Genomic DNA, 113,975 nt, shown 5'->3' with positions numbered 1-113,975 from the left:
GCACGCACCGATGCTGGAAGAGGACATGGCGCTCTCCAACATCGCGCTCGACCTGATCGGCCAGGCGCGGGAGCTCTACACCTTTGCCGCCAAGGTCGAAGGCAGGGATAACGACGAGGACAAGCTCGCTTACTTGCGCGACGTGCGACAGTACCGCAACCTGCTGCTGGTCGAGCAGCCCAACGGCGACTTTGCCCAGACCCTGGTGCGGCAATTCTTCTATTCCGCCTTCGCCGATCTCTATTGGCGTGCGATGATGAATTCGCGCGATGCGACGCTGGCGGCGATTGCTGCGAAGTCGGAGAAGGAGAGCGCCTACCATCTGCGCCATGCCTCCGAATGGATCATCCGGCTCGGCGACGGCACCGAGGAGAGCCACCGGCGCGCGCAAGGAGCGATCGACCATCTCTGGGCCTTTACCGGCGAGATGTTTGCCGCCGACGACAGTGAATGCGCCCTGATCGATGCTGGCATTGCCGTGGATCCCGGAAGCTTGCGCGGGCGCTGGCTGACGACGATCACCGATGTCACGCGTGAAGCAACGCTCGCACTGCCGCGGAACGACTGGATGCAGCAGGGCGGCCGCTCCGGTCGTCACAGCGAGCATCTCGGCCAGCTCCTGTCGGAGCTGCAATCGATGCAGCGGACTTTTCCGGGGCTGACATGGTGACGATGACCGATGACGACGCTGCGCTGCGTCAGCGCGCCTGGGAGGTCGCCGCGAGCGTGGTCGATCCGGAAATTCCGGTGCTGAGCATTGCCGATCTCGGCGTCCTGCGCGACGTCGTTCTCGACGGCGATCATGTCGAGGTCGCGATCACACCGACCTATTCGGGCTGCCCAGCCATGAACATGATCGCGCTCGAAATCGAGGTCGCGCTGGAGCGCGCCGGCTTCCATCATCCGAAGGTACGAACCGTGCTGTCGCCGGCCTGGACGACGGACTGGATGACCGAGGACGGACGCAGGAAGCTGCGCGCCTACGGCATCGCGCCGCCGCAAGCCGCGAGCTCGCGACGCGCGCTGTTCGGCGCGCAGGCGGTCGCATGCCCGCAATGCGGCTCGGACAAGACCGAATTGCTTTCCGAATTCGGCTCGACCTCCTGCAAGGCGCTCTGGCGCTGCAAGGCCTGCCGCGAACCCTTCGACTATTTCAAGTGTCATTGACCATGTCCGCAGCCGCGCCGCGCTTCCACCGCCTCGCCGTCAACGACCTCCGCCGCGAGGCGTCCGACGCCATCTCCATGACCTTCGCAATCCCGGGCGAACTCGCCAGCGATTACGCCTTCACGCCCGGCCAGTACCTGACGCTGCGCACTACACTTGACGGCGAAGAAGTGCGCCGCTCGTATTCGATCTGCTCCGGCCCTGACGACGGCGAGATCCGTATCGCCGTCAAGAAGGTCGATGGCGGGGCGTTTTCGAGCTGGGCCGCCGAAGATCTCAAATGCGGCGACGAGCTCGACGTGATGACGCCGACCGGCCGCTTCGGTCTGGTCCCGCCGGCAGATCGTGCGCGCGTTCATGTCGGCTTCGCCGCCGGCTCCGGCATCACGCCGATCCTGTCGATCGTCAAGGGCGTGCTCGCGCGCGAGCCTGGCAGCCGCTTCTTTCTGTTCTACGGCAACCGCACAACCGACAGCATCATGTTCCTCGAAGCGCTCGAGGAGCTGAAGGACCGCTTCATCGACCGCCTTTCGATCTTCTACGTGCTCTCCGGCGAGGAGCAGGACATTCCGATCCTGCATGGTCGGCTCGACGGCGAGAAGGTGAGGGTGCTGCTGCGCGCGCTGGTGCCGGCGTCAAGCGTCGATCACGTCTTCATCTGCGGTCCTCTTGGCATGAGCGAGGACATTGAGGGGACCTGCCGCGATCTCGGCATCGCGGACGAGCGTATCCACGTCGAGCGCTTCGTCTCCGAATTCGGCGGCAAACCGCGGCCGAAAAAGACGGTTGCGCCCGACGCGCCGCCGAAGGCGATCGCCTCGCTGATCATCGACGGCAAGCGCCGCGACGTGCCGGTCGCCGAGGACGAGGCCATCCTTGATGCTGCCCTGCGCGCCGGCGTCGATTTGCCCTTCGCCTGCAAGGGCGGCATGTGCTCGACCTGCCGCGCAAAACTGGTCGAGGGCGAGGCGCCGATGGACATCAACTATTCGCTGGAACCGTGGGAGCTCAAGGCCGGTTTTGTTCTCACCTGCCAGGCCAAGCCGTCCACCGAGCGGGTCGTGGTCGATTATGATCATGTCTGATCAGGCGTTCTGCGGCTCCGCAATGCAAATGCGTCGCATTATTTGACAGTGTGAGCCAACCAGAACAACATCATGAGCAAACGTCTGGCCGGGAGAAGCGCGTGAACGTCAAAGCCGCCCTGTCACCTGAGGATATCGCTTGCGCCTGCGCCGATGCGATGTGGGCCGAGGACGATGCCTCGAAGGGCCTCGGCATGGAGATCGTCGAGATCGGCCCGGGCTTTGCGACGCTCGCCATGACGGTGCGGCCGGACATGGTCAACGGCCAGCGCATCGCCCATGGCGGTTTCATCTTCACGCTCGCCGATTCTGCCTTCGCGTTCGCCTGCAACTCGCACAATGAGCGCGTCGTCGCGGCGCAGGGCCAGATCACTTTCATCAAGCCGGGCAAGCTTGGCGATCGTCTCATCGCCAAGGCGCGGGAGATCACGCGCGGCGGCCGCTCCGGCATCTACGACGTGCGTGTCACGGCGGGCGAGGTCGTCATCGCGGAATTCCGCGGACATTCGCGCGTCATTCCCGGCAAATGGCTGCCGGCGCAAGATCAATAGGACCAAATAAAAAAGAACAAACCATGTGGGGAAACGAGGATGGCTCTGACGAGGCTCAAGGAAGGTGGCAGCGCCTATAGCGCCGAGATGGACGCGCATGAGCGCGCTTCGCGCGACGAGATCATGGCGCTGCAGAAGCAGCGGCTGGCCTGGTCGCTGCAGCATGCCTACGGCAACGTCGCGCATTACCGCAAGGCGTTCGACAAAGCGGGCGTGCATCCGTCCGATTTTCGCGAGCTTTCCGATCTGGCCAAGTTTCCGTTCACCGTGAAGACGGACCTGCGCGACAATTATCCCTTCAACATGTTCGCCGTGCCGCGCGAGAAGCTGGTGCGGGTGCATGCCTCATCCGGTACGACCGGCAAGCCGATCGTGGTCGGCTATACGCAGCGCGACATCGAGACCTGGTCCGAGGTGATGGCGCGCTCGATCCGCGCCGCCGGCGGCCGCAGTGGCATGATCATCCACAATGCGTATGGCTACGGCCTGTTCACTGGCGGTCTCGGCGTGCATTACGGCGCCGAGAAGCTCGGTTGCACGGTGGTGCCGATCTCCGGCGGCATGACCGAGCGGCAGGTGCAGCTCATCAACGATTTCCGGCCCGATATCATCACGGTGACGCCCAGCTACATGCTGGCGATCCTCGACGAGTTCAAGCGCCAGAAGCTCGATCCGCGCCAGTGCTCGCTCAGGATCGGCATCTTCGGTGCCGAGCCCTGGACCAATGCGATGCGCGGCGAGATCGAGGATGCCTTCGACATGGATGCGACCGACATCTATGGCCTGTCCGAGGTGATCGGCCCCGGCGTCGCGCAGGAGTGCATCGAGACCAAGGATGGTCTGCACATCTGGGAGGACCATTTTTATCCGGAAGTGATCGATCCCGAGACCGGCGCGGTGCTGCCGGACGGCGAGAAGGGCGAATTGGTCTTCACCTCGCTCACAAAGGAAGCCTTTCCGGTGATCCGCTATCGCACCCGCGACCTGACGCGGCTGCTGCCGGGCACGGCACGGCCGGGCATGCGGCGAATGGAGAAGGTGACGGGCCGCTCGGACGACATGATCATCCTGCGCGGCGTCAACCTGTTCCCGACCCAGATCGAGGAGGTCCTGCTCGCGACCGACTGGTGCGGCGGCCACTTCATCCTGGAACTCACCCGCGAGGGCCGCATGGACGAGCTCACCATCATCGCCGAGGCGCGCCCCGAGAGCTGGGACGGCCGCGGGCTCGTCGATCATGCCGACCGGATTGCGACCCACATCAAGAACACGATCGGCGTCAGCTCCAGGGTGCAGGTGGTTGCGCCTGCGACGCTGGAACGCTCGCTCGGCAAGGCCAAGCGGCTCTATGACAAGCGGCCCAAGGACTGACTGGGCGGATTGACTCCATGGGCTCCAGAGGCGACAAGGCCCGCGAGAAATCGCGGGTCTTTCGATGTCGCCAGCCGATGCCAAAACGGTCGAAGCACGCTGTGTGCGCCTCAACGCCAAAGCTGAAAATGCCGCTGCGCTTGCACCGACAATTGAGCGGCAGATGCTTGCACGCGGGCCGAACGATCTCCTGATCGAGGTGAAGGCTGCCGCGGTCAATCCCTCCGACGTCAAGGCGGCGACCGGGCTGATGCCCTATGCCGTGTTCCCGCGAACCCCCGGCCGCGACTATGCCGGCGTTGTGATCGACGGGCCTGCGGGCACGATAGGGCGCGAAGTGTTCGGCTCGTCCGGCGATCTCGGCATCCGTCGTGACGGGACCCACGCGAGCCATCTCGTGGTCGAAGCCGATGCGGTCGTGGAGAAGCCCGGGACGGTGTCCTGGGAGGAGGCTGCCGGCATCGGCGTGCCCTTCGTCACCGCGATGGAAGGCTTTCGCCGCGCCGGCGTGCCGCAGAGTGGCGAGGCCGTTCTGGTGTTCGGCGTCAACGGCAAGGTCGGCCAGGCGGCGGTGCAGATCGCGACCTGGCAGGGCGCGCGCGTGATCGGCGTGGTGCGCAGGGCGGAAGCCTATGAAGGCCACGCCAACGCGCCCATCGAGGTGATCGACGCCTCCGCCACCGACGTTGCTGCGCGCGTGCGCGAACTGACCGGCGGCAAGGGCGTCGACATGGTCTTCAACACGGTCGGCGATCCCTATTTCCAGGCCGCGCACAAATCGCTTGCGCTTCGCGGCCGCCAGATCCTGATCGCTGCGATCGACCGCATCGTTCAGTTCAACATCCTCGAATTCTATCGGGGCCAGCACACCTATGTCGGCATCGACACGCTGGGTCTATCGTCGGTCGCGACGGGTGCGGTGCTGCGCGACCTCGGGCCGGGTTTTGCGAGCGGCCATCTGAAGCCGTTTCCGATCAGGGCGAAGGCGATCTATCCGCTGGAGCGCGCGAAGGAAGCGTATGTTGCGGTCGCGGGCTCGTCGCGTGACCGGGTGATCCTGAAGCCGTAACCCATCGACAGTGCGAGCAGCGAAGCAATCCAGAAATGCATGCGCGGAGACAGACTGGATTGCTTCGCTGCGCTCGCAATGACGGAGAAGAGCGAGAGTTCTGAGAACAACCAATGGAATCCACGCAACTCGTCATCCTCTCAGGCCTCGTCATCGGCCTCGTCTACGGCGCCGTTGGCCTGCTCAGCGGTTTCTGCCTGATGAGCAGCATGCGCGGGTTTCTAGCGGATGGCGATGGGCGGCTGGTGCGAACCTACGCGCTCGCAATCGCCGTTGCGATCGCCGCCAGCCAGTTCCTCGCCGGCAGCGGCACAGTCGATCTCGGCAAGTCGATCTATCTGCAGCCGTCGTTTTCGCTGGCGGTGCTGTTCCTCGGCGGCCTGCTGTTCGGCTACGGCATGGTGCTGTCGAACGGCTGCGGCTCGCGAGCGCTGGTGCTGCTCGGCCGCGGCAATCTCCGCTCCTTCGTGGTCGTGATCGTGCTGGCGATCGCCGCGCAGATGAATCTCAAGGGCCTGATCGCACCGGCGCGTATCGCGCTGGTCCAGGCGACGCAAACCACAGCTCCTGCCAATTCGCTGCCGTCTTTGCTGGCGACGCTCGGTTTCACGGAATCGCTTTCGCGCGCGCTTGCTGCGGCCGCGACAATCGTCGCGTTGATCCTGTTTGCTTTCGCGCATCCGGCGTTCCGCCGCTCGCCCGGCCAGATCTTGGCGGGCATCATCGTGGGCCTCCTCGTCGCCGGCGGCTGGCTCGTCACCGGCTATTTCGGTGCCGACGATTTCAATCCGGTCCCCGTGACCTCCCTGACGTTCGTCGCGCCGATCGCTGACAGCCTGCAATATGCCATGCTCTCGACCGGACTGACGCTCAACTTCGGCATCGCGACGGTGGCCGGCGTCTTCGCCGGCAGTCTGGTGACGGCACTCGCAACTGGCCGCTTCAAGCTCGAAGGCTATTCCTCGCCGCGCCACATGCTGCGCTCAGGCACGGGTGCCGCGCTGATGGGGATCGGCGGCGTGATGGCGTTCGGCTGCTCGATCGGGCAGGGGCTCACCGGCGTGTCTACGCTCGCACTGGGCTCGTTCGTCGCGGTCGCCGGCATCCTGCTCGGCACGACGGCGGGCCTGCGCGGCGCGCTGCGGGTTCAGCCACTCCAGGCCGCCGAAGCCGGCTCGCGGGCCGCCTGAGCTACACCACCGCTCTCGTCACGATGCGGATCTCCGACGTCAGCGTGCGGTGCACCGGGCATTTGTCGGCGATCTCCATCAGCTTCTTGCGCTGCTCGGCGTCGAGGGCTCCGTCGATGGCGATGTCGCGCTCGATCTGGTCGAGCATGCCCTCGCGTGTCTCGCACTCCGCACAATCCTTGGCGTAGATCTTGGAATGCTTCAGCGTGACCGTGACGCGGTCGAGCGGCAGTGACTTGCGGTCGGCATAGAGGCGCATGGTCATCGAGGTGCAGGCACCTAAGCCGGCGAGCAGGAAGTCGTAGGGGCCGGGTCCGGCATCCGCGCCGCCGGCCGCGACCGGCTCGTCCGCCACCAGGTGATGCGGGCCGACAATGATGCTCTGATTGAACTTGCTCTTGCGCGTCTCCTGCACCACGACCTTGCGCGGTTCCTCGGGCAGGTCGATTGCCTTTGCCGGCTTCGCCGCATCGACGTAACGGCTGGCCCAAGCCACGATCACGTCGGCCGCATAGAGCGCGTCGGCAGGCTTGGTCAGAAGATGATCGGCATGGTCGAGCGAAACGAAGCTCTTGGGGTGTTTTGCAGCAACGAAGAGCTTCGTTGCGTTGTCGATGCCGACGGTGTCGTCGACCGGCGAATGCATCACCAGCAGCGCCTTGTGCAGGCCGGTGACGTCCTTCATCAGCTCGTGCTCGGCGATGTCGTCGAGGAATTCGCGCTTGATCCGGAACGGCCGTCCTGCGAGCGAGACTTCGACCTCGCCCTGCGCGCGGATGTTGTCGAGATGCTCGCTGAACAGGCCGGTGACGTGGGCGGGATCCGAGGGCGCGGCGATGGTAGCCACCGCTCTTGCCTCCGGAATTTGTCCGGCGGCGGCGAGGATCGCGGCGCCACCGAGGCTGTGACCGATCAGGATCGAGGGTGCCTTGCGGGTCTGGCGCAAATGATCGGCGGCGCGGACGAGATCGGCGACGTTGGAGGAAAACGTCGAATTGGCAAAATCCCCGCCGCTGGAGCCGAGCCCGGTGAAGTCGAAGCGCAGCACCGCGATGCCCTTGGCGGCGAGCGCGACCGAGATGCGCTTGGCCGCCAGTGTGTCCTTGCCGCAAGTGAAGCAATGCGCGAACAGCGCGAAAGCCGCGGGTTCGCCGTCAGGCAGCTCCAGCGCGGCCGCGAGCTGATGGCCGCCTTCGCCGGTGAATTGAAAGCGTTCCGTCGGCATGGGCTTCCCCCGTCTTGCTCGAACCTAATCGCCTGAATAGCGCTGCTCGGCCCAGGGATCGCCGCGGTTATGATAGCCGCGGACCTCCCAGAAGCCCGGCGCGTCCTCGGTCAGGAATTCGATGGCCTGGAGCCATTTCGCGCTTTTCCAGAAATAGAGGTGCGGCACGACCAGCCGCACCGGGCCGCCATGCTCCTCGGTCAGCGGCTCGCCGGACCAGCTGTGGGCGAGCAGCGCGTCCTCGGCGGCAAAATCCTCCAGCGCGAGGTTAGTGGTGTAACCATCATAGGAATGCAGCACGACGAAGCGGGCGTCCTCGCGCGGCTGGCAGACCGCGAGCAGATCGCGCGTGGCGAGCCCCTCCCATTCATTGTCGTAGCGCGACCAGGTCGTGACACAATGGATGTCCGAGGTGAACCGGGACTGCTTCTGCGCGGCGAATTCGGCAAAGGTCCAGAACACGGGGGTCTCGACCGCGCCATAGACGTCGAGCCGCCAGCGCTCGCGCGAGACCGGCGGCGTCACCCCGAGATCGAGCACCGGCCAGTCCTTGGTGAGGTGCTGCCCGGGTGGAAGCCTTTGATCCTCCGGGCGCGTCATCTTGCCGGTGAGAAAGCGGCCCTCGCGCGCCCACTTCTCCTTGGTGCGCGTCAGCTTGCTGTCGGATGGCGTCTCGTCGGTCATGGCCTGCTCGTGGCGATGCATGGCGGAAGCGTGCTTGGTGTCGCGCACGCCATGAAAGCCTGTCCGCTTCCTTTGGGAAGGCCTACATCGCCTTTCCGAGCAAAAATGGCAACTGGCGGGGGCCGCGCACCGTGCCTTGCGACCAGGTCACCGTGCCTGCCGGATCGAGCCGGAAGTCGGGAATCCGCTTCAGCCATTCCTCAAGCGCCACCTGCATTTCCATGCGCGCGAGGTTGGAACCGACGCAGCGGTGGATGCCGAGGCCGAAGGCCGCGTGGCGATTCTCGCGCCGGTCGATCACGACTTTGTCAGCGTCCGGAAACATCTTGGGGTCGCGGTTGGCTGCCGGAAACGACAGCAGCACCATGTTGCCCGGCTTGACCGGACAGCCGGACACCGTGGTCTCCTTGACCACCTCGCGCGCCATCGTCACCGGCGAATAGGCGCGCAGCAGCTCCTCGACGGCGGTCGGGATCAGCCCGGGCTCGGCGATCAGCCGCTCGCGGTCGGCCGGCATCTTCGCAAGATGCCAGAGCGAGGCGCCGATGGCGCTCCAGGTCGTGTCGATGCCGGCGATCAGCAGCAGGCGCAGCGAGCCCAGCACGTGGGTGTCCTCGAGCGGATTGCCGTTCTTGTCCCTGGCGTTCATCAGGTAGGAGATCAGGTCGTCGGTGGGGTTGTTCTTGCGCGCTTCGATGTGGCCGCCGAAATAGGCCGTCATCTCCTGCACGGCCTGGAGCAGCTTGCTCTCGTCCTTGATGCCGAGCTCGAGGATCATGTGGATCCAATTGATGAAAAGATCGCTGTCGCTCTCGGGTATGCCGAGCATGTGCGCGATCGCCCGAACCGGAATGTGCTTCGTGTAGCGCGCCGCAGCGTCCACCCTCCGCTCGGCGATGAAGTCGTCGATCAGCTCGTTGCAGATGGCGCGGACCCGCGGCTCGAGCTTCTTCATCGCGTCCGGCGTGAAGGGCGGCAGCAACAATTGCTTGGCCGGCTTGTGCTCGGGCGGATCGGAGGTGATCGGCGGGGCCGCGTTCCTGCTGGTGATTTCCGGCCGCACGTCACGGACGATGATGCGGCGTGAGGAGAAGTGCTCGGTGTCGTTGGCGATCTCGCGCACGGCCTCATAGGTCGTCGGAAGGTAGCAGCCGAGGAAGCGTTTCGTGTGCACCACGGGACTTGCGGCTCGCAGCTGGTCCCAGATCGGGAAGGGGTCCTCCGTCCATTGCGGATCGGTGTGGTCGAAATCATGGACCCAGTCGGTCACGGGCGGATGGGCGACGGGCTGGTCGACATCGGACATGGCATGGAATCCCTTGGCTCGTGTTCGCTGAAAGCACGCGGGGCGGCCGCGGCCGCGTTATTCCTCGATCACATCGATTGCGATTTCCGGACAGTTGGACTTCGCAAGCCAGGCCTTGTCCTCGAGCCCCGGCGGGACGGTGCCGTCGCCGGCTTCGTGCGCGTTGCCGTATTCGTCGAGCTCGAAAAGCTCCGGCGCGAGCGCCTTGCAGCGGGCATGGCCCTGGCATTTGTCCGGATCGACGTGAACCTTCAGTCGCTCTGCCATATTCGGCTTCCTTGATCGTGCGCGCACGAGGGCCCGAAGGCGGCGCGTTTCCTCATCTCGGTTCTATTTAAGTTATATGCTATTACATTCGCGGCGGGCTTCCCCTGTCAAGCGCAAACTTATAGGCTTCGCCCCGACATGCGTTCACGACCAGCCCGCAAGCCCGAGAAGACCTACCACCATGGCGATCTCCGCGATGCGTTGATCGAGGCCGCGCTGCACGAGGCAGAGCGGGGCGGCGCGGAGGCAATCAGCATCAAGGCGCTTGCCAAGAAGCTCGGCGTTTCGCAGCCGGCGCCATACCGGCATTTTGCCGACCGCGAGGCGCTGCTCGCGGCCGTCACTGCGGCAGCATTCCGCCAGCTCTCGGCGCTCTTGCGCGAAGCGATGGCAAGGCCGTCGAAGCAATCGAAGCTCTCGCGGCTCGCACAGGCGACGCTCGATTTCGGTCTGCGCCAGAATGGCATCTACCGCTTGATGTTCGCCTCGCGCACGGTGTCCTGCGCGGCCAAGGGCAGCGAGCTGCACGCCGCGACGCGGGAGACTTTTGCGCTCGTCATCGAAGCCTTGGAAGCGCCCGCCGTGGGCTATTTGCGCGAACGGCAGGCACTCAAGATCTGGGCGGCGCTGCACGGCGTGGTGATGCTGGCTGAGCAGGGCCTGTTCACCGGCGAGGCGGCGCACGCTACGCGCGAGGAGCTGGTCGAGGATTTCGTCAACGAGACGAAGGCTGCGCTTGCGGTCGCGATCAAGGATGCGCGACGTCGGACCAAGGCCGGCGCTAGAGCATGATCCGGAAAAGTGTGTAGCGGTTTTCCGAACAGATCATGCTCGAACAATAGCCTAAAGCGCGATGACGATTCATCCTAATCGCAGCGCGCTTTAGGCCTTCGCCTTCAGCAGTCCCATCAGCTTCTCGACCGCGCTGTCCGGCGTGGTCACGACCGGGCGGCCGGTGGCCGCGGCGACCAGCGGCGCCGTGGCGGCGATGCTGAATTGGGCCAGCGCGATGACGTCGCAATCGCGCAAGCTCCGCGAGGCTTCGGCGATCAGCCGGTCATGCGTGGCGCAGTCGCCGCAATCGAGCGCGGCCAGCGCGCCTTCGGCAAGCTTCGGCACGACCTCGATCGCAGCGGGAAACTCGGGCGGCATCGACGCCAGCGTCGGCGGAAAGGTCGAGAGCAGGCCGATGCGCTGGCCCATCGTCACCGCTCTCTCGATCATGGCCTCGTTCGGCTTCAGCACCGGCATCGGCGCATGCGCGCGCGCGACCGCCTCGATGCAGGGGCCGAAGGCGGAGCAGGTGAACAGGATTCCATCTGCTCCCGTCGCCGCCGCGTAGTCGCCGAGCGCGAGGAACCGCTCGGTCATGGCATCGTTGAGTTGCCCGTCGCGGGCGAGATCCGCCGAGAGGCTGTCGTCAAGCAGGTTCATCAGCCGCGCCTCGGGCCACGCCTGCGCAAACGCCGCCTCGATCGGGGCGATGGAATGCTTAAGGGCGTGGATGAGGGCGATGCGAGGGGGCGTCGTCATTGATGACTACCTGGAAGGTCTCGTGCCCCGGACGCAGCGCAATGCGCAGTATTGCGCTGCAGAGCCGGGGCCCATTGTCGCTGTTGGGTCCAGGCTCTGCGCAGCAGCGTTGCACGTTGCAGCGCGTCCGGGACACAGGGCACCTTTACTTGAACGGAATGGCGTACATCAAGCCGCCCTTGCTCCAGAGACCGTTGATGCCGCGATCGAGCTTGAGCGGGCTCGCCTTGCCGACATTGCGCTCGAAAATCTCGCCGTAATTGCCGCCGGCCTTGATCGCCATAACCAGCCATTTGTTGTCGAGCCCGAGCCGCGAGCCGAGGTCGCCGCTGGCCCCCAGCAGCCGCTGGATCGCAGGCGTCTGCGACTTCGTCATCTCCTCGACATTGGCTTGCGTGACGCCGAGCTCCTCGGCCTCGATCAGGCCGTAATGCAGCCAGGTGATGATGTCGCTCCAGACCTCGTCGCCGTTGCGGGTGAAGGGTCCGAGCGGCTCCTTGCTGATGGTCTGCGGCAGCACGACGTAGTCGGCCGCATTCGGCGCCGCCGTGGTCACCGCGCCGGCGAGGGCGGAAGCATCCTGGGTCATCGCATCGCAGCGGCCGCCGAAGAAGGTCTGGTACATGGTGTCGATGCGGTCGAACACCAGCGGCTTCCAGTCGATGCCGTTGGCGCGGCCGTAATCGCCGAGCGTGACCTCGTGCGTGGTACCCTGCGCGACGCAGACGGTGGCGCCCTTGAGGTCCTTCAGCTCCTTCACGCCGAGGTCCTTCTTCACGACAAAACCCTGGCCGTCGTAGAAGTTGATCGGGCCCTGCCGCAGGCCCAGCGTCACGCCGCGCAAATAGGTCTGCGTCGAGTTGCGGTAGAGCACGTCGATCTCGCCCGATTGCAGCGCGGTGAAGCGGTTTTGGGCCGTCAGCGAGACGTAGCGCACCTTGGTGGGATCGCCGAGCACGCCGGCCGCCAGCGCGCGGCAATAATCGACGTCGAGACCTTTGTAATTGCCCTGCGAGTCCGGTGCCGAGAAGCCGGCAAAACCGGCGCTGACGCCGCACACCAGCGTGCCGCGGCTCTTCACCGTATCGAGCGTCGCCGCCGATGCGATCACCGTCGATGCCGCGAGCAGGCCCGCTGCGAAAACCACGTTCCTCATACTTCTCTCCCCTCAGTGATTGACACTACGCAACACGTTGTCGACAGCCGTGCCCAGCTTGTCGACGATCAGGTCGATTTCGTCCGCCGAGGCGATATAGGGCGGTGCCAGCAGCACATGGTCGCCGCGCACGCCATCGACGGTGCCGCCGCCCGGATAGCAACCGAGGCCGCCGGCAAAGGCCTCCGCCTTGATCTTCTGGTGAAGCTTGAGCGCCGGATCGAACGAGGCGCGGCTAGCGCGATCGGCGACGAGCTCGATCGTCCAGAACAAGCCGCGGCCCCTGATGTCGCCGACATGGCGGTGATTGCCGAAACGCTCCGTCAGGCGCTGCTCGAGCTGCTTGCCGCGCTCTTTCACGCGGTCGAGCAGGCCGTCGTCGCGGATCACATCCTGCACCGCGAGCGCCGCGGCGCAGGCGAGGGGGTGTGCCAGATAGGTGTGGCCGTGCTGGAACGCGCCCGAGCCCGAGCGGATGGTGTCGATGATCTTGCCGCTTGCCAGCATCGCACCGATCGGCTGATAGCCGCCGCCGAGTCCCTTTGCGACCGCCTGGATGTCGGGGGCGACACCCTCCTGCTCCCAGGCATGCATCGTGCCGGTGCGGCCCATGCCGCACATGACCTCGTCGAGAATGAGCAGCGCACCGTGCCGGTCGCAGATCTCGCGCATCGCCTTGAAGTAACCGTCCGGTGCCGTCACCGCGCCGGCGGTGGCACCGACGACGGGCTCGGCGAGGAAGCCTGCGACGGTATCGGGGCCGAGCCGTTGGAACGCGGCGTCAAGCTCGGCAGCGAGGCGCGCGACGAACTGCGCATCCGACTCGCCCTCGCGCTTCTCGTGATAGGCAAACGCCGGCGTGACGTGGCTGAAAGCGGTCGACAGCAGCGGCGCATAGGGCGCGCGACGCCAGGCATTGCCGCCCGCGGCGAGCGCGCCGAGCGTGTTGCCGTGATAGCTCTGCCGCCGTGCGATGAAGTGTTGCCGCTGCGGCTCGCCGCGCTCGATGAAATATTGCCGCGCCAGCTTGATGCTGGCTTCGATCGCCTCCGATCCGCCGCTGACGAAATAGGCGTAGGCGAGCCCGCCCGGCTCATGTCCGACCAGCCGCTCGGCCAGCGCTTCGGCCGGCTCGGAAGAGAAAAAGGCGGTGTGGGCATAAGCCAGCGTCGATGCCTGCTTGGCCATCGCCGCGATCACGCGCGGATGCTGGTGGCCGAGGCAGGACACCGCCGCGCCGCCGGAGGCATCGATGATCCGCCGCCCGTCCTCGGCGAAGAGATAAACTCCCTCGCCGCCGATCGCCTTGGGCGGCGTTTCGCGCACCGAGCGATGCAGCACGCGGCTGGTGCGAGTGCTCATGGGTCAACCTTTCTCCGAGACGTAGGTGGAGGCGGCAGTGAGCCGCGCCTCGGTATTTTCCAGACGCTTCTTCGCGGCGGCGCCGCCGAGCGAGAACGTGACCGCCGCGAGCGACTGCGCGATCGCGATCGCGCCCGTGAGGCTGGGGAAAAAGCCAGGCGAGGATGCTGCTTCGAACAGCAGCACATGGTCGGCGCCCTCGGCCATCGGTGCCGCGAGGCTGTCGGCGATCGCGATCAGCGTCGCGCCGCTGCGATGGGCGGCCTGGGCGACGCGGACGCTCGCATGGGTGTAAGGCAGGAAGCCGATGACGATGACGGCTTCGCCAGGCCGGAACGCGCCGAGATCGAGGTCGTCGGGCCCGGACGTACCGACGAGTTGCACCTGTTCGGGCCGGAACAAGCGCAGCTCGTAATTCAGGAGCTCCGCGACGCTGCGGCAGCTGCGATAGCCCGCGATCCAGATCCGCTTGGCCTCGTGCAGCGCGCGCGCCGCTTCCGCGATCGGCTGTGCCGGGATGCGCGGAAGGCCGGCGGCCTCGGCCTCGAGCTTGTCGATGACGAGCGTAACATCGGCGTTCGGCCCGTGACGGCGACCTCTTGTCCGGCCGGAGAAGGGCGCGGTCTGCGACGGCCGCCGCGCCTCGGTCAGCGCCGCACGCAGCTCGTCCCATCCGGAATAGCCGATCGCTTTCGCAAGCCGCGTGAACGCGGCGGGATCAGCGCCGGCTTCCGCCGCGAGATCGCGCATCGAGCGCGTGGTGGCGTCGTAGTCGTTGGCGGCGACGAAACGGCCGACCTCCTGCAAGCGCAGGGGGAGCGATGGCAATGCGATGCGCAGTTCGCTCAGGGGCGAGGATTTCGCTGATACGACCATGAAACATTTGTTGCATAAATCTGGGTTTGGTGCAACAGTTGACGTGCGCCGCCGGAAATCGCTGCATCGAAGAAGGATTTTTGTGCTGTGACCGCCGATCATCCCAGACCGCCGCCGCGTCGCCGCATCTTCGCGCTCGGGCGCAACGAATTGAAGGGCCTGTTCTGGCAGGTCCTGGTGGTCGGAATCGCGGTCGCAGTGATCGCCTTCCTCTGGTCCAACACCGTCACCAATCTCTCGGCCCGCCGCATCACCACCGGCTTCGCCTTTCTCGGCCGCGAGGCCGGCATGCCGATCGCCGACAGTCTGCTCGCCTACAATCCGAGGGATAGTTATCTTTGGGCCTTCGTCGTCGGCGTCGCCAACACCCTGCGCGTCGCCGTGATCGGCATCGTGCTCGCGACGATCCTGGGCACGCTGGTCGGCATCTCGCGCCTGTCGGCCAATTGGTTGCTGTCGCGGCTTGCCGCGGTCTATGTCGAAACGCTCCGCGACATCCCGCTGCTGCTCCAGCTGCTGTTCTGGTACGTGCTGATGCAGGCGCTGCCGGCCGCGCGCGCCGCGTGGCGGCCCGTCGAGGGTGTGTTCCTGTCCAATCGCGGCCTGATCCTGCCGGCGATCCCGTTCGGCCCGCCGCAGCTCGCGGTGCTCGGCACCGCGGTGTTGGGCTGCGCGCTGTTCTACCTCGTCCGGCGATGGCTGGTCGCGCAGCAGATGCGCGACGGCAAGCCCCGGCCGGCCTGGCCGTTTGCGCTCGGCCTTATCATCGTGGTGCCGGTGGCGGTCTCGCTGGCGCTCGGCGTGTCCTGGACCATCGAGCGGCCGCAGCTGCGCGGCTTCAACTTCGTCGGCGGGCTGACGCTCGCGCCGGAATATTTCGCGCTGCTGATCGCACTGGTGACCTACACCTCGGCCTTCATCGCCGAGATCGTGCGCAGCGGCATCCAGTCGGTGCCGCGCGGGCAATGGGATGCCGCCAACGCACTCGGCCTGCGCCGTAGCTTCATGCTGCGGCAGATCATCCTGCCGCAGGCGCTGCGCGTGATCGTGCCGCCGATGACGAGCCAGTATCTCAACCTCACCAAGAACTCCTCGCTCGCGGTCGCGATCGGCTACCAGGACGTGGTCTCGGTCGCCAACACCACGCTGAATCAGACCGGGCAGGCCATCGAGGCGATCGCGCTGATCATGGCGGTGTTCCTGACCATCAGCCTCTCCATCAGCTTCTTCATGAACTGGTACAATGCGCGCATCGCGCTGGTGGAGCGCTGATCATGACCGCAATCACGGACATCCCCGATGCACCCCGCGCCGCTCGCCGACCGCAGATGGGCAATCCGGTGCTGCACTGGCTGCGCAAGAACCTGTTCTCCTCGATCGCGAATGGGATTATCACGGTCCTGTTGCTGGTGCTGCTTGCCAAGGGCATCTTCAGCTTCGTGCAATGGGGCATCGCCAATGCGGTCTGGCTGACGCCCACGAGCGATTCCAGCGCCTGTCGCGCCGCGCGCGGCCTCGGCGCCTGCTGGGCTGTCATCCCCGAGAAGTACCGCTTCATCCTGTTCGGCACCTATCCGTTCGACGAGCAGTGGCGGCCGGCGCTGTCGGTCGTGCTGTTCATCGCGCTGTATTACCTCTCGACCCGCCGCGCGCTATGGCGGCGCGAGCTGGTCTATCTCTGGATCGGTGCACTGGCGCTGATCAGCGCGCTGATGTGGGGCGGCGTGCTCGGCCTGTCCTTCGTCTCGCAGGATCGCTGGGGCGGCTTGCCGGTGACGCTGATCCTGGCGACGTTCGGTCTCGCCTTCGGCTTTCCACTCGGCATCCTGGTCGCGCTCGGCCGGCGCTCGAAGCTGCCGGCGATCCGCTCGCTCAGCGTGCTCTATGTCGAGCTGATCCGTGGCGTGCCGCTGGTGAGCCTGCTGTTCATGGCCAGCGTGATGTTTCCGCTGTTCATGCCGGCCGGATTCAACATCGACAAGCTGCTGCGCGCACAGATCGCGATCATCCTGTTCGCCGGTGCCTACCTCGCCGAGGTGATCCGCGGCGGGCTTCAGGCCGTGCCGCGCGGGCAATATGAAGCCGCCGACGCGCTCGGCCTGTCCTACTGGCGCAAGCACCGGCTGATCGTCCTGCCGCAGGCGATCCGCCACGTCATCCCGCCGCTGGTCAACACCTTCATCGCCTTCTTCAAGGACACCAGCCTGGTGCTGATCATCGGCATCTTCGACCTGCTGACGACGGCTAAGACCGCGATCATCGATCCAGCTTGGCAGCAATTTTCCGTCGAGGTCTACATCTTCGTTGCCGCGATCTACTTTCTCTTCTGTTTCGCGATGTCGCGCTACAGTCGCAGCTTGGAGGCGCCGACAACGCCGAAGTGACGGTCCCTCGTTTGGCGCCGCTTGTTTGCGCTTGCATCGATTGCCGATCTTGATCTCTAATACCAGAGGTTGCTCCTGCGGTCGATTTGGCGAGGCTGTCATGCGCGTGGCCGTTTTGCGGCAATTCACCGCCGCCCAGATCTGCGTCCTGATCTTCACAACCACTCTCGGCGTGTCATCGTGTGCGGCCGAGGGGTTACGGCGCTATCGCGCACCGATCGGTGAGAGTTCGATTTCGGGAATTTCGTCGGGCGCGTTCATGGCCGTTCAGTTCGGCACGGCGTGGTCGTCGGTGATCAAGGGCGTCGGCGTGGTCGCAGGCGGCCCTTACTGGTGCGCGAAGGCGGACGCGTTCGACGCCGCCACCTGGTATTGGGGGCCGATCTGGCGAGCCACGGGTGCATGCATGAAAGGGCCGGCGTCGGATCTGAATCCGAAGGATTTTACGGCAAAGGCCGACGCGAAGGCCGCAGCGGGCGAGATCGACCCGCTCAGCAATGTCGGCAGGCAGAAGATCTATCTCTTTCACGGCTACAATGACGCTGTCGTCGACAAGGCGGCGACCGATGCGGCCGCCGATTTCTATCGCCATTATCTGGGGGATGCCAATCGCGCCAACTTGTTCTATCAGGCCACGCTCGGCGCGGGCCACTCGTTCGTCGTGGCGAAACAGGGCGCACCCGGGCTCAACGACTGCAAGGCCAACACGGCGCCCTATATCGACCAATGCGGCTATGACCAGGCCGGCGTCATCCTGCAGCATATTTACGGCCGCCTGAATCCGCCCAGTCCCGCGCAACTTGCGGGTTCGGTGAAGAGCTTTGATCAATCGATCTATACCACGCCGCATCTGCCCGACGCGCTGAGCATGGGCGATACCGGCTATGTGTTCGTACCTCGGGATTGCGAGCAGGGCAGTCCGTGTCGCGTCCATATCGCGCTCCACGGATGCAAGCAGGACGTCGCTGATATCGGACGCAGATTCGTGGATGAGGCCGGCTACAATGAGTGGGCGGACACAAACCACCTGATCATTCTCTATCCGCAGACCAAGACCAGCCCATACTGGCCAAGCAATCCGCAGGCCTGTTGGGATTGGTGGAGCTACGTCAACCATCAGGATAGCTACGTGACGAAGTCCGGATCGCAAATCAAGGCGATCAAAGCGATGCTGGATGCGCTCACGGCCGCTGTCGCGGCGCCCGCCGTCGCGACCGGGCCCTCGCTATCGGCACCGCAGTCGCTCACCGTGATCGATACGTCGGATACCGGCGCTGACCTGGCCTGGTCTCCAGGAGGCGACGGAACAACCTACCGGGTTTCGCGGGCGGGGCCAGATGGTGCGTTCCAGGCGATTGGCGACGTGACAGGAGCGAGCTTTGGGGATTCCGGTCTGACGCCGCAAACAACATATCGATGGCGTATCTCGGTCATTCTGAACGGGGAAGTAGGCCCGAGCTCCGACGAGGCGACCGGCACCACGCGACCGACGCCTCCTCGCTGCGATGATCCCGGCTCCTGCCCGATCGTCAAATAGCGAACCGAGCAACCGTTCTGCCTGCCGCGCGATGACTGGCAGGGTGCGACGGGACCCGGGCACTGCAGCGCAACGCTGACCGGACGATGCTTCGCATCGCCGGGATAGCGCTGCGCTGCGTCCGGGGCACGAGAGTGAGGCTAGTCCTTCACCTTCGGATCGATCGGCGTCGTGCTGCGCAGGCCGAGAATATCCTCCAGCACCTTGGCGCCGGCGATCACCTGCGCGTCGGCGCGCGGGGCGCCGACGACCTGCACGCCAACCGGCAGGCCCGACGCCGTGAAGCCGCAGGGCAGGGAGAGAGACGGGCAGCAGGCCAGCGTGATGGCGTAGACGATGCCGAGCCACTCGACGTAATTGTCGAACCGCTTGCCGGAGCATTCGGCGACATAGCGATGCTCGATCGGGAACGGTGGAACGATCGTGGTCGGCGTCAGCAACAGATCGTAGCTCTTGAAGAACTCGACCGCCCGCGCCGTCATGCCCACGCGCTGCGCCTCGGCGCGCGCGAGCTGCTCGACCGTGAGCTTGAGGCCTTCCTCGATGTTCCAGATCACCTCGGGCTTGAGCAAATCGCGCTTGGTGCGCAGCAGATTGGCCTTGGTGATCGCGAAATCGAAGGCGCGCAGCACGTGGAAGCAGTCATGCGCCTCGCGCCAATCCGGATGCGCCTCCTCGACGATGGCGCCGGCTTCGGCGAAACGTTCGGCGGCGTTGCGGGTGATCGCCTTCACTTCGGGGTCGACCGGGGTGATGCCGAGATCGGGCGAATAGGCGATGCGCTTCGGCCTCTTGCCCGCCTGGGCCGCCGACAGGAACGAGGTTGCGGGAGCTGGCAGCGACAGCGGATCGTCGGCATAGTCGCCGCTCATGGCGTCCAGCAGCAGCGTGAGATCCTCGACGTTGCGCGCCATCGGGCCGACCACGCCGAGATTGCGATCGATGCCGGACTTGGGGGTATGCGCGACGCGGCCGATGCTCGGCCGCATGCCGACGACGCCGCAGAAGGCCGCGGGGCTGCGCAACGACCCGCCCATGTCGGAGCCCTGGGCGAGCCAGGCCATGCCGGTCGCAAGCGCCACCGCCGCGCCGCCGGAGGAGCCCGCGGCCGATTTCCTCGTATCCCAGGGATTGAGCGTCGCGCCGAACACCTCGTTGAAGGTGTTGGCACCTGCGCCGAATTCCGGCGTGTTCGACTTGGCGTAGACGACCGCGCCGTTGGCCTCGAGATTCTCGACCATGAGGTCGGATTTCGCGGGGATGTTGTCCTTGAAGATCGGTGAGCCCTGCGTGTTCAACACCCCCGCAACGTCGGTCAGATCCTTGATCGGCACCGGCAGTCCGGCGAGCAGTCCGCGCGCACCGGCCGGCTTCTGCATCAGGGTCTTCGCGCTCTCCCGCGCGCGATCGAAGCACAGAATCGGCAGCGCGTTGACCTTGCCGTCGACCTCCGTGATGCGCTTCTCCAGCACGTCCAGGAGCTCGAGCGGCGAGACATCGCCGGAGCGCAGCTTGTCGACGACGGTGCAGGCGGTTTCGCGGATCAGGTCTTGGGACAACTGTTTTACTCCTGTGCTTATTGTGTCGTCATTGCGAGCGCAGCGAAGCAATCCAGACCGCCAACTGCGGATACATTCCTGGATTGCTTCGCTGCGCTCGCAATGACGAGGATAGAATCAACCCCAGCCCGCGCTGATGCCGCCGTCGACCGTATAGATCACGCCCGACGTATAGCCGGCGCGATCCGACGCCAGGAACGCCATGAGGTCGCCGATCTCGCGCGCATGCGCAGGGCGCCCGAGCGGCAGGCTCTTCTGGAATTCCTTGTAGCGGCTCTCGTCGCCGAACTGATGCCTGGCCCGCGTCTTCAGCAGGGTGACGTGGCGGTCGGTGCCGACGGGGCCGGGATTGATGCCGACCACGCGGATGTTGTCGGCGAGGCTCTTGCCGCCGAGCGCACGTGTGAACGCCATCAGCGCGGCATTGCCGGCGCTGCCGCAGATGTAGTTGGCGTCGAACTTCTCGCCGGCCGCGCCGATGTCGTTGACGATGACGCCGCCACCCCTGGCCTTCATCTGCGCGTAGATGTACCGCGTCAGGTTGATGTAGCCGAACACCTTCAATTCCCAGGCGTGCCGCCAGGTTGCCTCGTCGATCTTGTCGATCGGGCCGCCGGGAATGTCGCCGGCGTTGTTGACGAGGACGTCGATGTCGGCGGCTTCCTTCGCCAACCGGGCCACGTCGTCCTCCTTGCGCAGATCGACGATGCTAGTTGCGGCGTCGATCTGGTGCGCGGTGCGCAGGCGGTCGGCCAGCGCCTTGAGCTGATCGCCGCTGCGCGCCGCGAGGAGGAGATGCGCGCCTTCCTCGGCGAACGCCTCGGCGGCGGCTGCGCCAATGCCCTTGGACGCGCCGGTGATCAGGACGCGCTTGCCGCGCAGATGCAGGTCCATGGGGGTACTCGTTCGTCGGAACAGGATCAAATCAGTAGGCGCTCACCCGCGCCATGGTCAACATTGCAGTGCAGCGTTGCACTGCCGCCGCGTTTGGTCCATTGCAGTGGCGTCAGAAGGCGGCGACTGCCGGACCAACCAAGGACGTTCTCGATGAGCAAGAAACAATACCGGATTGCGGTCATTCCCGGCGACGGCATCGGCAAGGAGGTGATGCCGGAGGGCATGCGCGTTTTGGAGGCGGCGGCGAAGAAGCACAACGTATCGCTGCATTTCGACCATTTCGACTTCTCGTCTTACGACTATTACGAGAAGCACGGCCAGATGATGCCGGACGACTGGAAGGAGAAGATCGGCAAGCACGATGCGATCTATTTCGGTGCGGTCGGCTGGCCGGCCAAGATCCCGGACCACGTCTCGCTGTGGGGCTCGCTGATCAAGTTCCGCCGCGAGTTCGACCAATACGTGAACCTGCGCCCGGTGCGGTTGATGCCCGGCGTGCCGTCGCCGCTGGCGGGTCGCAAGCCCGGCGACATCGATTTCTGGGTGGTGCGCGAAAACACCGAAGGCGAATATTCGTCCGTGGGCGGCCGCATGTTCCCGGACACCGACCGCGAATTCGTGACGCAGCAGACGGTGATGACCCGCACGGGCGTCGACCGCATCTTGAAGTTCGCGTTCGAGCTTGCGCAGTCGCGGCCGAAGAAGCACCTGACCTCGGCGACCAAGTCCAACGGCATTTCGATCACCATGCCCTACTGGGACGAGCGCGTGGAGGCGATGGCCAAGAAGTATCCGGGCGTGAAGTGGGACAAGTACCACATCGACATTCTCACGGCGAACTTCGTGCTGCATCCGGACTGGTTCGACGTCGTGGTCGGCTCCAACCTGTTCGGCGACATCCTCTCCGACCTCGGCCCGGCCTGCACCGGCACGATCGGCATCGCTCCGTCCGGCAACATCAACCCCGAGGGTGATTTCCCATCCGTGTTCGAGCCGGTGCACGGCTCGGCGCCCGACATCGCAGGCCAGGGCATCGCCAACCCGATCGGCATGATCTGGTCCGGCGCGATGATGTTCGAGCATCTCGGCGAGAAGGAAGCCGGCAAATCGATCGTCGAGGCGATCGAGCGCACGCTCGCCGAACGCACGCTGCGTACCAAGGATCTCGGCGGCAATGCCGACACGACGGCCTGCGGCAAGGCGGTTGCGGATATGGTAGACTAAGGCGGACTTGCGAGAGCTAGGCTCCGCCATCACGGCAAACTCTGTGGTCGTCGCGGACAAGCGCCAAAAGCGCGCGCAGATCCGGGACCCATAACCACAGGCAGTAATCGTAGCGTTCGCGGGTAAGTCCGAGTCTTCGCCAAAACGCTCCCTGTGGCTATGGCTCCCGGATCAGCGCTCCGCTTCGCTGCGCTTGTCCGGGACGACACCTGTTGTGATGGCTCAGCCCGCGATCTTCTCGATCGCCGCCTCTTCCAGCCCGAACTTCTTCCCGGCATCCAGAATCTCCTGCCAGGTGGTCGGGTCGACCGGGATGCCCTGGGCGAGACGTTTCTTCTTGGTCTCGCGCTCGGGATCACCCGCGATCCTGACCTTGTCGACGCCGGGGGCGGGCGGCGAGCCGGTGTGCCAGGCGACGAAACTCTCGACCTCGCGCGCGAGGTTTTCGGCGGTCCCGAGCTTGGTCGGGTCGATGACGATCGACAGCATGCCGTTGAGGACGTTGTACTTGCCGTCGGAAGGTCCCTTCACCACCTGTCCGCCGGAGAGCGCGCCGCCGAGGATCTCGCACACGAGCGCGAGCCCCGAACCCTTGTGCTCGCCGAACGGCAGGATGGCGCCGTACGGCGGGATCACGGTGTAGCGCGGATTGACCGTGGGCTTGCCCTCGTGATCAATGATCGTGCCGGGCTCCAGTTCGACGCCCTTGTTATGGGCAACACGGGTCTTACCTTGCGCGATCCTGCTGGTAGCGAAGTCGAGCACGATGGGGTCCTTGCCGGCGCGTGGGATGCCGACGCAGAACGGGTTGGTGCCGTGGCGCGCGTCGCTGCCGCCCCAGGGCGCCACGATCGGACGCGAGATCACGTTGACGAAGTGGATCGACACCAGCCCGTGGTCGATGCACTGCTCGGCCCAGTGGCCGATGCGGCCGATGTGATGCGAATTGGAGAGGCCGACAAGGCAGACGCCGTTTGTCTTTGCGCGTTCGGCCGCGAGCTCCATCGCTTCATGGCCTATCACCTGGCCGTAGCCGGTGAGACCGTCGAGCGTGAGAAGCGGACCGGTGTCGAGCACGATCTTGACGTGCGAGTTCACGGCGAGGCCGCCATTGGTGACGCTCTGGACGTAGCGCGGGATCATGCCGACGCCGTGCGAATCGTGTCCCTTCAGATTGGCTTCGACGAGATTGGTGGCCACGAGCTCGGCCTCGCGTTCCGAGGAGCCGCCGGCCTTGACGATGGCATGGATGGCCTTGGTGAGCGGCTCAGCCTTGATGATGCGATAGTCGGCCATTGTTGTTGCTCTTATCCCTTCACGATCCGGCGGCAATGCACCCACGCCGCTTCAATCAGGTTCTCGCTGGCTTCCGGCGTGCGGAAGGCCGAATGCGCCGACAGCGTCACGTTCGGCAGCTTGGTCAGCGGATGATCGCCGGGCAGCGGCTCGATGTTGAACACATCGAGGCCGGCGTGGCGGATATGGCCCGACTTCAGCGCCTCGATCATGGCGGTTTCGTCGACGATGGCGGCGCGGGCGGTGTTGATGAGGATGACGCCGCGTTTCATCGCAAGGATCTTCTCGCACGTGATCATGCCGCGCGTCTCGTCATTGAGCAGCAGGTGCAACGACACCACGTCGCTTCTGGCCAGCACGCTGTCGAGGTCGGTGAATTCGACGCTCGCGTGGCTCTTCGGCGAGCGGTTCCAGGCAATCACTTTCATGCCGCTGCCGGACGCGATGCGCGCGACCTCCGCGGCGATGCCGCCGAAGCCGATCAGGCCGAGCGTCTTGCCGGTGAGCTGCATGCCGTCCTCACGCAGCCAGTTGCCGGCCCGCATCTCGCGGTCCATCATCGCGATGACGCGGGCCGAGGCCCACATCAGCGCGATCGCCGATTCTGCAACCGCCGTATCGCCGTAGCCCTTGATCAGATGCACGGAGATGCCGAGCTGGCTAAGCTCTTCCGGATTCATGTAGCTTCGCGCGCCGGTGCCGAGGAATACGACGTGCTTCAGCCCGGTGCATTTCTTCGCGACCTCGGTCGGCAGTGCGGTGTGGTCGACGATCGCGATCTCGGCGCCGTCGAGAATATCAGGATATTGATCGGGCGTGATGTCGGGATTCCTGTTGATCCGCACCTTGGGATCACCAGGCTTCTCCAACCGCTCCATGATCACGGCCAGCGATTCATTGGCGTCGACGAAAACTCCACGCATGGCTCTCTCCGGTCAGGATGCGACGCCGGCGATCGCCAGCACGGTATGCATGAGGACGTTGGTGCCCGCGGCGCAGTCGGGCTGCGTCGCATCCTCCAGCTCGTTGTGGCTGATGCCGTCCTTGCAGGGCACGAAGACCATCGTGGCCGGCATGATCGTGTTGAGGTTGCAGGCGTCGTGGCCGGCGCCGGAGGTGATGCGGCGCGAGGAATAGCCGAGCGTCTTTGCGGCGTTCTCGACGGCAGCAATCAGCTTCGGATCGAAGTGGGTCGGCGGCTTGCGCCAGACGAGATCGATCTTGACCTCGACCTTGCGGCGCGCGGCGATCTCGGCGATTGCCGCACGCAGATCGCGATCGAGCGCGTCCATGATGGCGCCGTCGGCACTGCGGCAGTCCATGGTGAAGGCGATCTCGCCGGGAATGACGTTGCGCGATGGATTGGCGATCACGGCCTCGCCGATGGTGCCGACCGCGTTCGGTCCGTGCTTCCTCGCAATCGACTCCATCGCCAGCACGATTTCGGACAAGGTCGCCAGCGCATCGCGCCGCAGCGGCATCGGCGTCGAGCCCGCATGGCTCTCGAACCCGGAGATCTTGCCGTCGTACCAGAGCACGCCCTGGCCGGAATCGACCACGCCGATGGTCTTGCCTTCGGCTTCGAGGATCGGTCCCTGCTCGATGTGCAGCTCGACGAAGCAGCCGAGCTTTTGGAAACCGACCGGCTTGTCGCCGCGATAGCCGATGCCGTCGAGCGCCTGGCCGACGGTGGTGCCCTCGGCGTCCTTGCGCGACAAAATGTCGTCGGTGGTGAAGTCGCCGACATAGGCGGCGGAGGCCATCATTGCAGGTGCGAAGCGCGAGCCTTCCTCGTTGGTCCAGTTCACGATGCAGATCGGCGCCTCGGTCTCGATGCCGGCATCGTTCAGCGTGCGGATTACCTCCAGTGCGCCGAGCGTCCCCAGGATACCGTCATATTTGCCGCCGGTCGGCTGGGTGTCGAGGTGCGAGCCGATGCCGACGGGCAGCTTCGACATGTCGCGCCCCTTGCGCAGGCCGAACATCGATCCCAGCGCGTCGACGTGGACTTCCAGTCCGGCATCCTCGCAGGCCTTGCGGAACCAATCGCGCACCTGCTTGTCTTCGCTGCTCAGCGTCAGCCGCCGCACGCCGCCTTTGGCCGTCGCGCCGAACTGCGCGGTCTCGTGGATGGAGCCCCACAGGCGGGCGGAATCGACTTGCAGGTTGGTGGCGGCTCGGCTCATGCGGTCGTTTCCATTTGTCGCTGTCATTCCGGGGCGGCTCGAAGAGCCGAACCCGGAATCTCGAGATTCCGGGTCTGGTGCTGCGCACCATCCCGGAATGACGTTGAAGGTTGTCCGGCGCCTTTTTCAATGACGCGCCTGCGCGGGCGCGTCAACCGCGAGGCTGCTCTGCGCAATTTGCCGTGCAAGCTCGGCGACGCGCTCCACGGCGACGACATCGGGCGAGGCGAGCCAGCTTGCGGTGAAGGTCAGCGGCGCGATGGCGAGATCGGTGTCGAGCAGCTGCAGCCGCCCGTCGGCAAGCTCGTTCTCGACGATGGCGTCGGGGATCACGGCGATGCCGAGGCCCTCGACCGCCATATGGATGACGGTCGCCAGCGAGGCGGATGCATGCAGGCGGATCGGCGGCAGCTCCGGCCGGTCGAACACCTCGCGCACGACCTCGTAGGGCTTGGTCTTGCGCGGGAAGGTGATGATCGGAAAGCGCGCCAGCTCCGCCGGCGTCACCGGGCCCCTGCCGAGCCCGAGCGAGGGACTCGCGAGGAAGCCGATCGGATAATCGGCGAGCACGCGGTTGTGCACGCCGGAGGCGGAGAGCGGCCCGACGACGAAGGCGAGCTCGATCTCCTGCGCGAGCAGGCGCGCGGTGAGGTTCGGCGTGATGTCGACCTCGATCTCCAGCGACAGGTTGGGATAGACCTCGTTGACGCTCTTGACGAGCCGCGGCAGCCAGGTGTGCACGATGGTCTCGGCGACTCCGAGCCGCATCACGCCGCGCATCGCGGAAGCATCGCCGATCTCCGCCATCATCTGAGCGCGCAGGCCGATCAGCTTCTCCGCATAGACCATCATCTGCCGACCGCTGGGGGTCGGGGAGGCGATGCGATGATCGCGATTCAGGAGCTTCACGCCCATCTCGCGCTCGAGCTGGGCGATGCGCTGGGAGATTGCCGGCTGGGTGGTGTTGAGCCGTTGCGCCGCGCCACGGAAGCTGCCGAGCTTCACGACCCATAGGAACGTCTCGATCGACCTGAAGTCCAGCATTGGAAGGATTTTCCCGATCGATAAATCAGATTTATCGAGATTGATTAGAAACGAAGATTAGACTTTATAGCACGCTTGGTGTTGGCTTGTCTTTGTCGAGTTTATAGGCAGGTCGATCACATGACTGTTTTGGTGGCAGCGCAGCAAACTGAAACACCCGATGCCCTCCCGAGCCGCAAGGCCCGGCTCGCCTACCGCGAGGGGCTGGTCGCCTCCACCGCCGGCGTCGCTCCCGGATACGTCCAGGGCAATCTGGCGATCCTGCCGGCGCAATATGCCGGTGCCTTTCATCGCTTCTGCCAGCTGAATCCAAAACCGTGTCCGATCATCGGCATGTCCGACGTCGGCAGCCCTTACATCCCGTCGCTCGGTGCCGACCTCGACATCCGCACCGACGTGCCGCGCTACCGCGTCTGGCGTGACGGCGAAGTGGTGGACGAGCCGACCGACGTGAAGAGCTACTGGCGCGACGATCTCGTCACCTTCGTGCTCGGCTGCTCGTTCTCGTTCGAGGAGGCGCTGCTCGAGGAGGGCATGCCGATCAGGCACATCGAGAAAAACGTGCGCGTGCCGATGTATCGCACCAACATTCCTTGCGGCGAAGCCGGTCCGTTCGCCGGCCCCATGGTGGTGTCGATGCGTCCGTTCAAGCCGGCCGATGCGATCCGCGCGGTGCAGATCACCTCGCGCTATCCCGCCGTGCACGGCGCGCCCGTGCATCTCGGCCATCCGCATCTGATCGGCATCAAGGACATTGCCAAGCCCGACTACGGCGATCCGGTGCCGGTCGCCGACGATGAGATTCCGGTGTTCTGGGCCTGCGGGGTGACGCCGCAATCGGTCATTAACGCCGCGAAGCTGCCGTTCGCGATCACGCATTCGCCCGGCCTGATGCTGGTGACCGATCTCAAGAACAGAAACATGGCCGTGATTTAGTGGGCAGCTTCTGCTGCTTCTTCGGGCTTTACCGCGTCCATCAATCGCTTCATTCGATCAGCCGAAATTCAGTAACAGGGGACTTTGCCATGACGATCACTCGCCGCGACGTGTTGTTGGGAGCCACCGCCACTGCCGCTCTCGTGCCGTTGGCAGCGCGCGCACAAACGACGGAAGTCGTGATCGGCGTGATCTATCCGTTCTCCGGCGGCAGCGCGCAGCAGGGCGTCGACGCGCAGAAGGCCTATGAGACCGCGCTCGAAGTCATCAACAAGGACAGCGATTTCGACCTGCCGCTGGCGAAGGGCGAAGGCCTGCCGGGCCTCGGCGGCGCCAAGATCCGCCTCGTATTCGCCGACCATCAGGCCGATCCGCAGAAGGGCCGCGCCGAGGCCGAGCGCCTGATCACGCAGGAGAAGGTCTGCGCCGTCATCGGCACTTATCAGAGCGCCGTGGCTGTCACCGTCAGCCAGATCTGCGAGCGCTATCAGGTCCCGTTTGTTTCCGCCGACAATTCCTCGCCGAGCCTGCACCGCCGCGGCCTTAAATATTACTTCCGCGCCTCGCCGCATGACGAGATGTACTCGGCCGCGATGTTCGACTTCTTCGACGCCATGAAGAAGAAGGGCACCAAGATCGAAACCTTGTCGCTGTTCCACGAGGACACCATCTTCGGCACCGATTCCGGCAATGCCCAGACCAAGATCGCCGGCGAGCGCGGCTACAAGATCGTCACCGACATCAAGTACCGCGCCAACTCACCCTCGCTCTCGGCCGAGGTGCAGCAGCTCAAGACCGCCAATGCCGACGTGCTGATGCCGTCGAGCTACACCACCGACGGCATCCTCCTGGTCAAGACCATGGCCGAGCTCGGCTACAAGCCGAATGCGATCGTGGCGCAGGACGCCGGCTTCTCCGAGAAGGCGCTGTACGACGCCGTCGGCGACAAGCTCGAAGGCGTGATCTCGCGCGGCACCTTCTCGCTCGACCTCGCGCAGAAGCGGCCGATGGTCGGCAAGATCAATGAGATGTTCAAGGCCAGGTCCGGCAAGGATTTCAACGACCTCACCTCGCGCCAGTTTATGGGCCTGATCATCCTCGCCGACGCCATCAGCCGCGCCAAGTCGACCGACGGCGAGAAGATCCGAGACGCGCTCGCCGCGACCGATATTCCGGGCGAGAAGACCATCATGCCCTGGAAGCGCGTCAAGTTCGACGAGATGGGCCAGAACAACGACGCCGATCCGGTGCTGCTGCAATATGTCGGCGGCAAGTTCGTCACCATCTTCCCGCCCCAGGCCGCGATCGCCGAGGCGATATGGCCGATGAAGTAAATCTCCAGGGACCAGCACTTTGACAGCGTAGCTAGCCGAGCTGCCTCTCCGCGACGTCATTGCGAGCGAAGCGAAGCAATCCAGAAATGCATCCACGGAGAAAGTCTGGATTGCTTCGTCGCATCAGCGCAAAATTGCTACGCAATTTTGCCGCGAGCTCCTCGCAATGACGGAGGAGGCAGCTCCCGCGCTTATCCAGAGCGCATTGTGGGGGACGGACTTTTGACAGCCCAAGCCATTATCCAGAGTCTCGCGAGCGGCCTTCTGATGGGCCTGCTCTACGGATTGATCGCGGTCGGCCTCGCGCTGATCTTCGGCCTGATGGACGTCACGAACTTTGCCCATGGTGAGTTCCTGATGATCGCGATGTACCTGTCCTTCTTCCTGTTCGCGTTCTTCGCCATCGATCCGTTGCTGTCGGCACCGCTGGTCGCCGCGGCACTCTTCATATTCGGAGCGGTCGTCTACCTGCTCCTTGTACGCTTCGCCATGCGGGCCAAGGCCAATGCTGGCATGGTGCAGATCTTCACCACCTTTGGCCTTGCCATCGTGATGCGCGGCCTCGCGCAGTACTTCTTCACGCCGGACTATCGCAGCATCCCGCAGTCCTGGCTCGGCGGCAAAACCATCTCGGTCGGCGGCATCTTCCTGCCGGAGCCACAACTGGTCGGCGCGCTGGTCTCGATCGCGGCTTTTGCGGGTCTCTACTTCTTCATCCACCGCACTGATTTCGGCCGCGCGATCGAAGCGACCCGCGAGGATCCCGGTGCAGTCGCGCTCGTCGGCATCGACAAGAATCGCGTGTTCGCGTTCGGCTGGGGGCTCGGCGCCGCGCTGGTCGGCCTCGCCGGCGCAATCATGGCGGTGTTCTTCTATATTTATCCCGACGTCGGCGCCTCCTTCGCGCTGATCGCCTATGTCACGGTGGCGCTCGGCGGCTTCGGCAGCGTGTTCGGCGCCTTCGCCGGCGGCATCATCGTCGGTCTCGTCGAAGCGGTCACCGCGCTGGTGCTGCCGCCGTCGCTGAAATCGGTCGGCATCTACTCGGTCTATCTGCTTGTTGTGTTCATCCGGCCACGCGGCCTGTTCGGATCGATGTGATGGACAAGGATTTTGCAGTGCGGCGCCGCCGCGACCTCATCATCGCCGCAGCGCTCGCCGCCATTGCCGCGCTGACGCCATTGTTCGTGAAGGACGTCGTCGTCCAAAACATCCTGATCCTGACGCTGATGTATGCGGGACTGTCGCAGAGCTGGAATATCCTGTCCGGCTATTGCGGGCAGATCTCGCTCGGCCACGCGCTGTATTTCGGCCTGGGTGCCTACACCACTGAGCTGCTGTTCACGAAGTTCGGCGTGCTGCCTTGGTTCGGCATGCTGGCAGGCGGTGTGGTCTCGGCGCTGATCGCGATGGGGCTCGGCTATCCCTTCTTTCGCCTGCGCGGCCACTACTTCGTGATCGCCACCATCGTCATCGCCGAAATCGGCTTGCTTCTGTTCCATAACTGGGAATGGGCAGGCGCCGCGATGGGTATCACCATTCCGATCCGCGGCGACAGCTGGCTGAAATTCCAGTTCCTGCGCACCAAGCTGCCGTACTTCTATTTCGCGCTGGCGCTGTGCTGCCTCGCCTGGTTTGTGACGTGGTGGCTGGAAAACTCCAAATGGGGATTTTGGTGGCGCGCGGTCAAGGACAACCCGGAGGCGGCCGAGAGCCTCGGTGTCGACGTGTTCAATTCCAAGATGGGTGCGGCCGCGGTCTCCGCCTTCCTTGTCGCCGTCGGCGGCAGCTTTTACGCACAGTTCGTCTCCTACATCGATCCGGAAAGCGTCATGGGCTTTCAGTTTTCGCTGCTGATGGCGCTGCCGGCCGTGCTCGGCGGCATCGGCACCCTGTGGGGGCCGGTGCTAGGGGCGGCCATCCTGATCCCGCTGACTGAGCTGACGCGATTCAAGTTCGGCGGCTCGGGGCGGGGTGTTGACCTCATTGTCTACGGCACGCTGATCGTTTTGATCTCGCTGGCCCTGCCGCGCGGCCTGCTGAGCCTGTTTTCCCGCCCGAAGAAGACGGGAGCTGCCCGATGAGCGCGCTGCTTGAAACCCGCGGCGTCTGGCAGCGCTTCGGCGGCCTCGTCGCCAACAGCGACGTCTCCATCTCGGTCGGCCGCGGCGAGATCGTCGGCCTGATCGGCCCCAACGGCGCCGGCAAGTCGACGCTGTTCAATCTCATCGCCGGCGTGCTACCGCCGACGCAAGGCTCGATTCTATTCGACGGCGAGGCCGTCACCAAACTGCCGGCGGCCGAACGCTGCCGGCGGGGCATCGGTCGCACCTTTCAGGTCGTGAAGAGCTTCGAGACCATGACGGTCATCGACAACGTCATCGTCGGTGCGCTGGTGCGCACCACTGTGATGCGCGAGGCGCGCCGCAAGGCGCATGAAGTGCTGGAGTTCACCGGCCTTGCCGCGCGCGCCCACGTGCTCGCGAGCGACCTCGTGCCGGCCGAGAAGCGCCGCCTCGAAGTCGCGCGGGCGCTTGCGACCGAGCCGAAACTGCTGCTGCTCGACGAGGTCCTCACCGGCCTGACGCCGACCGAGGCGCAGACCGGCGTCGCGTTGGTGCGCAAGGTTCGCGATGCCGGCATCACCGTGCTGATGGTCGAGCACGTCATGGAGATCGTGATGCCGCTGGTGGACCGCGCCATCGTGCTCGATCTGGGCAAGGTCCTGGTCGAGGGCAAGCCCGCCGACGTCGTCCGCGATCCCAAGGTGATCAAGGCATATCTGGGAGATCGTCATGCTGTCGGTGCGTGAAGTCACAACCGCCTATCAGGGCCTGGTCGCGATTTCCGCGGTCTCGATCGAGGTGGAGAAGGGCGAGATCGTCTGCGTCGCCGGCGCCAATGGCGCGGGGAAGTCTACGCTGCTCAAGTCCATCGCCGGGGCCGAACGTCCGCGTTCGGGCACGGTGACGTTCGACGGCAAGCGCCTCGACGGCATGGCGCAGCATCACATCACGGCGACAGGCATCGCCTACGTGCCGGAGAACCGCCGCCTGTTTCCGCGCCTGTCGGTGCGCGACAATCTGCGCCTCGGCAGCTATCTCTACCGCGGCGAGGCCGACCGCGAAGGGCCGCTCGATCTCGTCTTCACCCTGTTTCCGCGCCTTCAGGAGCGCCTGGAGCAGCGCGCCGAGACGCTCTCTGGCGGCGAGCAGCAGATGCTCGCGATCGGCCGCGCGCTGATGACGCGTCCGCGGCTGTTGATGCTGGACGAGCCGTCGCAGGGCATCATGCCGAAACTGGTGGACGAGATCTTCCAGGCGGTGAAGCGCATCCGCGACGCCGGCATGACCGTGCTGATCGTCGAGCAGCGCATGGCCGAGTGTCTCGAGATCGCCGACCGCGCCTACATCCTGCAGACCGGCCGCGTGCTGATGCAGGGCCCGTCCGCGGAGATCAAGGGCAATCCCGACGTGCGCAAGGCGTATCTTGGGTTGTAGGCACACGCACGCCGTTGCCAAATCCACCGTCATTGCGAGCACAGCGAAGCAATCCAGAGTCTTTCCGCGGAGGGATTCTGGATTGCTTCGCTGCGCTCGCAATGACGCGGTTAGAGCGCGGCTCAGTCCCCATGCCCATAATCTGGCAGCGTCACGCCGAACACCTTCACCAGATCGGTCACCTGCTCTTGCGACAAGTACCGCGGGTTCATCCCGCGCAACAGCAGGTACAGCTTCGCCGTCTCCTCCAGCTCTTCCGTGGCGAACACCGCGGCTTCCAGCGTGTCGCCGGCGACGACCGGGCCGTGATTGGCGAGCAGGACGGATGAATACTTCCCCGCCAGGCCCTTGATCGCATCCGCGACCGCGGGATCGCCGGGGCGGTAATAGGGCACGAGCGCGGTAGCGCCGCATTTCATCAGGTAATAGGCCGTCATCGGCGGCAGCGCGGCGCGCGGATCGATCTCGGGCAGCATCGACAGCGCCACCGAATGGGTGGAGTGCAGATGCACGATAGCCCGCGCGCTGCCGCGCGTGTCGTAGAGCGCATTGTGCAGCGGAATTTCCTTGGTCGGCGCATCGCCCGACACCAGCCGCCCCTGCTGGTCCAGCCGTGACAGCTTGGCGGGATCGAGGAAGCCGAGCGAAGCGTTGGTCGGCGTCACCAGCCAGCCGCCGTCGTCCAGCTTGACGCTGATATTGCCGGAGGAGCCCGGCGTCAGCCCGCGCTCGAACAGGGACCGTCCGAAGCGGCAGATGTCCTCGCGCAGCCTTGTTTCGTCGCTCATGACCGTCATGCCTGCTTGTCTCACGCTTTGGCAGCGCGGCCAAGCCGTGTTATTCGGTTGCCAAGCTGCCGCAAAGGGCGGCTATTTGGGAAACGTTCGCAAGGGTCAGTTGCATGTCGGCCTCCACCTCACAAAATCAGCGTATCGCCGTCGTCGGGCTTGGCTCGATGGGATTTGGCATGGCGACCTCGCTCAAGCACGCCGGCCATGCCGTGACCGGCTGCGACGTCTCGGCGGATGCCGTCGCGCGTTTCGTGAAGGACGGCGGCGCGGGGGCCAAGACGCCGGCCGAAGCGGCCAAGGACGCAGACATCGTCGTCAGCGTCGTCGTCAATGCCGCGCAGACCGAAACCATCCTGTTCGGCAAGGATGGCGCCGCCGAGACCATGCCGAAGGACAGCGTGTTCGTCTCCTCGGCGACGATGGATCCCGACGTGGCGCGTCGCCTGGCCAAGCAGCTGGAGGCGACCGGCCGGCACTATCTGGATGCGCCGATCTCCGGCGGGGCGCAGCGCGCCGCGCAAGGCGAATTGACGATTCTTGCCTCCGGCAGCTCGGCCGCCTTTGCCAAAGCGCGGCCCGCGCTCGATGCCATGGCGGCAAAGCTCTACGAGCTCGGCGATGCCGCCGGGCAGGGCGCTGCGTTCAAGATGATCAATCAGCTGCTCGCCGGCGTGCACATCGCCGCCGCCAGCGAAGCCATGGCGTTCGCAGCCAAGCAGGGCCTCGACATCCGCAAGGTCTACGAGGTGATCACGGCCTCGGCCGGCAATTCCTGGATGTTCGAGAACCGCATGCCGCACGTGCTCGATGGCGACTACACGCCGCGAAGCGCGGTAGAGATCTTCGTCAAGGATCTCGGCATCATCCAGGATATGGCGCGTAGCGCCCGATTCCCCGTGCCGGTCTCCGCCGCCGCGCTCCAGATGTTCCTGATGACATCGGCCGCCGGCATGGGCCGCGATGACGACGCATCGGTCGCGCGCATGTATGCGCAGGTCACTGGCGTCAAGCTGCCCGGCGACAAGTAACAGAGGATCTCCGATGCCCCGTTTCGCCGCCAATCTCTCGATGATGTTCACCGAGGTGCCGTTCCTCGACCGCTTCGACGCCGCTGCGCAAGCGGGCTTCACCGCGGTCGAGTTCCTGTTTCCCTACGAGCATCCCGCCGAGGCCGTCGGCGAACGGCTCAAGCGCAACGGCCTGACCCAGGCGCTGTTCAACCTCCCGCCGGGCGACTGGAACGCTGGCGAGAAGGGCTTTGCCGCGCTGCCGGCGCGCTTCTCCGATCTCAAGGCGAGCCTGGAGACGGCGCTGCCTTATGCCAAGGCGACCGGCGTCAAGCGCCTGCACCTGATGGCCGGCATCGCCAACCGCAGCGAGCGCGTCGCGATCGAGGCGTTTTACAAGTCGGTGGCGTGGACTGCCGAGTTCTTCGCGCCCCACGGCATCGACGTCGTGATCGAGCCGATCAATGCGCGCAACGTGCCCGGCTACTTCCTCAACGATTTCGGCTTCGCGCGGGATCTCATCCAGGAGCTGAGGCTTGCGAACCTGAAACTCCAGTTCGACATCTATCACTGCCAGATCATCCATGGCGACGTCACCATGCGGCTGCGCGAGATGATGCCGATCATCGGCCATATCCAGATCGCCAGCATTCCCTCGCGCAACGAGCCCGACGGCGAGGAGCTGAACTATCCATTCCTATTCGATGAGCTCGACCGGCTCGGCTATGCCGGCTTCGTCGGCTGCGAATACAATCCGCGCGGCAAGACCACCGATGGCCTTGCCTGGTTCACACCCTATGCGGGAGTGAAGCCGTGACCCTTGCCTTGGGCTGCATCGCCGACGACTACACGGGCGCCTCCGATCTCGCCAACACGCTGACGCGCGCGGGCCTGCGCACCGTCCAGACCATCGGCATACCTGCCGACGATCTGGCGCTGCCCGAGGTCGATGCCGTCGTGGTGTCGCTGAAGAGCCGCTCGATCGAGGCCGGCCTTGCCGTATCGCGCTCGCGCGCGGCGGACAAATGGCTGCGCGGCCGCGGTGCGGGCCACGTGCTGTTCAAGATCTGCTCGACCTTCGATTCCACTGATGCCGGCAATATCGGACCAGTCATGGACGCGCTGCGCACCGATTGCGGCGAGGCGAACGTGCTCGTGACGCCGGCCTTTCCGGAGACCGGGCGCACCGTCTATCAGGGCAATCTGTTCGTCGGCGCCGTGCCGCTCAACGAGAGCCCGCTCAAGGTTCATCCGCTCAACCCGATGCATGATTCCAACCTGGTGCGCGTGCTGGCGCGCCAGAGCAGGACGCAGGTCGGCCTCGTCGATCTCGCCACCGTCACGCGCGGCGCGAACGCCGTGCGGGCACGGCTGGCCGAGCTCGCCGCCAAGGGCATCGGTGCTGCGATCGTCGACGCCGTGTTCGACCGCGACCTCGAGACCATCGGGCTCGTGGCCGCCGAACACCTTCTGTCGGTCGGCGCGTCCGGCATGGGCCTGGGGCTTGCGCGCGCGCTGGTGTCGACGGGCAAGGTGAAGCCGGCGCCGAGCGGCGAAACCGGCGCAGCCGTCGGCGGCCTGGCGGCATGCCTTGCCGGCAGCTGCTCGCAGGCGACGCTTCAGCAGATCGCCAGCGCCGAACGCATCATGCCGGTGCTTCATCTCGATCCGGAACGGATCGTCGCGGGCGCCGCTGAAGCGCAGCGTGCGCTGGACTGGGCAAGGCCGCGGCTTGCGGAAGGTCCGGTGCTGATCGCTTCGAGCGCGACGCCGGACGCCGTCGCGGCCGTGCAGGCACGCCATGGCCGCGATGCCGCAGGCCACGCCATCGAGCAGGCCATGGCCGGGATCGCGGAGGGGCTGGTGCAGGCCGGGGTCCGTCGCTTGATCGTCGCCGGTGGCGAGACATCCGGCGCCGTGGTCGATCGGTTGAAGATTCCCGGATTTCTCGTAGGAGTGGAGATTGCGGCGGGAGTCCCGGTGCTACGCGCGGTAGGTGCAAGCTCCGGCGAGATGTTGCTCGCTTTGAAATCTGGAAATTTTGGCGGTCCGGACTTCTTCTCCGATGCGCTTAGGCTCATGCGCTGAGCGCAGAGCCTCCTTAGCCCATCGTTCATTTCTTTCGGCTTCGGTACTCGTACGGAGCCGCAGTTAACATTTGCGCAGGTGCTCTGCGCTCAGATGTCGCCGCAGCTCCTCTTTGGTTGATTCTTAGAGCTTCGACGCGCATCCGCGCCAGCACAACGAGATCCGATTATGTTCGCCAACATTTCCATCCGCGCCAAGATCATCAGTGTCGTGGCGTTCCTGCTCGTCGCGATGGCCGGCATGGGCCTGCTCGCCATCATGAAGATGCGGTCGATGAACGCCAATACGGTCGACATCACGACGAACTGGATGCCGAGCGTGCGGGTGCTGGGCGAGATCCGGGCCGCCGTCATCACCTATCGCAACGTAGTCCGCGAGCACATGTTGTCCGAGACGCTCGATGAAAAGCTGGCGGCGGAACAGACTGCGGCGACTGTCACGGAGATGTTGGCCAAGGCTCGAAAGAACTACGAGCCGATGATCACCTCGCCGGAAGAGCGGGCGCTCTATGCGGAGTGGTCGAAGCTGTGGGCCGAGTACCAGAAGGGCGCTGAGGATGTCATGGAACTGTCGCGCATGGAGGCGGGCAAGGTTCCGCATGCGTCGCATGAGCTCAACACCAAGACGGTCAACAAGATCGGCCTGAAGTCCGACGAGGTCCTGCAGAAGGACATCGATCTCAACACCAAGGGTGGCAACCAGGCAGCCACCGATGCCGCCGACAGCTACGCCTATACCTTCATGCTAGTCTCGGCCATTCTCGGCGCTGCCATCGTCATCGGCATCGCCGTCAGCTTCTATCTCGTCCGCGACGTCTCCAGCGGCATCAACTCGATCACCCTGCCGATGCAGGCGCTGGGCCGGGGCGACCTCTCCGCCGAAGTCCCGCATCGCGGCGAGAAGACCGAGATCGGCGTCATGGCCGACGTGCTCCAGATCTTCAAGGAGGCGCTGATCGCCAAGAAGGCCGCCGACGAAGCCGCCGCGGCCGATGCCGAAGCCAAGATCGAGCGTGGCCGCCGCGTCGACAACATCACCCGCGAATTCGAAACGATGATCGGCGAGATCGTGCAGACCGTGTCGTCAGCCTCGAGCCAGTTAGAGGCTTCCGCCTCGACCCTGACTGCGACCGCTGACCGCTCGCAGCGGCTGGCGACTACGGTGGCGGGCGCCTCGGAGGAAGCCTCCACCAACGTGCAATCGGTGGCTTCGGCGACCGAGGAGATGGCCTCGTCGGTCGGCGAGATCAGCCGTCAGGTGCAGGAATCGGCGCGGATGGCGGGCGATGCCGTCGGTCAGGCCCGCGCCACCACCGAGCGCGTCAGCGAATTGTCCAAGGCCGCCGCGCGCATCGGCGACGTGGTCGAGCTGATCAACACCATCGCCGGCCAGACCAACCTGCTGGCGCTGAACGCCACCATCGAGGCGGCGCGCGCGGGCGAAGCCGGCCGCGGCTTTGCCGTCGTCGCCTCCGAGGTGAAGGCGCTCGCGGAGCAGACCGCGAAGGCGACCGGCGAGATCGGCCAGCAGATTTCCGGCATCCAGGCGGCGACCAACGACTCGGTCGGGGCCATCAAGGAAATCTCCTCGACCATCGAGCGCTTGTCGGAGATCTCCTCGGCCATTGCGGCTGCGGTGGAAGAGCAGGGCGCCGCGACGCAGGAGATCGCCCGCAACGTGCAGCAGGCCGCTCACGGCACCCAGCAGGTATCGTCCAACATCACCGACGTGCAGCGAGGCGCGACCGAGACCGGCACGGCCTCCTCGCAGGTGCTGTCCGCGGCGCAGATGCTGTCCAACGATTCGAGCCGGCTGAAGACCGAGGTCAGCAGGTTCCTGACGAGCGTTCGCGCTGCGTGAGGCGCGCAATCGCTATGCCACCCGCCACTCCGGCACACCATCGGCTGCCATAGCGATCTCGCCGAGCGAGCCGACCGGGGTGCGATCCATGTCGAGCAGATGCGCCAGCGTCGCGCCGTCGCTCGCCGGGATCCTCGCCAGCGTGCGGCGATCGTCGTGCGTTCGCAGCATCACGACGCCATGCTCGACATCGCCGCCACGGCCGTAGAGCACGGTGAAGCTCTCGACCTTGCCCTTGCCAGTGGCCTCAGCGACGAACTCCGGCACCGCGCGCTTGTTGCGGTCGGCCTCGGCCTGCACGCTCGTTTCCTGCGCCAGCGCCTCGCGCGGCGGCGTCTTCGACACCACCAGCGCGTGGTGCTTGGTGACGAAGCCGCCCTGGCCATAGAGCAGGCCGAGCCTGGCGCCGTCGCGCAGACGGCGCACCATCGCGCAGGCCGCGTGCGTCATGTAGGTGTTGAGCGGCGCGCCGAAGAAGGTGAGGCCGCCGGTCACGGTCGGCTGCACGTCGGCACCTAAGCCCAGCGTCCGCCGCGCCATCTTGGGCACGCAGGGGAAGCAGCTGTAGAGCTCGATCGCGTCGAATTGTCTGCCGTCGCGCCCGGCGAGATCCGTCACCGCTTTCAGCACGGCGTTCTGCGGGTGGCTTTCGTAAAACTGGTCGCGCAACAGATAGTCGCGCGGCTCTTCCGCCGAGGCACCGCCGAGCGGGTAGACCAGTTTTTCTTCGGCGACCCCGGCCGCCCGCGCCTTGGCGAGACTGGCGAGCAGCAGCGCACCGCCCATGTTGACGCTGGGGTTGGCCACCATCAGCTTGTTGTAGGGCCAGGCGATCAGCCGGTTGTCCGCGGTCGGCGTCGTGATCTCCTCCGGCGCATAACGCCGCTTCAGCCAAGCATTTGGATTCTGCGCGGCGGCGTCCGAATAGCGCGACCACAGCGTGCCTGATTCCGCCATGGCTTCGCGCGGCGTCTGCCCCCAATGCGCAGAGGAGGCCGCTTCATAGAATGGATAGACGGTCACAGGCCGAAACACGCCGAGCTTCACCGCTAACGGCTTCTGGAATGCCGCGCCGCGCTTGGGCTCCTCGACGTCATGGGCGAATGGCGTCCACGGCAGCTTGACACCGGCGCGCTCCGCCTTGGTCGCGGTCGATTGCGCCTCCGCGCCGCAGATCGCCGCCACGCTGCACTCGCCGCGCGCGATGCGCTGGGCCGCCTCGTGGATATAGCGGATCGGGCTCTCGCCGCCGACCGGACCGTAATGGCAATGCGGGGGTGAGATGCCGAGGCGCTGCGCCAAAAGCTGCTCCGGATCGCGATAGCGCCAGCTCAGGAAATTGACGACGTCGAGCGATTGTACCTCGCCGAGCAGTTTCGCACCGGCGTCTTGTTCGGTGCGCCGCAGCGCCTGTTCGAGCAGGTCGAGAGGTTCGAGACCCTCGGTGATCTCGTTCGGGCGGTCGACGATCTCGCCGATGCCGACGATGACGGGGATGCGGTCTTCGGGGATATTGGTCATCTCTTCTTGCTTCAATTCACGATATCAGTTGTTCGTCATTGCGAGCGCAGCGAAGCAATCCAGAATCTTTCCGCGGCGGCAGCCTGGATTGCTTCGCTGCGCTCGCAATGAAGACGGGGTGACTACTCCGCCACCAGCGCATTCATGTGCTCGACCGCTTCGGCGAAATCCTGCTTGAACTCCTGCACCACGGCGCCCGCCGATTTCACGCTGTCGATCAGGCCGACGCCCTGGCCGACGAAATAGCTGACGAGATCGCGCGCCTTGGCGTTGCCGCTTGCGGCGGCCCGGTCGATCGAATGGAAGGCGTCGCGGCTGATGATGCTTTGCAGCGGCATCGGCAGCGCGCCCGGGCTGTCCGGCGCGCGGTCCCAGGCATCGGTCCAGACCGAGCGGAGCTGCCGCGCCGGTTTGCCGGTGCGGCCCTTCGAGCGCACCGCATCGCGCGAGGAGGCCGCGATCATCTTCTCGCGAAAAATCTCCGTGGTCTCTGCCTCCATTGTTGCGAGCCACACCGAGCCGGTCCAGGCACCGGCCGCGCCCATCGCCATGCAGGCCGCCATCTGCCGTCCCGTCATGATGCCGCCGGCCGCCAGCACCGGCACGTCGCGGATCGGCTTGATCGCCTTGATCACCTCCGGCACCAGCACCATGGTCGAGACCTCGCCGCAATGGCCGCCGGCCTCGGTGCCCTGCACCACGAGGATGTCGACGCCGGCCGCGACCTGCCGCAGCGCGTGCTCCTTGGCGCCGACCAGCGCTGCGACCGGCACGCCATGCTTCTTGCCCATCTCGATCATCGCCTTTGGCGGCACGCCCAGCGCATTGGCGATGAGGCGGATCGGATGATTGAAGGAGACCTCGAGCAGCTGGAGCGCGGTCTTGCCGTCGAACGGCTGCGGCTGGTTGTCCGCGACGTCGGTGGTGGTCAGCTCGATGTCGTACTTCTTCAGGAGATCGCGCGTGTAGTTGCGGTGCTGTTGCGGCACGCGCGCTTCCAGGCTCTTCCAGGTGACGTCCTTCTCGCCCGCGGTCGAGATGTTTTCCGGGATCAGAACGTCGATGCCGTAGGGCTTGCCGTCGACCTGATCGTCGATCCACCTCAGCTCACGCTCGAGCGTATCCGGCATATGCACCGTCGCGCCCAACACGCCAAACCCGCCGGCCCGGCTGACGGCGGCAACGACGTCGCGGCAATGACTGAAGGCGAGCAGCGGGAATTCGATCCCCAGCATGTCGCAGATCGGCGATTTCATGGCTCTCTCCCGGCGGCAGGCTTCGCATTCTCGCTGCTTTCGCTGCCAAAGCAACGTGACGCTAGCCGATCGATGACATGCCGGATTCGGCGAGGCATCTTGTGCGTAGACGTTGCGCTCTATCCGACGGGCCAAAGGCGGCGGCGCCCCAAGTGGCGCCCTCGTTCCGGGGCTCGCGCAAGCGAGAACCCGGCCCCGGAATGACGGCGGGGAGGGGCTGCCATGACAAAACGCAGAGTTGTCCCGTCCGGCAATGCATTGCGGCGCCCTTGCCATCGGCCGTTTGCGGGCTAATTAATGCAGACGCATCCTTTTTCCCGGAGCTCCGCATGACCGATACCCCTTACGTGCCGCCCAAAGTCTGGACCTGGAACAAGGAGAACGGCGGGCAGTTCGCCAACATCAACCGCCCGATCGCCGGCCCCACCCACGACAAGGAGCTGCCGGTCGGCAAGCATCCGCTTCAGCTCTACTCGCTGGCGACGCCGAACGGGGTCAAGGTCACCGTGATGCTGGAGGAGCTCCTGGCGCTCGGCCATAAGGGCGCCGAATACGACGCCTGGCTGATCAGGATCGGCAACGGCGAGCAGTTCGGCAGCGGCTTCGTCGAGATCAATCCGAATTCCAAGATCCCGGCACTGATGGATCGCTCCGGCCCCGAGCCGATCCGGGTGTTCGAGTCAGGCTCGATCCTGTTCTACCTCGCCGAGAAGTTCGGCGCCTTCCTGCCGAAGGACATCAAGGCCCGCACGGAGGCGATGTCCTGGCTGTTCTGGCAAATGGGCAGTGCGCCCTATCTTGGTGGCGGCTTCGGCCACTTCTACGCCTATGCGCCAACCAAGATCGAATACGCGATCGACCGTTTCGCGATGGAGACCAAGCGCCAACTCGACGTGCTCGACCGGCGTCTCGCCGACAACGAATATCTCGCCGGCAAGGACTACACGATCGCCGACATCGCGGTGTGGCCCTGGTATGGCGCGCTCGCCAAGGGGCTGGTCTATGGCGCCGGCGAATTCTTGTCGGTGCAGGATTACAAGAACGTGCAGCGCTGGACCGACCAGATCGCCAAGCGCCCGGCCGTGAAGCGCGGCCGCATGGTCAACCGCGTCTCCGGCGATCCTGCCAGCCAGCTCCACGAGCGCCACGACGCATCCGATTTCGAAACCAAGACGCAGGACAAGCTAGCACCGGTGACGTGAGGTTTCGTAGGGCGGATTAGCCGAAAGGCGTAATCCGCCCTTCTTCGTCCCGCATACGCTCGGCGGATTACGCTTCGCTAATCCGCCCTACGGCCTCACGCCATGCTCAGCTCGTGGCGGCCCACCACCATCCAGTGCACCTCGTCCGGACCGTCGGCGAAGCGCAGGTGCCGCACATCCTGGTACATCTCGGCGAGCGGGGTCCAATGCGAGATGCCGGTGGCGCCGTGCATCTGGATGGCCTGATCGATGATCTTGCAGGCGCGCTCGGGCACCATGGCCTTGACCATGGAGACCCAGACGCGGGCCTCCTTGTTGCCGAGCACGTCCATCGCCTTGGCGGCTTTCAGGACCATCAGCCGCATCGCCTCGATCTCGCAGCGCGCCTGCGCGATGATCTGCATGTTGCCGCCGAGATGGGCGATCTTCTTGCCGAAGGCCTCGCGGGTGAGGCCACGCTGCACCATCAGGTCGAGCGCCTTCTCGGCCTTGCCGATGGTGCGCATGCAGTGATGGATGCGGCCCGGGCCGAGGCGGAGCTGCGAGATCTCGAAGCCGCGGCCTTCGCCGAGCAGGATGTTCTCCTTCGGCACCCGCACATTGTTGAAGCGCATGTGCATGTGGCCGCGCGGGGCGTGGTCCTGGCCGAATACGTACATCGGCCCGAGCACCTCGACGCCAGGCGTGTCGCGCGGCACCAGGATCTGCGACTGCTGCTTGCTCGGCGGCGCGTTCGGATTGGTCTTCACCATCACGATGAGGATCTTGCAGCGGGGATCACCGAGACCCGAGATGTAGTACTTCTCGCCGTTGATCACCCATTCATCGCCGACCAGCTTTGCGGTGGTCGAGATGTTCTTGGCGTCGGAGGAGGCGACGTTCGGCTCGGTCATGACGTAGGCCGAGCGGATCTCGCCGTTGAGCAGCGGCTTCAGCCACTTCTCCTTCTGCTCCTTGGTGCCGACGCGTTCCAGCACCTCCATGTTGCCGGTGTCGGGCGCCGAGCAGTTCATGGTCTCCGAGGCCAGCGGACTCTTGCCGAGCTCGGCCGCGATATAGGCGTAGTCGAGGTTCTTCAGGCCTTGGCCGGTCTCGTCATCGGGCAGGAAGAAGTTCCAGAGGCCTTCCTGCTTGGCCTTGTTCTTCGCTTTCTCCAGCACTTCGAGCTGCTTCGGCGTAAAGCTCCAGCGATCTTCCTTGCCTTCGCCGGCCTTGGCGAACTCGATCGACATCGGCTCGACGGTGTCGCGAATGAACTTCTTGACGTGATCGTAAAGCGGCCGGACCTGGTCCGACATCCGCAAGTCGTTGAGTTCGTCGCCGGGATTGAGCGTGTAGTTGGTGGTACGGGGAATGTAGGTGTGTTTTGTCATTGGTCCTCCCGGAGTGCTGAGATCGTGCTGGCGGCGAGAATAGTCGCAGCGCCGGCAAAGTGCGAGCGCGCATTTTCGCGCGCGAAGCCATGCCATGCGATGGAATATCGCGAGGCGTTTGAAATGTTGTTTGAATGGGACGGCGCGCAAGTGGGCTGAAGCGTCGTCCTATCCCCCAGGACTCCGTCATTGCGAGCGGAGCGAAGCAATCCAGAATCTTGCCGCGGCGGTCGTCTGGATTGCTTCGTCGCAAGAGCTCCTCGCAATGACGAGGAGAGATCGGTCGGCCTCAAGCCGGCATCCGGTGCATCGCGCAGATCTTGTTGCCGTCGAGGTCGCGCAGATAGGCGAGATAGAGCTTGCCGCCGGGGCCCTGACGCACGCCGGGCGGATCTTCGATCGACTTACCGCCGGCCGCGACGCCCGCCGCGTGCCACGCATCGACCTGCTCCGGGGAATTGGCGGCAAAGCCGATCGTGCCGCCATTCGCGCACGTCGCCGGCTCGCCGTTGATCGGCTTCGACACCGAGAACACGCCGGTCTTGGTGATATAGAAGATGCGATGGCCGTCGACCCTGGCCGGCCGCACCTCGAGCGTGCCGAGCAGCTTGTCGTAGAACGCCTTGGCCTTGTCCAGGTCGTTGGTGCCGATCATGACGTGTGAAAACATTTGCCCGTTCCCTCTGCGCTAACAAACCAGAAACCGTAGGGTGGGCAAAGCGCAGCGTGCCCACCACGACATTCGAAAATGCTTATGGTGGGCACGGCGCAACAGCGCTTTGCCCACCTACGAAATCTCAAAACGCGGTATAGCCGCCGTCGATCACGAACGTATCCGCGGTGTGATACGACGACGCCTTGCTCATCAGATACACCGCGATGCCGCCGAAATCGGACGCCTCGCCGAACCGTCGCATGGGAATCCGCGGCATCACGTTGGCGACGAACTTGTCGTTGGCCATGAGTCCTGCGGTCATGTCGCTCTTGATCCAGCCGGGCAGGATCGCATTCGCGGTGACGCCGTGACGCGCCAGCTCGACGCCCAGGGCGCGCACCAGCGCGTTGATGGCGGCCTTGGTCGCGGCATAATGCTCGTTGCGCGCGGTGCCGAAGATCGAGGCGAGGCTCGAGGTCGCAACCAGCCGGCCGAAGGGATCGCCGGCATTGGCGCGATCCGTCATGTGCCTGGCTGCGGCCTGGAACGCGTGGAACACGCCGTCGAGATTGGTCGAAAACATCGTGCGCCATTCCTCCTCGGTGCGCTCGATGAAGGCGCGCCGGCCGCCGCCGCCGATGCCGGCATTGGCGAAACAGCCATCGACGCGGCCGAAAGTGTCGAGCGTCGCCTTCATCGCGGCATCGACCGAGGCCGGGTCGCTGACGTCGCAGACGCGGCTGTCGACCTTGCCGGTGAGGCCCGCCATGCTCGCGGCAGCGGCCTTGTTCTTGTCAGCATTGCGGCCCCAGATCGAGACGTTGCAGCCCTGGCCCGCGAGCGCCTGCGCGATGCCGAGCCCGATGCCGCCATTGCCACCGGTGATCACGGCCACGCGGCCGGAGAGGTCGAAGAGGTTCATGGCGCGTTTCCTGTTCTTCGTCTGGCGCTTATCAGCCGCTGCGCACAAGATTGCTTGCTATGCTCCGATCACCATGGACAAGACCGCGCCAAAAATCAAATATGCGCCCCGGCAAAACGAATTCCGGCCTGCGAAACTGACGCAGGCCGCAACTGACGAGGAAACCATGCAGTTCAAACACGTCACGCTCGACTTCGATGGCTCCGTCGCGATCCTCAAGCTCGACCATCAGGAGGTGATGAACGCGGTCTCCGTCGACATGCTGGGCGGTCTTTCCGAGGCGCTCGATGCGATCGAGGAGAAGAAGGACGAGGTGCGCTGCGTGGTGCTGACCGGTGCGGGGCGGGCGTTCTGCACCGGCGCCAATCTGCAAGGTCGCAACAACCAGGCGAAGAAGACCAAGGCCGGCCTGACGCTGGAGACGGGCTTTCATCCCTTCCTGCGCCGCATCCGCAATTTGCACTGCCCGATCGTCACCGCGGTCAATGGCCCGGCCGCCGGTGCCGGCATGAGCTTCGCGCTGCTCGGCGACATGATTTTGTGCGCGCGCTCGTCCTATTTCCTGCAGGCCTTCCGCCGCATCGGGCTCGTGCCGGATTGTGGCTCGACCTGGCTGTTGCCACGGCTCGTCGGGCGCGCGCGCTCGATCGAATTGTCGCTGATGGGCGAGCGGCTGCCGGCCGAGAAGGCGCTGGAATGGGGCCTCGTCAACCGCGTCTACGATGACGGCGTCTTGATGGAGGAAACGATGAAGCTGGCGCGCGATCTCGCCAGCGGCCCGACCGTGGCGCTGTCGTTGATCCGCAAGCTCTATTGGGACAGCCCGGAGAATTCCTTCGAGGATCAGCTCAATCTCGAATTCCAGTGCCAGCTTCGTGCCGGCGACACCGAGGATTTCCGCGAGGGCGTCGGCGCGTTCCTCGAGAAGCGGCCCGCGCAGTTCAAGGGCAAATGATCGAGGCGGCGCTTTCACGCAGCGTCCGGCGCTGGTGCGAAGGGGCGACCGGCGCGACCTCTGCGGCAAAGCTTTCCGGCGGCGCCAGCCAGGAAACCTGGCGCTTCGACATCGTGCATCCGGAAGGCGCGATCGGCGCGATCCTGCGCCGCTCGCCAAAAGGCTATGGCGCAGCGCCGACCCGCGCGGCCGGTCTTGCCGCGGAAGCGCAGCTGATGCAGCTCGCTTATGAAGCCGGCGTGCCGTCGCCGCGCGTACTGCATGTGCTGGCGCCCGAGGACGATCTCGGCACCGGCTTTATCATGCAGCGGATCGAGGGAGAGACCATTGCGCGCAAGATTCTTCGCGATGAGGAGTACGCGGCGGCGCGGCCGCATCTGGCGCGGCAGATCGGCGGAATTCTCGCAGGTCTCCATCGGCTGCCGCAGCACAAATTGCCTCAGCTGCGCAGCAGGGATGCGACCCAGGAGATCGCCGAGTTCGAGCGCGATTATCGCAGCCTGAACTGGCCCAAGCCGGTGTTCGAGCTGGCGCTGCGCTGGCTGCGCGACCACGATCCCGGTCCTTCGGCCGAAACCACGCTGGTTCACGGCGATTTCCGCAACGGCAATCTCATCATCGGCGCCGATGGCGTTCGCGCGGTGCTGGACTGGGAGCTCGCCCATCTCGGCGATCCCATGGAGGACCTCGGCTGGGTCTGCGTGAATTCCTGGCGCTTCGGCGAGATCGATAAGCCCGTCGGTGGCTTTGGCTCTCGCGAGGAGCTATTCGCGGGCTACGAGGCGGCAGGCCGCAAGGTCGATCCCGCGCGCGTCAAATTCTGGGAAGTGATGGGCACGCTGCGCTGGGGCATCATGTGCGGCGGCATGATGCAGCGTTTTCGCGAGGGGCCCGACCATTCCATGGAGCGCGCCATGATCGGCCGCCGCGCCAGCGAGACCGAGATCGATCTGTTGCGGCTTCTTGCGCCGCGCGGGAGCTGACACATGCAGGACGAGCCGACCCCGATCGAGCTGACCAAGGCAGTCGCCGATTTCCTCCGCAACGACATCACGCCGCTGATCTCCGGCCACCAGGCCTTCAAGCTACGCGTCGCCATTAACATCCTCGACCTCGTCACGCGGCAGCTGACGCGAGAGGCGGGGAGCGATGCGAGAGAGGTCGAGCGCCTGCGTGCGCTCCTCGGCATCGACGGCTCAGTCATGGAGCTGAACCGCGTGCTCGCCGAGCGCATCGCGAGCGGCGAGGTCGATCTGGCAACGTCCGGCCTCGCCGAGCATCTCTGGGCGACCACGATGGACAAGCTCGCGGTCGATCAGCCGAACTATGCGTCGTACAGGCGGGAACTGGGGAGAGGCGGGTAGCCGACGCTCCATCCACCGTCATTGCGAGCGCAGCGAAGCAATCCAGAATCTATCCACGGAGGCAGTCTGGATTGCTTCGTCGCAAGTGCTCCTCGCAATGACGAGCGAAGAGACTTGTTATTTCCCCACCCATTTCGGCGGCCGCTTCTCGGAAAACGCCTTCGGGCCCTCGATGTAGTCCTGCGAGGCGACCATCGCCTGCACGGCCGGATAGTCGCGCTGCTCCGCGATCGCCTGCTCCAGCGGCACGCCGAGCCCCTTCTGGATCGCCTGCTTCGAAGCCCGGATCGACATCGGCGAATTCTTGGCGATCATCTCGGCCCAGCGCAGCGCGGCGGCGAGCGCCTCGCCCTGCGGCACCACCTCGTTGACGAAGCCGAGCTCGAAACCTTCCTTGGCGCTGACATGGCGCGCGGTGAGGATCATGCCCATGGCGCGCTTCAGCCCGATCTGGCGCGGCAGGCGGTGCAGGCCGCCGGCGAGCGCGGCCAGGCCAACGCGCGGCTCGGGCAGTGCGAAGGTCGCGTTCTCCGCGGCGATGATGAGGTCGCAGGCGAGCGCGATCTCGAAGCCGCCGCCCATGGCGACGCCGTTCACGGCGGCGATGATCGGCTTGTCGCAGTCGAAGCGCGAGGTGAGGCCGGCAAAGCCGCCCTTGTCCCAGCCGCGTTTTCCCCCGGCCGCCTGCCACTTCAGATCGTTGCCAGCGCAGAACGCCTTGTCGCCGGCGCCTGTGACGATTGCGATCCACTGCTCGGGATCTCCGGAGAAATCGTCGAACACCTTCTGCAATTCGAAATGCGCATCCGTGTGCAGCGCGTTGTAGACCTCGGGCCGCGACAGCGTCACGATCGTGATCGGCCCCTTGCGTTCCACCTTGGAAAATTTCAGCTCCATCGCGCGCTCCCAGTCTTTCTCGTGAAGGAATGTTGGCGGCATACTACCGCGCGGGTCCGTTCGAACACCATCGAATTGCGCTGGTGCGCTTTGCGCAGCCGGCACGTCTCGCCTTGCTTGACTTGCACGCGCTCTTCTCACCTTAATCGAGCCAAGCAAGAATGCGGCCTAGCGCCTTAACGCAAAACGATAAAATCAATCCGGGAGAGAACCTGTGGACTTCTCATTGCCTGCCGATCTCGTCGCCTATCTCGGAGAGCTTGACCGTTTCATCGAACGCGAGATCAAGCCGCTGGAAGAAGCGGACGACAATATCCGTTTCTTCGATCATCGCCGCGAATGGGCGCGCACCGATTTCGAGAATGGCGGCCTGCCGCGCCACGAATGGGAAGCGCTGCTGCGCAAGGCCAAGGATCTCGCCGACGCTGCCGGCCATCTGCGTTTTCCGGTGCCGAAGCGATACGGCGGCAATGACGGCTCCAACCTCTGGATGGCCGTGATCCGCGAGCATTTTGCCGCCAAAGGCCTCGGGCTGCACAACGATCTGCAGAACGAACATTCCATCGTCGGCAACTTCCCCGTCGTCACCATGCTCGACCGCTACGGGCGCGACGACCAGAAGGCGATGATCGACGGCTCGATCAGGGGCAAGTATCGCATCACCTTTGGCCTGACCGAGCCGCATCACGGCTCGGATGCCACCCACATGGAAACGCGTGCGGTGCCCGCGACCCGCGACAACGTCAGGGGCTGGATCATCAACGGCGAGAAGATGTGGACCACAGGCATGCATGTGGCCACGCACTGCGCGCTGTTCGCGCGCACCAGCGGCAATGACGGCGACGCCCGCGGCATCACCTGCTTCCTGATCCCGGCCAATAGTCCAGGCGTGAGGATCGAGGAGTACATGTGGACCTTCAACATGCCGACCGACCATCCGCGCGTCAGCTTCACCGACGTCTTCGTGCCGGAGGATGCGCTGTTCGGCGAGGTCGGCCGCGGCCTGTCGCTGGCGCAATGCTTCGTCCACCAGAACCGCATCCGTCAGGCCGCAAGCTCGCTGGGCGCTGCGGTCTACTGCATCAACGAGAGCGTGAAATATGCACGGGAGCGAAAGCCCTTCGGCAAGGCGCTTGCCGAGAATCAGGCGATCCAGTTCCCGCTAGTCGAGCTCGCCACCCAAGCCGAGATGCTGCGCCTGTTGATCCGCAAGACCGCCTGGGAGATGGACCAGCTCGATGAGGAGCAGATCGAGCGCACGCTCTCCGACCGCGTCTCGATGTGCAATTACTGGGCAAACCGCCTCTGCTGCGAGTCCGCCGACCGCGCGATGCAGGTCCACGGCGGCATGGGCTATTCACGCCACAAGCCGTTCGAGCACATCTACCGCCACCACCGGCGGTATCGGATCACCGAAGGCAGCGAGGAAATCCAGATGCGCAAAGTGGCGGGATTCTTGTTCGGCTATATGGGGCCGGGGAAGCATTGAGGCTTGCACCGCTATCGTAGGGTGGGCAAAGCGGAGCGTGCCCACCGCTCTTTTTGCAGACGAAGAATCGTGGGCACGGCGCTTTGCGCCTTTGCCCACACCGCTTCTTGTGGCGGCAGCCTGGATTGCTTCGTCGCATCAGCGCAAAATTGCTACGCAATTTTGTCGCGAGCTCCTCGCAATGACGGGGAGAAAGGCGCGCGCTGTCTCCACACCGTCATTGCGAGCGAAGCGAAGCAATCCAGAAATGTCACCGCGGTGGTGCTGTGGATTGCTTCGCCATTCGCGGATCAATTCACTCGTCGATCCTTCCCCGCCCAATACGGCTCGCGCAGCTGCCGTCGCAGGATCTTGCCACTCGGATTCCGCGGCAGCGCTGGCAGGAACTCCACGCTCTTCGGCGTCTTGTAGCCGGCGATGCGCGTCCGGGTGAAGTTGATGATGTCGGTCGCGGTCGCCTCTTTGCCGGGCTTCATCACCACAACCGCCTTCACTGCCTCGCCCCATTTGTCGTCCGGCACGCCGATCACGGCGGCTTCCGCCACATCAGGGTGGTCGCACAGCGCGCTCTCGACCTCGGCCGGATAGATGTTCTCGCCGCCGGAGATGATCATGTCCTTGATGCGGTCGTGGATGTAGAGATAGCCGTCCTCGTCCATGTAGCCGGCATCGCCCGTGCGCAGCCAGCCGTCGCCGCGCAGCGTCGCGGCGGTCGCCTCCGGCAGGTTCCAGTAGCCCACCATGTTGGAGCCCGAGCGCGTCGCGATCTCGCCGACCTGGCGCGGCGGCAGCGGCTTGCCGTCCGGATCCAGGATCGCGATCTCGACGCCCGGCAGCGGCTTGCCGGCCGATCGCATCCGCTCCAGCCCCTCGACGTGATCCTCCGGCGGCAGCGCGACGATGGTGCCCGTCGTCTCGGTCATGCCGTACATCTGCACGAAGCCGCATTTGAAGACCTCGATGCATTCCTTCAGCAGTGCTGCGGGAATCGGCGAGGCGCCGTACAGCATGTATTTCAGCCGCGAGAAGTCGACCGTCCTGGCGCGCGGCTGCCGCACCACGAACTGCATCGCCGCGGGCACCATGAACAGCTTCGTGATGCCCGACTGCTCGAAGAAATCCAGAACCTTGGTCGGATCGAACTCGCGCGCAATCACGCCGCGGGCGCCGTGATAGAGCCCCATCACGCCCCATCCGGAGCCGCCGATGTGAAAGATCGGCATCGCCACCAGCGAGACGTCGTCGGTCGACCACCGGTTCCACTCAGGCTTGTCCTCGGCATTGCCGGTCTGCACGAGGTTCAGGAAGTTCGCGTGACTCAGCATCGCGCCCTTCGGCTTGCCCGTCGTGCCCGACGTGTAGAGCTGGATCGCGATGTCGCTTGTGTCGATCGGCACCTTGGGATCGTCGCCGCTCTGCGCATCGCGCCACGCCGCGAAGTCCTGCCACTCCGGCGCGCCGCCCTCGGTGGTGATGATGGTGCGCACGCCTGCTATCTGGTCCCTGATCTGGCGCACCTGCGCGATGAATTCCGGCCCGACGAACAGCACGGGCGCCTTGCAATCCGACACGATGAAGGCGACCTCGGGCCCGGCGAGCCGCCAGTTCACCGGCGCCATCACGACGCCTGCCTTCATCGCACCCATCAGGAGCTCGAAATAGATGTCGCTGTTCTTGCCGAGATAGGCGATGCGGTCGCCCTTCTTCACGCCCATCGCGAGGAGCGCATTCGCGACCTTGTTGGTCTTGATGTCGAACTCGGCAAAGCTGGTGGTGCGGCCCTCGAATTCATAGGCGATGGCGCTGCCGCGGCTCTTCGCACGCTCGCGCACCATATCGGCGAGGTTCGCCAATGGCTGTGTGGACATGTTTCTCCCGTGGCTCTTGTTTTTATGCGGGGGAGTGTGGCGTCATCGGCGGGTGAAGACAAGGTGCGAGCCCCGCTGTCGTCCCGGACAAGCGCGCCTCAAGCGCGCGCAGATCCGGGACCCATAACCACAGGGAAAGGATTTGCGAAGACTCGGAGTTACCAGTCTCGCGCTACGACTTCTCCCTGTGGTTATGGGTCCCGGGCTCGCGCTACGCGCGCCCCGGGACGACGGCGGGGGGCCTCACCCCCGCTTCGCGCGGTCCTTCTCGTTCTGCGCCATGATGCTCTCGCGTGCCGTCTTCCAGTCGTCGTCGCTCCAGTCGCGCAGCTGATAGAAGTTGCCGCCCATGGCAAGCGCCTGGGCGCCGTCCATGGCGATGGTCTCGCCGTTGATCCAGTCGCAGCCGCCGGAGATCAGGAACACCGCAAGGTTCTGCAGCTCCTCCATGGTGCCGACGCGGCCCATCGGGTTCATCGCCCTGGTGCGCGCGCCGGCTTCGTCGCCCGGCTTGATGCGCTTGCTCATGCCCTCGGTCGGGATCTCACCGGGCGCAATGGTGTTGAGACGGATGCCGTAGCGGCCCCATTCGGTCGCGAGCGACATCGTCATGGCGTGGATCGCCGACTTGCTCATCGCCGACGGCACCACGTAAGGCGAGCCGTTGCGCACCCAGGTCACGGTGATGGAGACGACGTTGCCGGGCTGCTTCAACGCGATCCAGCGCTTGCCGATCGCATGCGTCACGTAGAACGTGCCGTGCATGACGATGTTGGCGACCGCATCGAAGCCGCGCGGCGACAGCTCCTCGGTGCGCGAGATGAAGTTGCCGGCGGCGTTGTTGATGAGATCGGTGAGGGGGCCGTCGCGGAAGATGTTCTCCACCATCTCCTCGACCGCGAGCGCGTTGCGGATGTCGACGCCGTGGCTGGTGACGCGGCCGCCGTAGAGATCCATCAGCTCGGTCGCGGTCTCGTCGCAGACGATCTTGCGCCGGCCGCAAATGTGCACCTCGGCGCCGAGCTGGAGAAAGCGCGCCGCCATCGACTTGCCGAGACCGGTGCCGCCGCCGGTCACAAGAATACGCCGGCCGGCCAGAAGATTTTCCTTGAACATGGCTGTTTCCCCCGTAGGGATTGTCAGTTAATTGGTCGATTGACTAAATCCGGCCGCCAGCGTCCTGTAAAGCGGCACTGAACAAGAACAGGGGAGAATTCGTCCATGGACGATCGCGTCTCGATCTCGATCTCGGAAGGCGTCGCCGACGTGCGCCTGGTGCGCGCCGACAAGATGAACGCGCTGGATCAGCCCATGTTCGAGGCCCTCGTCGCCGCAACGGACCGGCTTTCGAGGGAGAAAGGCGTGCGCGCCGTCGTGCTCTCGGGCGAGGGCCGCGCCTTCTGCGCCGGGCTGGACATGGGACGTTTTGCCGCCATGAAGGAGAAGGGCGGCAACGGAATTCCGGGTGGCGAAAATCGCGATCTCACGGTGCGCACGTATGGCAAGGCCAACTTCGCGCAACAGGCGGTGTGGGGCTGGCGCCAGCTTCCGATGCCCGTGATCGCGGCCGTGCACGGCGTTGCCTTCGGCGGCGGTTTTCAGCTCTCGCTCGGTGCCGACATGCGCTTTCTCAGCCCGGATGCGCGCATGTCGATCATGGAGATCAAATGGGGCCTCGTGCCAGATATGGCGGGCACGCCGATCTTGGCCTCGCTGGTGCGCGACGATATTTTGCGCGATCTCACCTATACCGGGCGCATCTTCTCCGCCCAGGAGGCGATGACTTACGGTCTCGCCACGCGCATCTGCGACGACCCGCGCACGGCCGCGCTGGACGTCGCACGCGAGATCGCTGGGAAGAGCCCCGATGCGATCCGCGCGGCCAAGCGGATGCTGAGCAATCTCTCGGTCGATCCGGGCCCGGCACTGCTCGCCGAATCCGTCGAACAGCAGAAGCTGATCGGCAGCCCCAACCAGACCGAGGCCGTGCGCGCCAACCTGGAGAAGCGCGCGCCGAATTTTGCGGATTAGCAACTCCCGTCATTCCGGGGCGATGCGAAGCATCGAGCCCGGAATCCATAACCACGATCGGGAGTATGGATTCCGGGCTCGCGCCAAGAGGCGCGCCCCGGAATGACGACCGTGGTTGTGTCCATGCCCTTCAACCCGACGAAAGATCGGAAACCAACAATGAGCCAAACGTCCCCCTTCCTCGGCATCGTCTCGGGCAACCGCCGCCGTTCCCACGCCGAGGTCGCCGACCGCGCCGACCGTATCGCCTCCGGCCTCGCCCAGATCGGCGTGCGCCAAGGCGACAGCGTCTGCATGCTGATGCGCAACGACATCGCCTTCCTCGAAGCCGCCTATGCCGCGATGCGGCTCGGGGCCTATGGCGTGCCGATCAACTGGCACTTCAAGCCGGAGGAGATCACCTACATCCTGAAGGATTCCGGCACCGCGGTCCTGATCGGCCATGCCGACATGCTGCACGGCTTGCGTGACGCGATCCCTGAGGGCGTCACCGTGCTCAGCGTGCCGACGCCGCCGGAGATCCTGTCCAATTACAAGATCGATGCGGATCATCTGACGACGCCTGGCTTTGCGATCGATTTCGAATCGTGGCTCGCGCAGCATCCGCCCTATGACGGCCCGGTCGTGCCGCAGCCCATGAACATGATCTACACCTCGGGCACCACCGGCCATCCCAAGGGGGTCCGCCGCAATGCGCCGACGCCGGAGCAGCAGGCCGCGGGCGAACGCATGCGCGCGATGATCTACGGGCTCGAGCCCGGCGCTCGCGCATTGCTGCCGGGCCCGCTCTATCATTCCGCGCCGAACTCGTTCGGCATCCGCGCCGGCAAGCTCGGCGGAGTGCTGGTGCTGATGCCGCGCTTCGAGGCGGAGGAGTTTCTGCAAGCGATCGAGCGCTACAAAATCGACACCATCTTCATGGTGCCGACCATGTTCATCCGCCTGATGAAGCTGCCTGAGGAGGTGCGCAGGAAGTACGATGTCTCCTCGCTCCGCCATGTCATCCATGCGGCCGCGCCGTGCCCGGCCGATGTCAAGCGCGCCATGATCGAATGGTGGGGGCCGGTGATCTACGAGTTCTACGGCTCGACCGAATCCAGCGCCGTGACCTTCGCAACCTCCGAGGATGCGCTGAAGAAGCCCGGCACCGTCGGCAGGATCTCGCCCGGCGCCGAGCTGCGCTTCATCGGCGAGGACGGCCGCGTGCTCGGCACGGGCGAGATCGGCGAGATCTATTCCCGCATGCCTGATATGGCCGACTTCACCTATCACAACAAGCCGGAGAAGCGCGCCGAGATCGACCGCGACGGCTTCATCACCTCGGGCGACGTCGGCTATATAGATGAAGACGGCTACGTCTTCATCTGCGACCGCAAGCGCGACATGGTGATCTCCGGGGGCGTGAACATCTACCCTGCTGAGATCGAATCCGTGCTGCATGCCGTCCCCGGCGTGCACGATTGCGCGGTGTTCGGCATCCCCGACACCGAATTCGGCGAAGCGCTGATGGCCGTGGTCGAGCCGCAGCCGGGTGTGACGCTCGATGCCGCCGCCGTCCGCGCCGCGCTGAAGGCGCATCTGGCCGACTACAAGGTGCCCAAGCACATCGAGATCCGCTCAGGCCTGCCGCGCGAAGATTCCGGCAAGATCTTCAAGCGCCGCCTGCGCGATCCATATTGGGAGCAGGCGGGGAGGAAGATCTAGCCCGAGCTACGCCGCACGGTCCTGGAAGCGTCTTAGCAGGGACTGATTCGGAGCCTATATAGATGGGATCAATCCACCTCCGGATCATGCCATGGCGCCCGTATCCATTCTCCTCAATATCCTCTGGATCCTCATCGGCGGCGCCTGGATGGCGTTCGGCTGGCTGATCGCCGCGGTTGTCATGGCGATCACCATCATCGGCCTGCCCTGGGCGCGGGCGGCGTTCAACATCGCGGTGTACACGCTGCTGCCGTTCGGCTCGCGCGCGGTCAACCGCTACGAAGTGACCGGCGTCGAGGATATCGGCACCGGCCCGCTCGGGGTGATCGGCAACATCATCTGGTTCGTGCTCGCCGGCTGGTGGCTGGCGCTCGGTCACCTCGTGACCGCGCTGGTGCTCGCCGTCACCATCATCGGCATCCCCTTCGCCTGGGCCCACCTGAAGCTCGCCGGCATCGCGCTCTGGCCGATCGGCAAGGTGATCGTGCCGGCATAGGATGAACGGGTAGGATGGGTAGAGCGCAAGCGAAACCCGTCAGCCCAGGATGGGTAGAGCTTTAATGAAACTCATCAGTTCGTCCGCTGCTCACTAAGGTTTACGAACACGATGCGTTTGATTTTGCACCTGCTCGGCGGATTGATCTGCGCGTTGGGCGTGATTGCACTAAGTGTTGTTAGTCGCGGAGCGGTAGAGTCCGTTTTCACAGCCGTTTGGACGCCAGCAACCTGGCTGGTTCGTCTGTCGAATGTGCTATGTCCACCAATGGGCGTGAGATGCGTCCTGGGTTCGGTCAGTCAAGGCGCACATCACCTTTGGTTCGGGCTCTGCCTCCTTGGCTTCTGGTGGATTGTAATGTCGTTCGCGATCTGGCCGCTCGTCCGCCGACGTCGATCGTCCTCGGGACCTTAGCTCGTGCGATGCGGCCTATTCATTCTTGATCGCAGGAAAAGAGCGCCTGCAAATCCAACCAAGAGGCATATTGCAAGCGTATAGCCGGCTGGATTCAGGAAACCCAGATAATCGGCAAGGACGGTGAGGGCGACAGATACAATCACTTGCGCCATCCAGACGCGCCACGCGGCTTCTATCGCTTGCCCAAAGGTCGTCCGACGAAAATAAAGCACGCCCCATGAAGGGGCCAACAAGACGACCAGCAGAAAAACGACCGCGACCGCCGCAAACATTGTTGCCTACTCCGCTTGCCGATAGGCGGGAGCTCGTAGCATGGGTAGAGCGCCAGCGAAACCCATCAATCCATCGGCTGCGACGAGCTCATGTAACCTTGACCCCGAAGTCGTTGGCCGTCAACGTGTAGGCGTAACGAGCGTCTTCGACATTGGATAGCCGGAGCTGGTACCGAACTTGCCGACAGGCTGACCGTCCGCCTCGTAGCCGTTGGAGCCATAAAATCGAAGGGCGGTTTCGGTGCTATTCAGGCTGCATCGCGTGTTGCCTCGCTCCAGCGCTCGTGCTTCGAGCGCCCGAAGCAATGCACGACTGATACCGCGGAATCTGACGTCGGGAGAAACGTAGTTCAGAGTGATTTGGCCTGCGTCAGTAACCGAACCCACGGCAAGAATCTTGTTGTCCTCAACTGCCACCAGCAACGAATTTCCCGGCTGACTAATCCAAGACGCGAAGATCTCAGGGGTCTTGTTTCCTAACCACCGCTCCAAGATGGTGGTATCGTTCTTGTGATCGGCCTCGCACAGTTCCGCAATCGACCGCCTCATAACGAGGCAGGCGGCTTCTGCGTCCTCAATCCTGGCGTCGCGGATTTCCATTTCAGAAATAGCTACAGCGCTCGTGACACAACCGCAAGGTACGGCGGTGGCTTGATCTGGTTCTCCCCGAACACAACAACGCAGGTCTCAATCGGTAGAAGGCAGCTACCGTTTTAATGGTTGCTACGCGCTACTTCTTTTTTGGTGTCAACCAGTCCTCGTCTTCCAGGGACGGTGCTTGTTTCTGCTGTTCCAGGATTTTTCTGTACTCCTCGGGGATCACCTGGCTGCGAGATGCCTCTTGCAGCGTGTGTGGGAACCAGGTCGCAATGCCGGGGAAGGCAATCATCAGGCCAACGCAGATCACCTGCAGCACCATGAACTGGAACATGCCAGCGTAGATCGTCCCGAGACTCCAGCCCTTGACCACCTGCTTGAGATAGTACGCTGACATGGCGACGGGCGGCGATAGGAAGGCGGTCTGCAGCACCACCGCAACCAACGCTCCGAACCATATGAGGTCGATGCCCATGCCTTTCACGACGGGATAGAAGATCGGCAGAAACACCAGGATGATGGCTGGCCACTCAAACGGCCACCCCAGCAGGAAAATGAGAAAGAGCACGACAATCAGCATGAGGCTCGGCGGCAACTGTAGGCCGAGCATGGACTCGGTGATCCAGTTCGCCGAGCCAAGGCGGGCGAACACCGCACCGAAAATGTTCGACGTGACCGCCAGCAGCAGGACCATGCTCGACGTCGCCATCGTCGAGGTCATAGCGCGCTGCAGTCCGCGGAACGAGAACCTGCCATATGCGATGGCAAGGATCAGTGCGCCCACGCTGCCGATTCCGGCGGCCTCCGTCGGCGTCGCAAGCCCCCCGATGATCGAGCCGAGCGTCGCCGTGATGAGCCCTAGCAGCGGCAGCGTGCCGACGACCACCTCGCGCGCAATGTGTCCAGCGGAGTAGATCCGCTCATCCTTTGGTACCGGAGGCCCGAGCTTGGGGTTGATGAAGGAGCGGCCCATCAGATAGGCGATGTAGATGCCAGCAAGCAGAAAGCCCGGTCCGAAGGCTGCAGCATAGAGATCGGCCACCGATACCCCGAGTACCGGTCCCATCACGATCAGCATGACCGACGGGGGAATGAGAATACCGAGCGTACCGCCCGCCGTGATGGTGCCCGCTGAAAGCTTGGCGTCATAACCCGCCTTCGTCATGATAGGCGAGGCCATGATGCCAAGAACGGTGACGGCTGCGCCGACGATTCCTGTCGCCATCGCGAACACGGTCGAGGTCAGGATGACCACGAGGAAGAGTGCGCCGCGCACGGGCGCAAGCAGCATGCGGAACGCCGTAAAAAGGCGCTCCATCAATCCCGCCTGCTCGGTGATGAAGCCCATGAAGATGAACAGCGGCACGGCGGCGAGGAGTTCTTCCTTCATCATGCCGATGGTCTGGAAGTAACCAAGCTCGAAGACCGTCGCGCCCATGCCCCAGTAGCCGAACGTAAAGGCGAGAAACAGCAACGTGAACGAGATCGGCACACCGATGAAGATCGCGCCGAGCAGCACCAGCAGCATGACGACGCCGATGAGCGCTTCTGCGGTCATATCTCGACCTTCTCCTTGTGCTCGAGCTCGACGCCGGTGCGCGCCATGTAGATGCTCTTGATCAACTCGGACACGCCCTGGACCAGCAGCAGGAGGCAGGCGAGCGGCACGACGAACTTGAACGGCCACAGCACGGGCCGCCATGGTGTCTGGTCCGAAGTCTCGTTGATCAGCCAGGCGTAGTAAAATTCGTTCCAGCCGATCAGGGACAGCATGATCAGGCTCGGGAAGAAGAAGACGACATAGGAGATCGTATCGATCCAGCCCTTCCTGCGGATCGAGAACTTCTCCCAGAAGAAGTCGGTGCGGATATGAGCACCCTTGTGCAGCGCGTAAGCGGCGCCAAGCATGAAGAGCGAGCCATACAGCATGTAGGTTGCGTCGTAGGCCCATATGGTCGGCGCGTTGAACAGGTAACGCGCTCCAACCTCGTAGGCGACGGCGAGAACCAGCGGCACCGAGAGCCACGAGATGATCGTGCCGGTCCGGTCCGTGAAGCCGTCGATCATCCTGATGATGGCCAGTAGCGCCGGCGGCTGCCTGCCTGTTATCTCAGCCATGCCTCGCCCCTTTCGCCGATCATTCGTGCGGCGCAAGCAGGCCGCCTGCGTGCGAATTGAGGGCGGTCAAATCGGCCGCCCTCGGAGGAAGCCCTATTTCTCGACCGGGAAGTAATAGTTCGCCATAAAAGAGTATGGCGGGAAATAGAACCGCTTGTACGGCACCACAGCGCTGGCATACGCCTTCTGCGAGTCGTGCACCTTCTTGAAGAACGGATTCCTCGCGCCCTCGGCTGCCGCGATCTCGTCCCACTTCTTGATGAAGGCCAGCAGGATTTCGGTCGGCGTGCGCAGGATCTGTACGCCGTGCTTCTGCTGCATCTCGATCAGCGCATCGGCGTTCTGGCGCTGCCACTTGGTCCACCAGACGAGGAATGTCTCGTTGGCCGCCGACTTGATGATCTCCTGATGTTGCGGGCTGAGCTCCTTCCACACATCGCCGTTGATCACGATCTCGCCGATCGTCACGTTCTCATGCACGCCTGGCGAATAGTGGTACTTCCAGACGTTGTGGAAGCCGAGCTGCAGGTCCTCGATGCCGCCGACCCATTCTGCGCAATCGATCACGCCGCGTTGCGCGGAGGGAATGATTTCTCCGCCCGGCATGTTGACCACCGTGAAGCCGAGCGCCTGCCACACTTCGCCGGCCATTCCGGTCTGGCGGCATTTCATGCCCTTCATGTCCTCGACCGTCTGAATCGGCTTCTTGAACCAGCCGAATGCCTGCGGCCCCGCAGGCAGGATTGGAAACACGACGAGGTTGAGCTTGAGCTCCTTCTGATAAAACTCGTTGTAAAGCTCGAGGCCGCCGCCGTGATAGAGCCAACCCATCACGTCCATGAAGTCCATGCCGAAGGTGCCGCCGGGACCGCCGGTGAACAGGATCGCGGTCTTGTTCTTGCCGGTCCAGTAGCCGGCCCACGCATGCGCTCCGTCGAGCACCTTCTTGTGGGTTGCGTCCAGCACCTCGAACGCCGGCACGACCTGGCCGGCGGGCATAGCCTCGATCTTCAGCGCGCCGGCTGACAGCTTGTTCACCCGGTCGACGAAATAGGTGAAGTTGTCATAGAGCGTGAGCGACGCCGGCCATGTGGCCTGCATCTTCAACACCTTCGTCTGCGCCATGACTGTTGTGGTGGATACGACAAACGCCGAAGCGATCAGGGCAACGGCGACTAACCCCAGAAACAAGCGTTTCATGAGCCATCTCCTCCCTTGGACAACGTGACCGCGGCGAACTATTTTCTTCGTTGTTCTTGGTCGCCAACTCTTCAAACCACGTCTGCCACCATTCTGCCACCATTGCCGTAAGTTGTCATCTTGGTTTCTGGCCGCAGCAAGCGCTGGAATTGGACGTGGTTGAGACGTTGAGCTCTTGGGCCTTAGGCGACGAAATCTCCATTCGTTAGTTACGCTGGCAGTCGGTGGCAAACCAGACGCCGGGGGCAGCCTTTGGCTGCGGCTCCTGTTCCGAATTATTCTGATTGACCGAATTTCGGATTTTGGCTAAACCGCATTATACCCCGGCTCGTCAAAGGGACGTTTTGGCGCGCTCCCCCTGGGGAGCGATGCACTATTGCCCCGTCGCCTTGCGGATGATCGATGTGCGCACCCGGTCGGGCCGTGCCAGCCACCGCCTGACCTTCCCTGCGCCCTTGCTTCTCGATGAGGGCGAAACGGACAGCAAAGCTTCGGGCGCCTGCGCCGCGAGACCGCGAAGGCATGTCTATTCTCGTGCGCCGGACGCAGCGCCTCGCTCCTTAGCGATGCGCTGCAGAGCCACGAAATCTTCGCCCTGCCGCATCGCCGCCAACTTCATCTTGCACTGCGGCAGAAAAATATCGCACACTCCGCCGGACCGGGCCGCCAAGGGCGCGAGCAGGGGAGCGAGCCATGTCCCTCCAGACCGTACCATCCGACGCCAGTGAGCAACGCCCCAACCGCCCTGAGGATGTCCAGGCGATGGAGGCCGACGCCCGGCTGCGGGACGACATCCGCCTGCTCGGGCGCATCCTCGGCGACACCGTGCGCGACCAGGAGGGGGCCGATGTGTTCGACCTGGTCGAGCGCATCAGGCAGACCTCGATCCGGTTCCACCGCGACGAGGACCGGCTCGCCCGCCGCGAGCTCGAGCAGATCCTCGACAGCATGTCGACCTCCGAGACCGTGCGCATCGTCCGCGCCTTCAGCTATTTCTCGCACCTCGCCAACATCGCCGAGGACCAGAACAACATTCGACAGATGCGCGCGCGCGCGGCGACCATGAATGGCGGCTCCGGCGTGCTGGCGGAGACGCTGGCGCATGCCAAGGCGGCCGGCATCGGCCCCGACCAGCTCCGCACCTTCTTCAAGACCGCGCTGGTCAGCCCGGTCCTGACCGCGCACCCGACCGAGGTCCGCCGCAAGAGCACCATGGACCGCGAGATGGAGATTGCAGCGCTGCTCGACCGCCGCGAGCGGGTCGCGTTGACCGCGGAGGAGGCGGCTGCCGGCGACGAGCAGCTCCGCCGCGAGGTGCTGACGCTGTGGCAGACCAATCTCTTGCGCCGGACCAAGCTCACCGTGCTGGATGAGGTCGCCAACGGCCTGTCGTTCTACGATTACACCTTCCTGCGCGAGGTGCCGCGGCTCATCAACGCGCTGGAGGACCGGCTGGAGGAGGGCGGCGAGCAGGCCGCAAGCGAACTCGCCTCGTTCCTGCGCATGGGCAGCTGGATTGGCGGCGACCGCGACGGCAACCCCTTCGTCACCGCCGACGTGATGCGCGGCACGCTGCGGCTGCAATCGAGCCGGGTGATGCAGTTCTATCTCAACGAGCTGCACGTGCTCGGCGCGGAGCTGTCGATCGCGGCCCATCTCGCCGACGTCTCGGAGGAGCTGCGCAACCTGGCGGAGCGCTCGCCGGACACCTCGCCGCACCGGAGCGGCGAGCCCTATCGCCTTGCAGTCTCAGGCATCTATGCCCGTCTCACCGCGACGGCCGAAAAGCTCGAAGTCGAGATCACGCGCCGGCCGGTCGGCAAAGCCGCGCCTTACGAGAGCGTCAGGGAGCTGCAGGTCGATCTCGACGTGCTGCACCGCTCGCTAATCTCCAACAACGCCCGCGTTATCGCCCGCGGCCGGCTGCGGCACTTGCGCCGCGCGGTGGACTGCTTCGGCTTCCACCTCGCCCGGCTCGACATCCGCCAGAACTCGGCCGTGCACGAGCGCACCATTGCCGAGCTGATCGACGCCGCCAACCCCGGCATGTCCTATCTCGCGCTCGGCGAGGACGCCCGCATCTCGCTGCTGACCAACGAATTGCGCTCGACGCGCGCGCTGGTCTCGCCTTTCGTCAAATACAGCGACGAGACCATGGGCGAGCTCAACGTGTTCCATGCCGCCGCGGAAGCGCATGCGAAATTCGGCTCGGACGCCATTCCCCAATGCATCATCTCGATGTGCAAGGGCATGTCCGACATGCTCGAGGTCGCCGTGCTCCTGAAGGAGGTCGGCCTCGTCCATCCCTCCGGCCGCAGCGCCATTAACATCGTGCCGCTGTTCGAGACCATCGAGGATCTTCAGGCCTCGAGCAGCATCATGGACCGCATGCTCTCGCTGCACGATTACCGCCGCCTCGTCGACAGCCGCGGCAGCGTGCAGGAGGTCATGCTCGGCTATTCCGACTCGAACAAGGACGGCGGCTTCGTCACCTCGGGCTGGGAGCTCTACAAGGCCGAGATCGGCCTCGTCGAGGTGTTCGAGCGCCACCACGTGCGCTTACGCCTGTTCCACGGCCGCGGTGGCTCTGTGGGGCGCGGTGGCGGGCCGAGCTATGACGCCATCATCGCCCAGCCCGGCGGTGCCGTGAACGGCCAGATCCGCATCACCGAGCAGGGTGAGATCATCTCGTCGAAATATTCCAACGCCGAGGTCGGCCGCAACAATCTGGAGATCCTCGCAGCGGCAACGCTGGAGGCGAGCCTCTTGCATCCACGCCAGAGCGCGCCGCGCCGCGAATATCTGACCGCGATGGACGAATTGTCGAACCTCGCCTTCAAGGCCTATCGCGGTCTCGTCTACGAGACCGAAGGCTTCGTCGATTACTTTTGGGCGTCCACCGTCATCAACGAGATCGCGACGCTCAACATCGGCAGCCGTCCGGCCTCGCGCAAGAAGACCCGCGCGATCGAGGACCTCCGCGCGATTCCCTGGGTGTTCTCCTGGGCGCAATGCCGCCTGATGCTGCCCGGCTGGTACGGCTTCGGCAGCGCGGTGGAGCAGTGGATCGCGGAGCATCCGGAGCAGGGCATGCCGTTCCTGAAAGAGCTCTACAAGGAATGGCCGTTCTTCCGCATGCTGCTGTCGAACATGGACATGGTGCTGGCGAAAAGCTCGATCGCGATCGCCTCGCGCTACGCCGAGCTCGTGCCGGACGAAGCCTTGCGCGAAAAGATCTTCGGCCGCATCCGCCGCGAATGGCATTCCTGCATCGAAACGCTGCTCGATATCATGGGCCAGGACCGGCTGCTCCAGGGCAATCCGCTGCTGGAGCGCTCCGTGCGCCACCGCTTCCCCTATCTCGATCCGCTCAACCACGTGCAGGTCGAACTCTTGAGAGAGCACCGCGCGCAGAACCCCGACGAGCAGGTGCTGCGCGGGATCCAGCTGACGATCAACGGGATCTCGGCGGGGTTGCGGAATACCGGGTAGCTTGCAGCTCGTCGTTCCGGGGCGCCCAAAGGGCGAACCCGGAACCCCGAGCTTCCGGGCTCGCTCGCTCGTGCGAGCGCCCCGGAATGACGGCGCCTAACTCATGGCTTCATCGCGCCCTGCACACTGGTGTAGACCGCATAGAGCGATGTCGATCCGCAAATATAGAGCCTGTTGCGCTGCTGGCCGCCGAAGCACAGGTTTGCCACGGTCTCGGGAATGTGGATCTTGCCGAGCAATTCGCCCGATGCCGTATAGCAGCGCACGCCGTCCTCGTTCGGATCGCCCCAGCCGACCGAGCACCAGACCCGCCCCTCGGTGTCACAGCGGACACCGTCGGTGATGCCGGGCTTCGGCATGTCTGCAAAGACCTTGCTGTTTGAGACCTTGCCTGCCGCGACGTCGAGGTCGAACACGCGGATATGCGAAGGGTTGTCTGGCCCGTCGGTGAACCCGGTGTCGCAGATGTAGAGCTTCTTCTCGTCGGGTGAGATGGCGAGCCCATTGGGCTCGACAAAATCGTCGACGACGACCTTGACCTCTCCGGACTTCGGATCGACCCGGTAGACGTTCTTCTTGTCCTGCTCGGGTTCGGCCTTGATCCCCTCGTAGAAGCCGCCGATGCCGTAGGCGGGATCGGTGAACCAGATTGCGCCGTCGGCGGTTACGACCGCATCGTTCGGGGAGTTCAGCCGCTTGCCGTTGTATTTGTCGGCGATAACAGTGATCGAGCCGTCGAGCTCGGTCCTCGTCACACGCCGGCCGCTGTGCTCGCAGGTGATCAGCCGTCCCTCGCGGTCGATAGTGTTGCCGTTCGAGTTCATCGACGGCTGGCGATAGACGCTGAGGTGGCCGTCGTCCTCGGAGAAGCGCATGATGCGGTTGTTCGGAATGTCGCTGAACAGCACGTATCGCCCGGCTGCGAAATACACGGGCCCCTCCGCCCAGCGGAAGCCGGTTGCGACGCGCTCCACCGCCATGGTGCCGGCGAAGGCCGGAAAGCCGGAAGGGCCGAAGGACGGCGGTCCCTTTTTCGCCGATTCCAAATGAGAGTCCGGGTAGCGGCTGCCCGGCAATGGTCCGAGCGGCAGCGGCGCCGTCGACCTCGTGGGTGCGCCGGTCTGGCCGAGTGGGGCGACGGAGGCCGCCAATGCTCCGTTCATGGTGACGCCCGTAGCCGCGACCGCGGCCGCCGCGCCCTTCAACAGGGTGCGGCGCGCGAGAGAGGGCTCGCTGCTCCTTGCGGGAATGGTCAGTGGTTTTGTCATGGTTGCCTCCCGTTTTTTCGTTGGGAGCAAACCATTCGCCCGCAATCGGGCGTAAAGCGGGCGGTCTCCGGCTGAACAACCGGAGACCGCAATGCAGCAAAGGCGGGATCTTACACCGGATCCCAGGTGAAGATGTCGGCGGAGCGGTCGAGCTTGTAGAACGAGCCCTTCAGCGCCGGCATGCCGTGTTCTGCAATCGACTGCGGCGTCCAGCCTTCGCTCCGCTGCACCGAGCGGATCGGACGATTCTGGCTGAACAGGAAGATCTCGTTCATGCGCACGCCAAAGATCTGGCCGGTGACGTCCTTCGCGGAATCGCCGAGCAGATAGCCGCAGAGCGGGGCGATCTTTTCCGGGCCCATCTGCTTGATCTTCTCGACGCGCGCCTTCTCCGCGTCGGTCTCGGTCGGGATGGTGCCGATCATGCGGGTCCAGGCGAACGGCGAGACGCAGTTGGAGCGGACGTTGAAGCGGCCCATGTCGAGCGCGATCGACTTCGACAGACCGACGATGCCGAGCTTGGCTGCCGCGTAATTGGCTTGGCCGAAGTTGCCGATCAGGCCGGAGGTCGAGGTGAAGTGCACGAACGAGCCCGACTCCTGCTCGCGGAAGATGCGCGCCGCGGCGTGACTGACGTAGAACGAGCCCATCAGATGCACCTTGATGACGGCCTCGAAGGCTTCCACGCTCATCTTGTGGAAGATCATGTCGCGCAGGATGCCGGCATTGTTGACGACTCCGTCGAGCCGACCGAAGTGATCGGTCGCGGTCTTCACGATCTTGCTGGCGGGAATAGCTTCCGCGACGCTCTCGAAATTGGCGACCGCGGTGCCGCCGCGCTTCTTGATCTCCTCGACCACCTCCTCGGCCGGAGCGGCGCTCGTCCCGGCGCCGTCGGCGGCCACGCCGGGATCGTTGACGACGACCTTGGCGCCTTCCGCGGCACAGAGCAGCGCGATCTCGCGCCCGATACCGCGCCCTGCGCCGGTGACGATGATGACCTTGTCCTGCAGTGATTTTGTCATGTGGGTTCTCCGCTAGCCGTTCCAAATTCTGCCGTCATTCCGGGATGCGCCGAAGGCGCAGGCCCGGAATCCATACTCCCGATCGTGGTTATGGATTCTCGGGTGCGCAATTGCGCACCATAGCTCGTCGCTTCGCGCCGCCCCGGAATGACAGCAACTACGTCTCGTTCGTAAACACGATCGTGCCACTCGCGGCGAACATGCCGCCGACGCCGTGGCACACCGAAATCTTCGCGTTCGGCACCTGTGCCGGCGCGATGCCGCGCATCTGGCGCACGCTCTCCTGCAGCGCGTACATGCCGTACATGCCGGAATGCATGTAGCTCAATCCGCCGCCATTGGTGTTGAGCGGAAGCTTGGCGCCAGGCCGCGTGTTGCCGTCGGCGATGAATTGGCCGGTCTCCTCATAGGGCATGAAGCCGAGATCGCCGAGGCCGAACAGCGGCAGATGCGCGAACGCGTCGTAAATCATGAGATGGTCGACGTCCCCGTGCGCGATGCCGGCTTCCCTGAAGGCCAGCGGCCCGGCGGTCTTGAACGCACGCGAGGAGTTGAACGTCTCCATCTGGCTGACCATCGGCGTCTCCACGCTCTCGCCGGTGCCCATGATGTAGACCGGCTTCCGCGGAAAATCCCTGGCGCGGTCGGCCGAGGTCAGGATCAGCGCGCCGCCGCCGTCGGTGACGAGGCAGCACTGCAAGAGGTGGAACGGATAGGCGATCATGCGCGAGTTGAGGACGTCTGCAACCGTGATCGGCTCCTTCATCATGGCGCGCGGATTCTTCGCCGCCCATTCCCGCTGCACCACCGCAACCGAAGCAAGCTGCTCGTGGGTGATGCCGTAGGTCTTCATGAAGCGCAGCACGGGAATCGGAAACATGCTGGGCGGGCCGTAGACGCCGAAAGGCGCCTCGAACTGGCCGTTGAGGCTGTCGGCCGGCGTCGAGCGCGGCAACTTGCCGATCATCGACTTGCCGCTCTCGGCATGGGTGATCAGCACCGTCTTGCACAAGCTGGCCTCGATCGCCGCCGCCGCATGGCGGACATGGAGCATGAAGGAGCAGCCGCCGACCGAGGTGCCGTCCACCCAGGTCGGCTTGATGCCGAGATAGTGGCAGACCTGCTGTGGCGTTTCGACCGCGGTGGCAAAGCCGTCGATGTCGGACAGCTTCAGCCCGGCGTCGGCAATGGCGTTGAGCGCGGCATCCGCGTGCAGCTGGAGCTGCGAGGCATTGGGGATGACACCGAGCTCGGTGGTCTCGGCCGCGCCGACGACGGCAACCTGGTTCTTGCGCATGGTCTTACCCCTTCGCCGGACGGAAGACGGGGAGGGTGATCTTGTCGTCGAGCTCCTGGAACGCGACCTCGAGCTTCATGTCGAGCGCGAGTGCCTCCGGCGTCTGCGGGCAATCGATGATGTTGCTCATCATCCGCGGGCCCTCGTCGAGCTCGACCACCGCGATGGCGTAAGGCGGCGTGAAGCCGGGCGCGGCGGGGCGATGGTTGATCACGTAGCTGTAGAGAAAGCCCTTGCCGCTCGCCTTGAAGATGCTGACCTTGCGCGAGGCGCAGGAGGGGCAGAACGGGCGCGGCGGGAAGTAGACATGGGCGCAGGCATCGCAGCGCTGCAGGCGCAATTCGCCGGCCTTGGTGCCGTCCCAGAAATGCTGGGTCTCCGGCGTCGGTTTCGGTCGCGCGCGCTGCGGTTCGACCATGTTGGCTGCTCCTCCCAAGAGACAGGCCTCGTGCCCGCCGGTTTCGAACTTGATGCGACAATCGACCATGGCGCGTCAACGGTCCAGCAATGCGCATGCATGCCATCATGCGCACAATGCTTGTGTCGAGCTGAGCCAGCGCTATAGATTGCGCGCGAAATATTCCGTGAGACAGACATGCCCGATTTTCCGACACTGGCGCAGCTCGCCGAAGACCTCGAAAGCGGCCGCACCACCTCCCGCAAGTTGGTCGAGGCCTGCCTCGCCAGGATCGCCGATCCCGCCGGCGAGGGGCAGCGCGCCTTCATCCATGTCGACAAGGATGCCGCGCTGACGACCGCCGACGCCATGGATGCCCTGCGCAAGGTCAAGGCGGCGCCGTCGCCCTACGCCGGGATTCCCATTTCGATCAAGGATCTCTTCGACATCAAGGGGCAGACCACGCGCGCCGGCTCCCGTGCGCTCGACGATTCCGATCCGGCGGAGCACGATGCGGCGGCGGTCGCGCGGCTGCGCAAGGCCGGCTTCGTGCTGATCGGGCGCACGAACATGACCGAGTTCGCCTATTCCGGCATCGGCATCAATCCGCATTACGGCACGCCGAAAGGCGCCTGGAACCGGGCTGTGGGCCATGTGCCCGGCGGCTCCTCCTCGGGCGCCGCGGTGTCCGTGCTCGACCGCATGGCGCATGGCGCGCTGGGCACCGACACCGGCGGCTCCTGCCGGATTCCGGCGGCCTATAACGGCATCGTCGGCTACAAGCCGACGCAGCGCCGCGTCCCGCTCGACGGCGCGGTGCCGCTGTCCTTCTCGCTCGACAGCATCGGGCCGCTGGCGCGATCAGTCAGCTGCTGTGCCATACTCGATGCCGTGCTCGCGGGCGAGCCCATCGTCGCGCTGAAGCCGCGGCCCGTGAGGGGCATGCGGCTCGCGGTGCCGACCACGATCGCGCTCGACGATCTCGACGCGGGGGTCTCCGAGACCTTCGAACGCGCACTGAAGACGCTCGCGGATCACGGCGCCATCATCGAGCGGATCGAGACGGTGGAATTCCACGACATCGGCCCGATGAACGCCAAGGGCGGCTTTGCGGCGTCCGAGAGCTATGCCTGGCACCGCTATCTCATCGCGGCGAAGGGCGACATCTACGATCCCCGCGTCTTTGTCCGCATCATGCGCGGCGAGGCGCAGAGCGCGGCCGACTACATCGACCTGCTCAACGAACGCCGCTCGCTGATCGCGCGTGTCAATGCGCGCATCGCGCCCTATGACGCCCTGGTGCTGCCGACCACGCCCAACACGCCGCCGAAGATCGCTGACCTCGCCGACGATCAGGCATTCACCCGCGAGAACATCCGCGCCTTGCGCAATTGCAGCTTGATCAACCTGATCGACGGTTGCGCCATCTCGCTGCCCTGTCATCGCGTGGGTGACGTTCCCGTCGGCCTGATGCTGGCGGGCGCAGGCGGCTCGGACCGCCGTATCTTCGAGCTTGCTGCCGGCATGGAGGCCGTCATCCGTGTTTGATCTCACTTTCACCGTCGATGCCAAGGACACCACCACGCCGCTGACGCTGGCGATCGACCAGCTGGTCATCGCCGGCTGGACCGGCCGCGACACGGTCGCGCGCGACGAGCACATCGCCGAGCTGGAGGAGATGGGCATCGCCCGCCCGGCCTCGACGCCGATCTATTATCGCGCCTCGGCGCGGCGGCTGACCCAGGAGGACAGCATCGAATGCTGCGGCGAGGATTCCTCCGGCGAGGTCGAATTCGTGCTGATCGGCTGGCAGGGCCGCATCTTCGTCGGCTGCGGCTCCGATCACACCGACCGCAAGGTCGAGGCCTACAACGTCACGGTCTCCAAGCAGATGTGCGACAAGCCGATCGCCTCGACTCTCTGGGAGCTCGATGACGTCATCGGCCATTGGGACAAGATGATCCTGCGCTCCTACGCCACCATCAAGGGCGAGCGCGTGCTCTACCAGGAGGGCACGCTGGACGCGATGCTGCCAGTCGCCGATCTCCTCAAGCGCGGCTTTGGCGGCGGCAAGTTCCCGGACGGCTGCGCCATGTTTGGCGGCACGTTCGCCGCCAAGGGCGGCATCCGCCCGGCCGACCGCTTCGATTTCGAGCTTGAAGATCCCATGCTGAAGCGCACGATCAGGCATGGCTACGACGTCGTGACGCTGCCGGTGAGGGGCTGAGCTCTCTCCACCGTCATTGCGAGCGAAGCAATTCAGACTGGTTCCGCGGAGGGATTCCTGGATTGCTTCGTCGCAAGGGCTCCTCGCAATGACGGGGAGAGAGTCATCGGGAATCGGGTGGCGGGGTGAACGTCGAGCTGCAAAGGTGATTGTTATGACAATGACCGCACGCAAATCGCCCCAAACACCATCCGCTGACCTCGCCGCCCACGTCGACGCCCTCGACTGGCCGCAGATCACCGCTGAGCTCGACTCACAGGGCTGCGCCGTCCTGGAGAACCTGCTGACGCCCGACCAATGCCGCGCTATCGCCGCGCTCTACCCGGCCGATGCGCACTTCCGCAGCCGCATCGTCATGGGCCGCCACGGCTTTGGCCGCGGCGAGTACAAGTACTTCACCTATGCGCTGCCCGATCTGATCGCGCAGCTCCGCCCGGCGCTCTACTCGCATCTTCAAGCCGTCGCCAATCGCTGGAACGAGGCGATGGGGATCGAGGTTCGCTATCCGCAAAACCACGCGGCGTTCCTGAAGCGTTGCCATGAGGCAGGCCAAAGCCGGCCGACGCCGCTGCTGCTGCAATACGAGGCCGGCGACTATAATTGCCTGCATCAGGACCTCTATGGCGAGCATGTGTTCCCGCTCCAGGTCGCGATCCTGCTCTCCGAGCCCGGGCACGATTTCACGGGCGGCGAGTTCGTGCTGACCGAGCAGCGCCCGCGCATGCAGTCTCGCGCCGAGGTCGTGCCGCTGACGCAAGGCGATGCGGTCGCCTTCGCTGTGCATCACCGCCCGGTGCAGGGGACACGCGGCACGTACCGCGTTAATCTTCGCCACGGCGTCAGCCGGATCAGGTCCGGCCGGCGCCACACGCTGGGTGTGATCTTCCACGATGCCAAATGAGCGCTGCGATTGACGGGTGATTTGTTCGACACCGTTGCCGAGGCACAGCCATCGCGCGAAAATATCGCCGACGGGGCCGTGCTGCTGCGCGGCTTCGTCAAGCCGATCGAGAACGGGCTGATCGACGCGGTGCGCGCCATCGTGGCGCAGTCGCCGTTCCGGCGGATGACGACGCCGGGCGGCCATCTGATGTCGGTGGCGATGACCAATTGCGGCGAGCGCGGCTGGATCACCGATCACACCGGCTATCGCTACGACGCAATCGATCCGCGCACCGGCGCCCCATGGCCGGCGATGCCGCCGCTGCTCGCCGATCTCGCCCGCCGCGCCGCGGAGCAGGGCGGCTTTGAAGGCTTTGCCCCCGATGCCTGCCTCGTCAACTGCTACGAGCCGGGCACGCGGCTGTCGCTGCATCAGGATAAGGACGAGCTGGACTATTCCGCGCCGATCGTCTCGGTCTCGCTCGGCCTGCCCGCGACCTTCCTGTTCGGCGGCTTCGCGCGCAGCGATAAGCCGCGCCGCTTCCGCCTCGTCCATGGCGACGTGGTGGTCTGGGGCGGGGCCAGCAGGCTCGCCTATCACGGCGTGGCACCGCTCGCCGAGGGCGAGCATCCGCTGCTGGGGCGGAAGCGGATCAATCTGACCTTCCGCAGGACGCGCTGACGCGTTTCCTCGCAGCCTTCGCTCGTCTAAGCTTGGGGCGGGGAGGCGGCGACATGACGACCACACAGAACTCGGCCGGCGCCGGCACGGCGAACCGCACGGGGCTTTACCTCGCGGCGCTGCAATTGGTGTTCACGCTGGGCTGGACGACCTACGTCATCTACCTGCCAAAGCTCGCCGCCGAGGTCGGCATCGCGCCGTCCGCCGTGATCCTCATCCTGATGCTGGATCAAGCGATCTTCACCATTGCCGACACCGCGATGGGAATCGCCGCCGACAAGCTCGCGCCCCATGTCGGCAGGCTCGGCCTGTTCGTCGGGCTCGTGACCGCGATCTCCTGCGGCGCCTTCGTCGCGCTCCCCTTCGTTGCCGGAGCCGGCGCAGCGGCGCAGGGCTGGTTCATCGCGCTGATCGTGATCTGGTCGATCACGTCCTCTGCGCTGCGGGCGCCGCCGCTGACCTTGCTCGGCAAGTACCGCGCCAAGCCGCAGGTGCCGTTCCTCGCCGCGCTGACCATGCTCGGCTACGGCGTCGCCGGCGCGGTCTCGCCCTATCTCGGCGTGGTGCTGCGCGAGCACGATGCGCGGTTGCCCTTCGTGATCTCCAGCGCGGTGCTGCTCCTGACCGCGCTCGGGCTGTCACGGATCGAGCATGACGTGGTGCGCGACACCGCGCCGCCCACACCGGACGAAGCGGCAGAGCCACTCGGTCTCGTCCCGATCGCCTTCATCGTCGCGATGATCGCGCTCGCACTCGGCTACCAGCTGCACTTTGCCATGAACAGCGCGCCGTTCTATTTGCGCTTTGCAGCTCCTACCGACCTGCAATGGCTGATGCCGGTGTTCTGGATCGGCTTCAACATCGCGATGTTTCCGGCAAGCCTCGTCGTCAAGCGTCGCGGCGGCCTCGTCGTGATGGGCGCCGCCGGCCTGTTCGGTGCGGTGGCGATTGCGGCGGCCGAGTTCGCCGGCAATCTCAACACGCTGATCGCCGCGCAATTTCTCGCCGGAGCCGCGTGGGGCTGCATGCTGATGAGCGCGGTCTCGGCAGCGCTCGCGATCGGCTCGACCGGCGCGGAAGGCAAGGTCACGGGCCTCGTCTTCTCCGCGCTCGCCCTCGGCACCTTCGCGCGGATGGCGGCGGTTGCCGGCGGCCTGCAGAAGATGCCGGAATACGCGCCGCTGCTGCATTGGGCGCCGGTCGCCTGCTGGTCGGTCGCAGGCGCCGGTCTGCTGGCGATTGCAGCCGCGCGGCTGCAGGGCGCGTCCGGCCTCAAGGCTTCGGCGGGTGAATGAAAGCCCACGGACTGACCTCGGAATCCCTGGGCACCTCGACGGAAATCAGAACCGGCCCGCCGTGGCCAAGCGCCTTCTCCAGCGCCGCCTTGAACTGCTCCGGCGCGGTGACACGCGCCGCGGCCACGCCGAAGGACTCCGCGAGCTGGACGAAATCCGGATTGACGAGGTCGGAGGCCACCACGCGGCCGTCGAAGCGTTCGCGCTGGTCGCGGCGGACATTGCCATAGGCGTTGTTGTTGAACACCAGCGTCACCACGCCAATGTTGAACTGCACGGCGGTGGCGAGCTCCTGCACGCCGAACATGAAGCCGCCGTCGCCGGTGATGGCGACCACCGGCTTGTCGGGATTGGCGACCTTGGCGCCGAGCGCGGTCGGAAAGCCCGAGCCGAGCGTGCCCTGATAGCCAGAGGTGATGAAGGTGCGCGGCTGATACACCGGGAAGCCGTACCAGGAGGCGAAGCCGACCTGCGACAGTTCATCGGTGACGATCGCATTGGCCGGCAGCACCTCGCGCAGGATCTTGAGATAGGCCATCTGCGGTTGGATGCGCTGGATCTCGGCCTGTGCGCTCGCCGTGGCCTCCCGGATCTCTCCGCGCCGGCCGCGGCCCTTGGCATAGCCGACCTTCTTCACGGCCGCGACGAGCTCGGCCGTTCCAGCCTTCGCATCGGCGACCATCGCGACATCGGCGGCGAGCCGGCGCATCTCGGCCGGATCGATGTCGATGCGAATGGATTTCAGGCCGCTCGGTTGATACGGCCAGCGGAAGCCGGATGCCGGCAGCTCGGCGCGGGTGCCGATGGCGATCATCAAATCGGTGGTCGGCCACAATTTGTAGGCCGCCGCCATGGTGAGACCGAGCTCATGCGCATTGGAGACGATGCCGCGGCCGCTGCGGAAGGCGACCACAGGCGCATCGATCATCTCGGCGAGCTCGAGGATCTCCTCAGCGGCTTCGATCGCGCCGCTGCCGACGAAGATCATCGGCGTCTTGCTGCCTTTGATCAGCGCCGCCGCCTGCTTGATCATATCAGGATCGGGTTGCGGCGGCGGCATCGGCTCCAGCACCTGCGCCGGCACTGTTGCCGCGCGCTGGGTGAAGACGTCCCAGGGCATCTCGACCGAGGCGGGGCCGCGCCGGCCCGACATCATCTCCTGGAATGCGCGCGCCACGATTGTCGGCGCGTTGCCGGGATATTCGATGCGCTCGGCCCATTTCACATAGGTGCGCAAGGTCGCGAGCTGGTCCGGCATCTCATGCAGATGGCCGCGACCCTTGCCCAGGAACGAGGTCGGCACCTGGCCGGTGACGCACAGCACCGGCTCGTTGCAGCCGAACGCGGTGAGCAGCGCGGCGCTCGCATTGAGCACGCCCGGGCCGGGCACGACACTGAACACGCCGGGCCGGCCGCTGGAGCGCGCATAGCCGAATGCCATGTAGCCGCAGGCCTGCTCGTGCCGCGCGCCGATCACCTTGAGCTGCGCCTGGTGGAAGGCGTCGAACAGGCCGTAGACCTGCGCGCCAGGCAGGCCGAACACGGTATCGACGCCGTGGGCGACAAGCCCGCTTACGATCGCTTCGCCGCCGGTGAGGCTGGTCATTGCATCATTCCACTTCGCTTGTTGTTCAGGCTTCGTCGATCACGCCGTTGCGCAAGCGCCCGATCCCCTCGGCCTCGATCTCGACGACGTCGCCCGGCTTCAAATATCGCGGCGGATCGAACCGCGCACCCGCGCCGGTCGGCGTGCCCGTGACGATGATATCGCCGGGAACCAGGGTTGCGAAGGTCGAGATATAGTTCAAGAGATAGCGGAACGAAAACATCAGCCGGCTGGTGCGATCGTCCTGCCTGAGTTCGCCGTTGACATGCGTGGTGAGGCGGATGTCGGCGATCTGCGACTCCTTGGTGTAGGGCACCAGCCACGGGCCGAGGCTGCCGCTGGAATCGAAGTTCTTGCCCTGCGTCACGTTGAACTTGGCGTGGCGCAGCCAGTCGCGCACCGAGCCCTCGTTGCAGAGCGTGAGCGCGGCGATGTGATCGAGGGCGCTGATTTCGGGGATATGCCGACCCTGCTTGCCGATCACCAGCACGATCTCGCCCTCATAGTCGAGCTGCGCCGAGGCACGCGGGCGCACCAGCGGCGTGTCGTGGCCGACGAAGGAGCGGGGCGAGCGCATGAACATGCTCGGATATTTCGGCGCCTCCTGGCCGTCCTTGTACTCGGCATTGCGATCGGGATAGTTGACGCCGATGCAGATGATCTTCTCCGGCGCGGGGATCGGCGGCAGCCAGGTGATCTCGCTGAGTGCGTGAACCGGCGTGCGGCCCGCGGCTTCCTCTGCAAGGTTCACGAGCTTTCCGGCCGCGATCACCTCGCGCAGCGTCGGATAGGTCTGGGCATAGCGCGCGGAGAGATCGACGATGCCGCCTTCCAGAACGGCGCCGTACTTGGTTTCACTCTTGACGGAATAGGTGGCGAGACGAGGCAGCTTCATCAGTCCGCCACCAGCACATCGGCCACGAATTTCGGCTCGCGCACGGCCTGCCCCGTGAACGGCGAGCCCTGTTCGAACCAGGAACGCGGAGCAGGGGCGCCCCACAGCGTCTGACGGCGCGGATCGCGCAGTGACCAGCGCAGCGGCTCGTGGTCGTGATCCCCGGTGAAATAGTCGCTGGTGTAGAGCTCGAGGCGGTGTCCGTCGGGATCGCGGACATAGAGGAAGAACGCGTTCGAGATGCCATGGCGCCCCGGGCCGCGTTCGATGTTCTTCACGAAGCCCTGCGAAGCCATGACATCGCAGAGATGAATGATGTTCATCGCCGTCGGCGTCCAGTAGGCGAAATGGTGCAGACGCGGGCCCTTGCCATTGGTGATCGCAAAATCGTGGACGTTGCCCTTGCGGTGCATCCAGGCTGCCGCAATGCGCCCGTTCGGCCCGTCCTCCTCGGCATATTCGGTGAGGCGAAAGCCGAGCCGGGCGTAGAAGTCCATCGTGTCCTGCACTTCGGCGGCGAAGACGTTGAAGTGATCCAGCCGCTGCGGATGGCAGCCCCGATAGAGGTCGTAGCGGCGCAAGAGATGCGGCCGCCGCTCCATGGCCGCATAGAGCTCGATCTGGAAGCCGAAGGGGTCGGTGAATTGCAGCGTGCGGCTCTGGAACGGCTGATCGACGAAGGCGTAGGAAAGGCCGTTCTCGGAGAGGAACGTGGCGGCCTTGTCGAGATCTTTGTCGTTGCCGACCTTGAAGCCGAGGCGGGCGCAAGCCGGCACCGTGGCCTTCCGCAGCACCAGCGAGTGATGCTGGTGCTCCTCGGCCGCGCGCAGGTACACGGCCTTGTCATGGGCGTCCTCGACATGCAGGCCGACAATGGTCTCGTAGAACTCCCGGCTCAGCTTCAAATCGGTGACGTCGAGCACGACATGGCTGGAGCGGATGATGTTGAACGGCGGCTCGAAGACGTGTTGCGGTATGGGCATTGGCGTTTCCCCTCTCTCGGCTTTGGTCATTCCGGGGCGTGCGAAGCACGAACCCGGAATCCATTCTTCCACGAACTCTGCTGCACGATGGATTCCGGGTTCGGCTCTTCGAGCCGCCCGGGAATGACGCTGCCGCTAAATTCCCAGCTTCTGAATCTTGTGCGTGCCCCGCGCCAGCGAGACATGCTTGGTTTCCATGTAGAAGTCGAACGAGTAATCGCCGCCGTCGCGGCCGATACCGCTCGCTTTCATGCCGCCGAACGGCGTCGGCAGATGGCGGACGTTCTCCGAGTTCAGCCAGATCATGCCGGCCTCCAGCGCATCGGCAACGCGCAGTGCGCGTCCCATGTCATTGGTCCAGACATAGCCGGTCAGACCGTAGCGGATGTCGTTGGCGATTTCGATGGCGTCCGCCTCGTCCTTGAACGGCAGCACCGTGAGGAACGGCCCGAATACCTCCTCCTGCGCAATGCGCATCTTGCCGTGCGCACCGGTCACCAGCGTCGGCTCGACATAATGTCCGCCGCCGGGGCCGTCGTAAGTCTTGCCCCCGACCGCAATGGTCGCGCCGTCCTGGCGCGCCACGTCGAAATAGGAGCAGACCTTTGCTAGATGCCGCTCATGGATCAGCGGCCCGATCTCGGTGGCGGGATCGAGGGGATGGCCGACCTTCAGCGCCTTCACCCGCGCGGTCAGCTTCTCCACGAATTTTTCCGCGATGCTCTGCTGGATCAGCAGGCGGCTCGATGAGGTGCAGCGCTCGCCGTTGAGCGAGTAGATCATGAACACGACGGCGTCGAGCGCACGGTCGAGGTCGGCGTCGTCGAACACGATCACCGGGTTCTTGCCGCCGAGCTCGAAATGCACGCGCTTTAGCGTCGGCGCGCCCTGCATCATGATGGCCGACCCGGTCGCGCTCTCGCCGACGAAGCCGATCGCCTTGATGGCGGGATGCTCGGTCAGCGCCTTGCCCGCTTCCTCGCCAAAACCGTGCACGGTGTTGAGCACGCCGTCGGGAACGCCGGCGTCCTTGACGAGCTTGGCGAGAAGGGAGGCCGTCACCGGCGACCATTCGGCCGGCTTGTGCACGACGGTGCAGCCGGCCGCTAGCGCTGGCGCGATCTTCCAGGTCGAGAGCATGAACGGCGTATTCCACGGCGTGATCACGCCGACGGGGCCGATCGGCACGCGCGTGGAGACGTTCCAATGCTCGTCGCTCGGCGTGTTGAGGCCGTCGCGCGCCTCGGCGCATTTGTCGGCGAAGAAGCGGAAATTCTCGGCGGCGCGGATCGCGGCCTTGGCCATGAAGCGATAGGCCTGGCCGGTGTCGATGCATTCGAGCACCGCGATGTCGTCGGCATTGTCCTCGATCGCGTCGGCCACCCGATGCAGCAGCTTCTTCCGCATCGCCGGCCCCATGTCGCGCCACGATTTGAAGGCGAGGGCAGCCGCAGTCGCCGCCGCGTCGATATCCTCGGCATTACCGCGGGCAACGCTGGCGAGCACGGCACCATCGACCGGCGACCTGGTCTCGAACGTCTCGCCGGAGATCGAGGCGACGGTCTTGCCGTCGATCATGTGGCCGATGCCGTCCGCGCGCAGTTGCTTCAGCAGCGGCGCGACGCGGTCGCGATTGGCCTGGAACAGATCGGCTTTCGGCGCGGGCTTATCCATGAGCGGCCTCCGCTTTCAGGGCGTCGTGAATGTTGTTGCGCTTCCAGCTGGTGTCCTTGTCGTTGATCTGCATGTCGAACGACAGGGCGAACTTGCTGGTGGCGAAGACGGGATCGAGATGTCTTGAGAGCGCCTGGAAGACGTGCTCGCCGGCCTTCTTTCGGGTAGGAAGGTCGCGGCCCTCGCCGATGCGCAGCACCATGTCGAGGAAGCCGTAATCCTGCCGCGCATCCGCAATCGCATAGTGCTCGCAGCGGATGGCACGAACGCGGATGCCGCCGAGCGGGAAGATACCGGTCTCGCTAGCTGCCTTGCGCACGACCTCGCACACCGCGGCGATGTCGAGACAGCCGTCGAGATTGGCCGAATATTCGATGGTGAAATGCGGCATCGCGCGTTTCGCTCCCTGTCTTCTTGTTCGCCTTAAGCGAAGTAGCAGCTCACCGAGCCGTAGGCGCCATAATCGGCCTGGATTGTGTCGCCCTTGCGGGTCTCGATCGGACGGATGAAGGAGCCGGCGAGCACGACCTGGCCCGGCTCGAGCGCCAGCCCAAGCGGAGCGATCTTGTTGGCGAGCCAGGCGACGGCGGTGGCGGGATGGTTGAGCACGCCGGCGGCAAGGCCCGTCTCTTCCAGCTGGCCGTTCTTGAAGCAGAGCGCTCCGATCCAGCGCAGGTCAGCATCCAGCGGGCGGATCGGCCGCCCTCCGAGCACGATGCCGGCATTCGCCGCATTGTCGGCGATGGTGTCGAAGATCTTTCGCGTCGCCTTGGTCTTGGGATCGACGCGCTCGACCCGCGTATCCAAAATCTCCAGCGCCGGCACCACGAAGTCGGTGGCGTTGAGCACGTCGAACATCGTGCAAGTGGGTCCTGAAAGGCGCTTGCTCATGACGAAGGCGAGCTCGGCCTCGACGCGCGTCGCGATGAAGCGCTCGGTCGGAACGATTCCGCCGTCGGCGAAGAACATGTCGTCGAGCAGCACGCCGGAATCCGGCTCGTCGATGCCAAGCGCGCTTTGCATCGCCTTCGAGGTCAGGCCGATCTTGTGGCCTTTCACCGCGCGCCCCTCGGCGATCTTGACGTCGACCCAGGCCTTCTGAATCGCGTAGGCATCCGCGATGCTGATGTCCGGGAAGTCCTGCGAGAGCTGCCGGATCTGCGTGCGGGTCTTCTCCGCCCGGTGCAGACGCATTGCGCAAGCTTGGATATCGTCGTTGGAAAGCGCCATTTGTGATCTTACAAATCGAGGTGCCGCGAGATACTTAACATGTTAAGTGAATGCGTCAAACACAAATTCGGCTTGCTGCACTGCAAACGTTTTGCGGCTTGAAAGGGCGTCATGACCAAGAAATCCGCCGATCCCGCCAACGGTCACCCGCCTGCCGCGCGCCAGGTGCCGATGCGCGATTTCTCGCGCTCGCTGCCGATGTCGCTGCTGCGGGCCCGGGAGGCGGTGATGCGGCAGTTTCGTCCCTCGCTGCGCGAGCACGGCCTGACCGAGCAGCAATGGCGCATCCTGCGAGCGCTGGCGGCCATCGAGGCGGTCGAGGTCACGGAACTCGCGCGCACCGCGTTCCTGCTCGGGCCGAGCTTGTCGCGCATCCTGCGCGATCTCGAGGCGCGCAATCTGATCGAGCGCAAGACGGCGAAAGCGGATCAGCGCCGCAGCATGGTCTCGATCTCGAAGGAGGGGCTGAAGCTGATGGCTTCGGTCGCGCCGACTTCGGAAGCGATCTATGCCGAGATCACGCGGCGCTTTGGCGCCCGCAAGCTGGCCGAATTGCAGGAGATGCTCGGCGAGCTCGAACAGAGCCTTGCCGGGCTCGGAGCCGCGGACGAGACAATAGCCGGGGAGTGAAACCAGATATGCGTGCGTGCGCGGCGAGAGCCATGGACATTCACGCTTTTTTTCGCTCAAAGTGCGGCCCAACCCGATCCGCGGCGAGTGAGAGCAACAGGGAAGGAAAGGCAACGTGGCGAATAAAGTCAAAGAGATCTGGAAGTCGGGCAAGGCGGTCGTCAACGCATGGCTTGCCATCCCCTCCGGCTTCTCGGCCGAGATGATCGCGCAATGCGGCTTCGACAGCGTCACGGTCGACATGCAGCATGGTGTGCAGGACTATCTGTCGATGGTGCAGTGCTTTCAGGCCATGGACAAGCATCCGGTCACCCCGATGGTCCGCGTGCCCTGGAACGAGCCCGGCATCATCGGCAAGGTCCTCGACGGCGGCGCCTATGGCGTGATCTGCCCGATGGTCAACACCCCGCAGGAAGCCCGGAACCTGGTCTCCTATTCGAAATATCCGCCCAAGGGCGTGCGCTCCAACGGTCCGATTCGCGCCGGCATGTACGGCACCGCGGGCTCTTATCAGAAGACGGCCAACGACGAGATCGTGCTGCTGCCGATGATGGAGACGCGGACCGCGGTGGAGAACATGGAAGCGATCCTCGATGTCGAAGGCATCGACGGCGTCTATATCGGCCCGTCCGATCTCGGCTTCTCCTACGGCCTCGAGCCCAAGCTCGACCGCAGCGAGCCCGAGATCCTCGCGATCTACGACAAGATCATCAAGGAATGCGGCAAGCGCGGCTTAAACCCGGGCATCCATTGCAGCGGCGCCGAAGGCGCAGCGCGCGCCATCAACATGGGCTTCAAGCTGGTGACGCTGTCCAACGAAGTCGGCCTGATGACGACCTACGCCAAGATGCAGGTGAACGCGACCCGCAAGGATTCTGCCGGCAAGGCCTGAGCTCTTTCCCTCTCCCCGTTCTTACGGGGAGAGGGTCAGGGTGAGGGGTCTCTCTCAACACGACCAATCTAGCGATCGAGCGCGCCGCTTGCCCCACCCGGATCGCTCTGCGATCCGACCTCTCCCCGTAAGAACGGGGAGAGGTGAAGTAAGACCCAAGGAGACCCGCCATGACCATCAGCCCCGTCATCCGCCTGCATCCCGATGATGGCGTGGTGATCGCGCGCGCGAGCCTGCCGCCGGGGACGGTGGTCGCCGACGGCGTGACCACGGTCGATCGCATTCCCTCCGGCCACAAGGTCGCGATCAAGCCGATCGCGGTAGGCGAGCCGATCAGGCGCTACGGCCAGATCATCGGGTTTGCCACGCAAGCCATCGCGCCGGGCCAGCACGTGCACGTGCAGAACTGCGGCATGGGTGATTTCGCCAAGGACTATGCCTATTGCGCCGACGTCAAGCCGACGCCGAATTTCGATCTGCCGGCGACGTTCGAAGGCATCCGCCGCCCGGACGGCCGCGTCGCCACGCGCAATTATATCGGCATTCTCACCTCGGTGAATTGCAGCGCGCATGTCGCGAGCCTCGTCGCCGACGTCTTCAAGAAGAATCCCTTCACCGGCGACAATCCGCTCGCCGATTTCCCCAACGTCGATGGCGTGGTCGCGCTGACCCACAAGACCGGCTGCGGCATGACGCAGAACGAGCCCTTGGCGCTGCTCCGTCGCACGCTCGGCGGCTATGCGCGGCACGTCAACTTCTCCCACGTCATCGTGCTTGGCCTCGGCTGCGAGGTGAACCAGATCGGCGGCCTGATGGAAGAGCAGAAGCTCGCCGGACGCCTGCGCGCGATGGACATCCAGGAGGTCGGCGGCACCCGCAAGACGGTCGAAGCCGGCATCGCTTTCGTGCGCGAGGCGCTGACTGACGCCGACAAGGTCAAGCGCGAGACGGTGCCGGCGAGCGAGCTCACGGTGGCCCTGCAATGCGGCGGCTCGGACGGCTATTCCGGCGTCTCTGCCAATCCCGCGCTGGGAGCGGCCAGTGACCTCATCGTGCGCCACGGCGGCACGGTGATCCTGTCGGAAACGCCGGAAACCTACGGCGCCGAGCACCTGCTCACACGCCGCGCCGTCAGCCGCGAGGTCGGCGAGAAGCTGGTCGACCTGATGCGCTGGTGGGACGAGTACACCGCGCGCGAGGGCGCCGAGATGAACGCAAATCCCAGCCCCGGCAACAAGGCCGGCGGCCTCACCACCATTCTGGAGAAGTCGCTCGGCGCCATGGCGAAGGCCGGCACCACCAATCTCGTCGAGGTGCTGCGCTACGCCGAGCCCGTCACCAAGAAGGGGTTCGTGTTCATGGACACGCCCGGCTACGACCCGGTGGCTGCGACCGGGCAGGTCGCCGGCGGCGCCAATCTGGTCTGCTTCACCACGGGCCGCGGCAGCGTGTTCGGCTGCAAGCCGGCGCCGTCGATCAAGCTCGCCACCAACACGCCGATGTACAAGCGCATGGAAGAGGACATGGACGTCAATTGCGGCACCATCCTCGAAGGCGAGGAGAGCGTCGAACAATGCGGCCAGCGCATCTTCGATCTCATCCTCAAGACGGCATCGGGCCAACCGACCAAGAGCGAGAAATTCGATTTCGGCGGCGCCGAGTTCGCGCCATGGGTGCTGGGCGCGACGATGTAGGTGACGGCGTAGCTCGGATGGAGCGAAGCGAAATCCGGGACGGCTCCGTCCGCGTTGACGAACTCCGGATTGCGCTTCGCTCCATCCGGGCTACAAGGGATACTTCCTAGGCACCCTGTGCCCGTTGTTAGTGCTTGATCGCGTTGACCTCAGGTGTTCTGCTCAAAAAAGCTGCTGGAGCACCGCAACCCGTGTCGATCTACGTCGCGCTACACCACGTCACGCACTACAAATACGACCGCCCGATCGACCTTGGCCCGCAGACCATCCGGCTGCGGCCGGCGCCGCATACGCGCACGCCGATCCTGAGCTATTCGCTCAAGGTCACGCCCTCCAATCATTTCGTGAACTGGCAGCAGGATCCGCAAGGCAACTGGCTGGCGCGCTACGTCTTTCCGGAGAAGACCACCGAGCTGAAATTCGAGGTCGACTTCACGGCGCAGATGACCGTGGTCAACCCGTTCGACTTCTTCGTCGAGCCCTATGCCGACAGCTTTCCGTTCGAATATCCCAAGGACCTCAAGACCGAGCTCGCGCCTTATCTCGAGACCATCAAGCCCGACCGCCTGTTCGCCAAATTCCTCGATTCGATTCCGCACGAGGCCCCGAACACCGTCAACTTCCTGGTCGAGCTCAATCGCGAGATCCAGAAGAAGGTCCGCTACATCATCCGCATGGAGCCGGGCGTGCAGACGCCGGAGGAGACGCTTGCCTCCGGCGCAGGCTCATGCCGCGACTCCGCCTGGCTCTTGATCCAGACCTTGCGCCATCTCGGGCTCGCCGCCCGCTTCGTCTCCGGCTATCTGATCCAGATCCGTCCCGACATCGATCCGATCGAGGGACCGCCGGAAGTCGAGAACGATTTTACGGATCTGCACGCCTGGGCCGAAGTCTATCTGCCGGGCGCGGGGTGGATCGGATTCGATGCGACCTCGGGCATGCTCGCGGGCGAAGGGCACATCCCGGTCGCAGCCACGCCGCACTACCGTTCGGCGGCGCCGATTTCCGGCGGGGCCGGCTTTGCCGAGGTCGAGTTCTCTTTCGACATGAGCGTGAGGCGCATCCGCGAGGCGCCGCGCATCACAAAGCCGTTCTCCGACGAAGCCTGGGCGCGGCTCAACGATCTCGGCGAGCAGGTCGATGGCGATCTCGCCGCCCAGGACGTGCGGCTCACCATGGGCGGCGAGCCGACCTTCGTCTCGGTCGACGATCTCGAAGCGGGCGAGTGGAATACGGAAGCCGTCGGGCCGACCAAGCGCACGCTCGGCGACGATCTGATCCGCCGCCTGCGCACGCGCTTTGCGCCCGGCGGGCTGCTGCATTACGGCCAGGGCAAATGGTATCCGGGCGAGAGCCTGCCGCGGTGGGCCTTCGGCCTCTATTGGCGCAAGGACGGCGTACCGATCTGGAAGAACGCCGACCTCATCGCCAGGATCGAGAATCCCAGGAGACCGGAGGTCAAGGACGCCGAGGCTTTCATGGAAGGCACGGCGGCGCGGCTTGGCGTCGACCTCGGCTACATCATGCCGGCTTATGAGGATCCCGCCTATTGGCTGCAGAAGGAAGCCGAGCTTCCGGTCAACGTCGATCCCACCGATTCAAAGCTGTCCGATCCCGAAGCCCGCGCGCGCATGGCGCGGGTGTTCGACCAGGGCCTGAATACGCCCCGCGGCTTCGTGCTGCCGATCCAGCGCTGGAATGCGCCGCCGCGCTGGCGCAGCGAGCGCTGGCCGCTGCGGCGCAATCATCTGTTCCTGACCCCTGGCGATTCACCGCTCGGCCTGCGCCTGCCGATCGGCTCGCTCGGTTACGTCCCGCCCAACCAATATCCCTACATCGTCGAGCAGGATCCGATGGAGCCGCGGGGCAAGCTGCCGGTGTTCACCCGCATGGCGCGCCCGCCATCGCCGCCGCGCACGGCCCCCGAGCATCTCAACACGGCAATTCCCGTGCGCACCGCGATGGCGGTGGAGATCCGCGACGGCGTGATCTGCGCCTTCATGCCGCCGGTCGAACGCATCGAGGATTATCTCGAGCTGATCTCGGCGCTGGAGGATACCGCCGAAGAGATGCAGCTTCCCGTCCACGTCGAGGGTTATCCGCCGCCGTTCGATCCGCGCATCGAGGTGATCAAGGTGACGCCCGACCCCGGAGTCATCGAGATCAACATCCAGCCCGCCAAGAGCTGGCGCGACGCCGTCGAGATCACCACCGGCCTTTATGAGGATGCGGCCAAGGTCCGCCTCGGCGCCAACCGTTTCCTGGTCGACGGCCGTCACACCGGCACCGGCGGCGGCAATCACGTCGTGGTCGGCGGCTCCTCACCGCAGGACTCGCCGTTCCTGCGCCGGCCGGACCTGTTGAAGAGCTTGGTCTTGTATTGGCAGCGCCATCCGGCGCTGTCCTATTTCTTCTCAGGCCTCTTCATCGGGCCGACCAGCCAGGCGCCGCGCATCGACGAGGCGCGCCACGACAGCATCTACGAGCTCGAGATCGCGCTCTCGCACGTGCCGCCGCCCGGCCATCAGGCGCCGCTCTGGCTGGTGGACCGGCTGTTCCGGCATCTCTTGGTCGACATCACCGGCAACACCCACCGCGCCGAGATCTGCATCGACAAGCTCTATTCGCCGGAAGGACCGACGGGCCGGCTCGGCCTCGTCGAATTCCGCGCGCTCGAAATGCCGCCGGATCCGCGCATGTCGCTGGCGCAGCAGCTCCTGATCCGCGCGTTGATCGCAAAGTTCTGGCGCGAGCCGCTGAGCGGCAAGTTCGTGCGCTGGGGTACCGCGCTGCACGACCGCTTCATGCTGCCGCATTTCATCTGGGACGATTTTCTCGACGTGCTCGGCGAGCTCAAGCAATCCGGCTATCCGTTCGAGCCGGAATGGTATCTGGCCCAGCTCGAATTCCGCTTCCCTGCTTTCGGCCGGGTCCACCATGGCGGCGTGACGCTGGAGCTGCGCCAGGCGCTGGAGCCCTGGCACGTGCTTGGCGAGGAGGGCTCGGCCAGCGGCACCGTGCGCTATGTCGACTCATCGGTCGAGCGGCTCCAGGTCAAGGCCGAAGGCTTCGTGGAGGGCCGCCACGTCGTCACCTGCAACGGCCGCCGCCTGCCGATGACCCCGACCGGCCGCTCCGGCGAGGCCGTGGCCGCCGTCCGCTTCAAGGCCTGGCAGCCGGCCTCCGGCCTGCACCCGACCATCCCCGTCCACGCACCGCTGACCTTTGACCTGATTGATACCTGGAACGGCCGCTCGCTCGGCGGCTGCGTCTACCACGTCGCCCATCCCGGCGGACGCAACTACGACACCAAGCCGGTCAACACCTACGAGGCCGAGGCCCGGCGGCTGGCGCGCTTCCAGGACCACGGCCACACCCCCGGCCCGATGCAGCCGCCGCCCGAGGAACGCACAAGTGAGTTTCCGCTGACCCTCGACTTGCGGACCCCGCTCCTGCAATGAGTATGATGGTGGGGCAGGGAGAGGCGCATGGCCGAGGGCGCAGCCGAGCAGGACGACAAGGCGGGAAAGGCGCAAGGCCTGCGTGAAGGCCAGCGCCGCCTCGCGCAATGGGTCCGCGACTATAGCCGGCTGCCGGGCATCCCCGACGAGTTCTTAGGCCCGGACGGCACCCCGCGCCCGGTCTGGAGCCGCTTCTTCGACGCCTTCGGGGGGCTGGCGCCCGACGAGATCGAGCGGCGCTTCGGCATGGCCGACCGTCACCTGCGCGAGGCCGGCGTCACCTACCGCGCGCCCGGCGACAGCGCCGACCGGCCCTGGTCGCTCAGCCACCTGCCGTTTTTGATCGATGAAGCCGACTGGCAGCAGCTCTGCGCCGGCATCACCCAGCGCGCCGAGCTGCTCGAGCGCGTGCTGCGCGACATCTATGGCGAGGGGCGCCTCGTGGCAGAAGGCGCGCTCCCGGCCGCGGCGATCGCCGGCAGTCCCGAATATCTCCGTCCCGTCTGCGGCGTGCCGCCGCCCGGCGGACGCTATCTCTCGATCTATGCCGCCGATGTCGGCCGCGGGCCCGACGGCCGCTGGTGGGTGCTCGGCGACCGCACCCAGGCGCCATCGGGCGCAGGCTACGCGCTGGAGAACCGCCTCGTGCTCTCGCGCGCCTTCTCCGATCTCTACAAATCGATGAACGTGCCGCGCGTCGCGCCGTTCTTCGAGGCGTTCCGCGACAGCTTGCGCGCGCGCGCCGATCGCGACGAGCCCAGGATCGGCGTGCTCACCCCCGGCAGCTTCAGCGAGACCTATTTCGAGCATGCGACGCTGGCGCGCTATCTCGGCTTCCTCCTGGTCGAGGGCGACGACCTCGCGGTCAGCGACAACCGAGTCCACATCCGCACCGTCGCCGGCCTGAAGCGGCTGGATGTGCTCTTGCGCCGGGTCGATTCCAACTCGCTCGACCCGCTCGAGCTCGATGCCTCTTCCCGGCTCGGGGTGCCCGGCCTGATCGACGTGCTGCGCAAGGACGGCGTTGTCGTCGCCAATATGCCGGGCTCGGGCGTTCTGGAGGCGCGGGCGCTGCTCGGCTTCCTGCCGGCGCTGAGCCGCCGCCTGCTCGGCGAAGACCTGAAGATGCCGCACATCGCGACCTGGTGGTGCGGCCAGCGCGTGGCGCGCGAGGAGGTGCTGGCGCGGCTCGACGAGGTCGCGATCGAAGGCGCCTATCGCCGCGGCGTTCCCGGCTTCGACTCGATCGGTCCGGTGCTCGCGAGCGAGCTCGATGCCAGCGCCCGGCAGCGCCTGATCGATGCCATCGGCGCGCGCGGCATGGATTATGTCGGCCAGGAGGTGGTGCGGCTCTCGACCATGCCGGTGTGGGAGCACGGGCAGCTCACGCCGCGCCCCTTCGTGCTGCGCGTGTTCGCGGCCGCCACGCCCGACGGTTGGGCCATCATGCCCGGCGGCTTCTGCCGGATCGCCGAGCAGCCTGACGCGCGCGCGGTGTCGATGGGCGACGGCGCGCGCGCCGCCGACGTCTGGGTCGTGTCGGAGAAGCAGGTCGCAACCGCGACGCTCTTGCCTGCGACCGACAAGGTGCGCATCCGCCGCATCGCCGGCGTGCTGCCGAGCCGCGCCGCCGACAATCTGTTCTGGCTCGGCCGCTATCTCGAGCGCGCCGAGGCGACGCTGCGGCTGGTGCGCGCCTTGGGCTCGCCGAGCGGACCGAACAAGGGCACCGCGGCCTCGGTGCAATCGGCCGAGCGCATCCAGCGCCTATTGGTGGCCTGGGGCGCGGTCTCGCAATCCTCGCGCACGGCCGCGGGGCGCATCGTCGCCGAAGCGCTGCAGAGCGAGGAGCGTTTCGGCTCGGCCCTGTCGCTGGTGCGCGCGGCCCTGCGCACGGCGACCTCCTTGCGCGAGCGGCTGTCGCCCGATGCCTGGCAGGTGATCACCGAGATGGCCGAGCGCCTCGCCATCGAGGTGGAGGACGACGACAGCGTGCTGAGCGCCGCCGAGCTGACCTTGCAGGAGCTTGCGAGCTTTGCCGGCCTTGCGCAGGAGAACATGAACCGCGCCGCCGGCTGGCGCTTCCTCGATATCGGCCGCCGCATCGAGCGCGCCATCAACACCACGCGCTTCACCCGCCAGTTCGCCTATGACGAGGCCGGCGACGAGGATCTCGACATCCTGCTGACGTTGGTGGATTGCCAGATCACCTACCGCTCGCGCTATCTGCTGGCGCCGATCCTGGCCCCGGTGCGCGACCTCGCGGTGCTCGACGGCTACAATCCGCGGTCGGTGGCGTTTCAGGTGACGACGCTGAACGAGCACATTGCCGCGCTGCCGAGCCTGAAGGAGTATGGCCTGATCGAGAAACCGCAGCGTCTGGCGGTCGCGATGCAGGCGATGCTCGCGACCGCGGAGGCCGAGAAGCTCGAGGTCAAGACGCTGTTCGCCCTGGAGCAGGATCTGCTCAGCCTCGGCGAGGCGATCGGGCAGCACTACTTCCCGCACGGTCCCAATGCCAGCCGGCCGGAAAAGCTGACGGGGCTGGCGTGATCTACGACATCCGTCACGTCACCACCTACGAGTATGAGAATCCCGTCAGCTTCGCCCGCTGCACGCTGCGGCTGGAGCCCAGAAGCGGCGTCGGCCAGGAGCTGATCTCGCACGAGGTCGAGATCCATCCGCGCCCGGCCGAGCGCAATGTGCGGCGCGACTTCTTCGGCACGCTGACCGAGAGCGTGACGATCGAAGCCGCGCATCGCAATCTGCGCATCGACTCGCGCTCACGGGTTTCGGTGTCGCGCAAACCGCCGGCGCGCGATGCGGTCAGCCCGCCCTGGGAGAGCATCCGCGACATCGCGTTCGAAGCCACCAGCCTCGGACCGTCCTCGCCCGTCGGCTACGTCTTTGCCAGCCCCCTAGTGCCGGTGCTGCGCCCGGTCAGCGCCTATGCGGGGATGAGCTTTCCGCCCGGCGCCGGGATCCTCACCGGCGCCATCGACCTGATGCGACGCATTCGCGGCGAATTCCGCTACGATCCGAAGGCGACCGTGATCTCGACGCCGCTCGACGAGGTGTTCGACAAGCGTCACGGCGTCTGCCAGGACTTTGCCCATGTCATGATTGCCGGGCTGCGCGGGCTCGGCCTGCCCGCGGCCTATGTCAGCGGCTATTTGCGCACCATTCCACCGCCCGGCCAGCCGCGCCTGCAAGGCGCGGACGCCACCCATGCCTGGGTGTCGCTGTGGTGCGGGGCGGAGCTCGGCTGGGTCGATTTCGATCCGACCAACGATCTCCTGATCGGCAACGATCACATCGTGCTGGCAATGGGGCGCGATTTTTCCGACGTCTCGCCGGTCGACGGCATCATCGTCGGCTCGCCCAAGCAGAAGCTGGGCGTCGCCGTCGATGTGCTGCTGGTGGAGTAGGGCGTGTCTCGTAAGCGTCGGCTTGCCAACGCGAAGCGGAGCTTGCGTATCGCACGGACGTCGGCCGCGCTATCTTGTTGGAACATCGAAGAGAAGATTGCCGCATGCCCAAGGACGCTTTGTTCATGATATTGACGCTAGCTGTGAGCGCAATAATTGTTCACGGCTTTCTTTGGATAAGAGGAATCAGACCATCCTCTCGAACGAGTTTGTGGGAACATATGTCTTGGCAAGTTTTTCCGAGGGATGATCAGCAAAGAGAGTATTTGAAGCAACGATTTCTCGCCTCGATAGTGGTGCTTCCAATAGTAGCGCTCACGGTCTACACACTTCTCGAAAGGTTTGCCGCATAACTGCCGCGAAATGTCGCCTTCTGGCCGACCTCCGACTTAGGGTGAGGCAGGGGAATCGCATTCGACTTGTGGCGGCGGCCTGCGCGCACGGCTCGTCCTTCGAGACGGCGCTGACGCGCCTCCTCAGGATGAGACTCATCAGCGTCAGTGCCCGTTGAAACTGCTGCCGCACTGCGCCCTCATCCTGAGGAGCCCGCCTGAAGCGGGCGTCTCGAAGGATAGCCGCAGGGAAAAACTCTCAGATGCGATAGCCCTGTAGGGTGAGGGACGCGAACGCGCCGCTATCAAGGTGAAGCGGACTCTCCAAGAAGTGCAGCGCGGGTTTATGAGTACACGTCCTGAAAATGGTTCGGCGCTCGCCGGTCATCGCACCATGGTCTCGCGATCCCACGCCTTGTAGTCGGGCGAACCCTGGGTGCGAATAGGACCGTCGTAGCCGTATTCCACCATGTGCACTGTCACATAGTCGTCCCCGAAAAAAGCGACCCCGTAGGATTGCGGCAGGTCGCAGGCGCTCAGCAGCTTGGTCTCGGAGAAGAGCGGAAAGCTCGCATGGTTGGTGCCGCGCAGCGACGAGACCGGGACGCCTGCAATCGAGCCTGCGAGAGGCAGGTGACAATGCCCGAAGAAGACGTGGCGGATCTTCGCCCGGTGGCGATTGACGAGATGCCGGAAGGGAGCCTCGTCGAGCAGGCCGATCTGGTCGAACGGGACGAGATGCACCGGCATGGGATTATGGTGCATGAAGAGCAGGAACGGCCCGTCATGCTCGGAAAGCCGGGCCTCGAGCCAGCCGAGACGATCGTCGCAATAACGGCCGGCGTGCGTTTCCGGATGGGCGGTGTCGAGAAACAGGCAGCGGCCCGCTGCGGTGTCGTGGATGCCCTGGAGGAAGCCGTTGTCATCGGCGAGATCGGGGAACACGCTCAGGAACGCGGCGCGCCGGTCGTGGTTGCCGATGCACAGCCGCACCGGCAGCGGATATTCGTCGAGGCGCTGCTTGAGCCATTGATAATCGGCGAGATCGCCCCAATCCGAGAGGTCGCCGGTGATCACCATCAATTCGGCGTCGTGATGATCGTTCAGCGCGTGCGCCAGCGCCCGTTCGAAATTGGCGCGCGGGTCGCGGCCCCCGATGGTGGAGCCAGGTGCCGTCAGGTGAATGTCGCTCAGATGCAGCAGTTTCATCGCTGTCTCCGGTCATTGGAGCGGCACGGGGCGCCGTCGGCGTCCCGTGCCGGTGACGCGAGGAATGCTCAGCGCGCCGCGCCTGTGGTCTTCGGCAGCAGCTTCTGCACGTCGGCGGTCATGTCGGCGAGGACGGCTTCCGGCTCCTTGGCGCGGGCGCCGGAGACGATCGAGTTGAGGTGATCCTTGATCACGTCGGTGATCTTGAGGCCGTTGTCGCCGGGGAAGGCGTACCACTTGGTGAGCAGCGCGAGCTGGCTGACCGCGGTGTAGTTGTTGGGGTTCTTGACGTAGAAGTCCTTCAGATAGACCTCGTTGGCGACCTTGTTCGGCGGCATGTAGCCGGTCGTTTCCGCCATGATCGCGGCGCCCTTGGGACCGGTCCAGAACTTCACCGCTTCCCAGGCGGCGTCGCGCTTGGCCTTGTCCTTGGCGAGGATCAGCACGACGTTGCCGCCGGCCGGCAGCCTGCCTTTCGGGGAGGCGACGTCCGGGAACGGAATCGTCTTCAGCGCGAACTTGCCGCCGGTCATCTGCGTGACCTTGTTGAGGTCCGAGGTCGAGGTGACGTGAAAGCCGGTCTTGCCGGCCGCGAACGCCGCGCGCATCGACGGCTGGTCGAGATTGGGCATGCCGGCCTCGTTGACGAGCCGCGCGATCATGTTGATGGCGAACTTGCCTTCCGCGCCGTCGAACGCGACCTTGGTCTCGTCGGCATTGAGCATGGTGCCGCCGCGCGCGAAGACCGGCGCCTGCCACAGCCAGTTGCCGGTGATGTCCCAGGCATAGGTGACGCCGTTGGTGTCGTTGCCGAGCGCCTTGATCTTCTTGGCGAGCGTGATCAGCTCGTCCCAGCTCTTCGGCAGATTGTTCACGTCGCCGCCGGCCTGCTTCACGAGGTCGAGGTTGACGTAGACGATCGGCAGCGAGATCGCGAAGGGCAGGGCATAGACCTTGCCGCTGGCGGTGCCGATGTCGAACATCGCCTGGTGGAAGCCCTGCTTGTCGAAATCCTTCTCCGCGGCGATGTAGCCGTCGAGCTCGGCCGGGATGTTCTTGTCGACCAGAACGCGGATGCGGTTCAAGCCCTGGAATGAGACGTCAGGCATCTGATTGGTCACGGCCTCGCGCAGCACCTTCTGGGTGCCGTCCTCGTAGGATTCGTAAGGCGCCCGCATGGTGACCTTGATCTCCGGGTGCACCTTGGCGAACTCTTCGGCGATGCGCTTGTGGGTCTCGGTGAACAGCTCTGGATAGGGATATTGCATCACGATCTCGGTCTGGGCCTGCGCGAGCGCAGATCCGGCCACGAGCGACAGAGCCGCCGCGGCGATGATGGACTTCAGCATGGATAGACTCCCTGTTTGAGGTGACGTGGTTACTTGATCCCGGTGAGGGTGATGCCCTCGATGAAACGGCGCTGGGCAAAGAGGAAAGCGATCACGAGCGGCGCGATGATCACCATCGCCGCCGCCATCAGCGGGCCGTAGCTGGTGCCGGCCTCGTTGTTGCGGAAATGCGCCACCGCGAGCGGCGGCGTGCGCAAGTGCTCGCTGTTGAGCACGATCAGCGGCCAGAAATAATCGTTCCAATGCGCGACCACGGAGAAGATGCCGAAGGCGGTCACGGCCGGGATCGCGGCCGGCAGCATCACCCGCCAGACGATGCCGAATTCGGAGATGCCGTCCATGCGCGCGGCATCGACGAGGTCGTCGGGCACGGTCTTGAAGAACTGGCGCATCAGGAAAATGCCGAACACCGAGATCGTGAAGGGCAGCACGAGCGCGGCATAGCTGTCGAGCAGGCCGATCTTGTGCAGCAGCAGGAAGACGGGGATCGCGGTCGCCTGCGGCGGGATCAGTATTCCGAACAGCACCAGGGCGAACAGCGTCTCGCGGCCGAGGAAGCGGAGCTTGGCGAGCGCGTAGGCTGCCGGCAGCGCCACCATGACCTGCAGCACGAAAATCGAGACCGTGACGATGACGCCGTTAAGGAGAAAGCGCAGCAGATTGGCCTTGGCGAAGGCCTCGCGCAGGTTCTCCGCCAGTGCGAACCGGTGCGGGATCAGGTGCAGCTCGCTGGAGAAGATCTCGGTCTGCGGCTTGGACGCGGTCGAGATCATCCAGATGAAGGGGGCCAGCATGAGCGCGGCGCCCGCGATCAGGAGCACGTGGCGGAGGATCGCCCGGAACGGGACGGGATGCGCGTTGCTCATGTGTAGTGCACGCCGCGATCGGCGAGCCTCGATTTGATCAGCGTGAGAGCGAGGACGAAGACCAGGAAGACCACGGTGATCGCTGCGGCGTAGCCCGAGCGGAAAAACTCGAAGCCTTCGGTGTACATGGTGTGGATCAGGACCTCGGTGGATTTCGACGGGCCGCCCTTGGTCAAGACGTGCACGGTGTCGAACACCTGGAACGAGCGGATGCCCGAGATCACGACGACGAAGGTCGTGACCGGCCCGAGCATCGGCCAGGTCACCAGGCGAAAGCGCGCCCAGCCGCTCGAGGCACCGTCGATCTCGGCCGCCTCGTAGAGCTGCTTGGGAATGGAGACGAGGCCGGCGAGAAACAGCACCATGTTGAAGCCGACGGCCTGCCAGATGCCGATCGCACACAGCGCATAGAGCGCCGTGCTGCGGTCCTGCAGCCAGGCGAAGGCCGGCAGGCCGGCGCTCCGCAACAGCCCGTTCACCAGGCCGAATTGCGGATGCAGCATGAATTCCCACACCACGGCCATGGCGATCAGGGTCGCCATCACCGGCAAGAAATAGATCGTCCGGTAAAGGCTGCGCAGGCTGGTGCCGCTCTGGATCAAAAGCGCAATCGCAAGGCCGGCGATCACTGCGCCGGGCACCACGATCACGACGTAAGTCAACGTGTTGCGCAGCGCGGTCCAGAACACCTTGTCGGCGAACAGGTCCTGATAATTGGCGAGCCCGATCCAGGAGATATGCGGCGCGCCGAGCTGATAATCGGTGAAGGAGAGGGCGATCACGCCGGCGAGCGGACCGAGCAGCATGACAAGCATGAGCGCTGCGGCCGGCGTCACCAGCGCGTAGGCGGCATGGGTCCGCCGGCTGCCATGGGCCGGCAGCGTGCGCCTCATCGTGCCCGTGGGAGCGACAGCCGCCCCGATCGTCATGGAGCCGTCAGACATGGGCGGGCTCACGGATGCGCTCGGCCTGCTCCGCTCTGAGCTCGATCCGTTTCCCGGCCGGATCGAAAAGCCGCACCGCATCTGGGGCGAAGCCGAAGGCCACTAGGCTTGCCATCGCCGGCAAATGCCTGACGTCCGCGAGCCGCGCGATCAGGCGCGACCCGGTGCCTTCGACCGCCAGATGCACGAAGGCCTCGGCGCCGAGATTTTCCAGGTGGACGACGGTCCCGGAGAACGGCCCCGTGCCGAGCTCGATCCGCTCTGGACGGATCCCGATGCGACAATCGCCAGCCGCCGCATTGCACGTCAGCTTCAGCGTGGTGCCCAGGACGTCGACGCCGCCGTCCTTTCGGATCCGGCCGGGCAGGATGTTGATCTTGGGGCTGCCGATGAATTCGGCAACGCGGATGTCGCCCGGCTCGTTGTAGATCTCAGCCGGCGTGCCGGCCTGGATCAGCTCACCGCCCATCATGACGGCGATCCGGCTCGACATCGTCATCGCCTCGGCCTGGTCGTGCGTGACGTAGACGAACGTTGCCTTGAGGCGGCGATGCAGCTCGGCGAGCTCGGCGCGCATGTGCACGCGCAGCTTTGCGTCGAGATTGGAGAGCGGTTCGTCGAACAGGAAGGCCCGCGGCTCGCGCACCATGGCGCGTCCGACCGCGACGCGTTGCCGCTGTCCGCCGGACAATTGTCCGGGCTTGCGCCGCAGCAATGGGGTGATGTCGAGCTGCTCGGCGATGCCTTCGATGTCGGCGCGAATGTGCCGTTCCTTGGCGCGCCGGCTCGGCAGCAGCGCACCCAGCAGCGGCAGCCGCTCGATCGCGGACAGGCGCCGCATCCGCAGCGGCACCGCGATATTGTCGAAGGTGCTCAAATGCGGATAAAGCGCATAGGATTGGAAGACCATCGCGAGGTTGCGCGCGCTCGGGCGAATGCCGTCCACGGGGCGGCCGTCGATGTGGACCTCACCGGAATCTTGCGGCTCGAGCCCGGCAATGATGCGAAGCAGGGTCGACTTGCCGCAGCCGGACGGGCCGACCAGCGAGATGAACTCGCCGTCCCCGATGCGGAAATCGATGCCTTTCAGGACGTCGGCGCCGTCAAAGGACTTGCTGATTGCGGATAGTTCGATTTGCGCCATGCGCGCTGATCCCCTGCTGGTCCGTTTGCGGCGCATCAGGAGTAGGAAGCGCGTCTGACATTCACATAACGGTCAATGGCCTTCCTTATGGTCATCCCAGGTTTTGCTTTCGCCGGGTCCGCGGGGAATATCGATCTGGGGTTGTTGTCGTGGCGTTGACGTCGTCTCGTGTCCGAGCGGTCAATGCGGTGTTCGAGACCGGCAGCTTTGCCGCCGCGGCGAGGCGGCTCGGGGTATCGCAGCCGGCCGTTGCGCAGCTGGTGCGCGATCTCGAGGCCGAGTTCGGGGTGGCGCTGTTCGACCGGCACGGCCAGACCCTGATCGCGACGTCACTGTGCCGGCGGCTCTATGCCGCAACGAGCCGCATGCAAGCCGTCGAGGCGGATGCGCTCGCCATTCTGCAGCAGCGCGACGAGCTCACGGGGGGCGAGCTTCGCATCGGGCTCGGCAACGCCATGCCCGGCATGGCGTTGATTGCGGCGTTCCGCAACCTGTATCCGAAAATCCAAATCAACATCGAGATCGGCAGCTGGTCGGCGATCATGGCCGCCGTGGTGGACCAGCGCGTCGACGTCGCCGTATTGCCGGAGGTGCCGCAGGACAACCGCTTCCGGCGCGAGGCCTGCGTGCAGCAGCGCGTCGTTGCGATCTGCCATCCCGTTCACGATCTCAGCCGCCAGTCGCGCGTGTCTATCGCCGGCCTCATGCAATATCCGCTGGTGTTCCGCACCCGGGATTCCGCGACGCAGCGCGCCGTGGACAGGGCGTTTCGCGCCGTCAACCTGCGCGCCAGTCCGGCGATCATCGTCAATACGCGCGAGGGGATGCTGGAGGCGGTCGCCAACCGGCTTGGCGTCGGCTTCGTCTGGGAGCACGGCTCGAGCCGCATCGATCGCATCGCGAAGGTGGCGATCGCGGAAATCGAGGCGGAGTCGCCCGAATACATTTTCTCGCTGGCCGGCAAGCGCGGCAAGCTGGTCGAGCTGTTCTATCTCGCCCGAAGCCTTTCGCGCGCGTCCGACGGGGCCGATATTCTGGCCGCGCCCTGAGCGGCGGCCGCGTCCCCGCCGCTTTGGGTTGTGCTGAATTGTGACGGCAACCGTGATGCTGCGCAGCGGGACGCCAAGGTATTTACGTATTTTCCGTCCCGAAGTTTGGTCACCCGGCCCAAGATGGGCTATGCTCCCGGCTGCGTCGAAGACAAGAATGAGACGTCGGGAGACGGCATGGGATACCAGCGGCGGACGGGGCTGCATCCATGATAACCTTACCGAGACTGGCGGCGGAAACCCTGGAGAAGATGCTGGGTACGTTCATGCGCCGCCGGTACGACGAAGCTTCCGCCCGGGTTCTGGAGGGCTCGACGCGCACGGCGATGGAGTGTATCGGCAACAGCGACGCGCTCTACCACAACATCGAGCATACCATGCTCGTGACGCTGGCCGCTCAGGCGATCCTCACGGGGCGTAATCTCCATGCGCATCTTGCGGCGGAGGACTACCTTCACATCCTGATCGCCTGCCTTGCGCACGACATTGGCTATGTCCGCGGCCTGTTTCCGGAGGATGACGAAGACGGTTTCATCATCGACGAGGCCGGGACCAAAGTGTCGCTACCGCGCGGTGCATCGGATGCCAGTTTGATGCTGTATCACGTCGATCGGTCGAAACTCTTTGTGCGGCGGCGATTGCCCCCGATCCGCGGTATCGACTCCGAGCGGATCGCCCGCGCCATTGAGGGGACGCGCTTTCCCGCCCGTGAAGGACAGGAATACGACGACGAAGCCTCGATCCTGCGTGCGGCCGACTTCATCGGACAGCTCGGCGATCCCAACTATCTGCGCAAGGCCAACGCGCTCTATTACGAGTTCGAGGAGGTCGGCATCAATCGCCAGCTCGGCTACGACTCGCCCGCCGACATCGTGAACCGCTACCCGCAATTCTATTGGAACAGCGTCGCACCGCACATCCAGACCGAGATCGGCTATCTCAACAAGACTGAGATCGGCCGGCAATGGATCGCCAACCTCTACAGCAACGTGTTCCGCGCCGAACGCGACATCTCGCTGTCCGGTCCGCAGAAATAGGCTGCGATCTTGTAGCCCGGATGGAGCGAAGCGCAATCCGGGATTCGCGGATGCTGGCTTCCCCGGATTACGCTCCGCTCCATCCGGGCTACGACATCCCCACGCCGTGAGCAAATCATGCAACAAAAAACCATCGCCACCGACGTCCTCGACATCGCTTATCGCGAATACGGTGCACCGGACGGCTGGCCCTGCATCATGGGCCACGGCTTTCCCTATGACGTGAACGCCTATGCCGAGACCGCGCCTGTCATCGCCGAGGCCGGCGCGCGCGTGCTGGTGCCCTGGCTGCGCGGCTACGGGCCGACGCGGTTTCGTTCCCCCGAGACGCTGCGCTCCGGGGAGCAGGCGGCGCTCGGCGCCGATCTCTTGGCCTTCATGGATGCGCTCGGAATCAAGCGCGCAATCGTCGGCGGCTATGATTGGGGCGGGCGCGCCGCCTGCGTGGTCTCGGCGCTCTATCCGGAGCGCGTGATTGGTCTCGTCTCCGGCAATTCCTACAACATCCAGAACATCGCCCTCGCCATGGAGCCGGCTTCGCCGCCGGAGGAGGCGGCGTTCTGGTATCAATATCTCTTCCACAACGAGCGCGGCCGCCGCGCGCTGGAGCGCAACCGCCGCGGCTTTGCCCGTCAGCTCTGGACGATGTGGTCGCCGAAATGGGCCTTCGACGACGCAACGTTCGAGCGGAGCGCCGCGTCCTTCGACAATCCCGATTTCGTCGATGTCGTGATCCACTCCTATCGCCATCGCTACGCGCTGGTGGCCGGCGATCCCGCCTATGCGGCGATCGAGGCAAGGCTCGCCGCGCAGCCGCCGATCCGTGTCCCAACGATTGCGATCGACGGCGACAGCGACGGCGTCAATCCGGGCACCGCCCACCACGCGCGCAAGTTCGAGGGGTTTTTCGAGCGGCGCGTCTTCACCGATGCCGGTCATAATCTGCCGCAGGAGCGGCCGGCCGAATGGGCGCAGGCCGTGATCGACGTGCGCAAGGCGGCTGCGTCATAGGGAGTGCCGACGCGCGTTCGGGGGCTCCTCACCAAGGTATTGGCGCGCTGGCGCTCGGCCGTCCCGGTTCTCCAAATTTCCCTGACTTCCGGGAACCTTTTCCGATTGCAGTCGTCCAAGCTGTGGGCCCGCTTCCATATGCGGGCTCGTTGCAGGGAGGATCTTGATGAAGTCACCAGTGCGCAAGCTGGAACGTGTCGCGGTGGCGCAGACGCCGTCCGATCGGCCTGATAGGGCGGAGGTCGAACAGGCGATCCGGACCATGATCCGTTGGGCCGGCGATGATCCCTCGCGCGACAGTCTGCGCGAGACACCTAATCGCGTTGCACGCGCTTTCGAGGAGTATTTTTCCGGATACGCGCAGGACCCCACCGAAATCCTGCAAAAGACCTTCGAGGAGATCGAAGGCTATGACGAGATGATCGTGCTGCGCGGCGTTCGCTTCGAGAGCCATTGCGAGCACCACATGGCGCCGATCGTCGGTCGCGCCTGGGTCGCCTATATTCCGCAGGGGCGCGTCGTCGGCATCAGCAAGCTTGCGCGCGTGGTGGACGTCTACGCGAAACGGCTCCAGATCCAGGAGAAGATGACGGCTCAGATCGCCAATACCATCAACGATGTGCTCAATCCGGAAGGCGTCGGAGTCATCATCAAGGCGACGCATCACTGCATGACCACCCGCGGCGCGCACAAGCCCGGGACCGATCTCGTCACCAGCCGCATGTTGGGGGTGTTCCGCGACAATGCGCTGACGCGCCAGGAGCTGCTGGGGCTCGCCAATTCGGATGATTGATCCGCGTGCGCAAGAAGGAGGCGTTGCCATGGCCGAGAACAAGAAGCCGAGCGGACCCGATCTGAGCAAAGGCGTGTCGCTGACCGCGTTCAAGGACGGCAAATTGCTTGGTCAGGTCGGCGAGGAAGACGTCCTGCTGGTGCAGGCCGGCGGCGAGATCTTTGCCATCGAGCCGGCCTGCAGCCATTATCACGGCCCGCTCGCCGAAGGCCTGGTGGTGGGCGACACCATCCGCTGTCCCTGGCATCATGCCTGCTTCTCGTTGCGATCAGGCGAAGCCACGCGCCCGCCGGCATTGAATGCGCTGGCGGTGTGGGAGGTCGAGCGCGATCAGGACAACATCATCGTCCGGCGCAAGCGCGAGGCACTGACGCCGCGGGCCGCCCATCGCAGTGCGACGACGCCGGACAAATTCGTCATTGTCGGCGGCGGTGCTGCCGGCTTCGCCGCCGCCGAGGCACTCCGACGCGAGGGCTTTGCCGGCGCCGTCACCATGCTCAGCAATGACGGCGCGATGCCGGTCGACCGGCCGAACCTCTCCAAGGATTACCTCGCTGGGAACGCGCCGGAGGACTGGTTGCCGTTGCGCGGTGAGGATTATTATCGGGACGCGGGCATCGATCTCAGGCTCAACACCGACGTCTGCGCGATCGATGTGAAGACGCGCAGTGTCACGCTCGGCAATGGCGATAAGCTGCCGTTCGACCGGCTGCTGCTCGCGACCGGCGCCGAGCCGGTGAAGCTCCGGATCCCCGGCGCGGATCAGCCGCATGTTCACACCCTGCGCTCCGTCGCCGATAGCCGTGCCATCATCAAGGCGGCGGGGAGTGCCAGGCGCGCGCTGGTGGTCGGTGCCAGCTTCATCGGCCTCGAGGTCGCGGCGTCCTTGCGGGCGCGCAAGATCGAGGTGCACGTGGTCGCGCCGGACGAGCGGCCGATGCAGAAGGTGCTCGGGGCCGAGATGGGCGATTTCGTGCGGTCCCTGCACGAGGAGAACGGCGTCGTCTTTCACCTGAAGGACGCCGTGGACAAGCTCGATGGCATGCGCGCGACGCTGAAGAGCGGCGCAGTCATCGAAGCTGATCTCGTCGTCGTCGGCATCGGCGTCAAGCCGCGCCTCGCGCTCGCCGAGCAGGCTGGCCTGGCCGACGATCGTGGCGTCAGCGTCAGCGAATATCTGGAGACCAGCGTCACCGGCATCTTCGCGGCCGGCGATATCGCGCGCTGGCCCGATCCGCATTCGCGGCAAATCATCCGCGTCGAGCATTGGGTGGTGGCGGAGCGGCAGGGGCAGACCGCGGCGCGCAATATGCTCGGCAGGCGCGAGCGCTTCGATGCGGTGCCGTTATTCTGGAGCCAGCACTATGACGTGCCGATCAACTATGTCGGCCACGCAGAAGACTTCGATGACATCGCGATCGACGGAAGCATTGCCGGAAAGGACTGTTTCCTGACATATCGCAAGGGCGGCCGCGTGCTTGCGGTCGCGTCGATTTATCGCGATCTCGACAATCTCAAGGCCGAACTGGAGATGGAGCGTTCGCGCGGCTGATTGCGTCGCATTTCACCTTGATTTGCGTCAATGTTGCTGCCGGGAGGGGTGCTTTGCTGGCTGTCGTCCCGGTGCGGTGCGTGTTAGTTTGGCATGTGCCCGCGGGCGTCGCTTGCAGGAGTGGCCGCCATGACCAGTGCCTCCGATACGTCTCCCCATGCGAGCCTCGGCTCCGGCATCGCTTCGCTGCATGCCAAATGGGGCTGGATCGTCGCACTCGGCGTCGTCTATCTGATCGCCGGCTTCGTTGCGCTCGGCAGCATGGTGATGGCGACGGTGGCGAGCGTGATCGTGGTCGGCGCCATGATGATCGTCGCCGGCGTGACTGAGATCATCGGCGCATTCCAGCTGAAGAGCTGGGGCAAGTTTCTGATCTGGGCCCTCCTCGGCGTGCTCTATGTCGTCGCCGGTTTCCTGACCTTCGCGAACCCGCTATTCGCGGCAGTCCTGCTGACGTTGTTCCTGGGCGCGTCGCTGATCGCCTCGGGCGCGGTGCGGCTGTTTCTCGCCTTCAGCATGAAGCGCGAGAGTCCGTGGGTGTGGGTCGCGCTCTCGGGCGCCGTCACGCTGCTGCTCGGCTTGTTGATCGTGGCGCGCTGGCCGGTGAACAGCGTCTATATCCTCGGCCTGTTCCTCGGTATCGACCTCATCATGGCCGGCGCCGGCTGGATCAGCTTGGGCTTCGCCTTGAAGCGGCGCGGCTAGCGCAACGCCATCAGCAACTCGACGCAAGACCCTTTTGCGGAACTCCGCTGAGCTGACGTGCTGACAAGAAGCAGCACGCCGAGTGACCGTCTCGCACGGCGATGATCATCGGGGAGAAACCATGAAAGCCGCTTTGGCCCTGGCCGCAGCGCTGGCTGCCGCCTGCGTGTCCGCCCCTGTCTCCGCGCAAAAGTCCTACGGCCCTGGTGTCAGCGACACCGAGATCAAGATCGGCAACACCATGCCCTATAGCGGCCCGGCCTCGCCGCTCAGCATCACGGGACGGGTGATCTCCGCCTACTTCGACGAGATCAACGAGAAGGGCGGCGTTGGCGGCCGCAAGCTCAACCTGATCTCGCTCGACGATGCGTTCTCGCCGCCCAAGACCATGGAAGCCGCGCGGCGCCTTGTCGAAGGCGACGGCGTCGCCTTCATCTTCGCCACCATGGGCACGGCGCCGAGCTCGGCAATCGCAAAATATCTCAACAGCAACAAGGTGCCGCAGATCTTCCTGATCAGCTCGGCCTCGAAGTGGAACGATCCCGCCAACATGCCCTGGTCGATCGCGCTGCCCTGGGCGCCGAACTACACCAGCGAGGCCGCGATCGACGTCGCTTATGCCCGCGCCAAGAACCCGAATGCACGCTTTGCGGTGCTCTACCAGAACGACGACGCCGGCAAGGAATATCTTCGCGGCGTCAAGGAGGCGCTCGGTGCCGACGCCGACAAGGCGATCGCGATGGCCTCGAGCTTCGAGGTCGCCGACCCCACCGTCGATTCCCAGGTCCTGACGCTCGCCAATACCAAGGCCGACGTCTTCATGATCTATTCGGTGACGCCGCGGGCCTGCGCGCAGGCGATCCGCAAGGCGCACGAGGTCGGCTGGCAGCCGACGCGCTTTCTCGCCTCCGGCTGCGCCAATAAGGCTACCGTGATGGCGCCGGCTGGCCTGGAGGCCGGCAAGGGTGTGCTGTCGCTTGGCGCTCTCAAGCCCTTCGTCGAGGCGCCGAAGGACGATCCGGCGATGACGGCCTATATCGACTTCATGAAGAAGCGCCTGCCCAATGCCGACATCAACAACGTCGCCGGCCTCTACGGCTACACCGTCGCCGAGGCGCTGGTGGTGCTGCTGAAGCAGTGCAAGGACAATTTGACGCGCGAGAACATCATGGCGCAGGCGGCAAACCTGAAGAGCGTGCCGCTGTCGCTCCTGATGCCCGGCATCACCCTCAACACCACGCCGCAGGATTTCCGCCCGATCAAGGACGGCTACATGCTGCAGTTCGACGGCAACGACTGGGTCGTGGCGAGCGAGCTGTTGCGCGGGACGTGAGACGGCGCTCTTTCGGCGAACTCGGAATCGTAGGGTGGGCAAAGGCGCACTTGCGCCGTGCCCACCATCTATCAATGGTTTGAGAGAGCGCGTGGGCACGCTTCGCTTTGCCCACCTACGAGACTGCGAGCTGTGTAACCGCCAGTCCCTCTTCCTCAATGGCGGCTTCGTCATAAGTTGAAGCAGCCATCCGATTCTTCTCGGTCAGCCGCTGACGGCAAACTCCCCGGAACGGTGCCCATATGCTAGTCTGGCGACCGCGAGGATTTGCGAGGTCACGATGGTATGAGACGGCGCGAGTTCATCAAGGCCTTCGGCAGCGCGGCGCTCGCGTTCCCGCTTCCGGCTCAGGCGCAAAAATCCGCGATACCGGTGGTCGGCTCTCTGAATCGCCCGAGCCCGGGGACGGAGGCGTTCGGCACCGCGTTCCGTCGCGGTCTCAAGCAAATGGGATTTGTCGAAGGCGAGAATCTTCTGGTTGAAGGGCGTTGGCCCAACCCAAACGAAGATTTGCGAGAGGCCGCGGCCGAGCTCGTGCGGAAGCAGGTTGCCGTAATCTTTACGGCCGACAATGGCGGAGCGCTGGCCGCCAAGGCGGCGACCTCGCAAATTCCGATCGTGTTTGTCGTGGGTCTTGATCCCGTTGCCATGGGTCTCGTTGCCACCATCAACCGGCCAGGCGGCAACGCCACGGGCGTATCGTTCCAGGTGAGTGCATTGGAGCCGAAGCGGTTCGAATTGCTGCGTGCGCTATTGCCCGCGGCTTCCCTGGTCGGAGTGCTAGTCAACCCGGACAATCCGAACGCAGATCCAAGTGCCGTGCGCCTGGCCGCATCTGCCTCGGGGCTGCGGCTGCTCGTTCTCGAGGCTCGCACTCTTGCCGAGGTGGAAAGCGCATTCGCGCAACTGATTCAACGCGGAGCGAATGCGCTGCTGGTGACCTCCGATCGCCTGTTCAATCTGGAGCGTCGTCAGCTGGTGGATTTCGCGGCGCGAGCCGGCATTCCGACCATCTACCCTTGGCGCGACTTTGCCGATGCTGGCGGCTTGATGAGCTATGGTAACAGTCTCACGGACGCATTTCGGCAGGGCGGGCTGTATGTTGGCCGCATCCTCAGAGGTGACAAGCCGGCCAGTTTGCCTATCTGGCAACCCACCAGGTTCGAGTTCGTGATCAACCTCAAAACGGCAAAGGCAATGGGCCTCGACATCCCGCCGGCTTTGCTGGCGTTTGCCGACGAGGTGATCGAGTGATCGTCTCACGATCGTCGACCGCATGGAGGCACGCTTATCGGTCGCTCGATGGGGCTCAGAGCCGTCACTTCGTTCGGTCGTGCGCCGGCCGCGGCACCGGCGCCATGCTCGCCATGGTGACATCATGCCAGTGTTTTGCCCGACGAGTCAAAGTCGATTCGTAAAAACAGCAGGGCTTCGCGCCGGCCGCCAAGCCATTGAAAAACCTGGCCCCGGCTACTGTGCATGGGGTTGTTTTTCAGTTTTATGTCGGAGCGACCGCCTTCGCGGCGAGGCGCTACCCCGCCTTGGCGATGCGACTGCCCGCCGACCCCGCGCGCAGGTTCTGGAAGAACGTCTCCACCTCCCGCGACAGCGTCTGCGCCGTCTCGGTCAGGCTGCTGGCGGCGGTGAGCACCGAAGCCGCGGCCGTATCGGTCTCGCCGATGGCATCGCGCAGCGAGGTGATGTTCGCCACCAGCGTCTCGTTGCCTTGCGCGGCGCTTTGCGCGTTGGAGGAGATCTCGCGCGTGGCCTGGTCCTGCTGGCCGATCGCGCCGGCGATCGCAGACGTGACCTCGTTGATCTCGCGCACCGCCCCGCCGATCTCGCGGACGGCGTCCACCGCATTCCGCGTCGAGGCCTGGATCATCGCGACGTTTTCGCTGATCTCGGCCGTGGCCTTGGCGGTCTGGCCCGCGAGCGCCTTCACCTCGTGGGCGACGACCGCAAAACCGCGGCCGGCATCGCCGGCGCGCGCCGCCTCGATAGTGGCGTTCAGCGCGAGCAGGTTGGTCTGCTCGGCGATCGCCTGGATCAGGCTGAGCACGCCGTCGATGCGTTGCGTGGCTGCAGCGAGGCTCTCGATCTCGGAGATCGACTTCTCGGTGCGCTGGCCGGTCTGCTCGACCGCGCCCGCGCTCTGCCGCACCTGGCGGCCGATCTCCACCACCGAGGCCGAAAGCTCCTCAGCCGCGCCCGCGACCGCGGTGACGTTGTGCGAGGCCTGCTCGGTGGCGTTCGCCGCGGTGCCGGCGCGGCTGCTCGCATCCGCGGTGACACGCGTGATGGTCTGCGCCGTCTCGCGCATGACGGAGGCGTTGTCGCTGAGGCCGCGCATGATCGCGCCGATCGCCTCGCGAAATTGCTCGACCGACCGCTCGATGTGACGAGCGCGCTCCTCGCGCGCGGCGGCGTCCTGCGACACTTGCGAGGCGAGGTTGCGGTTGCGCCCCATCGAGTCCTGGAACACCTGGATGGCGCGGGCCAGCGCGCCGATCTCGTCGGCGCGGCCCGCGTGCGGCACCACGACATTTTCGGCGCCGTCGGCGACCTGCTTGATGGTGGCGGTGATCGCCGCGAGTGGCCGGGCGATCGAGCGGGCAATGATGACGATGCCGACGACGACGAGGGCCAGCGCCACACCGCCGAGGCAGGTGAGGATGAACGAAAATGTGCGGTTGGTCTCGGTCTGCTGCGCGATCTGCCTGGCGCGCTCGGCATACACCTTGGACAGCGCCTCGAGGTCCTTGTTCAGCGCCGAGCGCACGCTGCGGTTGGCGTCGTTGTCGCCCCATTCACGGCCTGCCGCCGCGTTGATCTCGACGCCGCGCCGCACCAGCTCCTTGCGGAACTCGACGAACTGCTCGATGCGCTTCTTGAAGGTGGCGAACTGCTCGGCATCGTCGGCCTTGACGATGGTCTCCCAGCGTTTCACGACGTCGAGGATCTGGGCGTTGAACTTGAGCAGGCCGTCGCCGTATTTCTTCACCACGGCCGGTTCGGTCGACATGTAGACGCCGCGCGATTCCATCACCACCGCATAGACCAGCGAGTTGACCCGCTCGACGTTGAGCGCGGCGGCATTGGCCGTCTCGATCGCATTTGCGAGGTCCGCGCTGCGGCGGCTGTTGTAGTCGGACAATATCGCGATCGCTGCCGTGAGCAGCGCGAACAGCGAGAAGATCGCATAGAGCTTGCTAGTAACCGTGAAGCGGCCTGCCGGCTTGGCGGCATTCCCAGATCGGTCGAATGTCATGGTGTTCAAGGAGCCCGGATTGGCCTGACCGGCCGGTGAACGGGGTCAGGCAAAATCGATGCAAAACTATGCAGAACGAAGATGGACGCTGCGTTAACGCGCGGCTTGGCCGCCTCCGCCCTTGGGCGGAGGAAAGGCAAGTCATTTCAGCGTCTTGATCCGAAGGTTTAGTTTCAGGATAGTTCTGGAGTCGGCCGCTGGCCGAGCAACCCCGGAGAGACCCTTGGTCTACCGCCACAGCATCGACGCCACGACCTACAGCTTCCCTGACCTGCGCGACCTGCTCGCGAAGGCGACACCCCCGCGCTCCGGCGACCGGCTGGCCGGAATTGCCGCTACCAGCTCCGAGCAGATGATCGCCGCGCGGATGGCGCTCGCCGATGTGCCGCTCGGCCAGTTCCTGCAGGAAGCCGTCGTTCCCTACGAGGCCGACGAGGTCACCCGCCTCGTCATCGACAGCCATGACGCCGAGGCGTTCGCGCCGGTGGCATCGCTGACGGTCGGTGCCTTCCGCGACTGGCTGCTGTCGGACGCCGCAACGCCCGAGGTCCTGCGCAAGCTGGCCGGCGGCATCACGCCGGAGATGGCGGCCGCGGTGTCGAAGCTGATGCGCAACCAGGATCTGATCCTGGCGGCACGGAAATGCGAGGTCACCACCGCCTTTCGCAACACGATCGGCCTGAAGGGGCGGATGAGCACACGGTTGCAGCCGAACCACCCGTTCGACGACGCCAGGGGCATCACCGCCTCGATCCTCGACGGCATCCTGCTGGGGGCGGGCGATGCCTGCATCGGCATCAATCCCGCGAGCGACGATCCCGCCGTCATTGCGCAATTGCTGCGGCTGCTCGACGAAATCATCGCGCGGCTGCAGATCCCGACGCAAGGCTGCGTCCTGACCCATGTCACGACGACGCTGTCGCTGATCGGGCAGGGCGTGCCGGTCGACCTCGTCTTCCAGTCGGTCGCGGGTACCGAGGCCGCTAACCGCAGCTTCGGCATCGACCTCGCGCTGCTCCGGGAGGCGCAAGAGGCTGGGCTGTCGCAGTCGCGCGGCACCGTGGGGCGGAACCTGATGTATTTCGAGACCGGCCAGGGCTCGGCGCTGTCGGCGGGTGCCCATCACGGCGTCGACCAGCAGACCTGCGAGGCGCGCGCCTATGCGGTCGCCCGTGCCTTTGCCCCGCTGCTGGTCAACAGCGTGGTCGGCTTCATCGGCCCCGAATATCTCTACGACGGCAAGGAAATCATCCGTGCCGGGCTGGAGGATCATTTCTGCGGCAAGCTGCTCGGCCTGCCGCTCGGGGTCGACATCTGCTACACCAACCACGCCGAGGCGGATCAGGACGACATGGACAATCTCCTGACGCTGCTCGCCGCCGCTGGCGTCACCTTCATCATGGGCGTTCCTGGTGCCGACGACGTCATGTTGAACTATCAGTCGACGTCCTTCCACGACGCGCTCTATGTCCGCGACGTCTTCGCGCTGCGCCGCGCGCCGGAATTCGACGACTGGCTGGCGCGCGCGGGCATTACAGGCGCAGATTTCCGTCTTGCCGGCGATCCAGGCCTGCTGCCGGATTTTGCCGCGCGGCTGATCGCATGACGCGGAGGGGGCAAGTCGCTCAGGAAACCATCGGTGCGTCCCAGGATTATGCTCTCGCCACAATATTGAGAAATTCCAGCCGCAGCATTACGCTATGTGTCGGGCTGGCGATTTCCGCAACCAGGTCGTGGCGGGGGAGCTTAGATGCGAGCTGAAAGTAACGGAACGTCCCGGCGGATTCTCTGCGTGTTTCCGCGCTACACCTCGTCCTTCGGCACGTTCGAGTATTCCTATCCCCTGACCGATGGCGTCCGCGCCTTCATGCCGCCGCAGGGGCTCTTGCTGATCTCCGCCTACCTTCCGAAAGAGTGGCAGGTCAAATTCGTCGACGAGAATCTGCGCCGCACGACGAGGGAGGAGTTCGAGTGGGCGGAGGCCGTCTTCGTCAGCGGCATGCACATCCAGCGTCAGCAGATGAACGACATCTGCCGCCGCGCCCATGAGTTCGATCTACCGGTCGCGCTCGGCGGGCCCTCCGTCAGCGCCTGCCCCGACTATTATCCGTCGTTCGATTATCTGCATGTCGGCGAGCTCGGCGACGCCACCAACCAGCTGATCGAGATCCTGTCGCGCGACACCTCGCGTCCGGAGAGCCAAGTCGTGCTCACGACCAAGGACCGCGTGCCGATGACGGAGTTTCCGATCCCGGCCTATGAGCTCGCCGATGTGAAGAAGTACTTCCTCGGCAGCATCCAATATTCCAGCGGCTGTCCCTATCAGTGCGAGTTCTGTGACATCCCCGGTCTCTATGGCCGCAATCCGCGCATCAAGACGCCGCAGCAGATCATCGCCGAGCTCGACCGCCTGCGCGAATGCGGCATGACCGACACGGTCTATTTCGTCGACGACAATTTCATCGGCAACCGAAAGGCGGCCATGGACCTGCTGCCGCACCTGATCGAGTGGCAGAAGCGGACCGGCTATGTGGTGCGGCTCGCCTGCGAGGCGACGCTCAACATCGCCAAGCGCCCCGAGATCCTCGAGAAGATGCGCGAGGCCTATTTCATCACCATCTTCTGCGGCATCGAGACGCCCGATCCGGATGCATTGCATGCGATGCACAAGGACCATAATATGATGGTCCCGATCCTGGAGGGCGTGCGCACCATCAACTCCTACGGCATGGAGGTGGTCTCGGGCATCATCATGGGGCTCGACACCGACAAGCCGAACACCTCGGAAGCGCTGCTCGCCTTCGTCGAGGAGTCCCGGATTCCGCTGCTCACCATCAACCTGCTCCAGGCGCTGCCGAAGACGCCCCTGTGGGACCGTCTGGAGCGCGACGGGCGCCTCATCCACGACGACGGCCGCGATTCTAACGTCGATTTCCTGCTGCCCTACGACGAGGTCGTCGCGTCATGGAAGCACGCCATGGCGGTCGCCTACGCGCCCGAGAAGGTCTACGCGCGCTATCAGCACCAATGCGACCACGTCTATGTGAATCGGCTCAAGGTGCCGGTGTCGGACGAGATGAAGACGTGGCCCAATATCAGACGCGCTCTCGTCATGCTGCGCAACCTCTTCTGGAAGATCGGCGTGCTCGGCGACTACAGGCGCGTGTTCTGGAAGTTCGCGCTGGGCCGCATCAGGCGCGGTGATCTCGAAGGCTTGATCGGCTGTGCCACGATCGCCCATCACCTCATCACCTTTGCGCGCGCGGCCTCCAGCGGCGAGCAGAACGCCTCGAACTATTCGATCCGGCTGCGCGAGGCCGCCGTTCCCGCCGAATGAGCGACAGATCCGTTCCGGTTCGTCCGACCATCGACCTCAGGTCGTTCACGCCCGCGCGCGTCGCGCTGGGACGCAGCGGCGCGAGCCTGCCGACGAAGGCGCTGCTCGATTTCACGCTGGACCATGCCCGCGCCCGCGATGCTGTGCATGCGGCCTTCGATACGCCGCGTCTGCTCGCCGATCTCGATGCACTCGGTGTTGCGGTGACCGAGGTGAGGAGCCGGGCGGTCGATCGCAGCGACTATCTGCGGCGTCCGGATCTGGGACGGCAGCTCGACCCCGCCTCGGCCCAGCTTCTAGCACGAAGCGTCTTGGCGCCGAGCCAGCTCGCTGTCGTGATCGGAGACGGCCTGTCCGCGGCGGCGGTCCACGCCCATGCGATCGCCGTGGTGAAGCGCCTGTTGCAATCGCTTGCGGAGGGGGATGCTGTCGCGGTTCGCCATGTCGTCGTCGTATCGGGCGCGCGGGTGGCGCTCGGCGACGAGATCGGCGCCATTCTCGGCGCGCGCATGGTCGTGATGCTTATCGGCGAGCGGCCGGGCCTCTCCGCGCCCGACAGCCTCGGCGCCTATCTGACCTTCGCGCCGAGGCCCGGCCGCACCGATGCCGAGCGCAATTGCGTCTCCAACATCCACCACGCCGGGTTGAGCCACGACGAGGCGGCGTTCAAGATCGCCTGGCTGGTTCGCGAGGGGCTGGCCCGGGAGGTCACCGGCGTGGCGCTGAAGGACGAGAGCGCGGACCGCGCGCCGCGCCAGATTGGCACATTCTCGCCGGGATGACGGTCATTCCAGGCCCGGATCGCCGCTTTTCCATCGATTCGGCAGGGCTTGGCCTGCTTGCGAAAAGACCTGTTGACCTGCTAAACCGCTGCCGGCGATTTTCCGCGCATTTTCAAAGGGCAAGCCTCCCATTGGTATGGCGTTTTCAAGCCGTTCGCGCGGCGCGATAAGCTCACAGGCCGAGCCGATTTAGGAACTGGATAAGGCATGCTCGAAAAGCACAGTGAGAGTGAGGTTCATGTCGACAAGGTCGAGCAGGGACCTACGTCCTCCATCGCCTTCGGGCTGGAGCGTCTCGGGCTGATCGCCGTTCGGGCCCCGATCGTCTCCTGCATCGTCCTGCTCGCGCTGATCGTCGGCGCGGTGTTCGGGATCTACCGGATCAAGATCGACGATTCGCTGTCGCAGCTGTTCCGCTCCGACAGTCGCGAGTTCCGCCAGTACGAAGAGGTCACCAAGAAGTTCCCGGCGGAGGAGTTCGATGTCCTCGTCGTGGTCGAGGGCAAGACTCTGCTGGAGCGGAACAACCTGGAGAAGCTGCGCGACTTCGTCACCGACCTGCAGCTGGTCGAAGGCACGCGCGGCCTCGTCTCGCTGTTCTCGGCGCGCCAGGCGCCGGCCCCCGGCAAGCTGCCGGCGGCGCTGTTCCCGGCCGAGCTGCCTGAGGGCGCGGCCTATGACAAGTTCATCGAGACCGTCAAGAACAACGAGATCATCCGCGGCAAGCTGCTGTCGGAGGACGGCACGCTGGCGCTGATCGTACTGTCGCTCGATCCTGAAGTGGTCGGCTCCAACAAGCTGACCAAGACCGTCGGCGACATCCGCGCGCTGATGAAGGAGGATCTCGGCGACACCGGGCTCAACGTGCAGCTCTCGGGCGTGCCGGTGATGCAGCTCGAGATCCGCAATGCGGTCGAGCGTGACGGGCTGACCTACAACATTCTCGGCATCCTCGCCGGCTGTATCATCGCCATCATCTTCTTCCGCAAGATCTCGTTCATGATCGCGGCGGCATTCCCGCCGATGATCGCGATTCTGCTGGCGCTCGGCGCGCTCGGCTGGGCCAATTTCAACCTCAACATGTTCCTGAACGTGATGACGCCGCTCATCATGGTCATCAGCTTCTCAGATTCGATGCAGCTGACCTTCGCCGCGCGCGACCGGCTGATCGCCGGCCAGGACAAGTTCACCGCGTTCAAGAACGCGGTGCTGGTGGTGGGGCCGGCCTGCGTGCTGACGCACGGCACCGCCGGCATCTCCTTCATCGCGCTGCAATTCTCCGACTCCGACCTGATCCGCAAGTTCGGCGAAGCGGGCCTTGCCGCCACCATCATCGCGCTGGTCGCGGTGCTGTCGCTGGTGCCGGTGTTCGGCGTCCTGTTCGTGCGCAACGAGAAGGTCTTCGCAGTCAAGTTCCAGGGTGCGGACGCCGGCGTCCAGGCGCTGCGTAATTTCTGCTACTGGATCGCGGTGCGCATGGTCGGCCGACCCGGCCTGTTCAGCCTGATCGCGGTGCTGTTCGTCGGCGGCCTCGGCGTCATCTATGCCAATCTGGAGCCGCGCTACCGGCTCGCCGACCAGGTGCCGGACAAGCGCCAGGCGGTCGCTGCCAGCGATCGGCTCGATGCCAAGCTCACCGGCGCCAATCCGGTCAACGTGCTGATCGTGTTCCCCAAGGGTGAATCGCTCTATTCGCCGCAGACGCTCCAGACCATCGCCGAGGTCCACGCAACGGTCGAGAAGGCCGCGGGCGTCGGCAACGTTTGGTCGCTGGAGACGCTGCGCCGCTGGCTGGCGGAAAAGGCCGGCAGTGCCGACGTCGCGACGCTGAAGGAATATGTCAGCGTCATCCCCGAGCACCTGGTGCGGCGCTTCATTGACGCCGAGCAGGACGCCGTCGTCGTCGCCGGCCGCGTGCCGGACAAGGATTCCAGCCAGCTCCTGCCGATCGTCGACAAGCTCGATGCCGAGCTCGACGCCGTCCGCAAGAAGCATCCCGGTTACGAGGTCGCGGTGACGGGTCTCGCTGCAATTGCGGCGCGCAATTCGGCCAACATGATCGAGAAGCTGAACCGCGGGCTCACCGTCGAATTCGCGCTGGTCGCGATCTTCATCGGCCTCGCTTTCCGCTCCTGGGTGGTGATGCTCGCCTGCATCCTGCCGGGCATCTTCCCGGTGGTGATGTCGGGCACGGTGCTGTGGGCGATGGGCGAGGGACTGCAATTCGCCAGCGTCGTCGCGCTCACGGTCTCGTTCGGCCTCGGCCTTTCCGCCACCATCCACTTCCTCAACCGCCTGCGGCTGGAGAACAAGCCGGGCGTCGGCTCGGCGCTGGCGGTGGAGCGGGCGACCGTGCTGGTGGGACCTGCGCTGATCCTGACCACGGTGGTGCTGGCCTGCGGCCTCGTCGTCACCGTGTTCTCCGACCTGCCGTCGCTGCGGCTGTTCGGCTGGCTCAGCGCCTTCTCGATGGTCATGGCACTGGTCGCCGACCTTTTCATCCTCCGGCCGACGGCGATGTGGCTGATCAACCTGCACGACAGGCTGCAAGGCACGGACAAGCCGGCAATCTGAGAGGCTTCATCCACCGGACATGGAATCGGCGCAGTCTGAATGACTGCGCCGGAGTTCCGGCCGGGAGGAGTCATGCAGCACGACGGCTCCATCGTGGCGTTTCAGCAGAAGCGAGGCGGTGATTCAGCCGCCTTTTTCGTCCCGTTCCTGACATCGGACATGGTGCTGCTCGATGCCGGCTGCGGACCCGGGACCATCGCAGCTGCGCTCGCAGCGATCGTCGGGACGGCGGTCGGCGTCGACATTGAGCCCAATGCGATCGCGATGGCTTATCGGCTCGCGTCGTATTCGGGCCTTACCAATCTCGCATTTATCGAAGCCGACATGGCCGCGCTTCCTTTCGAGAATGAAGCGTTCGATGCGGTGTTCTCTCACGCGGTGCTCTACCACCAGCGCCGCGCGGCGCTGACGAGAGCGCTGGCAGAAGCACGACGGGTGCTGAAACCGGGCGGCGTAATCGGGACGCGCGATGCCGACGTCGGCGGCAACATTCTCCATCCCGAGCTCGAGTAGGGGAATCGCATATGGCGTTGGTAGTGTATTGCAAAGCGATTTGAACTGGATTCTTTGGGTTTCTCTCGATTGTCGAGGGAGACCCAAATGCGCAAACTCAGGCGCCTGCTCCGACCTCTCAAGGATCCACGCGCCGATAACTCGCGGCACGCGCTGGCTGATATCGTCATCATCGCTTTGGCGGCAACGCTGGCTGGCGCCAAGAGCTGTACCGAGTTCGAATTCTTCGGGAGGGGCCGAGAGGAACTGTTGCGGGAGTTTCTGGAGCTCAAACACGGCATTCCCAGCCACGAT

General features: G+C 64.9%; 100 protein-coding genes (1 of these 100 running past the window's edge). 56 read left to right on the top strand and 44 right to left on the bottom strand.

Going from position 1 to position 113,975, the window contains the following annotated elements; all coding sequences use genetic code 11:
- The 7 genes from paaC to HZZ16_RS04825 all read left to right on the top strand — a co-directional run.
- Positions 1-670 carry the 3' portion of a 1,2-phenylacetyl-CoA epoxidase subunit PaaC gene (paaC, locus tag HZZ16_RS04855; protein WP_197947379.1) on the top strand. Its footprint begins 107 nt before the window's first position, so only the last 670 of its 777 coding nucleotides appear in the window; its start codon lies off the left edge, out of view; its stop codon occupies positions 668-670.
- A complete protein-coding gene (paaD, locus tag HZZ16_RS04850; RefSeq protein ID WP_197947378.1) occupies positions 664-1,167 on the top strand; it encodes a 1,2-phenylacetyl-CoA epoxidase subunit PaaD in 504 nt (167 codons plus the stop codon). Before paaC ends, paaD begins: the two co-directional genes overlap by 7 nt.
- A gap of 2 nt (positions 1,168-1,169) precedes the next feature.
- Positions 1,170-2,252, top strand: a complete 1,083-nt coding sequence (gene paaE, locus HZZ16_RS04845; RefSeq protein WP_197947377.1) for a 1,2-phenylacetyl-CoA epoxidase subunit PaaE — start codon at positions 1,170-1,172, stop codon at positions 2,250-2,252.
- Between the two features lie 101 nt (positions 2,253-2,353).
- Entirely contained in the window at positions 2,354-2,803 is a 450-nt protein-coding gene (paaI, locus tag HZZ16_RS04840; RefSeq protein WP_197947376.1) for a hydroxyphenylacetyl-CoA thioesterase PaaI, read from the top strand.
- Between the two features lie 39 nt (positions 2,804-2,842).
- Positions 2,843-4,174: a phenylacetate--CoA ligase PaaK gene (gene paaK, locus HZZ16_RS04835; RefSeq protein ID WP_197947375.1), complete on the top strand. Its 1,332-nt coding sequence runs from the start codon at positions 2,843-2,845 to the stop codon at positions 4,172-4,174.
- A 64-nt stretch (positions 4,175-4,238) separates the two neighbouring features.
- The gene (locus tag HZZ16_RS04830) at positions 4,239-5,243 is read left to right on the top strand and encodes a quinone oxidoreductase family protein (RefSeq protein WP_197947374.1); all 1,005 of its coding nucleotides are present in this window, start codon (positions 4,239-4,241) and stop codon (positions 5,241-5,243) included.
- 113 nt (positions 5,244-5,356) lie between these two features.
- On the top strand, positions 5,357-6,433 hold the full coding sequence (locus tag HZZ16_RS04825; RefSeq protein WP_197947373.1) for a YeeE/YedE family protein: 1,077 nt from the start codon (positions 5,357-5,359) through the stop codon (positions 6,431-6,433).
- A gap of 1 nt (position 6,434) precedes the next feature.
- Here HZZ16_RS04825 and HZZ16_RS04820 read toward each other — a convergent pair whose 3' ends face one another.
- The 4 genes from HZZ16_RS04820 to HZZ16_RS04805 form a co-directional block, all read right to left on the bottom strand.
- Positions 6,435-7,658: a bifunctional alpha/beta hydrolase/OsmC family protein gene (locus HZZ16_RS04820; RefSeq protein WP_197947372.1), complete on the bottom strand. Its 1,224-nt coding sequence runs from the start codon at positions 7,656-7,658 to the stop codon at positions 6,435-6,437.
- 24 nt (positions 7,659-7,682) lie between these two features.
- Entirely contained in the window at positions 7,683-8,342 is a 660-nt protein-coding gene (locus tag HZZ16_RS04815) for a sulfite oxidase-like oxidoreductase (RefSeq protein ID WP_197947371.1), read from the bottom strand.
- 82 nt (positions 8,343-8,424) lie between these two features.
- Positions 8,425-9,648, bottom strand: a complete 1,224-nt coding sequence (locus HZZ16_RS04810) for a cytochrome P450 (protein WP_197947370.1) — start codon at positions 9,646-9,648, stop codon at positions 8,425-8,427.
- Positions 9,649-9,705: 57 nt separating this feature from the next.
- A complete protein-coding gene (locus tag HZZ16_RS04805) occupies positions 9,706-9,915 on the bottom strand; it encodes a ferredoxin (protein WP_018648108.1) in 210 nt (69 codons plus the stop codon).
- Positions 9,916-10,053: 138 nt separating this feature from the next.
- On the opposite strand from HZZ16_RS04805, the gene HZZ16_RS04800 reads away from it, so the two are divergent.
- Positions 10,054-10,707 (top strand): TetR/AcrR family transcriptional regulator, encoded by a 654-nt coding sequence (locus HZZ16_RS04800; protein ID WP_197947369.1) that lies wholly within the window; start codon positions 10,054-10,056, stop codon positions 10,705-10,707.
- Positions 10,708-10,797: 90 nt separating this feature from the next.
- On the opposite strand, the gene HZZ16_RS04795 is transcribed toward HZZ16_RS04800, so the two are convergent.
- The 4 genes from HZZ16_RS04795 to HZZ16_RS04780 all read right to left on the bottom strand — a co-directional run bounded on the left by HZZ16_RS04795 (position 10,798) and on the right by HZZ16_RS04780 (position 14,842).
- Positions 10,798-11,448 carry an aspartate/glutamate racemase family protein gene (locus HZZ16_RS04795; protein WP_197947368.1) on the bottom strand — a complete coding sequence of 217 codons (651 nt, stop codon included), beginning with the start codon at positions 11,446-11,448 and terminating at the stop codon, positions 10,798-10,800.
- Positions 11,449-11,593: 145 nt separating this feature from the next.
- Positions 11,594-12,604 (bottom strand): amino acid ABC transporter substrate-binding protein, encoded by a 1,011-nt coding sequence (locus HZZ16_RS04790; RefSeq protein WP_197947367.1) that lies wholly within the window; start codon positions 12,602-12,604, stop codon positions 11,594-11,596.
- Positions 12,605-12,616: 12 nt separating this feature from the next.
- Positions 12,617-13,966 carry an aspartate aminotransferase family protein gene (locus tag HZZ16_RS04785; RefSeq protein WP_197947366.1) on the bottom strand — a complete coding sequence of 450 codons (1,350 nt, stop codon included), beginning with the start codon at positions 13,964-13,966 and terminating at the stop codon, positions 12,617-12,619.
- Between the two features lie 3 nt (positions 13,967-13,969).
- Positions 13,970-14,842 (bottom strand): MurR/RpiR family transcriptional regulator, encoded by an 873-nt coding sequence (locus HZZ16_RS04780; RefSeq protein ID WP_197947365.1) that lies wholly within the window; start codon positions 14,840-14,842, stop codon positions 13,970-13,972.
- Positions 14,843-14,929: 87 nt separating this feature from the next.
- Here HZZ16_RS04780 and HZZ16_RS04775 point away from each other — a divergent pair, with 87 nt between their 5' ends.
- The 3 genes from HZZ16_RS04775 to HZZ16_RS04765 all read left to right on the top strand — a co-directional run bounded on the left by HZZ16_RS04775 (position 14,930) and on the right by HZZ16_RS04765 (position 18,763).
- A complete protein-coding gene (locus HZZ16_RS04775; protein WP_197947364.1) occupies positions 14,930-16,114 on the top strand; it encodes an amino acid ABC transporter permease in 1,185 nt (394 codons plus the stop codon).
- A gap of 2 nt (positions 16,115-16,116) precedes the next feature.
- Positions 16,117-17,226 carry an amino acid ABC transporter permease gene (locus HZZ16_RS04770; protein WP_197947363.1) on the top strand — a complete coding sequence of 370 codons (1,110 nt, stop codon included), beginning with the start codon at positions 16,117-16,119 and terminating at the stop codon, positions 17,224-17,226.
- A 100-nt stretch (positions 17,227-17,326) separates the two neighbouring features.
- Positions 17,327-18,763, top strand: coding sequence for an extracellular catalytic domain type 2 short-chain-length polyhydroxyalkanoate depolymerase (locus tag HZZ16_RS04765; RefSeq protein WP_197947362.1), 1,437 nt, complete (start codon positions 17,327-17,329; stop codon positions 18,761-18,763).
- Between the two features lie 140 nt (positions 18,764-18,903).
- On the opposite strand, the gene HZZ16_RS04760 is transcribed toward HZZ16_RS04765, so the two are convergent.
- A complete protein-coding gene (locus HZZ16_RS04760; protein ID WP_197947361.1) occupies positions 18,904-20,322 on the bottom strand; it encodes an amidase in 1,419 nt (472 codons plus the stop codon).
- Positions 20,323-20,439: 117 nt separating this feature from the next.
- Positions 20,440-21,216: an SDR family oxidoreductase gene (locus tag HZZ16_RS04755; RefSeq protein ID WP_197947360.1), complete on the bottom strand. Its 777-nt coding sequence runs from the start codon at positions 21,214-21,216 to the stop codon at positions 20,440-20,442.
- Between the two features lie 153 nt (positions 21,217-21,369).
- On the opposite strand from HZZ16_RS04755, the gene HZZ16_RS04750 reads away from it, so the two are divergent.
- Entirely contained in the window at positions 21,370-22,443 is a 1,074-nt protein-coding gene (locus HZZ16_RS04750; RefSeq protein WP_197947359.1) for a tartrate dehydrogenase, read from the top strand.
- Positions 22,444-22,665: 222 nt separating this feature from the next.
- Here the strand turns inward: HZZ16_RS04750 and HZZ16_RS04745 are convergent, their stop codons facing one another.
- From HZZ16_RS04745 to HZZ16_RS04730, 4 genes are all read right to left on the bottom strand, one after another.
- Complete coding sequence (locus HZZ16_RS04745) at positions 22,666-23,739, bottom strand: malate/lactate/ureidoglycolate dehydrogenase (protein ID WP_197947358.1); 1,074 nt, start codon at positions 23,737-23,739, stop codon at positions 22,666-22,668.
- Between the two features lie 11 nt (positions 23,740-23,750).
- The gene (locus HZZ16_RS04740) at positions 23,751-24,662 is read right to left on the bottom strand and encodes an NAD(P)-dependent oxidoreductase (RefSeq protein WP_197947357.1); all 912 of its coding nucleotides are present in this window, start codon (positions 24,660-24,662) and stop codon (positions 23,751-23,753) included.
- A gap of 12 nt (positions 24,663-24,674) precedes the next feature.
- Positions 24,675-25,925, bottom strand: coding sequence for a Zn-dependent hydrolase (locus tag HZZ16_RS04735; RefSeq protein ID WP_197947356.1), 1,251 nt, complete (start codon positions 25,923-25,925; stop codon positions 24,675-24,677).
- 126 nt (positions 25,926-26,051) lie between these two features.
- On the bottom strand, positions 26,052-26,969 hold the full coding sequence (locus HZZ16_RS04730; RefSeq protein WP_197947355.1) for a LysR family transcriptional regulator: 918 nt from the start codon (positions 26,967-26,969) through the stop codon (positions 26,052-26,054).
- Between the two features lie 120 nt (positions 26,970-27,089).
- On the opposite strand from HZZ16_RS04730, the gene HZZ16_RS04725 reads away from it, so the two are divergent.
- From HZZ16_RS04725 to HZZ16_RS04700, 6 genes are all read left to right on the top strand, one after another.
- Positions 27,090-27,905, top strand: a complete 816-nt coding sequence (locus HZZ16_RS04725) for a putative hydro-lyase (protein ID WP_197947354.1) — start codon at positions 27,090-27,092, stop codon at positions 27,903-27,905.
- An 89-nt stretch (positions 27,906-27,994) separates the two neighbouring features.
- Positions 27,995-29,239 (top strand): ABC transporter substrate-binding protein, encoded by a 1,245-nt coding sequence (locus HZZ16_RS04720; RefSeq protein ID WP_197947353.1) that lies wholly within the window; start codon positions 27,995-27,997, stop codon positions 29,237-29,239.
- A gap of 267 nt (positions 29,240-29,506) precedes the next feature.
- Positions 29,507-30,340 (top strand): branched-chain amino acid ABC transporter permease, encoded by an 834-nt coding sequence (locus tag HZZ16_RS04715; protein ID WP_240538114.1) that lies wholly within the window; start codon positions 29,507-29,509, stop codon positions 30,338-30,340.
- On the top strand, positions 30,340-31,323 hold the full coding sequence (locus HZZ16_RS04710; RefSeq protein WP_197947352.1) for a branched-chain amino acid ABC transporter permease: 984 nt from the start codon (positions 30,340-30,342) through the stop codon (positions 31,321-31,323). The genes HZZ16_RS04715 and HZZ16_RS04710 overlap by 1 nt, the downstream gene beginning before the upstream one ends.
- Complete coding sequence (locus HZZ16_RS04705; protein ID WP_197947351.1) at positions 31,320-32,051, top strand: ABC transporter ATP-binding protein; 732 nt, start codon at positions 31,320-31,322, stop codon at positions 32,049-32,051. Before HZZ16_RS04710 ends, HZZ16_RS04705 begins: the two co-directional genes overlap by 4 nt.
- Complete coding sequence (locus HZZ16_RS04700) at positions 32,035-32,739, top strand: ABC transporter ATP-binding protein (protein WP_197947350.1); 705 nt, start codon at positions 32,035-32,037, stop codon at positions 32,737-32,739. Before HZZ16_RS04705 ends, HZZ16_RS04700 begins: the two co-directional genes overlap by 17 nt.
- Positions 32,740-32,861: 122 nt before the next feature.
- Here HZZ16_RS04700 and otnC read toward each other — a convergent pair whose 3' ends face one another.
- Positions 32,862-33,527 (bottom strand): 3-oxo-tetronate 4-phosphate decarboxylase, encoded by a 666-nt coding sequence (gene otnC, locus HZZ16_RS04695; RefSeq protein WP_446479841.1) that lies wholly within the window; start codon positions 33,525-33,527, stop codon positions 32,862-32,864.
- Between the two features lie 113 nt (positions 33,528-33,640).
- Here otnC and ltnD point away from each other — a divergent pair, with 113 nt between their 5' ends.
- From ltnD to HZZ16_RS04675, 4 genes are all read left to right on the top strand, one after another.
- Complete coding sequence (gene ltnD / locus HZZ16_RS04690) at positions 33,641-34,558, top strand: L-threonate dehydrogenase (RefSeq protein WP_197947348.1); 918 nt, start codon at positions 33,641-33,643, stop codon at positions 34,556-34,558.
- A gap of 13 nt (positions 34,559-34,571) precedes the next feature.
- The gene (gene otnI / locus HZZ16_RS04685) at positions 34,572-35,354 is read left to right on the top strand and encodes a 2-oxo-tetronate isomerase (protein WP_197947347.1); all 783 of its coding nucleotides are present in this window, start codon (positions 34,572-34,574) and stop codon (positions 35,352-35,354) included.
- Positions 35,351-36,625: a 3-oxo-tetronate kinase gene (otnK, locus tag HZZ16_RS04680; RefSeq protein ID WP_197947346.1), complete on the top strand. Its 1,275-nt coding sequence runs from the start codon at positions 35,351-35,353 to the stop codon at positions 36,623-36,625. Before otnI ends, otnK begins: the two co-directional genes overlap by 4 nt.
- A 168-nt stretch (positions 36,626-36,793) precedes the next feature.
- A complete protein-coding gene (locus tag HZZ16_RS04675; protein WP_197947345.1) occupies positions 36,794-38,485 on the top strand; it encodes a methyl-accepting chemotaxis protein in 1,692 nt (563 codons plus the stop codon).
- A gap of 12 nt (positions 38,486-38,497) precedes the next feature.
- On the opposite strand, the gene HZZ16_RS04670 is transcribed toward HZZ16_RS04675, so the two are convergent.
- On the bottom strand, positions 38,498-40,006 hold the full coding sequence (locus tag HZZ16_RS04670; protein WP_197947344.1) for an acetyl-CoA acetyltransferase: 1,509 nt from the start codon (positions 40,004-40,006) through the stop codon (positions 38,498-38,500).
- Positions 40,007-40,128: 122 nt separating this feature from the next.
- A complete protein-coding gene (locus HZZ16_RS04665; protein WP_197947343.1) occupies positions 40,129-41,262 on the bottom strand; it encodes a nitronate monooxygenase in 1,134 nt (377 codons plus the stop codon).
- A 329-nt stretch (positions 41,263-41,591) separates the two neighbouring features.
- On the opposite strand from HZZ16_RS04665, the gene yghU reads away from it, so the two are divergent.
- The gene (gene yghU / locus HZZ16_RS04660) at positions 41,592-42,464 is read left to right on the top strand and encodes a glutathione-dependent disulfide-bond oxidoreductase (RefSeq protein WP_197947342.1); all 873 of its coding nucleotides are present in this window, start codon (positions 41,592-41,594) and stop codon (positions 42,462-42,464) included.
- 95 nt (positions 42,465-42,559) lie between these two features.
- On the opposite strand, the gene HZZ16_RS04655 is transcribed toward yghU, so the two are convergent.
- From HZZ16_RS04655 to HZZ16_RS04645, 3 genes are all read right to left on the bottom strand, one after another.
- On the bottom strand, positions 42,560-43,837 hold the full coding sequence (locus tag HZZ16_RS04655) for an acyl-CoA dehydrogenase family protein (RefSeq protein WP_197947341.1): 1,278 nt from the start codon (positions 43,835-43,837) through the stop codon (positions 42,560-42,562).
- Positions 43,838-44,126: 289 nt separating this feature from the next.
- Positions 44,127-44,507 (bottom strand): VOC family protein, encoded by a 381-nt coding sequence (locus tag HZZ16_RS04650; protein WP_197947340.1) that lies wholly within the window; start codon positions 44,505-44,507, stop codon positions 44,127-44,129.
- Positions 44,508-44,634: 127 nt separating this feature from the next.
- Positions 44,635-45,414 carry an SDR family NAD(P)-dependent oxidoreductase gene (locus tag HZZ16_RS04645; protein ID WP_197947339.1) on the bottom strand — a complete coding sequence of 260 codons (780 nt, stop codon included), beginning with the start codon at positions 45,412-45,414 and terminating at the stop codon, positions 44,635-44,637.
- Positions 45,415-45,580: 166 nt separating this feature from the next.
- Between HZZ16_RS04645 and HZZ16_RS04640 the strand changes: the two genes are divergently transcribed.
- The 3 genes from HZZ16_RS04640 to HZZ16_RS04630 are packed head-to-tail and all read left to right on the top strand — an operon-like array spanning position 45,581 to position 47,733.
- Positions 45,581-46,369 carry an enoyl-CoA hydratase/isomerase gene (locus HZZ16_RS04640; protein ID WP_197947721.1) on the top strand — a complete coding sequence of 263 codons (789 nt, stop codon included), beginning with the start codon at positions 45,581-45,583 and terminating at the stop codon, positions 46,367-46,369.
- Positions 46,366-47,352 carry a phosphotransferase family protein gene (locus HZZ16_RS04635; protein ID WP_197947338.1) on the top strand — a complete coding sequence of 329 codons (987 nt, stop codon included), beginning with the start codon at positions 46,366-46,368 and terminating at the stop codon, positions 47,350-47,352. Before HZZ16_RS04640 ends, HZZ16_RS04635 begins: the two co-directional genes overlap by 4 nt.
- A 3-nt stretch (positions 47,353-47,355) precedes the next feature.
- Complete coding sequence (locus HZZ16_RS04630; protein WP_197947337.1) at positions 47,356-47,733, top strand: DUF6285 domain-containing protein; 378 nt, start codon at positions 47,356-47,358, stop codon at positions 47,731-47,733.
- Between the two features lie 117 nt (positions 47,734-47,850).
- Here HZZ16_RS04630 and HZZ16_RS04625 read toward each other — a convergent pair whose 3' ends face one another.
- Entirely contained in the window at positions 47,851-48,630 is a 780-nt protein-coding gene (locus HZZ16_RS04625) for an enoyl-CoA hydratase-related protein (protein ID WP_197947336.1), read from the bottom strand.
- Positions 48,631-48,844: 214 nt separating this feature from the next.
- Between HZZ16_RS04625 and HZZ16_RS04620 the strand changes: the two genes are divergently transcribed.
- Positions 48,845-50,119, top strand: coding sequence for an acyl-CoA dehydrogenase family protein (locus HZZ16_RS04620; protein WP_197947335.1), 1,275 nt, complete (start codon positions 48,845-48,847; stop codon positions 50,117-50,119).
- A gap of 290 nt (positions 50,120-50,409) precedes the next feature.
- On the opposite strand, the gene HZZ16_RS04615 is transcribed toward HZZ16_RS04620, so the two are convergent.
- Positions 50,410-51,987: a fatty acid--CoA ligase gene (locus HZZ16_RS04615; protein ID WP_197947334.1), complete on the bottom strand. Its 1,578-nt coding sequence runs from the start codon at positions 51,985-51,987 to the stop codon at positions 50,410-50,412.
- Between the two features lie 243 nt (positions 51,988-52,230).
- Complete coding sequence (locus HZZ16_RS04610; protein ID WP_197947333.1) at positions 52,231-53,103, bottom strand: SDR family oxidoreductase; 873 nt, start codon at positions 53,101-53,103, stop codon at positions 52,231-52,233.
- Positions 53,104-53,208: 105 nt separating this feature from the next.
- On the opposite strand from HZZ16_RS04610, the gene HZZ16_RS04605 reads away from it, so the two are divergent.
- The 3 genes from HZZ16_RS04605 to HZZ16_RS04595 all read left to right on the top strand — a co-directional run bounded on the left by HZZ16_RS04605 (position 53,209) and on the right by HZZ16_RS04595 (position 56,218).
- Positions 53,209-54,018, top strand: a complete 810-nt coding sequence (locus HZZ16_RS04605) for a crotonase/enoyl-CoA hydratase family protein (protein WP_197947332.1) — start codon at positions 53,209-53,211, stop codon at positions 54,016-54,018.
- 159 nt (positions 54,019-54,177) lie between these two features.
- Positions 54,178-55,722 (top strand): acyl-CoA synthetase, encoded by a 1,545-nt coding sequence (locus tag HZZ16_RS04600; RefSeq protein WP_197947331.1) that lies wholly within the window; start codon positions 54,178-54,180, stop codon positions 55,720-55,722.
- A gap of 91 nt (positions 55,723-55,813) precedes the next feature.
- Entirely contained in the window at positions 55,814-56,218 is a 405-nt protein-coding gene (locus tag HZZ16_RS04595) for a YccF domain-containing protein (RefSeq protein ID WP_197947330.1), read from the top strand.
- A 410-nt stretch (positions 56,219-56,628) separates the two neighbouring features.
- Here the strand turns inward: HZZ16_RS04595 and HZZ16_RS04590 are convergent, their stop codons facing one another.
- The 5 genes from HZZ16_RS04590 to HZZ16_RS04570 form a co-directional block, all read right to left on the bottom strand.
- Entirely contained in the window at positions 56,629-56,907 is a 279-nt protein-coding gene (locus HZZ16_RS04590; protein ID WP_197947329.1) for a hypothetical protein, read from the bottom strand.
- A gap of 120 nt (positions 56,908-57,027) precedes the next feature.
- Positions 57,028-57,507, bottom strand: coding sequence for a GNAT family N-acetyltransferase (locus tag HZZ16_RS04585; RefSeq protein ID WP_197947328.1), 480 nt, complete (start codon positions 57,505-57,507; stop codon positions 57,028-57,030).
- Between the two features lie 130 nt (positions 57,508-57,637).
- Complete coding sequence (locus HZZ16_RS04580; protein WP_197947327.1) at positions 57,638-59,062, bottom strand: TRAP transporter large permease; 1,425 nt, start codon at positions 59,060-59,062, stop codon at positions 57,638-57,640.
- A complete protein-coding gene (locus HZZ16_RS04575) occupies positions 59,059-59,622 on the bottom strand; it encodes a TRAP transporter small permease subunit (RefSeq protein WP_197947326.1) in 564 nt (187 codons plus the stop codon). The genes HZZ16_RS04580 and HZZ16_RS04575 overlap by 4 nt, the downstream gene beginning before the upstream one ends.
- A gap of 93 nt (positions 59,623-59,715) precedes the next feature.
- Positions 59,716-60,822, bottom strand: a complete 1,107-nt coding sequence (locus HZZ16_RS04570; RefSeq protein ID WP_197947325.1) for a TRAP transporter substrate-binding protein — start codon at positions 60,820-60,822, stop codon at positions 59,716-59,718.
- 693 nt (positions 60,823-61,515) lie between these two features.
- On the opposite strand from HZZ16_RS04570, the gene ppc reads away from it, so the two are divergent.
- Complete coding sequence (gene ppc / locus HZZ16_RS04565) at positions 61,516-64,314, top strand: phosphoenolpyruvate carboxylase (protein WP_197947324.1); 2,799 nt, start codon at positions 61,516-61,518, stop codon at positions 64,312-64,314.
- Positions 64,315-64,415: 101 nt separating this feature from the next.
- On the opposite strand, the gene HZZ16_RS04560 is transcribed toward ppc, so the two are convergent.
- The 4 genes from HZZ16_RS04560 to HZZ16_RS04545 all read right to left on the bottom strand — a co-directional run bounded on the left by HZZ16_RS04560 (position 64,416) and on the right by HZZ16_RS04545 (position 68,322).
- Positions 64,416-65,582: an SMP-30/gluconolactonase/LRE family protein gene (locus HZZ16_RS04560; protein WP_197947323.1), complete on the bottom strand. Its 1,167-nt coding sequence runs from the start codon at positions 65,580-65,582 to the stop codon at positions 64,416-64,418.
- Between the two features lie 110 nt (positions 65,583-65,692).
- Positions 65,693-66,607, bottom strand: coding sequence for an SDR family NAD(P)-dependent oxidoreductase (locus HZZ16_RS04555; protein WP_197947322.1), 915 nt, complete (start codon positions 66,605-66,607; stop codon positions 65,693-65,695).
- A gap of 157 nt (positions 66,608-66,764) precedes the next feature.
- Positions 66,765-67,904, bottom strand: coding sequence for a thiolase C-terminal domain-containing protein (locus tag HZZ16_RS04550; protein ID WP_197947321.1), 1,140 nt, complete (start codon positions 67,902-67,904; stop codon positions 66,765-66,767).
- Positions 67,905-67,908: 4 nt separating this feature from the next.
- Positions 67,909-68,322: a Zn-ribbon domain-containing OB-fold protein gene (locus HZZ16_RS04545; RefSeq protein ID WP_197947320.1), complete on the bottom strand. Its 414-nt coding sequence runs from the start codon at positions 68,320-68,322 to the stop codon at positions 67,909-67,911.
- Positions 68,323-68,499: 177 nt separating this feature from the next.
- Here HZZ16_RS04545 and HZZ16_RS04540 point away from each other — a divergent pair, with 177 nt between their 5' ends.
- The 5 genes from HZZ16_RS04540 to HZZ16_RS04520 all read left to right on the top strand — a co-directional run bounded on the left by HZZ16_RS04540 (position 68,500) and on the right by HZZ16_RS04520 (position 73,387).
- Positions 68,500-69,849, top strand: a complete 1,350-nt coding sequence (locus HZZ16_RS04540; RefSeq protein ID WP_197947319.1) for an amidase — start codon at positions 68,500-68,502, stop codon at positions 69,847-69,849.
- On the top strand, positions 69,842-70,528 hold the full coding sequence (locus HZZ16_RS04535) for a DUF2848 domain-containing protein (RefSeq protein WP_197947318.1): 687 nt from the start codon (positions 69,842-69,844) through the stop codon (positions 70,526-70,528). The genes HZZ16_RS04540 and HZZ16_RS04535 overlap by 8 nt, the downstream gene beginning before the upstream one ends.
- A gap of 154 nt (positions 70,529-70,682) precedes the next feature.
- A complete protein-coding gene (locus HZZ16_RS04530) occupies positions 70,683-71,429 on the top strand; it encodes a 2OG-Fe(II) oxygenase (RefSeq protein ID WP_197947317.1) in 747 nt (248 codons plus the stop codon).
- Positions 71,430-71,438: 9 nt separating this feature from the next.
- Positions 71,439-72,092, top strand: coding sequence for a DNA oxidative demethylase AlkB (gene alkB, locus HZZ16_RS04525; protein WP_197947316.1), 654 nt, complete (start codon positions 71,439-71,441; stop codon positions 72,090-72,092).
- A 53-nt stretch (positions 72,093-72,145) separates the two neighbouring features.
- Positions 72,146-73,387: an MFS transporter gene (locus HZZ16_RS04520; RefSeq protein ID WP_197947315.1), complete on the top strand. Its 1,242-nt coding sequence runs from the start codon at positions 72,146-72,148 to the stop codon at positions 73,385-73,387.
- On the opposite strand, the gene HZZ16_RS04515 is transcribed toward HZZ16_RS04520, so the two are convergent.
- From HZZ16_RS04515 to hpaH, 6 genes are all read right to left on the bottom strand, one after another.
- Positions 73,365-74,993, bottom strand: a complete 1,629-nt coding sequence (locus HZZ16_RS04515; RefSeq protein ID WP_197947314.1) for a thiamine pyrophosphate-dependent enzyme — start codon at positions 74,991-74,993, stop codon at positions 73,365-73,367. The two genes, HZZ16_RS04520 and HZZ16_RS04515, sit on opposite strands and share 23 nt — an antisense overlap.
- 25 nt (positions 74,994-75,018) lie before the next feature.
- Positions 75,019-75,888 (bottom strand): fumarylacetoacetate hydrolase family protein, encoded by an 870-nt coding sequence (locus HZZ16_RS04510; RefSeq protein ID WP_197947313.1) that lies wholly within the window; start codon positions 75,886-75,888, stop codon positions 75,019-75,021.
- On the bottom strand, positions 75,888-76,871 hold the full coding sequence (hpaD, locus tag HZZ16_RS04505; RefSeq protein WP_197947312.1) for a 3,4-dihydroxyphenylacetate 2,3-dioxygenase: 984 nt from the start codon (positions 76,869-76,871) through the stop codon (positions 75,888-75,890). The genes HZZ16_RS04510 and hpaD overlap by 1 nt, the downstream gene beginning before the upstream one ends.
- A gap of 135 nt (positions 76,872-77,006) precedes the next feature.
- Positions 77,007-78,545, bottom strand: a complete 1,539-nt coding sequence (hpaE, locus tag HZZ16_RS04500) for a 5-carboxymethyl-2-hydroxymuconate semialdehyde dehydrogenase (protein WP_197947311.1) — start codon at positions 78,543-78,545, stop codon at positions 77,007-77,009.
- Complete coding sequence (locus HZZ16_RS04495; RefSeq protein WP_197947310.1) at positions 78,538-78,936, bottom strand: 5-carboxymethyl-2-hydroxymuconate Delta-isomerase; 399 nt, start codon at positions 78,934-78,936, stop codon at positions 78,538-78,540. The genes hpaE and HZZ16_RS04495 overlap by 8 nt, the downstream gene beginning before the upstream one ends.
- Before the next feature lie 32 nt (positions 78,937-78,968).
- On the bottom strand, positions 78,969-79,775 hold the full coding sequence (hpaH, locus tag HZZ16_RS04490; protein WP_197947309.1) for a 2-oxo-hept-4-ene-1,7-dioate hydratase: 807 nt from the start codon (positions 79,773-79,775) through the stop codon (positions 78,969-78,971).
- Between the two features lie 111 nt (positions 79,776-79,886).
- On the opposite strand from hpaH, the gene hpaR reads away from it, so the two are divergent.
- The 6 genes from hpaR (at position 79,887) to HZZ16_RS04460 (ending at position 89,880) form a co-directional block, all read left to right on the top strand.
- Positions 79,887-80,405 (top strand): homoprotocatechuate degradation operon regulator HpaR, encoded by a 519-nt coding sequence (gene hpaR / locus HZZ16_RS04485; RefSeq protein ID WP_197947308.1) that lies wholly within the window; start codon positions 79,887-79,889, stop codon positions 80,403-80,405.
- A 115-nt stretch (positions 80,406-80,520) separates the two neighbouring features.
- Positions 80,521-81,297 carry an HpcH/HpaI aldolase family protein gene (locus HZZ16_RS04480; protein WP_197947307.1) on the top strand — a complete coding sequence of 259 codons (777 nt, stop codon included), beginning with the start codon at positions 80,521-80,523 and terminating at the stop codon, positions 81,295-81,297.
- Between the two features lie 170 nt (positions 81,298-81,467).
- Positions 81,468-82,991 (top strand): D-arabinonate dehydratase, encoded by a 1,524-nt coding sequence (locus HZZ16_RS04475; protein ID WP_197947306.1) that lies wholly within the window; start codon positions 81,468-81,470, stop codon positions 82,989-82,991.
- A gap of 191 nt (positions 82,992-83,182) precedes the next feature.
- On the top strand, positions 83,183-86,452 hold the full coding sequence (locus tag HZZ16_RS04470; RefSeq protein WP_197947305.1) for a transglutaminase family protein: 3,270 nt from the start codon (positions 83,183-83,185) through the stop codon (positions 86,450-86,452).
- Between the two features lie 27 nt (positions 86,453-86,479).
- A complete protein-coding gene (locus HZZ16_RS04465) occupies positions 86,480-89,005 on the top strand; it encodes a circularly permuted type 2 ATP-grasp protein (protein ID WP_197947304.1) in 2,526 nt (841 codons plus the stop codon).
- Positions 89,002-89,880, top strand: a complete 879-nt coding sequence (locus tag HZZ16_RS04460) for a transglutaminase family protein (protein ID WP_197947303.1) — start codon at positions 89,002-89,004, stop codon at positions 89,878-89,880. Before HZZ16_RS04465 ends, HZZ16_RS04460 begins: the two co-directional genes overlap by 4 nt.
- A 716-nt stretch (positions 89,881-90,596) precedes the next feature.
- On the opposite strand, the gene HZZ16_RS04455 is transcribed toward HZZ16_RS04460, so the two are convergent.
- The 5 genes from HZZ16_RS04455 to HZZ16_RS04435 form a co-directional block, all read right to left on the bottom strand.
- The gene (locus HZZ16_RS04455) at positions 90,597-91,421 is read right to left on the bottom strand and encodes a phosphodiesterase (RefSeq protein WP_197947302.1); all 825 of its coding nucleotides are present in this window, start codon (positions 91,419-91,421) and stop codon (positions 90,597-90,599) included.
- Between the two features lie 68 nt (positions 91,422-91,489).
- Positions 91,490-92,770: an ABC transporter substrate-binding protein gene (locus HZZ16_RS04450; protein ID WP_197947301.1), complete on the bottom strand. Its 1,281-nt coding sequence runs from the start codon at positions 92,768-92,770 to the stop codon at positions 91,490-91,492.
- Positions 92,771-92,799: 29 nt separating this feature from the next.
- Complete coding sequence (locus tag HZZ16_RS04445; protein WP_197947300.1) at positions 92,800-93,636, bottom strand: carbohydrate ABC transporter permease; 837 nt, start codon at positions 93,634-93,636, stop codon at positions 92,800-92,802.
- A complete protein-coding gene (locus HZZ16_RS04440; protein ID WP_197947299.1) occupies positions 93,633-94,580 on the bottom strand; it encodes a carbohydrate ABC transporter permease in 948 nt (315 codons plus the stop codon). The genes HZZ16_RS04445 and HZZ16_RS04440 overlap by 4 nt, the downstream gene beginning before the upstream one ends.
- Positions 94,573-95,724 (bottom strand): ABC transporter ATP-binding protein, encoded by a 1,152-nt coding sequence (locus HZZ16_RS04435; protein WP_197947298.1) that lies wholly within the window; start codon positions 95,722-95,724, stop codon positions 94,573-94,575. Before HZZ16_RS04435 ends, HZZ16_RS04440 begins: the two co-directional genes overlap by 8 nt.
- A 149-nt stretch (positions 95,725-95,873) precedes the next feature.
- On the opposite strand from HZZ16_RS04435, the gene HZZ16_RS04430 reads away from it, so the two are divergent.
- From HZZ16_RS04430 to HZZ16_RS04395, 8 genes are all read left to right on the top strand, one after another.
- On the top strand, positions 95,874-96,773 hold the full coding sequence (locus HZZ16_RS04430) for a LysR family transcriptional regulator (protein ID WP_197947297.1): 900 nt from the start codon (positions 95,874-95,876) through the stop codon (positions 96,771-96,773).
- A gap of 209 nt (positions 96,774-96,982) precedes the next feature.
- Complete coding sequence (locus HZZ16_RS04425; protein ID WP_197947296.1) at positions 96,983-97,810, top strand: HD domain-containing protein; 828 nt, start codon at positions 96,983-96,985, stop codon at positions 97,808-97,810.
- Positions 97,811-97,927: 117 nt separating this feature from the next.
- The gene (locus HZZ16_RS04420) at positions 97,928-98,821 is read left to right on the top strand and encodes an alpha/beta fold hydrolase (RefSeq protein WP_197947295.1); all 894 of its coding nucleotides are present in this window, start codon (positions 97,928-97,930) and stop codon (positions 98,819-98,821) included.
- Positions 98,822-98,987: 166 nt separating this feature from the next.
- Entirely contained in the window at positions 98,988-99,614 is a 627-nt protein-coding gene (gene folE, locus HZZ16_RS04415; RefSeq protein ID WP_197947294.1) for a GTP cyclohydrolase I FolE, read from the top strand.
- Positions 99,615-99,642: 28 nt separating this feature from the next.
- The gene (locus HZZ16_RS04410; RefSeq protein WP_197947293.1) at positions 99,643-101,166 is read left to right on the top strand and encodes an FAD-dependent oxidoreductase; all 1,524 of its coding nucleotides are present in this window, start codon (positions 99,643-99,645) and stop codon (positions 101,164-101,166) included.
- 129 nt (positions 101,167-101,295) lie between these two features.
- Positions 101,296-101,871, top strand: coding sequence for an HdeD family acid-resistance protein (locus HZZ16_RS04405; RefSeq protein WP_197947292.1), 576 nt, complete (start codon positions 101,296-101,298; stop codon positions 101,869-101,871).
- A gap of 121 nt (positions 101,872-101,992) precedes the next feature.
- Positions 101,993-103,204, top strand: coding sequence for an ABC transporter substrate-binding protein (locus HZZ16_RS04400; RefSeq protein WP_197947291.1), 1,212 nt, complete (start codon positions 101,993-101,995; stop codon positions 103,202-103,204).
- Between the two features lie 285 nt (positions 103,205-103,489).
- Positions 103,490-104,458: an ABC transporter substrate-binding protein gene (locus HZZ16_RS04395; RefSeq protein WP_197947290.1), complete on the top strand. Its 969-nt coding sequence runs from the start codon at positions 103,490-103,492 to the stop codon at positions 104,456-104,458.
- A gap of 277 nt (positions 104,459-104,735) precedes the next feature.
- Here HZZ16_RS04395 and HZZ16_RS04390 read toward each other — a convergent pair whose 3' ends face one another.
- Positions 104,736-106,475: a methyl-accepting chemotaxis protein gene (locus HZZ16_RS04390; protein WP_197947289.1), complete on the bottom strand. Its 1,740-nt coding sequence runs from the start codon at positions 106,473-106,475 to the stop codon at positions 104,736-104,738.
- Positions 106,476-106,698: 223 nt separating this feature from the next.
- Here HZZ16_RS04390 and HZZ16_RS04385 point away from each other — a divergent pair, with 223 nt between their 5' ends.
- From HZZ16_RS04385 to HZZ16_RS04360, 6 genes are all read left to right on the top strand, one after another.
- Complete coding sequence (locus HZZ16_RS04385) at positions 106,699-108,081, top strand: ethanolamine ammonia-lyase subunit EutB (RefSeq protein WP_197947288.1); 1,383 nt, start codon at positions 106,699-106,701, stop codon at positions 108,079-108,081.
- Positions 108,082-108,225: 144 nt separating this feature from the next.
- Positions 108,226-109,812 carry a B12-binding domain-containing radical SAM protein gene (locus tag HZZ16_RS04380; protein ID WP_197947287.1) on the top strand — a complete coding sequence of 529 codons (1,587 nt, stop codon included), beginning with the start codon at positions 108,226-108,228 and terminating at the stop codon, positions 109,810-109,812.
- Positions 109,809-110,594: an ethanolamine ammonia-lyase subunit EutC gene (gene eutC, locus HZZ16_RS04375; protein WP_197947286.1), complete on the top strand. Its 786-nt coding sequence runs from the start codon at positions 109,809-109,811 to the stop codon at positions 110,592-110,594. Before HZZ16_RS04380 ends, eutC begins: the two co-directional genes overlap by 4 nt.
- A 207-nt stretch (positions 110,595-110,801) precedes the next feature.
- Positions 110,802-113,168 (top strand): efflux RND transporter permease subunit, encoded by a 2,367-nt coding sequence (locus tag HZZ16_RS04370; protein ID WP_197947285.1) that lies wholly within the window; start codon positions 110,802-110,804, stop codon positions 113,166-113,168.
- Between the two features lie 39 nt (positions 113,169-113,207).
- Positions 113,208-113,681: a class I SAM-dependent methyltransferase gene (locus HZZ16_RS04365; protein ID WP_311973721.1), complete on the top strand. Its 474-nt coding sequence runs from the start codon at positions 113,208-113,210 to the stop codon at positions 113,679-113,681.
- An 87-nt stretch (positions 113,682-113,768) separates the two neighbouring features.
- Positions 113,769-113,975, top strand: a 207-nt coding sequence (locus HZZ16_RS04360; protein ID WP_197947283.1) for a transposase family protein, incomplete at its 3' end; no start/stop codon positions are given.

The sequence above is a fragment of the Bradyrhizobium glycinis genome (genome assembly GCF_016031655.1).
Classification (GTDB): domain Bacteria; phylum Pseudomonadota; class Alphaproteobacteria; order Rhizobiales; family Xanthobacteraceae; genus Bradyrhizobium; species Bradyrhizobium glycinis.
Note: the sequence above shows the minus strand (reverse complement) of the source record. Positions and strands in the feature narration are given on the sequence as shown.

Excerpts from the sequence above, each read along its gene's own strand:
- paaD (WP_197947378.1), top strand. The coding sequence starts at position 664 with ATGGTGACGATGACCGATGACGACGCTGCGCTGCGTCAGCGCGCCTGG.
- paaE (WP_197947377.1), top strand. The coding sequence starts at position 1,170 with ATGTCCGCAGCCGCGCCGCGCTTCCACCGCCTCGCCGTCAACGACCTC.
- paaK (WP_197947375.1), top strand. The coding sequence starts at position 2,843 with ATGGCTCTGACGAGGCTCAAGGAAGGTGGCAGCGCCTATAGCGCCGAG.
- HZZ16_RS04830 (WP_197947374.1), top strand. The coding sequence starts at position 4,239 with ATGTCGCCAGCCGATGCCAAAACGGTCGAAGCACGCTGTGTGCGCCTC.
- HZZ16_RS04825 (WP_197947373.1), top strand. The coding sequence starts at position 5,357 with ATGGAATCCACGCAACTCGTCATCCTCTCAGGCCTCGTCATCGGCCTC.
- HZZ16_RS04820 (WP_197947372.1), bottom strand. The coding sequence starts at position 7,658 with ATGCCGACGGAACGCTTTCAATTCACCGGCGAAGGCGGCCATCAGCTC.
- HZZ16_RS04815 (WP_197947371.1), bottom strand. The coding sequence starts at position 8,342 with ATGACCGACGAGACGCCATCCGACAGCAAGCTGACGCGCACCAAGGAG.
- HZZ16_RS04810 (WP_197947370.1), bottom strand. The coding sequence starts at position 9,648 with ATGTCCGATGTCGACCAGCCCGTCGCCCATCCGCCCGTGACCGACTGG.
- HZZ16_RS04805 (WP_018648108.1), bottom strand. The coding sequence starts at position 9,915 with ATGGCAGAGCGACTGAAGGTTCACGTCGATCCGGACAAATGCCAGGGC.
- HZZ16_RS04800 (WP_197947369.1), top strand. The coding sequence starts at position 10,054 with ATGCGTTCACGACCAGCCCGCAAGCCCGAGAAGACCTACCACCATGGC.
- HZZ16_RS04795 (WP_197947368.1), bottom strand. The coding sequence starts at position 11,448 with ATGACGACGCCCCCTCGCATCGCCCTCATCCACGCCCTTAAGCATTCC.
- HZZ16_RS04790 (WP_197947367.1), bottom strand. The coding sequence starts at position 12,604 with ATGAGGAACGTGGTTTTCGCAGCGGGCCTGCTCGCGGCATCGACGGTG.
- HZZ16_RS04785 (WP_197947366.1), bottom strand. The coding sequence starts at position 13,966 with ATGAGCACTCGCACCAGCCGCGTGCTGCATCGCTCGGTGCGCGAAACG.
- HZZ16_RS04780 (WP_197947365.1), bottom strand. The coding sequence starts at position 14,842 with ATGGTCGTATCAGCGAAATCCTCGCCCCTGAGCGAACTGCGCATCGCA.
- HZZ16_RS04770 (WP_197947363.1), top strand. The coding sequence starts at position 16,117 with ATGACCGCAATCACGGACATCCCCGATGCACCCCGCGCCGCTCGCCGA.
- HZZ16_RS04765 (WP_197947362.1), top strand. The coding sequence starts at position 17,327 with ATGCGCGTGGCCGTTTTGCGGCAATTCACCGCCGCCCAGATCTGCGTC.
- HZZ16_RS04755 (WP_197947360.1), bottom strand. The coding sequence starts at position 21,216 with ATGGACCTGCATCTGCGCGGCAAGCGCGTCCTGATCACCGGCGCGTCC.
- HZZ16_RS04750 (WP_197947359.1), top strand. The coding sequence starts at position 21,370 with ATGAGCAAGAAACAATACCGGATTGCGGTCATTCCCGGCGACGGCATC.
- HZZ16_RS04745 (WP_197947358.1), bottom strand. The coding sequence starts at position 23,739 with ATGGCCGACTATCGCATCATCAAGGCTGAGCCGCTCACCAAGGCCATC.
- HZZ16_RS04740 (WP_197947357.1), bottom strand. The coding sequence starts at position 24,662 with ATGCGTGGAGTTTTCGTCGACGCCAATGAATCGCTGGCCGTGATCATG.
- HZZ16_RS04735 (WP_197947356.1), bottom strand. The coding sequence starts at position 25,925 with ATGAGCCGAGCCGCCACCAACCTGCAAGTCGATTCCGCCCGCCTGTGG.
- HZZ16_RS04730 (WP_197947355.1), bottom strand. The coding sequence starts at position 26,969 with ATGCTGGACTTCAGGTCGATCGAGACGTTCCTATGGGTCGTGAAGCTC.
- HZZ16_RS04725 (WP_197947354.1), top strand. The coding sequence starts at position 27,090 with ATGACTGTTTTGGTGGCAGCGCAGCAAACTGAAACACCCGATGCCCTC.
- HZZ16_RS04720 (WP_197947353.1), top strand. The coding sequence starts at position 27,995 with ATGACGATCACTCGCCGCGACGTGTTGTTGGGAGCCACCGCCACTGCC.
- HZZ16_RS04715 (WP_240538114.1), top strand. The coding sequence starts at position 29,507 with ATGGGCCTGCTCTACGGATTGATCGCGGTCGGCCTCGCGCTGATCTTC.
- HZZ16_RS04710 (WP_197947352.1), top strand. The coding sequence starts at position 30,340 with ATGGACAAGGATTTTGCAGTGCGGCGCCGCCGCGACCTCATCATCGCC.
- HZZ16_RS04705 (WP_197947351.1), top strand. The coding sequence starts at position 31,320 with ATGAGCGCGCTGCTTGAAACCCGCGGCGTCTGGCAGCGCTTCGGCGGC.
- HZZ16_RS04700 (WP_197947350.1), top strand. The coding sequence starts at position 32,035 with ATGCTGTCGGTGCGTGAAGTCACAACCGCCTATCAGGGCCTGGTCGCG.
- otnC (WP_446479841.1), bottom strand. The coding sequence starts at position 33,527 with ATGAGCGACGAAACAAGGCTGCGCGAGGACATCTGCCGCTTCGGACGG.
- ltnD (WP_197947348.1), top strand. The coding sequence starts at position 33,641 with ATGTCGGCCTCCACCTCACAAAATCAGCGTATCGCCGTCGTCGGGCTT.
- otnI (WP_197947347.1), top strand. The coding sequence starts at position 34,572 with ATGCCCCGTTTCGCCGCCAATCTCTCGATGATGTTCACCGAGGTGCCG.
- HZZ16_RS04675 (WP_197947345.1), top strand. The coding sequence starts at position 36,794 with ATGTTCGCCAACATTTCCATCCGCGCCAAGATCATCAGTGTCGTGGCG.
- HZZ16_RS04670 (WP_197947344.1), bottom strand. The coding sequence starts at position 40,006 with ATGACCAATATCCCCGAAGACCGCATCCCCGTCATCGTCGGCATCGGC.
- HZZ16_RS04665 (WP_197947343.1), bottom strand. The coding sequence starts at position 41,262 with ATGAAATCGCCGATCTGCGACATGCTGGGGATCGAATTCCCGCTGCTC.
- yghU (WP_197947342.1), top strand. The coding sequence starts at position 41,592 with ATGACCGATACCCCTTACGTGCCGCCCAAAGTCTGGACCTGGAACAAG.
- HZZ16_RS04655 (WP_197947341.1), bottom strand. The coding sequence starts at position 43,837 with ATGACAAAACACACCTACATTCCCCGTACCACCAACTACACGCTCAAT.
- HZZ16_RS04650 (WP_197947340.1), bottom strand. The coding sequence starts at position 44,507 with ATGTTTTCACACGTCATGATCGGCACCAACGACCTGGACAAGGCCAAG.
- HZZ16_RS04645 (WP_197947339.1), bottom strand. The coding sequence starts at position 45,414 with ATGAACCTCTTCGACCTCTCCGGCCGCGTGGCCGTGATCACCGGTGGC.
- HZZ16_RS04640 (WP_197947721.1), top strand. The coding sequence starts at position 45,581 with ATGCAGTTCAAACACGTCACGCTCGACTTCGATGGCTCCGTCGCGATC.
- HZZ16_RS04635 (WP_197947338.1), top strand. The coding sequence starts at position 46,366 with ATGATCGAGGCGGCGCTTTCACGCAGCGTCCGGCGCTGGTGCGAAGGG.
- HZZ16_RS04630 (WP_197947337.1), top strand. The coding sequence starts at position 47,356 with ATGCAGGACGAGCCGACCCCGATCGAGCTGACCAAGGCAGTCGCCGAT.
- HZZ16_RS04625 (WP_197947336.1), bottom strand. The coding sequence starts at position 48,630 with ATGGAGCTGAAATTTTCCAAGGTGGAACGCAAGGGGCCGATCACGATC.
- HZZ16_RS04615 (WP_197947334.1), bottom strand. The coding sequence starts at position 51,987 with ATGTCCACACAGCCATTGGCGAACCTCGCCGATATGGTGCGCGAGCGT.
- HZZ16_RS04610 (WP_197947333.1), bottom strand. The coding sequence starts at position 53,103 with ATGTTCAAGGAAAATCTTCTGGCCGGCCGGCGTATTCTTGTGACCGGC.
- HZZ16_RS04605 (WP_197947332.1), top strand. The coding sequence starts at position 53,209 with ATGGACGATCGCGTCTCGATCTCGATCTCGGAAGGCGTCGCCGACGTG.
- HZZ16_RS04600 (WP_197947331.1), top strand. The coding sequence starts at position 54,178 with ATGAGCCAAACGTCCCCCTTCCTCGGCATCGTCTCGGGCAACCGCCGC.
- HZZ16_RS04595 (WP_197947330.1), top strand. The coding sequence starts at position 55,814 with ATGGCGCCCGTATCCATTCTCCTCAATATCCTCTGGATCCTCATCGGC.
- HZZ16_RS04590 (WP_197947329.1), bottom strand. The coding sequence starts at position 56,907 with ATGTTTGCGGCGGTCGCGGTCGTTTTTCTGCTGGTCGTCTTGTTGGCC.
- HZZ16_RS04585 (WP_197947328.1), bottom strand. The coding sequence starts at position 57,507 with ATGGAAATCCGCGACGCCAGGATTGAGGACGCAGAAGCCGCCTGCCTC.
- HZZ16_RS04580 (WP_197947327.1), bottom strand. The coding sequence starts at position 59,062 with ATGACCGCAGAAGCGCTCATCGGCGTCGTCATGCTGCTGGTGCTGCTC.
- HZZ16_RS04575 (WP_197947326.1), bottom strand. The coding sequence starts at position 59,622 with ATGGCTGAGATAACAGGCAGGCAGCCGCCGGCGCTACTGGCCATCATC.
- HZZ16_RS04570 (WP_197947325.1), bottom strand. The coding sequence starts at position 60,822 with ATGAAACGCTTGTTTCTGGGGTTAGTCGCCGTTGCCCTGATCGCTTCG.
- ppc (WP_197947324.1), top strand. The coding sequence starts at position 61,516 with ATGTCCCTCCAGACCGTACCATCCGACGCCAGTGAGCAACGCCCCAAC.
- HZZ16_RS04560 (WP_197947323.1), bottom strand. The coding sequence starts at position 65,582 with ATGACAAAACCACTGACCATTCCCGCAAGGAGCAGCGAGCCCTCTCTC.
- HZZ16_RS04555 (WP_197947322.1), bottom strand. The coding sequence starts at position 66,607 with ATGACAAAATCACTGCAGGACAAGGTCATCATCGTCACCGGCGCAGGG.
- HZZ16_RS04550 (WP_197947321.1), bottom strand. The coding sequence starts at position 67,904 with ATGCGCAAGAACCAGGTTGCCGTCGTCGGCGCGGCCGAGACCACCGAG.
- HZZ16_RS04545 (WP_197947320.1), bottom strand. The coding sequence starts at position 68,322 with ATGGTCGAACCGCAGCGCGCGCGACCGAAACCGACGCCGGAGACCCAG.
- HZZ16_RS04540 (WP_197947319.1), top strand. The coding sequence starts at position 68,500 with ATGCCCGATTTTCCGACACTGGCGCAGCTCGCCGAAGACCTCGAAAGC.
- HZZ16_RS04530 (WP_197947317.1), top strand. The coding sequence starts at position 70,683 with ATGACAATGACCGCACGCAAATCGCCCCAAACACCATCCGCTGACCTC.
- HZZ16_RS04520 (WP_197947315.1), top strand. The coding sequence starts at position 72,146 with ATGACGACCACACAGAACTCGGCCGGCGCCGGCACGGCGAACCGCACG.
- HZZ16_RS04515 (WP_197947314.1), bottom strand. The coding sequence starts at position 74,993 with ATGACCAGCCTCACCGGCGGCGAAGCGATCGTAAGCGGGCTTGTCGCC.
- HZZ16_RS04510 (WP_197947313.1), bottom strand. The coding sequence starts at position 75,888 with ATGAAGCTGCCTCGTCTCGCCACCTATTCCGTCAAGAGTGAAACCAAG.
- hpaD (WP_197947312.1), bottom strand. The coding sequence starts at position 76,871 with ATGCCCATACCGCAACACGTCTTCGAGCCGCCGTTCAACATCATCCGC.
- hpaE (WP_197947311.1), bottom strand. The coding sequence starts at position 78,545 with ATGGATAAGCCCGCGCCGAAAGCCGATCTGTTCCAGGCCAATCGCGAC.
- HZZ16_RS04495 (WP_197947310.1), bottom strand. The coding sequence starts at position 78,936 with ATGCCGCATTTCACCATCGAATATTCGGCCAATCTCGACGGCTGTCTC.
- hpaH (WP_197947309.1), bottom strand. The coding sequence starts at position 79,775 with ATGGCGCTTTCCAACGACGATATCCAAGCTTGCGCAATGCGTCTGCAC.
- hpaR (WP_197947308.1), top strand. The coding sequence starts at position 79,887 with ATGACCAAGAAATCCGCCGATCCCGCCAACGGTCACCCGCCTGCCGCG.
- HZZ16_RS04475 (WP_197947306.1), top strand. The coding sequence starts at position 81,468 with ATGACCATCAGCCCCGTCATCCGCCTGCATCCCGATGATGGCGTGGTG.
- HZZ16_RS04465 (WP_197947304.1), top strand. The coding sequence starts at position 86,480 with ATGGCCGAGGGCGCAGCCGAGCAGGACGACAAGGCGGGAAAGGCGCAA.
- HZZ16_RS04455 (WP_197947302.1), bottom strand. The coding sequence starts at position 91,421 with ATGAAACTGCTGCATCTGAGCGACATTCACCTGACGGCACCTGGCTCC.
- HZZ16_RS04450 (WP_197947301.1), bottom strand. The coding sequence starts at position 92,770 with ATGCTGAAGTCCATCATCGCCGCGGCGGCTCTGTCGCTCGTGGCCGGA.
- HZZ16_RS04445 (WP_197947300.1), bottom strand. The coding sequence starts at position 93,636 with ATGAGCAACGCGCATCCCGTCCCGTTCCGGGCGATCCTCCGCCACGTG.
- HZZ16_RS04440 (WP_197947299.1), bottom strand. The coding sequence starts at position 94,580 with ATGTCTGACGGCTCCATGACGATCGGGGCGGCTGTCGCTCCCACGGGC.
- HZZ16_RS04435 (WP_197947298.1), bottom strand. The coding sequence starts at position 95,724 with ATGGCGCAAATCGAACTATCCGCAATCAGCAAGTCCTTTGACGGCGCC.
- HZZ16_RS04425 (WP_197947296.1), top strand. The coding sequence starts at position 96,983 with ATGATAACCTTACCGAGACTGGCGGCGGAAACCCTGGAGAAGATGCTG.
- HZZ16_RS04420 (WP_197947295.1), top strand. The coding sequence starts at position 97,928 with ATGCAACAAAAAACCATCGCCACCGACGTCCTCGACATCGCTTATCGC.
- folE (WP_197947294.1), top strand. The coding sequence starts at position 98,988 with ATGAAGTCACCAGTGCGCAAGCTGGAACGTGTCGCGGTGGCGCAGACG.
- HZZ16_RS04410 (WP_197947293.1), top strand. The coding sequence starts at position 99,643 with ATGGCCGAGAACAAGAAGCCGAGCGGACCCGATCTGAGCAAAGGCGTG.
- HZZ16_RS04405 (WP_197947292.1), top strand. The coding sequence starts at position 101,296 with ATGACCAGTGCCTCCGATACGTCTCCCCATGCGAGCCTCGGCTCCGGC.
- HZZ16_RS04400 (WP_197947291.1), top strand. The coding sequence starts at position 101,993 with ATGAAAGCCGCTTTGGCCCTGGCCGCAGCGCTGGCTGCCGCCTGCGTG.
- HZZ16_RS04395 (WP_197947290.1), top strand. The coding sequence starts at position 103,490 with ATGAGACGGCGCGAGTTCATCAAGGCCTTCGGCAGCGCGGCGCTCGCG.
- HZZ16_RS04390 (WP_197947289.1), bottom strand. The coding sequence starts at position 106,475 with ATGACATTCGACCGATCTGGGAATGCCGCCAAGCCGGCAGGCCGCTTC.
- HZZ16_RS04380 (WP_197947287.1), top strand. The coding sequence starts at position 108,226 with ATGCGAGCTGAAAGTAACGGAACGTCCCGGCGGATTCTCTGCGTGTTT.
- eutC (WP_197947286.1), top strand. The coding sequence starts at position 109,809 with ATGAGCGACAGATCCGTTCCGGTTCGTCCGACCATCGACCTCAGGTCG.
- HZZ16_RS04370 (WP_197947285.1), top strand. The coding sequence starts at position 110,802 with ATGCTCGAAAAGCACAGTGAGAGTGAGGTTCATGTCGACAAGGTCGAG.
- HZZ16_RS04365 (WP_311973721.1), top strand. The coding sequence starts at position 113,208 with ATGACTGCGCCGGAGTTCCGGCCGGGAGGAGTCATGCAGCACGACGGC.